General features: G+C 69.0%; 105 protein-coding genes (2 of these 105 only partly in view). 53 read left to right on the top strand and 52 right to left on the bottom strand.

Translation table 11 applies throughout. From position 1 onward, the window contains the following. A protein-coding gene (locus tag LCHO_RS18710; protein ID WP_012348760.1) for a DUF445 domain-containing protein crosses the window boundary here: on the top strand, positions 1-1,246 show its 3' portion. The gene continues 17 nt to the left of window position 1, outside the view; 1,246 of the gene's 1,263 nt are visible here — the last part of the coding sequence; the start codon falls outside the window, past its left edge; the stop codon is at positions 1,244-1,246. 19 nt (positions 1,247-1,265) lie between these two features. Here the strand turns inward: LCHO_RS18710 and LCHO_RS18715 are convergent, their stop codons facing one another. The 11 genes from LCHO_RS18715 to LCHO_RS18765 all read right to left on the bottom strand — a co-directional run bounded on the left by LCHO_RS18715 (position 1,266) and on the right by LCHO_RS18765 (position 14,322). After that, positions 1,266-1,853: a hypothetical protein gene (locus LCHO_RS18715; RefSeq protein WP_012348761.1), complete on the bottom strand. Its 588-nt coding sequence runs from the start codon at positions 1,851-1,853 to the stop codon at positions 1,266-1,268. A 20-nt stretch (positions 1,854-1,873) separates the two neighbouring features. After that, positions 1,874-2,533 carry a DUF938 domain-containing protein gene (locus LCHO_RS18720; protein WP_012348762.1) on the bottom strand — a complete coding sequence of 220 codons (660 nt, stop codon included), beginning with the start codon at positions 2,531-2,533 and terminating at the stop codon, positions 1,874-1,876. Between the two features lie 48 nt (positions 2,534-2,581). Further along, a complete protein-coding gene (locus LCHO_RS18725; RefSeq protein WP_012348763.1) occupies positions 2,582-4,534 on the bottom strand; it encodes a potassium transporter Kup in 1,953 nt (650 codons plus the stop codon). An 87-nt stretch (positions 4,535-4,621) separates the two neighbouring features. After that, the gene (locus LCHO_RS18730; RefSeq protein WP_012348764.1) at positions 4,622-5,353 is read right to left on the bottom strand and encodes a winged helix-turn-helix domain-containing protein; all 732 of its coding nucleotides are present in this window, start codon (positions 5,351-5,353) and stop codon (positions 4,622-4,624) included. Further along, complete coding sequence (locus tag LCHO_RS18735; RefSeq protein WP_012348765.1) at positions 5,350-6,987, bottom strand: sensor histidine kinase; 1,638 nt, start codon at positions 6,985-6,987, stop codon at positions 5,350-5,352. Before LCHO_RS18735 ends, LCHO_RS18730 begins: the two co-directional genes overlap by 4 nt. A gap of 80 nt (positions 6,988-7,067) precedes the next feature. Beyond that, positions 7,068-9,317: a nitric oxide reductase activation protein NorD gene (locus tag LCHO_RS18740; RefSeq protein WP_012348766.1), complete on the bottom strand. Its 2,250-nt coding sequence runs from the start codon at positions 9,315-9,317 to the stop codon at positions 7,068-7,070. Between the two features lie 13 nt (positions 9,318-9,330). Next, positions 9,331-10,137 (bottom strand): CbbQ/NirQ/NorQ/GpvN family protein, encoded by an 807-nt coding sequence (locus LCHO_RS18745; RefSeq protein ID WP_012348767.1) that lies wholly within the window; start codon positions 10,135-10,137, stop codon positions 9,331-9,333. A 335-nt stretch (positions 10,138-10,472) separates the two neighbouring features. Beyond that, positions 10,473-11,855 carry a ribulose-bisphosphate carboxylase gene (locus LCHO_RS18750; RefSeq protein ID WP_012348768.1) on the bottom strand — a complete coding sequence of 461 codons (1,383 nt, stop codon included), beginning with the start codon at positions 11,853-11,855 and terminating at the stop codon, positions 10,473-10,475. A 105-nt stretch (positions 11,856-11,960) separates the two neighbouring features. Continuing rightward, entirely contained in the window at positions 11,961-12,830 is an 870-nt protein-coding gene (locus LCHO_RS18755) for a formylglycine-generating enzyme family protein (protein ID WP_012348769.1), read from the bottom strand. A 53-nt stretch (positions 12,831-12,883) separates the two neighbouring features. Then, complete coding sequence (locus tag LCHO_RS18760) at positions 12,884-13,384, bottom strand: TlpA disulfide reductase family protein (protein WP_050757534.1); 501 nt, start codon at positions 13,382-13,384, stop codon at positions 12,884-12,886. Further along, complete coding sequence (locus tag LCHO_RS18765) at positions 13,384-14,322, bottom strand: MBL fold metallo-hydrolase (protein ID WP_012348771.1); 939 nt, start codon at positions 14,320-14,322, stop codon at positions 13,384-13,386. Before LCHO_RS18765 ends, LCHO_RS18760 begins: the two co-directional genes overlap by 1 nt. A 239-nt stretch (positions 14,323-14,561) precedes the next feature. On the opposite strand from LCHO_RS18765, the gene LCHO_RS18770 reads away from it, so the two are divergent. From LCHO_RS18770 to LCHO_RS18790, 5 genes are all read left to right on the top strand, one after another. After that, positions 14,562-14,939 carry a c-type cytochrome gene (locus LCHO_RS18770; protein WP_012348772.1) on the top strand — a complete coding sequence of 126 codons (378 nt, stop codon included), beginning with the start codon at positions 14,562-14,564 and terminating at the stop codon, positions 14,937-14,939. A 20-nt stretch (positions 14,940-14,959) separates the two neighbouring features. After that, positions 14,960-16,261: an NAD(P)/FAD-dependent oxidoreductase gene (locus LCHO_RS18775; RefSeq protein ID WP_012348773.1), complete on the top strand. Its 1,302-nt coding sequence runs from the start codon at positions 14,960-14,962 to the stop codon at positions 16,259-16,261. Positions 16,262-16,344: 83 nt separating this feature from the next. Then, positions 16,345-16,776, top strand: a complete 432-nt coding sequence (locus tag LCHO_RS18780; protein WP_012348774.1) for a DsrE family protein — start codon at positions 16,345-16,347, stop codon at positions 16,774-16,776. Positions 16,777-16,846: 70 nt separating this feature from the next. Continuing rightward, entirely contained in the window at positions 16,847-17,971 is a 1,125-nt protein-coding gene (locus LCHO_RS18785; RefSeq protein ID WP_012348775.1) for a YeeE/YedE family protein, read from the top strand. A 29-nt stretch (positions 17,972-18,000) separates the two neighbouring features. Next, on the top strand, positions 18,001-18,723 hold the full coding sequence (locus LCHO_RS18790) for a hypothetical protein (RefSeq protein ID WP_012348776.1): 723 nt from the start codon (positions 18,001-18,003) through the stop codon (positions 18,721-18,723). A 34-nt stretch (positions 18,724-18,757) separates the two neighbouring features. On the opposite strand, the gene LCHO_RS18795 is transcribed toward LCHO_RS18790, so the two are convergent. The 12 genes from LCHO_RS18795 to LCHO_RS18850 all read right to left on the bottom strand — a co-directional run bounded on the left by LCHO_RS18795 (position 18,758) and on the right by LCHO_RS18850 (position 28,993). After that, positions 18,758-19,879 (bottom strand): YeeE/YedE family protein, encoded by a 1,122-nt coding sequence (locus LCHO_RS18795; protein WP_012348777.1) that lies wholly within the window; start codon positions 19,877-19,879, stop codon positions 18,758-18,760. Between the two features lie 31 nt (positions 19,880-19,910). Next, positions 19,911-20,150, bottom strand: coding sequence for a sulfurtransferase TusA family protein (locus tag LCHO_RS18800; RefSeq protein ID WP_223210470.1), 240 nt, complete (start codon positions 20,148-20,150; stop codon positions 19,911-19,913). Positions 20,151-20,187: 37 nt separating this feature from the next. Further along, complete coding sequence (gene soxB / locus LCHO_RS18805; protein ID WP_012348779.1) at positions 20,188-21,930, bottom strand: thiosulfohydrolase SoxB; 1,743 nt, start codon at positions 21,928-21,930, stop codon at positions 20,188-20,190. 108 nt (positions 21,931-22,038) lie between these two features. Next, entirely contained in the window at positions 22,039-22,701 is a 663-nt protein-coding gene (gene soxX / locus LCHO_RS18810; RefSeq protein WP_012348780.1) for a sulfur oxidation c-type cytochrome SoxX, read from the bottom strand. A gap of 20 nt (positions 22,702-22,721) precedes the next feature. Further along, positions 22,722-23,531: a sulfur oxidation c-type cytochrome SoxA gene (soxA, locus tag LCHO_RS18815; RefSeq protein WP_012348781.1), complete on the bottom strand. Its 810-nt coding sequence runs from the start codon at positions 23,529-23,531 to the stop codon at positions 22,722-22,724. 85 nt (positions 23,532-23,616) lie between these two features. Next, positions 23,617-23,928 carry a thiosulfate oxidation carrier complex protein SoxZ gene (gene soxZ / locus LCHO_RS18820; RefSeq protein ID WP_012348782.1) on the bottom strand — a complete coding sequence of 104 codons (312 nt, stop codon included), beginning with the start codon at positions 23,926-23,928 and terminating at the stop codon, positions 23,617-23,619. Between the two features lie 17 nt (positions 23,929-23,945). Beyond that, positions 23,946-24,404: a thiosulfate oxidation carrier protein SoxY gene (gene soxY / locus LCHO_RS18825; protein WP_012348783.1), complete on the bottom strand. Its 459-nt coding sequence runs from the start codon at positions 24,402-24,404 to the stop codon at positions 23,946-23,948. 121 nt (positions 24,405-24,525) lie between these two features. Further along, positions 24,526-25,593, bottom strand: coding sequence for a c-type cytochrome (locus LCHO_RS18830; protein WP_012348784.1), 1,068 nt, complete (start codon positions 25,591-25,593; stop codon positions 24,526-24,528). Next, positions 25,577-26,950: a sulfite dehydrogenase gene (soxC, locus tag LCHO_RS18835; RefSeq protein WP_012348785.1), complete on the bottom strand. Its 1,374-nt coding sequence runs from the start codon at positions 26,948-26,950 to the stop codon at positions 25,577-25,579. Before soxC ends, LCHO_RS18830 begins: the two co-directional genes overlap by 17 nt. Before the next feature lie 231 nt (positions 26,951-27,181). Next, positions 27,182-28,006 carry an anti-sigma factor gene (locus LCHO_RS18840; protein ID WP_012348786.1) on the bottom strand — a complete coding sequence of 275 codons (825 nt, stop codon included), beginning with the start codon at positions 28,004-28,006 and terminating at the stop codon, positions 27,182-27,184. Between the two features lie 18 nt (positions 28,007-28,024). Continuing rightward, positions 28,025-28,567, bottom strand: coding sequence for an RNA polymerase sigma factor (locus tag LCHO_RS18845; protein WP_012348787.1), 543 nt, complete (start codon positions 28,565-28,567; stop codon positions 28,025-28,027). Between the two features lie 36 nt (positions 28,568-28,603). Then, entirely contained in the window at positions 28,604-28,993 is a 390-nt protein-coding gene (locus tag LCHO_RS18850; protein ID WP_012348788.1) for a COG4315 family predicted lipoprotein, read from the bottom strand. 157 nt (positions 28,994-29,150) lie between these two features. Between LCHO_RS18850 and LCHO_RS18855 the strand changes: the two genes are divergently transcribed. Both LCHO_RS18855 and LCHO_RS18860 read left to right on the top strand, forming a co-directional pair. Further along, entirely contained in the window at positions 29,151-30,167 is a 1,017-nt protein-coding gene (locus LCHO_RS18855; RefSeq protein WP_012348789.1) for an SLAC1 anion channel family protein, read from the top strand. Positions 30,168-30,295: 128 nt separating this feature from the next. Beyond that, positions 30,296-32,086, top strand: coding sequence for a type II secretion system protein GspD (locus LCHO_RS18860; protein WP_012348790.1), 1,791 nt, complete (start codon positions 30,296-30,298; stop codon positions 32,084-32,086). Positions 32,087-32,116: 30 nt separating this feature from the next. Here LCHO_RS18860 and LCHO_RS18865 read toward each other — a convergent pair whose 3' ends face one another. From LCHO_RS18865 to LCHO_RS22375, 5 genes are all read right to left on the bottom strand, one after another. Beyond that, positions 32,117-32,398 (bottom strand): hypothetical protein, encoded by a 282-nt coding sequence (locus tag LCHO_RS18865; RefSeq protein WP_012348791.1) that lies wholly within the window; start codon positions 32,396-32,398, stop codon positions 32,117-32,119. Between the two features lie 63 nt (positions 32,399-32,461). After that, entirely contained in the window at positions 32,462-33,115 is a 654-nt protein-coding gene (locus LCHO_RS18870; protein WP_012348792.1) for an SCO family protein, read from the bottom strand. Between the two features lie 53 nt (positions 33,116-33,168). Then, a complete protein-coding gene (locus LCHO_RS18875) occupies positions 33,169-35,076 on the bottom strand; it encodes a c-type cytochrome (RefSeq protein WP_012348793.1) in 1,908 nt (635 codons plus the stop codon). Further along, entirely contained in the window at positions 35,073-35,855 is a 783-nt protein-coding gene (locus LCHO_RS18880) for an FKBP-type peptidyl-prolyl cis-trans isomerase (RefSeq protein WP_012348794.1), read from the bottom strand. The genes LCHO_RS18875 and LCHO_RS18880 overlap by 4 nt, the downstream gene beginning before the upstream one ends. A 95-nt stretch (positions 35,856-35,950) precedes the next feature. After that, positions 35,951-41,872: a fibronectin type III domain-containing protein gene (locus tag LCHO_RS22375; RefSeq protein WP_012348795.1), complete on the bottom strand. Its 5,922-nt coding sequence runs from the start codon at positions 41,870-41,872 to the stop codon at positions 35,951-35,953. A 670-nt stretch (positions 41,873-42,542) separates the two neighbouring features. Here LCHO_RS22375 and LCHO_RS24220 point away from each other — a divergent pair. From LCHO_RS24220 to LCHO_RS18955, 13 genes are all read left to right on the top strand, one after another. Then, positions 42,543-43,661, top strand: coding sequence for a methyl-accepting chemotaxis protein (locus LCHO_RS24220; RefSeq protein WP_275935165.1), 1,119 nt, complete (start codon positions 42,543-42,545; stop codon positions 43,659-43,661). An 8-nt stretch (positions 43,662-43,669) separates the two neighbouring features. Further along, complete coding sequence (locus tag LCHO_RS18900; protein ID WP_043704492.1) at positions 43,670-44,038, top strand: response regulator; 369 nt, start codon at positions 43,670-43,672, stop codon at positions 44,036-44,038. A gap of 16 nt (positions 44,039-44,054) precedes the next feature. After that, positions 44,055-44,387 (top strand): STAS domain-containing protein, encoded by a 333-nt coding sequence (locus tag LCHO_RS18905; RefSeq protein WP_012348798.1) that lies wholly within the window; start codon positions 44,055-44,057, stop codon positions 44,385-44,387. 21 nt (positions 44,388-44,408) lie between these two features. Continuing rightward, positions 44,409-46,607, top strand: coding sequence for a chemotaxis protein CheA (locus LCHO_RS18910; RefSeq protein ID WP_012348799.1), 2,199 nt, complete (start codon positions 44,409-44,411; stop codon positions 46,605-46,607). A gap of 159 nt (positions 46,608-46,766) precedes the next feature. After that, complete coding sequence (locus tag LCHO_RS18915; protein ID WP_012348800.1) at positions 46,767-49,085, top strand: methyl-accepting chemotaxis protein; 2,319 nt, start codon at positions 46,767-46,769, stop codon at positions 49,083-49,085. A 22-nt stretch (positions 49,086-49,107) separates the two neighbouring features. Then, complete coding sequence (locus LCHO_RS18920; protein WP_012348801.1) at positions 49,108-49,638, top strand: chemotaxis protein CheW; 531 nt, start codon at positions 49,108-49,110, stop codon at positions 49,636-49,638. 28 nt (positions 49,639-49,666) lie between these two features. Further along, positions 49,667-50,719: a protein-glutamate methylesterase/protein-glutamine glutaminase gene (locus LCHO_RS18925; protein WP_012348802.1), complete on the top strand. Its 1,053-nt coding sequence runs from the start codon at positions 49,667-49,669 to the stop codon at positions 50,717-50,719. Between the two features lie 72 nt (positions 50,720-50,791). Further along, positions 50,792-51,220 carry a YeeE/YedE family protein gene (locus LCHO_RS18930; RefSeq protein ID WP_012348803.1) on the top strand — a complete coding sequence of 143 codons (429 nt, stop codon included), beginning with the start codon at positions 50,792-50,794 and terminating at the stop codon, positions 51,218-51,220. A 7-nt stretch (positions 51,221-51,227) separates the two neighbouring features. Beyond that, positions 51,228-51,707, top strand: coding sequence for a YeeE/YedE family protein (locus tag LCHO_RS18935; RefSeq protein WP_012348804.1), 480 nt, complete (start codon positions 51,228-51,230; stop codon positions 51,705-51,707). Between the two features lie 155 nt (positions 51,708-51,862). Continuing rightward, positions 51,863-52,876 (top strand): sulfate ABC transporter substrate-binding protein, encoded by a 1,014-nt coding sequence (locus LCHO_RS18940; protein ID WP_012348805.1) that lies wholly within the window; start codon positions 51,863-51,865, stop codon positions 52,874-52,876. A 6-nt stretch (positions 52,877-52,882) separates the two neighbouring features. After that, positions 52,883-53,716: a sulfate ABC transporter permease subunit CysT gene (gene cysT, locus LCHO_RS18945; RefSeq protein ID WP_012348806.1), complete on the top strand. Its 834-nt coding sequence runs from the start codon at positions 52,883-52,885 to the stop codon at positions 53,714-53,716. After that, positions 53,716-54,729 (top strand): sulfate ABC transporter permease subunit CysW, encoded by a 1,014-nt coding sequence (cysW, locus tag LCHO_RS18950; protein ID WP_012348807.1) that lies wholly within the window; start codon positions 53,716-53,718, stop codon positions 54,727-54,729. Before cysT ends, cysW begins: the two co-directional genes overlap by 1 nt. Before the next feature lie 27 nt (positions 54,730-54,756). Next, entirely contained in the window at positions 54,757-55,824 is a 1,068-nt protein-coding gene (locus tag LCHO_RS18955) for a sulfate/molybdate ABC transporter ATP-binding protein (protein WP_012348808.1), read from the top strand. Between the two features lie 48 nt (positions 55,825-55,872). Here the strand turns inward: LCHO_RS18955 and LCHO_RS18960 are convergent, their stop codons facing one another. The 3 genes from LCHO_RS18960 to LCHO_RS18970 form a co-directional block, all read right to left on the bottom strand. Next, the gene (locus tag LCHO_RS18960; protein WP_150105519.1) at positions 55,873-57,360 is read right to left on the bottom strand and encodes a PASTA domain-containing protein; all 1,488 of its coding nucleotides are present in this window, start codon (positions 57,358-57,360) and stop codon (positions 55,873-55,875) included. Between the two features lie 87 nt (positions 57,361-57,447). Continuing rightward, on the bottom strand, positions 57,448-59,046 hold the full coding sequence (locus LCHO_RS18965) for a gamma-glutamyltransferase family protein (RefSeq protein ID WP_012348810.1): 1,599 nt from the start codon (positions 59,044-59,046) through the stop codon (positions 57,448-57,450). A 77-nt stretch (positions 59,047-59,123) separates the two neighbouring features. Continuing rightward, positions 59,124-60,062: a CysB family HTH-type transcriptional regulator gene (locus tag LCHO_RS18970; RefSeq protein WP_012348811.1), complete on the bottom strand. Its 939-nt coding sequence runs from the start codon at positions 60,060-60,062 to the stop codon at positions 59,124-59,126. Positions 60,063-60,256: 194 nt separating this feature from the next. On the opposite strand from LCHO_RS18970, the gene LCHO_RS18975 reads away from it, so the two are divergent. Next, the gene (locus LCHO_RS18975; RefSeq protein WP_012348812.1) at positions 60,257-60,664 is read left to right on the top strand and encodes a thioredoxin family protein; all 408 of its coding nucleotides are present in this window, start codon (positions 60,257-60,259) and stop codon (positions 60,662-60,664) included. A 23-nt stretch (positions 60,665-60,687) separates the two neighbouring features. Here the strand turns inward: LCHO_RS18975 and LCHO_RS18980 are convergent, their stop codons facing one another. Beyond that, positions 60,688-61,362, bottom strand: coding sequence for a histidine phosphatase family protein (locus tag LCHO_RS18980; protein ID WP_012348813.1), 675 nt, complete (start codon positions 61,360-61,362; stop codon positions 60,688-60,690). Positions 61,363-61,515: 153 nt separating this feature from the next. Between LCHO_RS18980 and secB the strand changes: the two genes are divergently transcribed. Both secB and LCHO_RS18990 read left to right on the top strand, forming a co-directional pair. Further along, positions 61,516-61,977, top strand: a complete 462-nt coding sequence (gene secB, locus LCHO_RS18985) for a protein-export chaperone SecB (protein ID WP_012348814.1) — start codon at positions 61,516-61,518, stop codon at positions 61,975-61,977. A gap of 32 nt (positions 61,978-62,009) precedes the next feature. Continuing rightward, complete coding sequence (locus LCHO_RS18990) at positions 62,010-63,023, top strand: NAD(P)H-dependent glycerol-3-phosphate dehydrogenase (RefSeq protein ID WP_012348815.1); 1,014 nt, start codon at positions 62,010-62,012, stop codon at positions 63,021-63,023. Between the two features lie 26 nt (positions 63,024-63,049). Here LCHO_RS18990 and LCHO_RS18995 read toward each other — a convergent pair whose 3' ends face one another. Next, positions 63,050-63,520: a tRNA (cytidine(34)-2'-O)-methyltransferase gene (locus tag LCHO_RS18995; protein WP_012348816.1), complete on the bottom strand. Its 471-nt coding sequence runs from the start codon at positions 63,518-63,520 to the stop codon at positions 63,050-63,052. 56 nt (positions 63,521-63,576) lie between these two features. Next, the gene (locus LCHO_RS19000) at positions 63,577-64,377 is read right to left on the bottom strand and encodes a ComF family protein (RefSeq protein ID WP_012348817.1); all 801 of its coding nucleotides are present in this window, start codon (positions 64,375-64,377) and stop codon (positions 63,577-63,579) included. Positions 64,378-64,405: 28 nt separating this feature from the next. Here LCHO_RS19000 and LCHO_RS19005 point away from each other — a divergent pair, with 28 nt between their 5' ends. From LCHO_RS19005 to LCHO_RS19030, 7 genes are all read left to right on the top strand, one after another. Beyond that, positions 64,406-65,338 (top strand): methyltransferase domain-containing protein, encoded by a 933-nt coding sequence (locus tag LCHO_RS19005; RefSeq protein ID WP_012348818.1) that lies wholly within the window; start codon positions 64,406-64,408, stop codon positions 65,336-65,338. Between the two features lie 366 nt (positions 65,339-65,704). Beyond that, a complete protein-coding gene (gene coxB / locus LCHO_RS19010; protein WP_012348819.1) occupies positions 65,705-66,871 on the top strand; it encodes a cytochrome c oxidase subunit II in 1,167 nt (388 codons plus the stop codon). Between the two features lie 29 nt (positions 66,872-66,900). Further along, on the top strand, positions 66,901-68,535 hold the full coding sequence (gene ctaD / locus LCHO_RS19015; RefSeq protein WP_012348820.1) for a cytochrome c oxidase subunit I: 1,635 nt from the start codon (positions 66,901-66,903) through the stop codon (positions 68,533-68,535). A gap of 2 nt (positions 68,536-68,537) precedes the next feature. Beyond that, positions 68,538-68,651: a cytochrome oxidase small assembly protein gene (locus LCHO_RS24055; RefSeq protein ID WP_012348821.1), complete on the top strand. Its 114-nt coding sequence runs from the start codon at positions 68,538-68,540 to the stop codon at positions 68,649-68,651. Positions 68,652-68,655: 4 nt separating this feature from the next. Next, positions 68,656-69,300, top strand: a complete 645-nt coding sequence (locus LCHO_RS19020) for a cytochrome c oxidase assembly protein (RefSeq protein ID WP_012348822.1) — start codon at positions 68,656-68,658, stop codon at positions 69,298-69,300. Continuing rightward, on the top strand, positions 69,297-69,548 hold the full coding sequence (locus tag LCHO_RS19025; protein ID WP_012348823.1) for a DUF2970 domain-containing protein: 252 nt from the start codon (positions 69,297-69,299) through the stop codon (positions 69,546-69,548). Before LCHO_RS19020 ends, LCHO_RS19025 begins: the two co-directional genes overlap by 4 nt. 101 nt (positions 69,549-69,649) lie before the next feature. Beyond that, on the top strand, positions 69,650-70,531 hold the full coding sequence (locus LCHO_RS19030; protein WP_012348824.1) for a cytochrome c oxidase subunit 3: 882 nt from the start codon (positions 69,650-69,652) through the stop codon (positions 70,529-70,531). 105 nt (positions 70,532-70,636) lie between these two features. Here LCHO_RS19030 and LCHO_RS19035 read toward each other — a convergent pair whose 3' ends face one another. Continuing rightward, positions 70,637-70,864, bottom strand: coding sequence for a DUF2909 domain-containing protein (locus LCHO_RS19035; RefSeq protein WP_043704500.1), 228 nt, complete (start codon positions 70,862-70,864; stop codon positions 70,637-70,639). Here LCHO_RS19035 and LCHO_RS19040 point away from each other — a divergent pair. Genes LCHO_RS19040 through LCHO_RS19060 form a run of 5 tightly spaced genes read left to right on the top strand, consistent with a single transcriptional unit; the run spans position 70,863 to position 75,107 of the window. Continuing rightward, complete coding sequence (locus tag LCHO_RS19040; RefSeq protein ID WP_012348826.1) at positions 70,863-71,618, top strand: SURF1 family protein; 756 nt, start codon at positions 70,863-70,865, stop codon at positions 71,616-71,618. The genes LCHO_RS19035 and LCHO_RS19040 overlap by 2 nt on opposite strands. Then, a complete protein-coding gene (locus LCHO_RS19045) occupies positions 71,560-72,288 on the top strand; it encodes an SCO family protein (RefSeq protein ID WP_050757410.1) in 729 nt (242 codons plus the stop codon). The genes LCHO_RS19040 and LCHO_RS19045 overlap by 59 nt, the downstream gene beginning before the upstream one ends. Positions 72,289-72,325: 37 nt before the next feature. Continuing rightward, a complete protein-coding gene (locus tag LCHO_RS19050) occupies positions 72,326-73,561 on the top strand; it encodes a COX15/CtaA family protein (protein ID WP_012348828.1) in 1,236 nt (411 codons plus the stop codon). Next, positions 73,558-74,475, top strand: coding sequence for a heme o synthase (gene cyoE, locus LCHO_RS19055; protein ID WP_012348829.1), 918 nt, complete (start codon positions 73,558-73,560; stop codon positions 74,473-74,475). The genes LCHO_RS19050 and cyoE overlap by 4 nt, the downstream gene beginning before the upstream one ends. Then, positions 74,472-75,107, top strand: a complete 636-nt coding sequence (locus LCHO_RS19060) for an SCO family protein (protein ID WP_012348830.1) — start codon at positions 74,472-74,474, stop codon at positions 75,105-75,107. Before cyoE ends, LCHO_RS19060 begins: the two co-directional genes overlap by 4 nt. 6 nt (positions 75,108-75,113) lie before the next feature. On the opposite strand, the gene LCHO_RS19065 is transcribed toward LCHO_RS19060, so the two are convergent. From LCHO_RS19065 to LCHO_RS19080, 4 genes are all read right to left on the bottom strand, one after another. After that, positions 75,114-77,012, bottom strand: a complete 1,899-nt coding sequence (locus LCHO_RS19065; RefSeq protein ID WP_012348831.1) for an ABC-F family ATP-binding cassette domain-containing protein — start codon at positions 77,010-77,012, stop codon at positions 75,114-75,116. A gap of 98 nt (positions 77,013-77,110) precedes the next feature. Next, a complete protein-coding gene (pal, locus tag LCHO_RS19070) occupies positions 77,111-77,659 on the bottom strand; it encodes a peptidoglycan-associated lipoprotein Pal (RefSeq protein WP_012348832.1) in 549 nt (182 codons plus the stop codon). Between the two features lie 145 nt (positions 77,660-77,804). Further along, positions 77,805-79,463 (bottom strand): apolipoprotein N-acyltransferase, encoded by a 1,659-nt coding sequence (lnt, locus tag LCHO_RS19075; protein ID WP_012348833.1) that lies wholly within the window; start codon positions 79,461-79,463, stop codon positions 77,805-77,807. Continuing rightward, positions 79,460-80,350, bottom strand: a complete 891-nt coding sequence (locus LCHO_RS19080) for an HlyC/CorC family transporter (RefSeq protein WP_043705891.1) — start codon at positions 80,348-80,350, stop codon at positions 79,460-79,462. The genes lnt and LCHO_RS19080 overlap by 4 nt, the downstream gene beginning before the upstream one ends. A 198-nt stretch (positions 80,351-80,548) precedes the next feature. Between LCHO_RS19080 and LCHO_RS19085 the strand changes: the two genes are divergently transcribed. The 5 genes from LCHO_RS19085 (at position 80,549) to hslU (ending at position 86,159) form a co-directional block, all read left to right on the top strand. Next, complete coding sequence (locus LCHO_RS19085) at positions 80,549-81,580, top strand: CobW family GTP-binding protein (protein WP_012348835.1); 1,032 nt, start codon at positions 80,549-80,551, stop codon at positions 81,578-81,580. Positions 81,581-81,907: 327 nt separating this feature from the next. Beyond that, positions 81,908-82,396 carry an RNA polymerase-binding protein DksA gene (gene dksA / locus LCHO_RS19090; RefSeq protein WP_012348836.1) on the top strand — a complete coding sequence of 163 codons (489 nt, stop codon included), beginning with the start codon at positions 81,908-81,910 and terminating at the stop codon, positions 82,394-82,396. Positions 82,397-82,453: 57 nt separating this feature from the next. Continuing rightward, complete coding sequence (locus LCHO_RS19095) at positions 82,454-84,190, top strand: hypothetical protein (protein ID WP_012348837.1); 1,737 nt, start codon at positions 82,454-82,456, stop codon at positions 84,188-84,190. A gap of 80 nt (positions 84,191-84,270) precedes the next feature. Then, positions 84,271-84,807: an ATP-dependent protease subunit HslV gene (gene hslV, locus LCHO_RS19100; protein ID WP_012348838.1), complete on the top strand. Its 537-nt coding sequence runs from the start codon at positions 84,271-84,273 to the stop codon at positions 84,805-84,807. Continuing rightward, on the top strand, positions 84,804-86,159 hold the full coding sequence (gene hslU / locus LCHO_RS19105) for an ATP-dependent protease ATPase subunit HslU (RefSeq protein WP_012348839.1): 1,356 nt from the start codon (positions 84,804-84,806) through the stop codon (positions 86,157-86,159). Before hslV ends, hslU begins: the two co-directional genes overlap by 4 nt. A gap of 23 nt (positions 86,160-86,182) precedes the next feature. Here the strand turns inward: hslU and LCHO_RS19110 are convergent, their stop codons facing one another. The 5 genes from LCHO_RS19110 to LCHO_RS19130 all read right to left on the bottom strand — a co-directional run bounded on the left by LCHO_RS19110 (position 86,183) and on the right by LCHO_RS19130 (position 90,911). After that, on the bottom strand, positions 86,183-86,971 hold the full coding sequence (locus LCHO_RS19110; protein WP_012348840.1) for a type III pantothenate kinase: 789 nt from the start codon (positions 86,969-86,971) through the stop codon (positions 86,183-86,185). A gap of 70 nt (positions 86,972-87,041) precedes the next feature. Next, on the bottom strand, positions 87,042-87,644 hold the full coding sequence (locus LCHO_RS22380) for a hypothetical protein (protein WP_012348841.1): 603 nt from the start codon (positions 87,642-87,644) through the stop codon (positions 87,042-87,044). Positions 87,645-87,789: 145 nt separating this feature from the next. Continuing rightward, on the bottom strand, positions 87,790-88,626 hold the full coding sequence (locus LCHO_RS19120) for an ABC transporter ATP-binding protein (RefSeq protein WP_012348842.1): 837 nt from the start codon (positions 88,624-88,626) through the stop codon (positions 87,790-87,792). Positions 88,627-88,641: 15 nt separating this feature from the next. Beyond that, complete coding sequence (gene ntrB / locus LCHO_RS19125) at positions 88,642-89,637, bottom strand: nitrate ABC transporter permease (protein WP_012348843.1); 996 nt, start codon at positions 89,635-89,637, stop codon at positions 88,642-88,644. A 20-nt stretch (positions 89,638-89,657) separates the two neighbouring features. Then, positions 89,658-90,911, bottom strand: a complete 1,254-nt coding sequence (locus LCHO_RS19130) for a CmpA/NrtA family ABC transporter substrate-binding protein (protein WP_012348844.1) — start codon at positions 90,909-90,911, stop codon at positions 89,658-89,660. A gap of 429 nt (positions 90,912-91,340) precedes the next feature. Here LCHO_RS19130 and icmF point away from each other — a divergent pair, with 429 nt between their 5' ends. Beyond that, entirely contained in the window at positions 91,341-94,631 is a 3,291-nt protein-coding gene (gene icmF / locus LCHO_RS19135) for a fused isobutyryl-CoA mutase/GTPase IcmF (RefSeq protein WP_012348845.1), read from the top strand. Positions 94,632-94,658: 27 nt separating this feature from the next. On the opposite strand, the gene LCHO_RS19140 is transcribed toward icmF, so the two are convergent. Next, on the bottom strand, positions 94,659-95,621 hold the full coding sequence (locus LCHO_RS19140; protein WP_012348846.1) for an MBL fold metallo-hydrolase: 963 nt from the start codon (positions 95,619-95,621) through the stop codon (positions 94,659-94,661). Positions 95,622-95,836: 215 nt separating this feature from the next. Between LCHO_RS19140 and LCHO_RS23780 the strand changes: the two genes are divergently transcribed. Together LCHO_RS23780 and LCHO_RS19145 are read left to right on the top strand one after the other, a co-directional pair. Beyond that, entirely contained in the window at positions 95,837-96,004 is a 168-nt protein-coding gene (locus tag LCHO_RS23780) for a hypothetical protein (protein ID WP_012348847.1), read from the top strand. Positions 96,005-96,115: 111 nt separating this feature from the next. Next, positions 96,116-97,813 (top strand): NAD(P)/FAD-dependent oxidoreductase, encoded by a 1,698-nt coding sequence (locus tag LCHO_RS19145; protein WP_012348848.1) that lies wholly within the window; start codon positions 96,116-96,118, stop codon positions 97,811-97,813. 27 nt (positions 97,814-97,840) lie between these two features. Here the strand turns inward: LCHO_RS19145 and LCHO_RS19150 are convergent, their stop codons facing one another. Continuing rightward, entirely contained in the window at positions 97,841-99,226 is a 1,386-nt protein-coding gene (locus LCHO_RS19150; RefSeq protein WP_012348849.1) for an NYN domain-containing protein, read from the bottom strand. A gap of 140 nt (positions 99,227-99,366) precedes the next feature. Between LCHO_RS19150 and LCHO_RS19155 the strand changes: the two genes are divergently transcribed. The 3 genes from LCHO_RS19155 (at position 99,367) to LCHO_RS19165 (ending at position 102,690) form a co-directional block, all read left to right on the top strand. Then, the gene (locus LCHO_RS19155) at positions 99,367-100,860 is read left to right on the top strand and encodes a sensor histidine kinase (protein WP_012348850.1); all 1,494 of its coding nucleotides are present in this window, start codon (positions 99,367-99,369) and stop codon (positions 100,858-100,860) included. Positions 100,861-100,864: 4 nt separating this feature from the next. Further along, entirely contained in the window at positions 100,865-101,539 is a 675-nt protein-coding gene (locus tag LCHO_RS19160; RefSeq protein ID WP_012348851.1) for a response regulator transcription factor, read from the top strand. Positions 101,540-101,685: 146 nt separating this feature from the next. Then, positions 101,686-102,690: a PQQ-dependent catabolism-associated beta-propeller protein gene (locus LCHO_RS19165; RefSeq protein ID WP_012348852.1), complete on the top strand. Its 1,005-nt coding sequence runs from the start codon at positions 101,686-101,688 to the stop codon at positions 102,688-102,690. 46 nt (positions 102,691-102,736) lie between these two features. Here LCHO_RS19165 and LCHO_RS19170 read toward each other — a convergent pair whose 3' ends face one another. Next, positions 102,737-102,976, bottom strand: a complete 240-nt coding sequence (locus LCHO_RS19170) for a hypothetical protein (protein WP_012348853.1) — start codon at positions 102,974-102,976, stop codon at positions 102,737-102,739. 70 nt (positions 102,977-103,046) lie between these two features. After that, positions 103,047-104,759, bottom strand: coding sequence for a cation:proton antiporter domain-containing protein (locus LCHO_RS19175; protein WP_043704505.1), 1,713 nt, complete (start codon positions 104,757-104,759; stop codon positions 103,047-103,049). Positions 104,760-104,874: 115 nt separating this feature from the next. Between LCHO_RS19175 and LCHO_RS19180 the strand changes: the two genes are divergently transcribed. Then, positions 104,875-106,062 (top strand): acetyl-CoA C-acyltransferase family protein, encoded by a 1,188-nt coding sequence (locus LCHO_RS19180; protein WP_012348855.1) that lies wholly within the window; start codon positions 104,875-104,877, stop codon positions 106,060-106,062. Positions 106,063-106,150: 88 nt separating this feature from the next. Here the strand turns inward: LCHO_RS19180 and LCHO_RS23520 are convergent, their stop codons facing one another. Next, positions 106,151-106,525: a PEGA domain-containing protein gene (locus LCHO_RS23520; protein WP_190274820.1), complete on the bottom strand. Its 375-nt coding sequence runs from the start codon at positions 106,523-106,525 to the stop codon at positions 106,151-106,153. 113 nt (positions 106,526-106,638) lie between these two features. Continuing rightward, positions 106,639-106,941, bottom strand: a complete 303-nt coding sequence (locus LCHO_RS19185) for an antibiotic biosynthesis monooxygenase family protein (protein ID WP_012348857.1) — start codon at positions 106,939-106,941, stop codon at positions 106,639-106,641. An 89-nt stretch (positions 106,942-107,030) separates the two neighbouring features. Here LCHO_RS19185 and LCHO_RS19190 point away from each other — a divergent pair, with 89 nt between their 5' ends. After that, positions 107,031-107,585, top strand: coding sequence for a YaeQ family protein (locus tag LCHO_RS19190; protein ID WP_012348858.1), 555 nt, complete (start codon positions 107,031-107,033; stop codon positions 107,583-107,585). Positions 107,586-107,724: 139 nt separating this feature from the next. Beyond that, the gene (locus LCHO_RS19195) at positions 107,725-109,368 is read left to right on the top strand and encodes a peptide chain release factor 3 (RefSeq protein ID WP_012348859.1); all 1,644 of its coding nucleotides are present in this window, start codon (positions 107,725-107,727) and stop codon (positions 109,366-109,368) included. Between the two features lie 13 nt (positions 109,369-109,381). On the opposite strand, the gene LCHO_RS19200 is transcribed toward LCHO_RS19195, so the two are convergent. Together LCHO_RS19200 and LCHO_RS19205 are read right to left on the bottom strand one after the other, a co-directional pair. Continuing rightward, positions 109,382-110,554 carry an alpha-hydroxy acid oxidase gene (locus LCHO_RS19200; RefSeq protein WP_012348860.1) on the bottom strand — a complete coding sequence of 391 codons (1,173 nt, stop codon included), beginning with the start codon at positions 110,552-110,554 and terminating at the stop codon, positions 109,382-109,384. 68 nt (positions 110,555-110,622) lie between these two features. Next, positions 110,623-111,543, bottom strand: coding sequence for a LysR substrate-binding domain-containing protein (locus LCHO_RS19205; protein ID WP_012348861.1), 921 nt, complete (start codon positions 111,541-111,543; stop codon positions 110,623-110,625). Positions 111,544-111,776: 233 nt separating this feature from the next. Here LCHO_RS19205 and rpsL point away from each other — a divergent pair, with 233 nt between their 5' ends. From rpsL to fusA, 3 genes are all read left to right on the top strand, one after another. Further along, entirely contained in the window at positions 111,777-112,154 is a 378-nt protein-coding gene (gene rpsL / locus LCHO_RS19210; protein WP_012348862.1) for a 30S ribosomal protein S12, read from the top strand. Between the two features lie 162 nt (positions 112,155-112,316). Continuing rightward, a complete protein-coding gene (gene rpsG / locus LCHO_RS19215; protein WP_012348863.1) occupies positions 112,317-112,787 on the top strand; it encodes a 30S ribosomal protein S7 in 471 nt (156 codons plus the stop codon). Positions 112,788-112,871: 84 nt separating this feature from the next. After that, a protein-coding gene (gene fusA, locus LCHO_RS19220) for an elongation factor G (protein ID WP_012348864.1) crosses the window boundary here: on the top strand, positions 112,872-113,136 show its start. It continues 1,838 nt past the right edge of the window; only the first 265 of its 2,103 coding nucleotides appear in the window; it begins with the start codon at positions 112,872-112,874; the stop codon falls past the right edge of the window.

Below are 113,136 nucleotides of genomic sequence, written 5' to 3' on the forward strand. Positions count from 1 at the left end.
AGAAGACCGACAGCGCGCGCGATTGCAGGCCATGCGCCGGGTCGCCACCGGCCTGCTCGTGCTGATGGTCGGGGTGTTCGTGCTGGCCCGGGCCCATGCGGGCGAACATCCCGCCTGGGGTTACCTGGCCGCGTTTGCCGAGGCCGCGATGATCGGCGCCGTGGCCGACTGGTTCGCGGTGGTGGCGCTGTTCCGCCATCCGCTGGGCATCCCGGTCTGGCACACCGCCATCATCCCGACCCGCAAGGACGAGATCGCGCGCACGCTGGGCGAGTTCGTCGAATCGCATTTCGTGACGGTCGATGCCATCGTGGCCCGCATCCGCAGCCACGATCCGGCGGCCTGGCTGGCGCGCTGGCTGGCACAGCCGCCCAACGCCGAGCGGATCGGCCGCTGGCTGAGCACCGCGGCGCGGCAGATCCTGGCCTCGGTGGACGACCGGCCCATCCGCGCCCTGCTGCGCCGCAGCCTGACCGAGCGCCTGGCCGCCTGCGACCTGGCCGCACCGGTGGCCCGCTTCGGCGGCGAGCTGGTGGCCGAGAAGCGCCACCACGAGCTGTTCGACTGGGCCCTGCGCAGCACGCAGGACTGGCTCGACAGCGAAGGCGCCGAGGCCACGCTCGGTGTCGCGCTCGATTCGGTGCTCGACAACCGCTTTCTCGCGCTGTTCAAGGGCAGCGCCGCCAGCCGCATCCGCAGCGGGCTCAAGAACCTGGCCGAAGCCGCCGCGAACGATCCGCAGCACCCGCTGCGCCTGCGCTACGACGCCTTCGTCGCCGAATGGCTGACCCGGCTCGGCAACGATCCCGAGGTGAGCCGGCGCCTGAAGGACTTCCAATCCGCCACGCTCGACAGCCCGCGCCTGCAATCGGCCTTCGACGGCTTGTGGGACGAACTCAGGAACGGGCTCGACGCCGACCTCTCGCATCAGAACCCGGCCATCGGCCGGCAGGCATCACGCGTGGCGCGCGAATGGGGCGAGAGCCTGGCCGGCGACAGCGACCGTCGCGCCCGCATCAACGACGCGCTGGTGGCGGCGGTGATCCCGCTCGTGGCCGACAACCGCGGCAAGGTGGCCGCCTTCATCCAGGCGCAGATCGATGCCTGGTCGAAAGAGGAGATGACGCAGCGGATGGAACTGGCGGTCGGGCGCGACCTGCAGTTCATCCGCATCAACGGCACGCTGGTGGGCGGGCTGGTCGGGCTGGCCCTGCACTTCGGCGTCACCCTGCTGCAGGGCCCTTGATCCGCCGGCCTGGAAGGGACTACCTGTCCTTGCCCAGCGCGACCCGGAACGCCTCGAGCCGGGCCTCGTAGTCGGCCGCGTCGCCGTAGTCCAGAAAGCGGTTGTAGCGCGCGTGCGTGCCGAGGATCTTGCGGGCATGCTTGATCGGGCAGAAGTACTGCTCGGTGCGTGCCACGATCTCGGTCATGTAGGCCATCAGGCCGTTGGCGTATTCGCAATAGGTGCAGTGGAAACGCTCGAAGGCATTGAGATAGCCGAGGTGCTGGCGGTCGTAGACCATGTAGTCGCCGCGCTTGACCCGGCCGATGCCGTAGATCGGGAAGCAGAGCCACTGGTAGAGGGTCACGCACAGATCGACCAGCATCAGCGGCACCGCCATGCCGTAGATGACCGGGCCGGTGATCAGGTTCTGCGGCCGGTTCGTCACCAGCCAGCGAAAGACGTTCTTCTTGAGCTTGAGATGGGCCTCTCTCACCGAGCGCTCGAACTCGACCCGCTTGCCGTCGATGCGGAAGAACATGCGGCTTTCCTGATCGTGCACGGCGCTGCGCAGTTCGTCTTCGAGCGCGGCCATCTGCGCCAGGAGCTGGGTGATTCGTTCGTTCATGGGATCCTTGACGTCGACACTCAGCCCGCCACGCCCTGAAGCCGCAGCGCCACCATCAGGTTGTTGGCCGGCATCTCGAAGCGCTGCTCGAAGTGCAGGCCGCAGGCCTGCGCCTCGCCCATCACGTCGGCCAGCCGGCGCAGGCCCCATTGCGGATCGCGTGCGCGCAGATCGGCATCGAAGGCCCGATTGCCCGGTGCGGTGCTGACGCCGTCGACCACGAACGGCCCGTAGAGCACCAGCACGCCACCCGGGCGCAGGTGCCGCGCGGCGCCGCACATCAGCGCCGCGCAGGTCGCCCACGGCGAGATGTGCAGCATGTTGGCGCAGAACAGCGCGTCGAACTTGAAGGCGTCGAAGGTGCCCGGCCCCTGCGGCCAGACCGCGGCCAGCACGTCGAGCTGCAGCGGACTGCGCACGTTGTGCAGCGCAGCGCAGCGGGCCTCGATCGCCGGCAGGCTTTGCGCATCGGCGTCGGTGGGCTGCCAATGCCAGTGCGGTCGCGCGGCGGCAAAGTGCGCAGCGTGCTGGCCGGTGCCGCTGGCGATCTCGAGCACCGCGGCACGGGCCGGCAGCAGGTGCGTCAGCACCTCGAGGATGGGGCCCTGGTTGCGCTCGGCGGCGGGGCTGAAGGGCAGCAGGTCGTCGGCGTGGACGGCGGGGGGGCGGTCGTGATTCATGGCATGGGGCGGCGCGAGCGGTGAGGCACCGATCATGCCGCCGCACACTCAGATCTGCACCCTCGTTCCGAGCTCGACCACGCTGTTGTCGGGCAGCCGGAAGAAGGCGACCGCGCTGCCGGCGTTGCGCGTCATCGCGGCATAGAGGCGCTCACGCCAGTGCGCCATGCCGCTGCCGCGGGTCGGCACGATGGTTTCGCGGCTGAGGAAATAGCTGGTCTCGAACGGCGGGATCGGCAGGCCCTGCGACTCGCACAGCTTGAGCGCCTTGGGCACGTCGGGCGTGTTCATGAAACCGAAGTTCAGCGTCACGCGCCAGAAGCCGTGCCCCAGCGGCTCGACCCGGGTGCGCTCTTCCATGCCGACCCACGGCGTGTCCTTGAAGCACACGGTCAGGATCACGTTGCAGCTGTGCAGCACCTGGTTGTGCTTGAGGTTGTGCAGCAGCGCCTGCGGCACGGTGGTCGGATCGGCCACGGCATAGACCGCCACCCGCGCGGCGCGCGACATCGCGCCCGGCTCGAGCTGGTCGACAAACGGCTGCAGTTCGAGGCCGTCGCTGCGGATCGCCTCCAGCGTCAGCGCGCGGCCGCGCTGCCAGGTGCTCATCAGCGCGAACAGCGCCGCACCCAGTCCGAGCGGGAACCAGCCGCCGTCGACGATCTTGACCGCGCAGCCCGCCACCATCAGCGCATCGATCGCCAGGAAGAACGCCGTGGCGCCGGCCGCCACCGCGAGCGGCAGCTTCCAGCCCTCGCGCACCACGAACCAGGTCAGCACGGTGGTGATGAACATCGTCAGCGTCACCGCAATGCCGTAGGCGCCGGCCACCGCCGACGAACTGCGGAACAGCAGCACCACCGCCATCACGCCGGCCAGCAGCACCCAGTTGACCGCCGGCAGGTAGATCTGGCCCTGCTCGCGCGCGGAGGTGTGGCGCACCGCCATGCGCGGCAAAAAACCGAGCTGGATGGCCTGGCGCGTCATCGAATAGGCGCCCGAGATCACCGCCTGCGAGGCGATGATGGCCGCCAGCGTCGCCAGGCCGAGCGCCGGCCAGATCAGCGCCGGCGGAAACAGGCGGTAGAACGGGTTCTCGATCGCCGACGGGTCGGCCATCAGCAGCGCGCCCTGGCCCATGTAGTTGAGTGCGAGCGACGGCAGCACCAGCGCGTTCCAGGCCAGCTGCACCGGAAAGCGGCCGAAGTGGCCCATGTCGGCATACAGCGCCTCGGTGCCCGTGACCGCCAGCACGATCGCACCCACCACGAACAGCACCAGCGGCCCGCGCTCCCACAGGAACTGCAGGCCGTGCAGCGGGTTGAGCGCGGCCAGGATGGCCGGCTGCGCGGCGATGTGCACCACGCCGGTGACGGCGAGCGTGCCGAACCACAGCACGATGATCGGCCCGAAGGCGCGCCCGACCGCGGCCGTGCCGTGGCGCTGCACGAGGAACAGGCCGAGCAGGATCGCCATCGTCGCCGGCACCACGTAGGGTTTCAGCGCGGGGGTGGCGATCTCCAGCCCCTCCATCGCGCCGAGCACCGAGATCGCCGGCGTGATGACGCTGTCGCCGTAGAACAGCGTGGCGCCGAACACGCCCAGCAGCAGCAGCGCATGGCGCAGCCGCGGCCGCGACGCCACCGCGTGCGCCGCCAGCGCGGTGAGCGCCAGCACGCCACCTTCGCCTCGGTTGTCGGCGCGCAGCACCAGCAGCACGTACTTGAACGTGACCACCAGCATCAGGGCCCAGAAGATGCACGACACCGCACCGATCAGGTTGGCGTGGGTCAGCGCCACGCCGTTGTGGGGCGAGAAGATCTCCTTGACGGTGTAGAGCGGGCTGGTGCCGATGTCGCCGTAGACGACACCCAGCGCCGCCAGCGTCAGCGCCGCCCAGCCCTGGCGGCGGTGCGCGTGCTCCGGCGAAGGCTCGGCCGGCTCGGCGGGGTCGGCGGACGGCTCGATGGCCGTTGCGTGGGCGTTGGTGGGGGCGTTCATGCGGACGGCTTGCGGCAGTGGATCTGGCCGCCAGACTGCCCGCCAGCCCATCAGGAACGCATAAGGACGCGCCAGCCGACGGCGCGGCTACTGCGATTCCTGCGCCGGCTCGACCAGCCGGTAACCCACGCCCGGTTCTGTCAGCATCAGGCGCGGCTCGGCCGGTTCGGGCTCCAGCTTGGCGCGCAGCTGCGCCATGTAGAGCCGCAGGTAATGCGTGTGGGACACGTACTCGGCCCCCCACACGTCGGCCAGCAGCTGGCGGTGCGTCACCACCTGGCCGGCGCTGCGCACCAGCCGGGCGAGCAGCTTGAACTCGGTGGGCGTCAGGTGCACCGGCTGGCCGTCGCGCTGCACCGTCTGCCGGACCAGATCGATCTCCACGCCCTCGCCCCGGTAGTGCGTGAGCGCCGCCCGCACCGTGGTGCCGCGGTGGCGCAGCGCCACCCGCAGCCGCGCCAGCAGCTCGCCGACGCTGAAGGGCTTGACGAGGTAGTCGTCGGCGCCGGCGTCGAGCAGGCGGATCTTCTGGCCCTCGGCCTGGCGCGCCGAGATCACCAGCACCGGCAGCGCCTGGCGGCGTCGCAGGTTGACGAGCAGGGTCTCGCCGTCGCCGTCGGGCAGGCCGAGGTCGAGCACGATCAGGTCGATGCCCGGCTCGTCGGCCAGCCGCCCCGGCCTGCCGGCGTGGCCGACCAGCGCCAGCCCCTCGGACAGGCTGGCGGCGGTCAGCACCTGGTAACCCTCGACCGTGAGCGCGTCGCGCAGCGTGGTGCGCAGCTCGCGGTCGTCCTCGACCAGCAGCACGCGCAGCGTCACGACGACGGCTCCTCGGCGGGCGGCGGCGGGGTGCGCAGCGGCAGCTCGCACTCGAAGCTGCAGCCGCCGTGGCCGCGCGCGCGCAGGCGCAGCTCGCCGCCGTGGGCGCGGGCGATCGCGCGGCAGACCGCCAGGCCGACGCCGGCGCCGGGCCGGGCGCGGGCCGGATTCGAATCGGTGGCGGCCATGTCCGGGCTGCGCGAGGCGGCGCCATCCATCGGCTCGGCGCCACGGTGAAAGACGTCGAACACCCGGCTGCGCCAGGCCGGCGCGATGCCGGGCCCGCGGTCGCGCACCGCCAGCACCACGTGTTCGACCCGGCGCTGCACCAGCAGCTCCACCGGCGCCTCGGCCGGGCTGTACTTGAGGGCGTTGTCGATCAGGTTGTCGAGCATCTGCGCGATCAGGATGGCGTCGCACCACAGCAGCGGCAGGCCGGGTTCGAGCCGGGCGCGCACGCGCCGGGCGGGGTCGCGCTGGCGGGCGTGGCGCAGCACGGCGCCGACGATCTCCTCGGCCGACTCCCAGTCGCAGCGCAGGGTCACGCCCGGCGCGTCGAGCCGCGCGAGCTGCAGCGTGTTGTCGGTCAGGCGGCTCAGGCGCGTCACCTCGTCGACGATGCTGTGCGCCAGCCGCTGGCGCTGCGCGGGCGCGAGCCGGTCGGCCTGCTCGTCGAGCGACGAGGCGGCGCTCATGATGGTGGCCAGCGGCGTGCGGTAGTCGTGCGAGATCGCCGCCAGCAGCGCGTTGCGCACCGCCTGGGTCTGCGCCTGCGCCAGCGCGTCGCGCTCCTCGCGCTCGGCCAGCGCACGCTGCAGCGCCAGGCCCATCTGGTCGCACAGGGCCTGGAGGTGGGCGTGCAGGTCGGCGTCGACGGGCGCGTCGACGTCATCGCCGCGCAGCACCGCCGCGCCCAGCGTGATGCCGCGCCCGCGCAGCGGCAGGTACCAGTCGGGCTGATCCTCGAAAAGCCCGGTGCCCGGCCCCATCGCCCGGCCCTGGCGCTGGCAGTGCCAGAGGCCGGCCTGCTGATCGGCGTCGACGCGGCCGTAGCGCAGCACGTCCGGCTGCGGCTGGCTCGGATCGACCGGGCTTAGGCCGGCGTTGGCAGTGCCGCGCGCCTTCAGCACCATCAGCGCGGCCGGTCGGTGGGCGGTGGCCTGGATCGCCTCGCCCAACGCGCTGACGTGGGCCAGCGGATCGACCGCGTCGCGCAAGGTTTCGCCCAGGCGGCGCAGCTGTTCGGCGCGCGCGGCCTGTTCGCCCGCGTGGCGGGCCTGCTGGCGCAGCGCCACCATCAGCGCCGCGACGATCCAGTTGACCAGCAGCATCGCCAGCAGCAGCAAGGCGTGCTGATGCAGGTCGACCGTGAACTGGCCACGCGGGGGCACGAAGGCGAAGTTGAAGGCCAGCACCGCCGCCGCGCCGGCCAGCACCGCCACCGACGCTCGCAGCCACAACGAGGCCAGCGCCGAGGCCAGCACCAGCACCATCGCGAGGTTGGCGAGGTCGACGTGGCCGTCCAGCGCCAGCATGGCCACCCAGCCGGACGCCCAGACACCCGCAGCCAGCCACGGTGATCCGACCCGGTCGAGCCGTGCGGCACTGCCATCGATCGACAAGGTCTGCTTCATGACGCCAGACCTTAGCAGCGCGGGCATCAGCAAGTCATCAGGATCGCCGGCGGGCGCAGCCTCAGCGCACCTTCAGTCGATCAACGGGTGAGCCCCAGAAACACCTCCGGCAAGCGCCGCGGCAGTTGTTCGACCCGGTCGATCACCGTGAAGCGGCGGCCGAAGATGCGCCCGACGTAGGTGTCGGCCTTCGGGTCGAGGCTGATGCAGTGGGCGTAGACGCCGTCGCGATCGAGCTCGCGCACCGCCTGGGCGGCGTCGGCGATCAGGTGCTGCGGGTCGTTGACATCGATGTCGGCGGGCTGGCCGTCGGTCAGCACCAGCAGCAGGCGCTTGTGTGCCTGACGGCCCGACAGCAGGTGGCCGGCGTGGCGCAGCGCCGCGCCCATGCGGGTGGAATAGGCGCCCTCGGCACCGGCGAGGCGGGCCTTGGGTGCATCCGACCACGGCTCGGCAAAACCCTTGATGTGCAGGTAACGCACTTCGTGGCGGGTGTTGGAGTGGAAACCCGCGATCGCGAGCTGATCGCCCAGCGCTGCGATCGCGCCGGCCAGCAGCGCCACCGCGGCGCGGCTGAGCGACAGCACCGTTTCGTCGCTGCCCGGCACCGCATCGTTGACCGACGCCGACAGGTCGATCAGCAACAGCACCGCGATGTCGCGCCCGTCGGTGCGGGTGCTCATCTGGAACCGCGAGTCGGGCTCGGCACCGGCGCGCCAGTCGGTCAGCGCGCGCAGGGCGGCGTCGAGGTCGAGTTCGCTGCCCTCCTCCTGATGGCGCAGCCGGGTGCGGTCCTGCGGCTTGAGCAGGTCGAGCAGGCGCTGGAGGTGACGCGCGACCGGGGCGTGGCGGGCGAGCAGCGCGTCGATGTCGGCCGGATCGCCGGCGGGTTGCAGCGTGTCGTAGACGCTCGTCCAGTCGGGCCGATGGCTGCGGATCGCCTCGTCCCACTCGGGATAGTGATGCGGCGGCAGCGCCGCATCCGCCGGCGGCGCGGGCTTGCGGCGGGTTTGATCGAACGACTCTTCTTCGTCGCCGGCTTCGATGTAGCGCCACAGCCCGCGGTTGTCGTCGCGCCAATCGACCTGGGTGTCGGTGAAGTTGACGCGGGCGAGCTGGTCGCTCTGGCGGCGCGTGGCCGCGGCCCATTCGAGCGCCAGCATGGCCATCTCGGCGGTCGAGGATTCGCGCTCGTGCAAGGCCGCGTGAAAACGCGCGTGGAAGTCGCGCAAGGCCGGCTCGCGGTAGCCGTGATCGGCATCGAGCAAGGCGCGCGACAAACAGGCCAGCCGGTGGCGCAGAGACGACTCGTGCGCCGGTTCACACGCCCCTTCGACCGGCTGCGGGTGCAACGCCAGCAGCGTGCGCCGCAGGCCGGGATAACGGCGCAGCACCAGGTGGTCGATGCGCGCATCCTCGAAACACTCGACCGCCAGGCGCTGCAGCGGGCTCAGGTTGTCGGCCACCTGCGGCTGGCTCCAGCGCTGATGGCCGACCAGGTGCGCGAGCATGGCGCGGTAGCGGTCGATTGCCGGCACGCCGGCGCGGTCATCGAGCACCTCGGGCAGGCGCAGGCCGTCGGGCTGCGCGTAGGGTTGCGTCACTGCATGCGTGCCGGGCTCGAACCCCGTCTCGACCGGATAGGGCACCAGCGCCATCGGCGCCGCCCACAGCCCGCGCAGCGTCAGCGCCAAGCGCCGCTCGACGTCGACCAGCAGCGTGCCGTGGCGCTCGCGTTGCAGCAGCGCGCGGCTGTCGGGCGTGGCGAGCGCGAAGTGGTCGATCTGGCGCTGCGGATGCGCGCCGTGCAGGCGGATGCCCTCGTGCACCCAGCGCCGCAGGCCGTCGAGCGGCACCTGGCCGACCAGCATCGGCGCACGCGCCAGAAACGTCGGCAGGCTCGGGCTCGGTTCGGTGGCGTGACGGCCGTGGATCGACACGCTGGTGCGCTGCATCAGCTCGACCGCCAGCGCCAGGTACTGCGCCATCAGCGCGGGCGAACGCAGCCGGCGCGCGACGGCAGGCAGGCTCTGCAGCAGCGCGGCGATGGCCGGGCCGTTGGGCGATTTCTGGAAGGCGTCGACAGCACGCGCCAGGGCTTCGAGCGTGGCCTCGCCAGCCACGCTGGCGACCGCCGGCCAGGCCTCCAGAAACACCAGCAGCGGCTCGGCACCGCGGCCGAGCTTGCCGAGCCGGCGGGCCTGTTCGAGGTAGGCGTCGAAGCCGGGCGGCGTGAGCACACGCAGCGCTTCGTCGATGCAATCGTCAAAGACGTCGTCGACCGCAGCGAAGCGGCAGTCGAGGCGTTCGCGCAAGGCGGACCGATTCACGCCATCTCTCCGCTCAGGCCAGCACGGCGTCGATGGCGTGTTCGAGCGTCTCGCGGATGTCGGCGTCGTCGGTGATCGGCCGCACCATCGCCATGCGACAGGCGTGGCGCACGCTCACGCCCTGGCGGATCAGCTGGCCGGCGTAGACCAGCAGCCGCGTCGAGATACCTTCGTCCAGGCCGTGGCCCTTGAGGCGGCGCGCAGCCGCGGCCACCTGCACCAGACCGGCGGCCAGGGCGGTGGCGATGCCGGTTTCGCGGGCCACGATGTCGGCCTCCAGCTCGGCCACCGGGTAGTCGAAATCGAGCGCGGCAAAGCGCTGGCGGGTCGAGGTCTTGAGGTCCTTCATCAGGCTCTGATAGCCCGGGTTGTAGGAGATCACGAGCTGGAAGTCGGGGTGCGCGCGCAGCAGCTCGCCCTTCTTGTCGAGCGGCAGCGTGCGGCGGTGGTCGGTCAGCGGGTGCATGACGACAGTGGTGTCCTGGCGTGCCTCGACCACCTCGTCGAGGTAGCAGATCGCACCGTGCCGCGCGGCCAGCGTGAGCGGCCCGTCCTGCCAGCGCGTGCCGCCGGGTTCGAGCAGGAAGCGGCCGACCAGATCGGCGGCGGTCATGTCCTCATTGCAAGCCACGGTGACGAGCGGCCGGTCCAGCTTGTAGGCCATGTACTCCACGAAACGACTCTTGCCGCAGCCGGTGGGGCCCTTGAGCATCACCGGCAGCCGGGCTGCGTAGGCCGCTTCGAAGAGAGTGATTTCGTCGGCTTGTGGCGCGTAGTAGGGGCGGGTGGTGACGCGCCAATCGTTCAATGTTGCGGTCATTTCGGGGTGCTCCGGTTCTTCTTGACGATGACGCGGGATCGCTTGGAGGCATGCCGGGTTGGGCGCGAGATCGGGCCGCCGGGGCGCTCTACTTCGCTCATGTCCCCCGCCGTCAGCCTGCGGCTGCCGGCTCCTCCTTGACTTCGCTACGCAGAGCACCCCACCGTCCCGATCAACCACGGGGTGTTCGTGCCGTGGCAGTCAATACCTGGTGGCAGGACAAGGGTGTCGGGTGGCCGACGGAGTGAAGTCAAGGGGGAGACGTCGGCCGCCAGGCCGGCGTCGGAGGACATGAACGGAGTCGGCCACCCGATGGCCTTGTCCCCGCTCAACCCTCAACGATGCACGCCAGAAAGCTTGTCACGCCAGCCCGGGTACAACCCATCCGCATCCTTCGGGAACGAATCGAAGGCACGCGCGAATTCGCGATGCTCCTTCGCCCACTCGATCGGATCGGCCTTGGCCTTCCAGCACTCGTAGGCCTGGCGCAGCGAGGTGGCGCCGTCGGCCGGGGAATCGATATGCCCGTACGAGCCACCGCCCGCGGTGTTGATGACGTTACCGTGGCCCAGGTTCTCGAAGAAACCCGGCAGCCGCAGCGCGTTCATGCCGCCGCTGATGATCGGCGTGGTCGGCTTCATGCCGTACCACTCCTGGTGATAGGCCGGGCCGGTGTAGCTGTCGCGCTCGATGATGTAGGCGATGGCGCGGTCGTCGTGTTCGCCTTCCATCTTGCCGTAGCCCATCGTGCCGACGTGGATGCCGCTGGCGCCCTGCAGCCGGCTCATCTTGGCCAGCACGTAGGCGGTGTAGCCACGCTTGGCGCTCGGGCTGGTGACGGCGCCATGGCCGGCGCGGTGGTAGTGCAGGTACTGGTTCGGGAAGCAGCGCCGCGCGGTCGTGATCATGCCGGGACCGCCCACGTAGCCGTCGACCAGGAAGGCCACCTTGTCAGCGTCCGGCCCGAAGGTCTCGAGCACGAACTCGCCACGCGCCAGCATCTCGTAATGGTCGTCGGCGGTGATGTTGGCCGAGAAGATCTTGGCCTCGCCGGTCTTGTCCATCGCACGCTTCATCGCGTCGTAGACCAGCGGCAGCGTCTTCTTCATCGGCGCGAAGACCTGGTTGCCCTGCGGCTCGTCGTTCTTGATGAAGTCGCCGCCCAGCCAGAACTGGTAGGCCGCTTCGGCGAAGGGCTCGGGGCGCAGGCCGAGCTTGGGCTTGATGATGGTGCCGGCGATGTAGCCGCCGTCCTTGAGCGGGCGCCCGAGCATGCGCCAGAGGTCGGAGATGTCCTTGCTCGGGCCGTCGAACAGCTGGATCGCGCGCGGCGGCATCCAGAAGTCGTAGATCTTGGCGTGCTGTATGTCGCCCATGCCCTGGTTGTTGCCGATCGCCAGCGTCAGGAACGACACCATCATCATCCGGCCGTCGGTGATGTTGCGGTCGAACAGGTCGAGCGGGTAGGCGATGCGCATCTCCTCGCTCGCCTCGTCGATCAGGTAGACCAGCGCGTCGACGCCCTTGGTGAACTCGTCGGTGGTGCTGACCTCGACATTGGTGCCGGTCGACGACTCGGCCGCGAAATGTGCCGCCGCCTCGAGGTAGCCGTGGCCCGGCTTGGGCTTCATCTTGTAGGCCACGAGGATGTGGCGGCCACCGCGGATCAGCTCTTCTTCGCGCAGGCTGAGGTCGGCATAACGGTTCGATTGGTCCATCTTCGGCTCCTTGTGGGCGTCGGCGCTGTGCCGGTGAAAGCCAATGTAGGAGCCCTGATGGATCAGGTGAAGTCAGTTAATTTGACCCTTGACCTAAGCAAATGATTAACGAATCTCGCGCACCACCCGCAAGCCCAGGCTGCTGCTGCTGCCCGCCGCGATGCCGCGCCGGAACGCCGAGCGGGCGTACACCGCGGTGTCGTACCAGCCGCCGCCGCGCAGCACGTTGCGCGGCTCGCTGCAGCCCTTGAGCCAGGCGCTGCCGTTGGTGGGTGCACCGCGGTAGTCGTCGTGCCAGCAGTCCTGCACCCACTCCCAGACGTTGCCGTGCATCTCGTGCAGGCCCCAGGCATTGGCCGGCAGGCTGCCGACCGGCACGGTGCGCTGGCGGTCGATGCCGCGGCTGCTGCCGTTGTAGGTGAAGCCGCCGGCCATGTTGACCTGCTCCGGGTTGACGCGCTCGCCCAGGCCGAACGGCGTGGTGGTGCCGGCGCGGGCGGCGTATTCCCACTCGGCCTCGCTGGGCAGGCGGTAACGCTGGCCGGTCTTGCGGCTGAGCCACTGCACGTACTGCTGCGCCATCTCGGACCTGACGTGGATGACCGGGCGCTGGCCACGGCCCCAGCCCTCGTCGCGCGGCTGCGCCGGGCAACCGCCGCCGGCCACGCAGGCGTCCCATTGCGCGAACGTGACCTCGTGGCGGCCGATCGCGAAGGCGCGCAGCTTGACGCGGTGCTGCGGCCCCTCCTCGCTGCTGAAAGCCGGTTCGCTGGCCGGGGCGCCCATCATGAAGCTGCCCGCCGGCACCGTCATCAGCCACGGGCAGCTGTCGTCGGCGCAATCGCGCCAGGGCTCGCCGACGGCCGCCGGCTGCGCCGCTGCCGGCGCCGCCACGGCAGGGCCGTTGAAGATCGTCGAACACAGCGCCAGCGCGCCGATGACGCAGCGCCTTGCAGCGCCAGACCGAAACCGCATGGATCCACTCCCGCCAGATGGACAAGGGCCCGATTCTGGCGGCGTCCCGGGGTTCAGGCGCGCGCCCAGCGGGCCAGTTCGAGCACGTCGTCCTCGAACATCTCGCCGGGGATGACCTCGCGCAGCAGGCCCTGGCGGTCGATCACGCAGGTCAGCGGGATGACGCGCCGCTCGCTCAGCGCCGCGTGCAGCGGCGTGGCATCGAGCGTGGCCTCGAAGGCGTAGCCCTGGCTCGCCAGGTACTGGCGCACCGGCTCGCTCTGGCGGTCATGTGCGGCGGCGATCACCTGCAGGCCGCGCCCGGCGGTGGCGCGTGCGAGCTTGTCGAGGTGCTGGTTGTGGCGCTTGCAGAACGGGCAGGTGGTCGAGAAGAACACCACCACGGTGGCGGTGTCGCGCAGGCTCTCGGCGGCGACCATGCGGCCGTCGAGCAGGGTGATCGCCGGCCACCGCACCTTGTCGCCACGCTGCGCCGGTGCCGCCAGCGCGGGCACCACGGCAGGCAGCAGGCCGGCCAACGCCAGGCCCGAGCCGATCATCAGGCGGCGGCGCATCATTTGCCTTCCTGTTCCATCAGCAGATAGGTGTTGTAGGCGTTCATGCGGTTGACCGCACCGAACAGCGGCAGTTTCGCAAATCGGCCCCAGTCGGTGCGCGCATAGGCCTCGTCGAAGGGCTCGAGGTTGCGCGCCGCCTCGCCCATGCTGGTGCGCAGGTGGTTGAGGTAGTCGCGCGTCAGGCCCAGGTCGGCCTGCGGGTCGATCGAGGCGTCGCCGTGGCCCGGCACCACCACCCGCGGCTGGAAGGACAGGATGCGGTCGAGCGCCACCACCCAGCTGCGGCTGTCGGCCATGCCGACGTAGGGGATGCGGTTGCGGAACACCAGGTCGCCGGCGAACAGCACGCCCCTGGACGGCACGTGCACGATCAGGTCTTCGGGCGTGTGGGCCGGGCCGGCGTGGCGCACGATGAACTCGGTGCGACCGATGTGCAGCACGGTGTCGGCCTCGGAGCCGTCGGCGCCGAGCCAGATGTCGGGCTCCTGCACGGCGGTGGATTCGTCGATCCACGGGAACAGCTCGTCGCGGCTGGCCTGCAGCCGCAGGCGCGCGGTTTCGGAGCCGATGTACTCCCGCGAGCGGGCATGCGCCACCAGCCGGGTGCCTTCGTCGCGCAACGCCTGCAGGCCGTAGATGTGGTCGGCGTGATAGTGGGTGATGACGACGTAGCGGATCGGCAGCGGCGTGATGCGCCGGATCTGCTCGATCAGGCGCCGCGCCAGGGCCGGCGAGCCGAGCGAGTCGATCACCATCACGCCGCCGTCGGCGATCACGAAGCCGGCGTTGGAGATGAAGTTCTGGTTCGCCGCCGAGCCCATCGCCGACTCGCCCTGCACGAAGTAGACGCCCTCGGCGGCCTGCACCAGCGGCATGTCGACCGTGGCAGGCGCGGCCTCGGCGCGCGTGGCGGCCGGCAGCAGGCCGAGCACCATCGTCACGGCCACGAGAGCCGGCAACAAGGCGCGCGAAAGTCGACGACAAGCTAGGGATAACACTACATTCGCATCAAGTGATATTCAAGACACTATACGCCCAAGGGCATGGGACTGCCAAGCCCCGAAAAGCCGTCGCACACCCCCCTGTACATCACCCTGCCGGCTGCGAACAATGCGGTCCGTGGCGTCATGCCGAGCCCGCCTTCAACAACACCTTCAACCACCAGGAAGCCGAGATGAATCGTCGATCGACCGACCAACCCAGTGCGCCGACAGCGCCGCGAGCACCGCGTCGTGCACACCCCGTGCTGGCCCTGACGCTGACCGCGCTGATCGGCACGCTGTGCAGCGGCGCAGCGGTCGCCAAGGATCCCGAGCGGCTGCGCCTGCGCGCGCTGGCCGCCACCTGCGCCCAGTGCCACGGCACCGAAGGCCAGGCGGTCGAAGGCCAGGCGATGGTGCGGCTGGCCGGTCTGCCGGAGAACTACATCCTGACCCAGCTGATGGCGTTCCGCAGCGGCCAGCGGCCCGCGACGATCATGCATCAGATCACCAAGGGCTATTCGCCCGAGCAACTCGAGTCGCTCGCGAAGTTCTTCAGCAGCCACAAGTGAGCCCGAGCCAGGACCTGACCATGAACAAACACACCCAACAACGCCGACTCCTGCTGCAGGGCCTGATCGCCGGCGGCGCAATCGGATCCCTGGGCCTGAGCGGCTGCGCCTCGCTCGGCGGCACGTCTGCATCCAGAGCCAAGGTGCTCGTGATCGGCGGCGGCTACGGCGGCGCCACGGCGGCCAAGTACGTCCGCATGCTGTCGGACTACAGTATCGACGTGATGATGGTCGAGCCCAACCGCGAGTTCGTCTCCTGCCCGGTCTCGAACCTGGTGCTGGGCGGCCAGCGCACGATGGCCGACATCACCAACCCCTACACCGGCCTGAGCAAGACCCACGGCGTGCGCATCGTGCACGACCGGGTGGCCAGCATCGACGCCACCAAGAAGGTCGCCACGCTCGCCAGCGGCGGCACGGTGAGCTACGACAAGCTGGTGCTGTCGCCCGGCATCGACATGATGTGGGACCAGACCGCAGGCCTGCAGGCCGCCCACGCAGCCGGCCAGGTGCTGCACGCCTGGAAGGCCGGCCCCGAAACCGTGGCCTTGCGCCGCCAGCTCGAAGCCATGCGCGACGGCGGCGTCTACGCCATCACCATCCCCGAGGCGCCCTACCGCTGCCCGCCCGGCCCGTACGAGCGCGCCAGCGTGATCGCGGCCTACTTCAAGAAGGCCAAGCCGAAGTCGAAGATCCTGATCCTCGACGGCAACCCCGACGTCACGTCCAAGGGCCCGCTGTTCAAGAAGGCCTGGAAAGAGCTCTACGGCGACATGATCGAGTACCGCCCGCAGCACAAGGCGGTGGCGGTCGACGGCGCGAGCAACACCGTCAAGTTCGAGATCCAGGACGACGTCAAGGCCGACGTGCTCAACGTGCTGCCGGTCATGCGTGCAGGCAGCCTGGCGGTGCAGACCGGCCTGGCCAACGCCAACGGCCGCTGGTGCCATGTCAACTTCCTGAACTTCGAGTCGACCGCCGCCAAGGACATCCACGTCATCGGCGACGCCATCCAGGTGGCGCAGGGCATGCCCAAGTCGGGCCACATGGCCAACTCGCACGCCAAGGTCACGGCCGCGGCGATCGTGGCCGAGCTGCAGGGGCTGGAGATCAACCCGCACCCGCTGCTGACCAACGTCTGCATGAGCTTCGTCGACGACACCCACGTGATCCACGTCGCCAGCGTGCACGAGTACCAGGCGCCCAAGAAGAGCTTCTTCACCATCGGCGGTTCGGGCGGCGTGTCCGACGTGCGTTCCGACCTCGAAGGCCGTTACGCCGACGCCTGGGCCCGGAACATCTGGGCCGACGTGCTGATGTGATCCGGCGCGGCATCCGCCAGCCAGCCCCTGGCCGGCGGCTGCCGCGCACGCTGTGCCCATTCCTCCCCCTGCCGGAGCCGCCCATGCGATCGATCGACCTCCTGCGCGCCACGCTGTGCGCGCTGATCCTCCTGGCGGCCCCGGCCAGCCGGGCCGAAGAAGCCGTGAAGGTGGTCTATCACCTCAGCGAAGGCCTGCCGCAGGCCAGCCGCGCGCTCGGCAACATCCGCAACCACCTGGCGGCCGAACCGCAGACGAAGATCGTGGTCGTCACGCACGGGCCCGGCATCGATTTCCTGCTCGACGGCGCGGTCGACGCCAAGGGCTCGGCCTACTCGGCCGCGGTGGCCGATCTGGTCGGCAAGGGCGTGGCGTTCAAGGTCTGCAACAACACCCTGACCGCGCGCCAGATCCCGAAAGAGAACGTGATCATGGAGGCCGGCATCGTGCCCTCCGGCGTGGCCGAGGTCGGCAAGCTGCAGGCCCGCGAGCATTTCGTTTACCTGCGCCCCTGACGCAGATCAAGCCCCGCGGCATCCGCCGGCGCCATGATGCAATATCAGTGAACATTGATAGAGCGCAGCAATGAACATCGAGGGGTTGTTTGCCCAGTGGGGCGAGATGGGATCCGTCACCGCCCTCGGTGCTGCCATCGGCCTGCTGTTCGGCTTCTTCGCGCACCGCTCGCGTTTCTGCCTGCGCTCGGCCGTGATCGAGTTCGCCCGCCACACCCGCGAAGGCAAGCTGACGGTCTGGCTCTTCACCTTCTCGACCGCGGTGCTGCTCACGCAGCTGTTCGTGGTGCTCGGCTGGCTCGATGTCAGCGGAGCCCGCCAGCTGTCGGCCCGCGGCAGCCTGTCCGGCGCCGCCATCGGTGGCGCGATGTTCGGCACCGGCATGATCCTGGCGCGAGGCTGTTCGAGCCGCCTGATGGTGCTGGCCGCGCAGGGCAATCTGCGCGCGCTGCTGTCGGGTCTGGTGTTCGCCGTCACGGCGCAGGCGGCGCTGACCGGCGTGCTCTCACCCGTGCGGCTGGCGATGGCCAGCTGGTGGACGGTCGAGGGCGGCGCCTCGCGCGACATCCTCGCCCTCACCGGCATCGGCCACACCGGCGGCATCGTGTTTGCCGCGATCTGGCTGGCCGCGGCGCTGGTCTGGGCGCGCCGCCAGCATGTGCGCTTCTGGGGCTGGTTCGGCGCCATCGGCGTGGGCGTGATGGTGGCGCTGGCCTGGTTGATGACCTATCTGTTCTCGCGCGCCGCCTTCGATCTGGTGGTGCCGATCCAGAGCCTGTCGTTCACCGGCCCGGCCGCCGACACGCTGATGCTGGTGCTGTCGCCGCCCGGCCAGGCGCTCAAGTTCGACCTCGGTCTGGTGCCGGGCGTGTTCCTCGGCGCCTTCATCTCGGCGGCACTCTGGCGCGAGCTCAAGCTCGAAGGTTTCCAGGGCGGCCAGGCGATGCGGCGCTACATCGCCGGCGCCTTCCTGATGGGCTTCGGCGGCATGCTGGCGGGCGGCTGTGCGGTCGGCGCAGGCATCTCCGGCGCAGCAGTCTTCACGCTGACCTCGTGGGTCACGCTGTCGACGATCTGGGGCGCGGCCATGCTGACCGACCGGCTGGTCGACCGCGGCGACGAAGTCGTGCACAGCCCGGCCGCGATCGACCCGAAGTTCGATCCGGAACTGAGCGCGAGCTACGCCCGGCCCTGATATCGCCCCCGACAGAAAGAGAACCTTTCATGCGCCGATCCATCACCCGCTCGTTCCTGATGCCCGCCGTGGCGGCGCTGCTTGCCAGCACCGCAGCCCAAGCGGCCGATCCCTTGACCGACGCCATCCAGGCCGCTTACGCGCCCTACCGGGTGGCCTTGTACAAGACCAACAGCGGCAACGCCACCGAGGCGATCCAGGCGGTGGGCGATGCCCAGGCGCAGTGGCAGCAGGTGAGCGCGCGTTTCGGCATGCAACCGCCCGCGCCGTATGCGCAGGACAAGGCGCTGGCCGCCGCATTTGCACAGGTGAGCGGGGTCTACGCCAAGGCCGCCACCGAGGTCGCCGCCCAGCAGCTGACCGAGGCCCACGAAACACTCGAAGAGGTGCGCGAGGTGCTGGCCCGGTTGCGGCAGCGCAATCAGGTGGTGGTCTTCAGCGACCACATGAATGCGTACCACGCCGCGATGGAGCACGCGCTCAACGAGGGCCCCGCGCTGCTCGACCAGCCCGACGGCCTCACCCGGCTGGCGATGCAGGTCGGCGTGCTCGACCACCTGGCCGCGCAGCTGCAGACGCAGGCCGGTGCGGCCTTGTCAGGCAACGCCGAGTTTTCAGGCTTGCTGAAGGCCGTGCTGGCGAGCGTGGGCAACGTCAAGACCGCCGTGCTGGCACAGGACACCCAGGCGACCAAGGCGGCCCTCGGCAAGCTCAAGGGGCCCTACAGCAAGCTGTTCATGAAGTTCGGCTGACAGGCCCGCGGACAGCGCGCATCAGGTCGCGCGCTCAATCCTCGCGCATCGCGCGCCAGAGGATGAAACGCAGCGTCGCCACCGCGCCCGCCATGATGGCCAGCAGCGCCACCATCGAGCCCAGCGCCAGCGTCGAGACACCGGTGATGCCCTGGCCGACCGTGCAGCCCATCGCGGTGACACCGCCGAAGCCCATCAGCCCCGCGCCGATCAGCTGGTTGCGCAGGTCCTGCATCGAGGCGAAGCCTTCCCAGCGGAAGTGGCCGGTGAGCAGCGCCACCGCCAGCGAACCCAGCACCACGCCGCCCGCGCAGGCGATGCCGAAACTGGCGTGCAGCGACTTGTCGGTCCACAGCATCAGCAGCTCCAGGCTGTAGGCGGTGGGGGCGACGAAGCTCACCGATTCGAGCGTGCGGCTGTTGGTGGCGAAGTAGCTCATCTCCAGCGTCTCGGGGTTCTCGGCAAAACCGATGTGGCCGGTCAGATACCAGCCCGCCACCGCGACCGCACCGAGCGCGATGCCGCCCAGCACCTGCCAGGCATTGCGGCGAAAACGCCCGTCCTTGAAGACGAAGGCCAGCAGCGGCACAACCAGCACGGCCGTGGCGAGTTGCGTGGCGCGGCCGACCTCCAGGCCGCCCCAGGCCGACAGCAGCGTGCCGAGCGACGAGTCCTTCAGCCCCCGGCCGGCGAGGTCGACGCTGACCGGGTCGAGCCAGCTCACGCGCCACTGGCCGAACAGGCCCTTGAGCGTCATGTAGGCCGCGATCGCCATGAACACCAGCACCACCAGCGAGCGCACGCTGCCCGCGCCCAGGCGCACCAGGTTGCGGTTGGCGCAGCCGCCGGCGATCGTCATGCCGACCCCGAACAGCAGGCCGCCCACCACCAGCGACAGCAGCGGCAACTGCGGGCGCAGATAGATCGACTTGGCCAGGTCGACCGAGCCGCCGAGCGCCAGCACCTGGGTGCCGATCACCGCCACCGCGATCGCCAGCAGCCACATGCGCAGGCGGCCCCAGTGGCCCATGTTGACGACGTCCGACAGGGCGCCCATGGTGCAGAAGTTGGTCTTGCCGGCGATGGCGCCGAAGATCGCCCCGAGGGCCAGGCCGCCGCCGATCACGATCGAGGCCAGGTTTGCAGTCGGTTCCAAGAAAGCTCCGATCGATGGGTGGCGCGCGCCGTCAGGCCTTGCGCAGCAGGAAGACGAAGGCGTCGCCGGCGCGGCCCGATTCGAGCAGCGCGTGGCCGCCCTGCTCGGCCAGCGCCGCCATGTCGGGCACCGAGCCCGGGTCGGTCGACAGGATGCGCAGCACCTGGCCGCTGCTCAAACCGGCAAGCGCCTTCTTGGTCTTGACGATCGGCATCGGACAGGCCAGTCCGGATGCGTCGATTTCCTTGTCGAATGGTGAGTCGATGGGCACGCAGGTCTCCACGGTGGCAAACCTGCGAATTTAACCGTTAACCGCCTGCAGCCGCCATGCCCGGGTTGCCGGCCACGCCGATCAGCTTGGGCGTGTTGATCTTGCGCGCCTTGACATGCCCGCCCTGCCCCTTGAGCCAGGTTTCGACCACGTCCCACACCGGCTTGTTGCCGGCCTTGGAGGCCTCTTCGGCCACCGGCGCCCAGCCCGCCACGGTGTAGCTCTTGCCGGCCTCGATGGCGCGGCCCTTGACGCGCATGTCGCTGATGCGGCTGCCCATCTTCGCGCCCGGCGTGCAGGTGTATTGCAGGCCGCCCACGCGCACCATGTCGCCGCCCTGCTGGTAGTACGGATCGGGGTTGAAGAGGTTGTCGGCGACGTCCTCGAGGATGGTCTTGAGCATCTCGCCGCTCATCTGCGAGACCGTGGCGTAGGGGTAGGTGATGGCGAGCTGGTCCATCATCAGCTCGCGCGTGATGACATCGCCCGACAGCAGGCTGGTGCCCCAGCGGAAGCCCGGCGAGAACGCGATCTCGGCGCCCTGCACGTCCATCAGCGCGTCGCAGATCAGCTGGTCCCACGAGCCGTTGAAGTTGCCGCGGCGATAGAGCATGCCGTCGGTGACGGCGAGCTTCTCGGCCAGCTTGGCTTCGTAGGGCGCGCGCACCTTGGTGATGAGTGCGTCCATCTCCGGGTCGGCCTTGAGCTGGTTGGCGAAGATCGGCAGCAGGCGGTAGCGGAAGTCCACGACCTTGCCACCCTTGACGTCGAAGTCCATCACGCCGAGGAACTTGCTGTTGCTGCCGGCGTTGGTCACCAGCGTCTTGCCGCCCGCGTTGGCGACGGGGATCGCCACCGGCACGCCGTCGTGCGTGTGGCCGCCGAAGATCGCGTCGATGCCGCGCACGCGGCTGGCCATCTTCAGGTCGACGTCCATGCCGTTGTGCGAGAGCACGACGACCACCTGCGCGCCCTTGCCACGCGCCTCGTCGACCATCGCCTGCATGTTCTCGTCCTGGATGCCGAAGCTCCAGTCGGCCACCATGTAGCGCGGGTTGGCGATCGGCGTGTACGGGAAGGCCTGGCCGATGATGGCGCAGGGCACGCCGTTGATCTCGCGGATCACGTAGGGCTTGAAGACCGGGTCGCCGAAGTCGTTGGTCTTGACGTTCTGGGCCACGAAGTCGACCTTGCCGGCGAAGTCCTTGTCGACGATCTCCTTGACGCGCTCCATGCCGTAGGTGAACTCCCAGTGGCCGGTCATCACGTCGACGCCGAGCAGCTTGCAGGCGTCGACCATGTCCTGCGCGTTGGTCCACAGCGAGGTGGCCGAGCCCTGCCAGGTGTCGCCACCGTCGAGCAGCAGCGCGCCGGGCCGGCTGGCCTTGAGCTGCTTGACCAGTGTGGCCATGTGGGCGAAACCGCCGACCTTGCCGTAGCGGCGCGCGGCCTTCTCGAAGTCGAGGAAGGTGTAGGCATGCGACAGGTCGGTGTTGGGCCGCGCGCCGGCGACCTTGAGCAGGTGCTCGCCCACCAGGTGCGGCAGCTGGCCCTGCATCGAGCCGATGCCGAGGTTGACGCTGGGCTCACGGAAGTGGATCGGCTTGAGCTGCGCGTGGCAGTCGGTCATGTGCAGAAAGCTGACGTTGCCGAACTTCGGCATCTCGTAGAGGCCGTGCTGCGCCGTGGCAGCGTCGGCTTCGGCATAACGACCCAGGCCCATGCCGGCCACGCCGGCAGCCCCGAGCACCTGCAGGAAATCGCGTTTGGAGAGATTCATGAATCAGCAATCAATGATGGATTGGTCGGACAAACGCCCGCGCAAGTGGGGACTCGACGCGGGCGCGATGGGCTGCAGGCAGGCTCGGTGCAGCGGTATGCCGTCAACTCATTGGTTGACGGGCGATTTCGGGTCGAGCAGCAGCGCCATGATGTCGCGGATCTGCTGCTCGTCGAGCACGCCGTTGTGGCCGGCGCGCGGCATCTGCGAACAGGCGTTGTAGGCCCGCGAGTTCCACAGCTTGCCCCAGGTGTATTCGACGATCGGCTTGGCCGCAGCGCTGGCCGGATCGCTCACGCCGCGCAGCTTGCCGTACTGGTACAGGCTCGGGCCGATGGTGCCGTAGGAGATCTCGGACTTGCTGATCTGGTGGCAGTTGTAGCAGTTGCCGCCGTTGTCCTTGGGGTCGGTGGTCTTGTCGCTCCAGGTCATGCCGCGACCGCTCTGGGCGAGCTTTTCGCCGTTCTTCCAGTCGCCCAGGAACTTGCCGTCGCTGGGCCATTTGACGAGCTTCAGGTTGGCCGCCTCGATCGCCTTGGCAACGGCTTCGGGCGGGCTGCCCGCGCCGGCCTTGGAGCACTCGGCATTGCTCAGGTCCTGCTGCAGGCGATCGACCTTGGCGATGCCGTTGTCGCGGAATGACGCCTTCATCATGGCCGAGGCCTGCTTGTCGAATTCGGCCGCATCGGGTGCGGACGCGCAGCCCGCCAGCAACGTCGCCGCAGAAACCGCAGCGGCAGCGGCGAAAAGATGGGTGGTCTTGAATTGCATCGATGTCACCTGATTGCGCGTCAACGCTTGATGGCCGGCGCGATCGAGACCGCGCCCTTGGCGTTCACGCCCATGTACGAGGCCAGTGCGATCGTCACGTCGGAGCCGAAGCCGGGCTCGGGGAAACGCTGCTGACGGAAGCAGTCGTTCAGGCGCAACTGCATGCTCCACATCTGGCCGTTGCTGACGCGGTAGGCCGGCCAGGCCGCGAAGCCGACGCCGTCACCCGGGTTCTTGGTCAGGTTGGGCAGGTCCTGCAGGCGGATGCGCTGGCCGTCGTTGCTGTGGCAGGTGGCGCAGGAAAAGTCATGCGAGCCGCCGCGGTAGAAGAAGGCTCGCTTGCCCAGTTCGTACATGCGCGTTTCTTCTGCATGGGCTTGCGGCAGGTTGAACTTCATGTCGCGCGACGAACCGGCGATCCAGGTCGCCAGCGCGGTGACGTTGGCCATCTCGCCACGCCCGAACGCCGTCTTGGCGATCTCGGCCGCATCGAAACCCTGCAGCGTCGACATGCAGGTGACGAGGCGGGTCTCCAGATCCTGGACCCGGCCGACATCGGCGAAGTAGCGCGGCAGCTCGACGAACGCCCCCTTGACGACACCCGGGCCCTTGCCGAGATCACAGGCCTCGAGGCTGGCGTTCTTCGGGCCGCGTTTCTGCTTCCAGAGGTCTTCGCCCTTGGCTTCGAACAGCTCGGCCGGATTGCCGTCCTCGAGCATCTTGCGGTATTCGGCAATGCCTTCGGCAGCGGTCTTCTGTGCCACGGACACCATCGGCAGCGCAGCAGCAAGCGCGCCCAGCACGAGGCCCGACATCCACGATCCATTCATCCCAACATCTCCTCGTTGTTGCGAAAAAGCCGTCCACGATCTGGTCATCGGGACGGCTGTGCAGGCCTGTGGCTGCGTCGCGCGATCAGGAAACCGTCGCCTCGTCGGTGCGCTTGTCGCCCTTGTTGTCGAGCCAGCTGACCGCGATCTTGTCACCGGCCTTGGCGCCCTTGACGTTGAACTGCAGGAACGGGTTCTTCGACACTGCCGGGCCCCACTGGGCGGTCATCACCACCTTGCCGTTGTGGCTGGCGCTGACTTCGGTGATGTGCCAGGCCGGGATCACCTTGCCCGACGCATCCTTGCGCTGGCCGGTTTCCATCTCGTGGCTCATGAGTACACGCACGGTGGCCTTGTCACCGGCGACTTGGGCGCGAATGCGCATCGGATCTGCCATGTCTTGCTCCTTGAATCTCAACCGCCGCAGCCACCGAGGGTGACCTTGACTTCCTTTTGCGCAAACAGCACCTTGCCGTCGGCCATCATGGCCACGGCGAAGACGTTGGACGACTGGCCCATCTTCACGCGGGTGTTGAAGCTGGCGTCGATGGCATCGGTGACATCGAACATCGCCACCATCAGCGACGGGTTCTTCTCGACCAGCAGCAGCATGCGCTTGACGCCCGGCAGCGCGGTCGAGCAGCCGACCGGCACGACCGCGCCGTTTTCGGCGATGTCGGGGCCCTGGATCGTGACGTCCTTGCTCTCGGTCGGCGCACCGGCGCCCAGCGCCTTCATCAGTTCGGCCATGGTCTTGGCATCGAACGCGGCTTGCGCATAGGCCGCATGGGCCGCCGTGGGCAACAGGCCCAGGCTGCCGAGCATGGCGGCAACCGCAGCGCTCTTGCCGAGCATTTCGCGACGGGTTTGCATCGTGGGAACTCCTTCGTGTGACGAGCAGTGCATGAATATTTTCCAAGGATCGATACCGCACTGACAGAGGATCGACCCTGATGCCCCACCCGGTATGACGGGCGAGGCGCGTTCACTGCCTCTATTTCTTGGCGCCGGCGGCCAGCCAATTGGCGATCAGTTTCGCATCTGCGTCGGGCAAGGTCTGTGCGGGCATCGGAATGGCCCCCCACACCCCTGTGCCACCGGACTTGATCTTGCCCGTCAGATACGCCACCGCATCGGCGCGGCTGCCGTGTTTCTTGCCGATCTCGCGGAAGGCCGGGCCCACCAGCTTGGCGTCCACCGCATGGCAGGCCGTGCAGGTGTGCTTGGCCGCCAGGGCCAGCGCCGCAGCACCTTCGTCAGTCGCCTTGGCCACCACCGGCGCAGCGGCCAGGGTGGGCGCGGCGCCGGGCGGCCGGGTGGTGTCCACGCCGTGCTGCGCGCCGACCATGCGGGTCTGCTCGGCCAGGTTGCCGTGGGCGTTGCGGGCAAAGTCGGGCAGGAACGACGCCACCTTCGGCTCGGCTTCGCAGTTGCTCATGCAGGCCGCGACCTTGACGTCGGGCTTGGCCGCCGTCTTGAGGCCACGCCCCGGCCACATGCCGTGGTCGAGCGTCATGCCGTTGCGGTTGGGCATGCGGGCCTGGGCCTGCGCGATGGTCTGGTCCGACAGCACGAAACCGGCCGGCAGCACGTCACCCATGTTGAGCAGGTAGGCGGTGACGGCGTAGACCTCGTCGGTCTTGAGCGACTTCGGCGCGGTCCAGGGCATGGCGCGGTTGATGTAGTCCCACAGCGTCGAGACGGTGGCCACCTTCATCAGCGTGGTGCGGCCCGGAAAGGTCGGGTCGTTCAGGCGCGCGACATGGCCGGTCTTGACGTCGTCGGCGGTGGTGCCACCCACCAGCGGCGAGAACACCTCGTTGGATTCGCCGAACACGCCGTGGCAATGGGCGCACTTGGCCTCCCAGACCTCCATGCCCTGCTCGACCGTGCCGGAGCCCTTGGGCAGGCCCTTGAAGTCGGGCCGCACGTCGATGTCCCAGGCCTTGATTTCCTTCTCGGTGGCCGCACGGCCGATGCCCACGGCCGTCACCTGCGCCAGGCTGCCGGCCGCGGCCAGCGCCAGAACGGCCGCTGCGAGCCACTTAGGAGAGCTGGACATTCTTCACCTCGCCACTTTCCTGCACCAGCCACGACTGGATCGAGTTGTTGTGATAGATCGAGCGCGTGCCACGCACCGCGCGCAGCTGCCGATAGCTCGGCTGCACGTAGCCGGTCTCGTCGGTGGCGCGGCTCTGGATGATGGCGGGTTTGCCGTCCCACACCCAGTCGATGTTGAAGCGGGTCAGCGCCTTGCTGAGCACCGTCTCGAGCCGGGCCGGACGCCAGTTGCGCCCGCCGTCGACCGACACGTCGACCTTCTTGACCTTGCCGCGGCCCGACCAGGCCAGGCCGCTGATGTTGTAGAAGCCCTTGTCGAGCAGCACCTGGCCGCCCGAAGGCGTGGTCACCACGCTCTTGCACTCCTGGATGCTGGTGTACTGGCGGTGCTGGCCGCCGGGCATCAGGTCGATGTAGTGCACCGCCTCGTCCTTGCTGCCGTAAGGCTGGTCACCCACCTCGATGCGGCGCAGGTACTTGACCCAGCTCACGCCCTGCACGCCCGGCACCACCAGACGCAGCGGGTAGCCGTTTTCGGGCCGCAGCATCTCGCCGTTCTGGCCGTAGGCGACCAGCACCTCGCCCGACTCGATCAGCTCCATCGGGATGGTGCGAGTCATCGACGAACCGTCGGCGCCTTCGGCCAGCACGTAGCGGCCGCGCTTGTAGTCGACACCGCACAGGTCGAGCAGGATCTTCAGCGGCACGCCGGTGAACTCGCTGCAGCTGAGCATGCCGTGGCTGTACTGCACCGTGGGCACGGCCACGTTGCCCCATTCCATGCCGGTGTTGGCGCCGCATTCGATGAAGTGGAAGCGCGACACCGCGGGCAGCCGCATCACCTCGTCCATCGTGAAGACCTTGGGCGTCTTGACGAGCTGGTCGTCGCTGCCGTTGATCATCAGGCGGTGCTTGCTCGGATCGACGTCCCACCAGCCCTGGTGGTGGCGCTCGAAGTGCAGGCCGCTGGGCGTGACGATGCCGAACAGGCTCTGCAGCGGCGCGAACGACACCGACGACTGCGCCGTCTGCGTCAGCCCCGGGCTCGGCCGGCGCTGCACGTTGGTCTCGAACTTCGACGGCTTGCCGTAGCCGTCGGTGGCCACCGACTGGCCCAGCCCGGTGCTGTGCGCGGGCAGCTCGAGGATGTTGGGGTCGCCGCCCGCGTGGGGCAGCGGGTTCGACTGCGCCAGCGCCAGCGGTGCGGCAACGGCCGCGGAGGCCGAGGCGAACGCGCGACGGATGAAGTCTCGCCGACCTGTCTTGGCTTCTTCGAACACCTGGCGCACGCCGGCTGGATCGATGAAGTTCTCGGGCGCCTTGATGAGGCGGCCGGAGCCTTGTTCGTGGGATGACACGGTTTCTCCTGGATGGACGTTACAGGCCGGCACCGGCCCGCAGGTGGCTGGCCACCTCACCTTATCTACATATAAGCACAGACCGATATTATAAAGTTGCAACCCGATTGCACTCGGTACAAACACGGGGGAGACCGCCAGGTGAACGCGAAAGCGTGGCCTCGGCGCATCACCGGACAGCTCGTCGAGCCCGTCACCGGACGTGATCCGGGTCAAGCCCGCCCGGCCGGGTCAGCCACCCAGCTGCCGATGCACCAGGCGGGCCAGCGCGGCCAGCTCCGCCGACGGCAAAACGCCCGTGAGCGCGTAACCCAAGGCGCCGTCGCTCCAGTAGAAGCTGCGCTGGGCGCCCTCGCCGGCCTGCGTCAGCGCAAACGCGGTCGGCGCCGGGGCATGGGCCGCGGCCACCGCCACATAGAGCGTCAGGCGCTGGCCGTTGCGGGCCTCGTACATGAACTGGGCCCGGGCGATCGGCGCCGGTGCGGCCGGATCGGCGCCGGGCGGGGTTTCGCCGGCCGGCAGCAGACGACCGCCGACCAGGCTCCAGCCCTGCTCGATCAGCACCGGCACCCGCAGCGGCGCCCCCAGGCGCCGGCTCAGCCACTGCACCAGGTGCTGCTGCTGCTCGGCCCCGACCTCGACCGGATGGCGCTGCTCGGGCGTGTAGAGCACGTGGGCCAGCGCGGCATCGCGCACATAGGCCGGCACGGCCTGCGACGGCGCGCCGGCCAGATCGACCGCACCGTCGAGCAGGGGCCGCGACCACCAGCCCAGGCCGACACCCAGCACCAGCAGCACGCTGGCGGCCAGCGCCTCGCGCCAGAGCCGGCGCGCCGGCCGCAGGGCGGCCAGCAGCTGCGGCGGCGCCGGCTCGTCGAGCACCTCGGCATGCAGCGCCTGCAACTGCTGGCGCTGCGCCTGCCAGGCCAGCACGCGCGCGGCCTGGGCCGGGTGCGCCTGCAGCCACAGCGCCACCTGCGCGGCCTCGGCCGCGGCCAGCTGGCCGTCCACGTAGGCGTGCAAGGTGGTGTCGTCGAGGGGTTGATGGATGTCCATGGGGCCTGCTTCCAGGCGTTACTTGACCACACGCAGCGGCGCGGCCGTGGCTTGCCCGTCCATCAGCATGCGCAGCCGTTCACGGGCACGCGACAGGCGCGACATCACCGTGCCCACCGGCACGCCGAGCACCAGCGCGGCCTGTTCATACGAGAGTTCTTCGACGCACACCAGCAGCAGCACCTCGCGCGCCGGCGGGCTCAGGCAGGCGAGCGCCTTCTCGAGATCGAGCCGGGTCTGCAACTGCCGATGCGGCTCGTGCGCGCGTTCGTGCGACTGCTCGCGCTCGGGCGCGTATTCCTCGTAGAGGTGCTCGCGGCGGTCGCGCAGCTGGTTGAGGAAGAGGTTGTGCATCAGGGTCAGCAGCCAGGCGCGCAGCGAGCCGGCGCGGTCCTGGGCATCGACGAAGGCGCCCGCCGCGGGTCGCCAGAGCAGCCACTTGCGGGCGGCCCGCTCCAGCGTGTCCTGCACCAGATCGTCGGCGCGCGCCGCGTCACCCGTCAGCAGCCGGGCGTAGCGGCGCAGCCGGGGCAGGTGCGGCAGGGCTTCTTCGACACTCATCGGCGCCTGGCTCGCAGCCCACCCGTCACGCCGCGATCACGGCCTGGCCAGGCGCCAGACGTTGTTGAAGCCGTCGCCTGTCTTGTCGCCGGGCTTGCTGTCCTTGATCCAGAAGTACAGCGGCTTGCCCTTGAACGACCACTGCTTGGCGCCGTCATCGCGCGTGATGACGGTCCAGTCGCCCGCATCCTTGGCGTCGGCGGCGGCCATCAGGGGCGGCCAGTTGTTGGCGCAGGGGCCGTTGCAGACGCTCTTGCCGCTGGCGACGACGTCGCGGTCGAAGGTGTAGAGCGTCATCTGGTTGCTGCCGACCAGCACGCCGTCCATCGTCATCGCGGGGGCGGCGGGTGCGGGGGCCTGCATGGCGCAGGCACTCGCGATCAGGGTGGCGGCGGCAGCGGCGGTCCAGCGGATCCAGGATGTCATGGGAAGCTCCTCGTGAGTGGGTCGGTGACAACCGCTTGAACACCCCGGCGAACCGTCTTATTCCGGGCCGGCCGAAAAAAACTTCCGGCCCGGCCCCGGCCTCACATATTCGCCGTTGTTGATATTATGAAAAATTCACCCCCTTGACGTGGTCACCATGCCCTCCTCCGCCCTCAAGTTCCTGGCCCCGGCCTGGTTTTCGATCGTGATGGGCCTGTGCGGCCTGGCGCTGGCCTGGCGTCGTGCGGCCGACCTGATGGGCGAGATGGCGACCGGCTTCGCGATCGTCGCCGGCCTGCTCGCGCTGGCCGTCTTCGTGCTGCTGGCGGTGGCCAGCGCGCTGCGCATGGCGCGCCATCCCGAGGCCTGGGCCGAGGACCGCGCCCACCCGGTGCGGCACGCCTTCATGGCGGCGATGCCGGTTTCGCTGATCCTGCTAGCGACCGTGGCGGTGGCGCTGCTCGAGCCCGACCGGCAGGCCACGCCGGTGCTGTTCGTGCTGGTCGACGGCGCCTGGTGGCTCGGCAGCCTGGTGCAGTGGGGCGTGACGCTGTGGACGCTGTCGCGCTGGTGGCAGGGTAACAAGCCCGGCGGCCTGCAGTGGGCGGTGCTGACGCCGGCGCTGTTCATCCCGGTGGTCGGCAACGTGCTGGTGCCGCTGGCGGGCGTGCCGCTCGGCCACGCCGAATGGTCGGCGGCGCAGTTCGGCCTGGGCGTGATGTTCTGGCCGGTGGTGCTGGTGCTGCTGATGGTGCGCATCGCCACGCAGGGGCTGTGGCCCGACCGCATGCTGCCGGCCTCGCTGATCCTGGTGGCACCGCCGGCGGTGATCGGCCTGTCGGCGCTGCAGTTCGGTGCGCCGCAACTGGTCGGCTGGGCGCTGTGGGGCGCGGCGCTGTTCTGCCTGCTGTGGGTGGCGATGCTGATGCGCCGCATCATCGCGCAGCCGTTCAGCATGGCGCACTGGGGGCTGTCGTTCCCGCTGGCGGCGTTCACCGCGCTGACCCTGCGGCTGGCCGAACCCGGCCACCTGCTCGCCGTGCTGGGGCCGATCCTGCTGGCGCTGTGCTCGCTGGTGATCATGGGGCTGGCGCTCGCCACGGTGCGCGGCCTGCGCCAGGGCAGCCTGCTGGCGCCCGAGCCGGTGGCGTCGATCCAGCCGGTCGGCAACTGACCGCCCCGAAGCTGCCGATGCCCGACTGCGTGTGAAACTGCGCCGCTCGCGCATCGGCGGCCCCGGCGCAGGCCGTGCCCGCCCCCGCAGCATCGACAATCGGCGCCGTCGACTCCGGAGCCCCTGCATTGAGCCTGCCCACGCGCCCCTGGCCCTGCCGCATCCACCGCCACCGGCCCCGGCTGACGGTGCTTGCGGCCGCGCTGATGCTGGCCGGCGGTGCCTGCGCACAGGCCACGTCGGCGACTGAACACGCCGGGGCCGCGAGCGACACCGCGCCCGACGAGCGCCCCGCCGCGCCGGCACGGCTCGATGGCGCCCTGCTCGAGCGCCGCATCACGCTGCAGCTGCGCGACGTGCCGCTCGGCCTGGCACTCGATTCGCTGGCGGGCAGCACCGGGCTGCGGCTGATCCGCGATCGCGACGTGCGCACCGACGCACGCAGCACGCTGTTCCTGACCGATGCACGGGTCGGCGAGGCGCTCGAGGTGCTGCTGCTGTCGCAACAGCTCGCGATGCGCGCGCTCGACGGCCGCACCGCGCTGATCTACCCCAACACGCCCGCCAAGCAGCGCACCTACGGCGAACTGCAGGTGCGCACCTTCGTGCTGCGCCACACCGAGGCGGCGACGATGGCCACGCTGCTGAAGTCGCTGGTCAAGAGCCAGTCCATCGTGACCGACCCGCGCAGCAACACGCTGGTGCTGCGCGACACGCCCGAGGTGCTGCAGCTGGCCGAACAGCTGATCGCCATCAACGACCGGCCGAGCGGCGACGTCGTGATCGAGGTGCAGCTGATCGAGGTGAACCGCCAGCGCCTGTCCCGGCTCGGCCTGAGCTGGCCGACCAGCCTGAGCATCGCCACGCCCGCCAGCGCCACCACGCTGGGGGCCCTGCGCGCGCTCGGCGGCGACGCCTGGCTGGCCTCGCCGCTGGCGCTGGGCCTGAACCTGCAGCTGCAGGACATCGGCGCCACCGTCATCGCCAACCCCAGCGTGCGCGCCCGCCACAAGGAGAAGGCGCGCCTGCTGATCGGCGACAAGGTGCCGGTGATGACCACCCAGCTGGCATCCATGGGTGGCAGCGGTGCCAGCGCCGCGGCGCCGGCCACGACCGCCCCGGTGACGGCAGCGGAAGGTCAGGCGGGCCAGGCCGAACAGGCCGGTCAGGCCGGCGACGGCGGCACGGTGATGTTCAGCGGCTCGGTGCAGTACATCGACGTCGGCTTCAAGCTCGAGGTCGAGCCGCAGGTCCATGCCGACGGCGATGTCGACCTCGACATCGACATCGAGCTCAGCCAGATCACCCAGACGCTCGACACCGACTCGGGCGTCGCCTACCAGCTGGGCGTGCGCCAGGCGCAGACCTCGATGCGCCTGCGCGACGGCGAGACCCAATGGCTCGGCGGCCTGATCCGGCGCCAGGAGCGCGCCGCGATGAGCGGCCTGCCGGGCCTGTCGCAGCTGCCGGTGATCGGGCGGCTGTTCGGGCTCGAATCGCAGGACACGGCGGACACCGAGCTGGTGCTGGCGGTCACGCCGCGCATCGCCCGCCCGGTGCCGCCGCTGCCCGCCGGCGGCGCACTGGTCGATGCCGGCCTCGACGCCCAGGCGGGCGCCAGGCCGATCCGGATGCAGGCCCCGTCGGCCGGCGAAGCGGCGGCCGGCCCGCTGGTGCCGATCGTGATCACGGGCAACAACCGCGCGGCCGGCGGTGCGGGCTCACGCGCGGGAGCCGGTGGCGCCGGCGGCATGGGCAGCCTGCCCGACCCGGCCACGATCGAGCCGATGCGCTCGGACATGCCCGGCCTGCCGGCCGTGATGCCGCGGCCGATGCCCAACCGCAACCTGCGCCAGTCGGCGCCTGCAGCGGCCGACGTACCGGCCGAGGCGCCGGACGACGCCGCCGCGCCACGCTGATCCGGCACGGGCCATGCGGCCCGGCGCGGATCAGTTGATGCAGTCGAGCAAGGCCTTCTTGAGTTCCTCGCCGTTGAGGCCGCGGTCCAGCGTCTCCTTGCGGCAGGCGGCGAACTTGGCGCTGCGCTGCTGCATGTTGCGCGCGGTGACATGGCCGGCGGGCCTGGCCACGGGTGCCGAGGCACCGGCGGCGGCCGTGGCGGCCGGGGTCGCGGGCGCATCGGACACCGGTGCGGCGGCCTGCACGCTCATCACGGCGGCACAGCCGAGGGCGCAGACCAGGGAGGCAAGAATCGTTTGACGGGTCTTCATGGGGAGGCTTTCGTGGAAGGGCCGTGCCCACGTCGGGGCACGCGCCGGTTGGGGTAAAGAAACTCAGCGCGCCGCGACCATGCGGCGGTATTCGGCCAGCAGCTGCTCGGGGCTCGCGAAGCCGTCGAGCCGCACCCAGGGCTGGCCCGGCGCGGCACGCAGGAAGGTCAGCGGCAGGTGGTTCATCTTGTCGCCACGCCAGGCCGAGAAGGCCCGCTGCATCGCCACCGATTCGGCGTTGCTGCCGGTGTAGTGGGCCCATGCACCCGCGGCGGCGTAGCGCCTGGCGTAGCTGTTGAGCTTGCGCGGCGTGTCCTGCTCCGGGTCGATCGAGATCGACACCATGTTGACCTGCTCGCGCTGCGCGCCCAGCAGCTCGCGGGTCTGCATGAACACCTGGCTGGTGACCGGGCAGATCGTGTTGCACGAGGTGTAGACGAAGTTGAGCATCACCGGCCGGCCGTCGTCGAGCGCCTCGGCCGCGCTCAGGCGCTTGCCGTCGGCGCGTGTCAGGCTGACCGCGGGCATCGGATAGGCCGCGACGCTGCGCTTGATGCCCGGGGCGATCTCGGCCGCCTGGCCGTGGCAGACGTCATCGGCCGGCGCATTGCTGGCCATGCCGGCGGCACAGGCCAGCGCGGCGCTCAGGCCCAGGCACAGGGCGCGCAGGCTCGGCCGGCGGCGGGCTGCGGGTCGGGGTCGGATGGAGACGGACATGGAAAACTCCGGGCGGCCGATCGACCGCAAAGATGAAGGGATGCGGCACGGGCTCACGGCGTGATCCAGTCCGACAGGGCCTCGGCCTGCGGCGCCTGGCCGGGTGCGGCGGCCGGGCGGTAGCGCAGCACGTAGGCACCCCGCGAGGCGTGGCGCTGGCCGGGTGCCAGGCTCAGGCGCGGATAGACGGTGGTGCCCTCGCTGCGTGGCAGCTCGGAGGCCGGCTCGACGCTGTCGGCCGGCTGGGCGATCGGCCGCCGCCCCGGCAGCGGCCGGGTGGCGACGTTGCGTTCGACCAGCACGCCGCGCAGCCCGGCGCGCGGTCCGCGGTTGACGGCCACGGTCGACTGCTCGCGCGCCTCGTCCTCGGCCCGCGCGGTCTCGCGCAGCGTCAGCATCGACTCGGCGCGGTCGAGCAGGTAGTCGCGCTGCACGTTGTCGAGCATGTCGACCAGCACGTCGCTCAGGAAGGCCAGCGCGAAATAGACCTCCGACTGCAGCACCTCGTCGGCCAGCGGCAGGCGGGCGATCTGCAGCCACTGGCGGAAATAGCTCAGGCTGCCGCCGCGCCGATCCGGCAGCTGGTAGGGATAGACCACTTCGCTGGCCGCCAGCCAGGCCGGCGGCAGGTTGGGCGCCTGGCCCGCCAGCAGCTGGCCCGACCAGACCAGCGCGGCGCCGTCGTGACGGACCTGGCTGCGCTCCGGGCCGGACATCGCCGCCACCAGCGCCTCGACCTGCACCGGGCGCAGCCACAGCACGGCCGCGTCGCGGGCACCGAGCGCGCGCAGACGCTGCAGCAGGGCCGGTGCACGCGCGGCGTCGAAGGCCACGCGCTCGAACGTCATCGAGCCGCCGGCCATCGCGGCCTCGACGCTGTCGAGCACCGGCGCGTCGGCCGCATCACCCAGCACCTGCAGCACGCGCCGCGGTGCCTGAGCGCCGGCCTGCTGCCAGCGCTGCGCCAGCACGTCGGCCTCGAGCCACAGGCCACGCGAGAAATAGACCGAATAGTTGTCGGTCTCGGATTCGACCGGCGGCTGCGTCACGCTCGGAAACCAGCACGGCATCGCCTGCTGCTCGCAGAAGCGGTGCACCGGCGCCCAGCGGCTGGCGCCCAGGCCCGACACCAGCGCGAACACCGGCGCGCGCGCCTGGTGCGCCTGCAGCTGCGCGGCCCAGGTTTCTTCGGGGCCGTGCAGCTCCCAGACCTCGTGCTGCCAGTTGCGCGCGGTGCGCAGCAGCATCTCGGCCGCGCTCGACATCGCCCGCTGGCCGTGCACCACGCTGCCGTTCTTCTGCCGCACGGCGGCGGTCACGGTGTCGATGAAGAGCTGGCGGCGCGCCGGCTCGACATCGGGCGTGACGACGCTGGCCAGGCGGATCTGCTTGTCGGCCACGCCCGGCGCCACACCCGACGACAGCGGGCGCAGGTAGGCGAGCAGCGCCTTCATCGACGCGTCGTCGATCTGGAACCGCGGCATCAGCGGATCGAGCGCACGGCCGCTGACGTGCACGCCGGCGCGGATCGCCGCGGCCACGCTGTGCTCGTCATACGGTGCGTGATGCTGGTTGAAGGCCTTGACGCCGCGGATGTTCTGCTGGACCACGGCGCGACCGTCCTGGCCGAACAGGTAGCGGCCGGTGATCGGGCTGACGGCGATGTTGCCCTCCACCGCGCCGAGGCCGCTGCTGCGGTGGCAGTTGACACAGGCCACGGCCGCGCCGCTGGCCTGCAGGCCGCCGCCGCGCACGGCCACCAGCGGCTGGCCGTCGACGCCGAGGCCCTCGCGGTAGACGCGCCGGCCCAGCGCGATCAGCGCGGCATCGTCGGCGCTGTCCGCAGCCCGTGCGCTCGCGGGCGCGACCGGCGACGGCGCCCGGTCCTGCGACCAGGCCGGTGCCGTCACCCCGATCCAGCCCAGCAGGCCGATCGCCGCGCTGACCAGCAGCTTCTTCATGAGCGCTTGATGTCGAGCAGTTCGACCTGGAACACCAGCGTCTCGTTGGGGCCGATGGTGCCCGGCACGCCGCGTTCGCCATAGGCGAGCGGATGCGGGATCACGATCTCCCATGTGGCGCCCTGCGGCATGCGCTTGAGCGCCTCGCGCCAGCCCATGATGCCCTGCACCAGGCGCAGCGTGGCCGGCTGGTCGGCGTGGGTGGCGTCGAACTCGGTGCCGTCGGTGAGGGCGCCGCGGTAGTTGACGACCACGTGATCGAGCTCGGTCGGCGTGGGGCCGGTGCCGGGCTTGATCTCGCGGTAGAGGATGCCGTTGCCGAGCGCCTTCACGCCGGGTTTCTGCTTGTATTCGGCCTGGAAGGCCAGGCCGCGCTTGTTGTTGACGTCGGCGGCTTCGCGCTTGTTGAGCTTGTCCATGCGGCGCAGCTCGACCTGCAGCGCGTTCATCGCGGTGCGGATTTCCTTGTCGTTCATGGCCAGCGACTTGTTGCCGGCCAGCGCGTCGCGCATGCCGCGGATCACGGCCTCGACGTCGATCTCGATCTTGTTCTTGGCAAAGTTGCGCACCGTCACCACGCCGGTGGCGTAGCTGATCTGCTCGTTGTTCACCTGGACCGAACTGGGGCTGCCGGGACGGCTGGTCTGCGCGGCAGCGGCCGGGCCGGCCGGCACCGCCGCTTCGGACGGCGCCAGCAGCTGGGCGTGTGCGCTGCCCGCCAACACGGCCAGCATGCAGGCGGTGCTCAGGAAACGGAACGGATTGCGGGTATGGATCATGATGTCTGCTGAAGTTGGATCGGTTGCCGGAGGCCGGGGGGCCGGCCCGCTCCTCGCGGAGACGGGCCGGCCCTGGCATCAGCCCGTTCTGTCGATCAGGGCAGCGTCGTGGCGGTCACGATGTTGCTGACCCCGCTGTTGCCCGAGGCACCCACCGCGACCACCCGGAAGCTGTAGGTCGTGGCAGCGGCCAGGCGGTTGTTGCCGTTGGCGGAGATGCGGCTGACCGTCAGCGTGCGGGCACCGGTGCCCGTCTGCTGCGTGGCGCTCGCGGTGGACGTGGCCGCCAGCACCCAGGTCGATGCATCGGTGCAGGTGCCGAGGCAGGCTTCGACGCGGTAGCTGGTCTCGTTGTTGGCGTTGTCCACCCAGCCCAGCGTGACCGAGCGTTGCGCGGTGGCGTTGACCGCCAGGGCGCTCGGCGCGGTCGGCACCGGCGGTGCCACCACCGTGTAGCTCACTTCCACCGGCGTGGCCGTGGTCGTGACGCCACCCGAGGTACGCACCGCGGTGACGCGGAACTGGTAGGTCGTGCCCGTCGTCAGGCCGGTGGCGGTGTAGCCGGTGGCGTTGGCGGCGGTGGTGCTCAACACGGTCCAGTTGACGCCGTCGGTGCTGCGCTCGACGCGGTAGCCGGTCTCCAGCGGGCCGCCGTCGGTCCAGCTCAGGCGGGCCGAGGTGGCGCTGACAGCCGCCACAGCCAGGTTGGCCGCCGGTGCCACGGCAACGGTGATCGTGACGTCGGCCGGAGCCGAGCTACCCGAGGCGTTGCGTGCAATGACGCGGAACACATACGTGTTGCCGGCCGCGACCGTCGGTTGCGAGCTGAGCACGCCACCGCTGGCTGCGCCCTGCGCCGCGCTGCGGTTCACGGTGCCGATCTGCGTGAAGGCGCCGCCGTTGACCGACTGCTGGATCAGGAAGCTGGTCTCGTTGGTGGACGCATCCACCCAGCTCAGCCGAACCCGGGTCGACGACTGCAGCACCGCCGTCAGCGTGGTGGGCGCAGCCGGGCCGGTGGCCGTCACCGTCACGCTGTTGGCCCAGTCGCTGTTGGCCGAGGCACCCCCCGCGCCGATCGCACGCACGCGGTAGGTCCAGGTGCCCGCGGCTGCGGTCACGCTGGTCGAAACCGGCGTCGCGCTGTCGGTGGCCTGTGCCGCCGTTCGCGTCACCGTGGCCACCGTGGCGTAGGCGCCGCCGTTGAGCGAGCCTTCGACCACGAAGCTGGTCTCGTCGGTCGCGTTGTCCAGCCAGTTCAGCGTCACCGCTGCGCCGGCCACCGACACGGTCTGAGCCGTCGGCGCGTTGGGGGCGATCATCACCGGCACCGAGGCCGAGGTGGCATAGGTCGAGCTGCCCCAGGTGTTGGACGCAGCGACACGGAACACGTAGGTGTTGCCGTTGACCACCGCCACGTTGGTGGTGACCGCACCGCCGCTGGCGCCGGCCGACGGCGTGGCCAGCGTGCTGACCGCGGCGAAGGCGCCGCCATTGACCGACGCCTCGATCACGAACTGGCTTTCATCGGTCGAGCCGTCGATCCAGTTCAGTGCGACCTGGGTCTTCGAGTTGACGATGGCCGTCAGCGTGTTCGGCGCAGCCGGCGGGCCCATCACCGTGACGGTGTTGGAGTTGACGTAGGCCGAGGCCGCACCGCTGGCGTTCACGGCAGCCACACGGTAGGTGTAGGTGCTGCCGACCGCGGCACCTGCGTTGTCGAACGTGACGGTGATGCCGGTGGCCGTGACGTTGGCGGCGCTGCTGCCCACCGTGGTCAGTGCCGCGAAGGCGCCGCCGTTGACCGACACCTCGACGGCGAAGCCGGCTTCGTCGGTCGACTGGTCGAGCCACTGCAGCCGCACGCTGTCGGCGCTCAGCTGGGTCGCCTGCACGGCGGCCGGCACGACCGGGGCACCGGTCGGCGTGGTGATGTCGGCGATGCCCGAGGCCGCTTCACCGTTGGCACCCACCGCCACCACCTGGTAGCGGTAGCTGGTGCCCGGCTGGGCGGTGTTGTCGAGGTAGCTGCCGCCGTTGGCCAGTGCGGTGCCGATCGGCGTGAAGACCGTGCCGGCTGCGCCGGTGGCCCGCAGGACGCGGAACTGGTACTCGGTGGCGGAGGTGTCGCTCCAGCCCAGCAGCACGCCCGAACCCGAGCCGTTGGCCGATGCGGTCAGCGCGCCCGGCGCGGTCGGAACGGCTTCGTTGGCGTCGAACACGATCGGACGCATGAAGTCGTTTTCCTCGTGGCCGAGGATGTGGCAGTGCCACACGTATTCCCAGCCGTAGTTCATGACTTCGTTGACCACCGACAGCGGCGTGCCGGTGTTCGGGTCGATCTGCGTGAAGCCGTACGGCGAGCCGATCGGCTGCGACGGGTCCATCGGCCGGATGCTGTTGGGCACGCCGAAGCCCGGCAGCGGCGGACGCTTGGCGCGCACCGCCACGATCACGTCCTCGAGCGGGTTCATGCGGATGGTTTCCTTCCAGCCCAGCTCGTTCGGAGCCGGCGGGTCGATCCAGCCGTCCCAGCCCACGCGGTTGATCAGCTGCACGTTGAGCAGGTGGAAGTGCACCGGGTGGGTGTCCACGCCGTTGTGCGTGATCTTCCAGATCTGCGTCTCGCCGTCGGCAAAACGCTCGGTCGGGGCGTCGATCATCGCCAGCGGGATGGTGGTCTGCGTCAGCGCGCTGGTGAACGGGATTTCCACCGCCAGGATGGCGTTCATGCGGCCGAAGGTCGGCTCGAACAGCTCGTGGATCGCCTTGGTCTTGACCAGGTTGGAGCCGGTCGCGGTGCCGCCGTTGAGCGTGTCGACCTGGGCCGCCGCACCCGAACCGCCGCCGCCGCTGAAGGCAATGGTGGTGTTGGCGGTGTAGTTGACGCCGTGGTTGACCATCGTCACGTCGAACAGGCTGCCGGAGGCGCTGGCGATCGCCGCGCGGCCACCGGCCGGAGCCACGCCGCCGTTGAAGTTGATCAGCACCTGGCTCATGTCGGTGTAGCCACCGCCGCCGGCTGCGCCGAGCGAGGCGATGCTGCCGTCGGCGTTGTAGACGATCGGGTTCATCGGGTCGAGCGACAGCAGCTTGACGTCGGAGATCTTGCCGGTGGCCGTGGCACGTGCCGTGGTGGTGGCACCACCGCCCTGGAAGCTCACGGTCGGTGCGCCCACATAGCCCGAACCCGGGTTGTCGAGGGTCACGCCGGTGACGCGGCCGTTGGTGACGATGGCCGTGCCGCTGGCCTGCACGCCGCCGGTGGGCGGCACCGAGAAGCGCACCGCCGGAGCCGAGGTGTAACCGGCGCCGCCGTTGGTGATGGTGATCTTGTCGATCGCCAGACGCGCTTCGGCCACGGCGCCGGAGCCGCCGCCGGACTGGGCGACGATGCTCACGATCGGTGCCGACACGTAACCCGCACCCGGATCGGTGACGGTGATGGCGCTCATCTTCAGCGTCGCCTGGGCCTTGGCACCGACCTCGTTGCCGACCGTGCTGTCGGCGAAGGTGACGGTCGGTGCGCTCACGTAGCCCGAGCCGATCTGCGTGACCTTGACGCTGTTGAACCCGCCGCCGTTGGGCGTGCCGGGGGTGTACTTGAACAGCGGCTGCTTGAGCGAGCCGGCGTAGATGTCGGCGTAGGCGCCGCTGTCGGTCCAGCTGGTGCCGAAGGCGGTGTTGTATTCCTTCTGGCCGACCACCGGGGTTTCCTGCGACAGCGCGTAGGCCTTGGGGATCTCGGCCTTCAGCGCGGCCACGTCGAGCGCGGGCGCCGGGGCGGCCGCACGCACCTTGATGCGCATGAAGGTGCGGGTGTTCGGGCCGTAGCCGGGCTTGGTGTTCTCGGCACCGCCCTCGGTCGACTGGTCACCCACGTTGGTGAAGTAGTCGTTGCGCGGGTCGCCGGCCGGCATCGGGGCCGGCGAATCGCTGTAGACGATCAGGGTCTTGCCCGCGTATTGCGAGAAGTCGACCACCACGTCGGCGCGTTCGGCATTGCCCAGCAGCAGCGCCGGGGTCTGCACATTGAGCACCGTGATGCGACCGCGGTCGTAGTTGTAGTTGACCGGCACCGGGTCGATCACCGCCACCTGCGGCAGCAGGCCGCCTTCACTGCCGATCTGGTAGAGCGTCGGGCCCTGCGAGGCCGGCGACGGCACGCCACCGGCGCGGCCATCGGTCGGCCAGGTGGCGGGCGTGCAGATGCTGCCGTCGGGCTGCACCGCACGCGTCTGGTCGCCGCTGCAGAGGTCGGCAGGAATGACCGCGTCGACCATCTTCACTTCGGTCAGGCGCACGTCGCCGGTGACCGGGTCGGTGAACGGCTGGGCGTCGTCGGCGACGAACAGGTTGAAGCTCATCGAACGGTCGTTCGAGGCGTTCAGGATCTGGAAACGGTAGGTCTTCGGATCGACGTCGAGCGTCGGGTAGGCCACGCCGTTGACCATCGCGGTGTCCATCCACGCTTCGGGCGTGACGGTGACGTCGCCGTATTCGCCCGAGGGCAGGTCGTACAGCGCCGGGAACACCGGCCAGAACCACGGGCCCCAGTGCCAGCGACCGACGGCATTGAAGCCGTTGAGCTGGTTCGGATCCTGGACCGTTTCATAGACGTGCGGGAACCACGAGTCGCTCTCGGCGCCCCAGGCGCTGGTGTTCCAGCGCGCGTCCTGCAGCGCGACGTCGGCCGGCACGAAGGTGCGGTCCTGCATCACCAGCGGAATGGTGTCGGCCGCCGGCGGCAGCACCGCCTGGAAGGTGGCGCTCTTGCCGTTGACGGTGGCCGAGCCGCCGCTGATCAGCGCGTCCTGCACCGCATCGCCCAGCAGGTAGGCCGAGGCCATGCCGGCGTAGACGTTCAGGCGCGTCATGCCGATCGAGTGATCGTGGTACCACAGCATGCGGCCCGACTGGCCGTTCGGGAAGTAGTACGTCATCGCACCCGGGCCCGGATCGGGCATGTCGGGCACGTTGATCGCGCCCGGACCGCGCAGGAAGCTGGGCAGGAACTCGGGATCGATGCTCTGCGCGGCCAGACCGCGGCCGTTGGCGGCGTTGGCCTCTTCGGCCGGGGCGATCCACTGGTGCGGCGTGCCGTCGCTGATCCACGGCGTGTCGCCGCCGTGCAGGTGGATGTTGGCGCGGTTCTGGGTGTATTCGGTGAAGCCGTCCGGGCCGAGGCCGGAGCCGGCAATCGACTTGTCCAGCGGCAGGAAGATGTCGCCGTTGCGGGCAGTCACCACCGGCTTGCCGTCGGCGTCGGGCGCGCCGAGTTCGGCACGGCCGAAGGGCAGCAGGTTGATGAACTTCAAGCGCGTCGGCACGCCCTGGCGGGCCTGGATGACCGGGCCGAGGAAGTGCGGATCGTCGACCGCACGCGCCTGCACCATCTTGCGGCTGCCGTCGGTGTTGAAGACCAGGAAACCGCGCGCGTCGGTCTCCTGCACCAGGATCGGCGTGACGCCGTCCGGGTAGAACAGCGGCACCTGCTTGCCCGGCACCGCCGCGGTCGACAGCTGGACGTAGCCGCGGATGGTGGTCGGGTTCTTCAGGTCGGAGTGCAGCTTCTGCTTGTATTCGATGACCGCCACTTCGAAGTAGTCGTCACCGGTGGGCTGGCCGGTCTGCGGGTTGATCCACTTGGTGGGCGCGGCCACCGGCAGATAACGCACGGTGCCGTCGGCCATCGTCTGCGGCTGGCCGGGCAGCGGCAGCGGATCGACGAACTTGCGCAGCGCGCGGCCGGTGTCGACCGCGCTGGCGCCCATCAGCTTGCCGGCACCGAACAGGCGGGCCGCTTCGTCGGCCGCCGTCGGGTTGGCGCTCTCGCGGTCGCCACGCGGGCTGTGCGCAAAATGGGAACGGATGTTCGAGACCGGATTGCCGGAGAAATCCTGGCTTTCGCCAAAGCCGACGCCGGCCTGGGCGGTCAAGCCGGTGCCGAGCAGGACCGCCAGGACACTGGTGGCCGCCGCGATCGGCGTGCGGATGAATCGGGTGCTTTTTCGCATGTGAGCCTCTGATTGGGTGCAGTAATCTGTATCGCTCGGGCGCCCGTGACACCGTGGTTGCCGCCGCGGCAGGCAAAAGCCTGCCCCCACTGCATCACGGCAGCGTTTGACACGGTATTACGGGAAGCTTCTCGCCGAGAAATCCGGTGAGCGTGCAGCGATATTAAGTTCGGCTAACGAGGGTGTACAGCCCCGCCCGGGGTGGTATCGCCGACACCTTTTGTGGCGAATTCGAACGGCTGCTCAGAAAGCCCTAAGAATTGCAGTGTAGGGAATTGGAAATAGCGATCCGAATCCCTCGGCCAGAGTCGTGACCAGCACCACAGCTTATCTGCAGTTAATCATATCAAAAGGTTTTCCGGGCGTTTCGACGGTGCTGCGCCGCCTGTTCGGGGCGGCCCGCCCTGCACTCGCCCGGGTCGACCCGTCGATTCGACATTTTCAGTTCAGGCAAACTGAATCAGGCTAGCGTGGAAGATGTCACACACTTTCCCGGGGGGCACCGTCGTCCGCGGGGTGGGCGCCGTGCCGTGCCGATGGCGTCGATGCAACCGATTGCGCCGAAAGACGGCTCTTTTCTTCAGATCGGGCCGCAGCGCCGGCGGGATGATCTCCTCAACAAATAGGAGAACTCCCTGTGAACAGTGCGGATCGCCCTCGGGCCCTGCTGTTGCCTCCGGTCGGCCTGGCGCTGGCCGGCGCGGTGACCACCCTCGTCACGACCGGATCCAGCTGGGTCGGCATCGTCCTGGCGCTGGCCCAGGTCGCGGCCGGCATCGGCATCGGCCTGTGGCAGTCGGCGCGACACGCGCGGATGCTGGCGGCGATCTCGGCCCACCTCGCCAGCGAGCAGGCCTTCAGCGCCGAGGTGGCACCGATCTGGAGCGGCCACATCGAAGCCTCGCGCGAGCAGATGGAAGTGGCGATCTCGGCCCTGACGCGGCGCTTCTCGGGCATCGTCGCCAAGCTCGCGACCGCGGTCGAGGCCGCCGGCATGAGCCATGCGACGGTGCAGGACAGCGACAACGGCCTGGGCGCCGTGTTCGCCCGCAGCCAGCACGAGCTCGGTGTCGTGATCGAGGCGCAGAAGGCCGCCACCACCAGCATGCTCACCATGCTCGAGAAGGTGCAGGGCCTGCGCCGCTTCGTCACCGACCTGCAGGGCATGGCCGCCGATGTCGCCAAGATCGCCCAGCAGAGCAACCTGCTGGCGCTCAACGCCGCCATCGAGGCGGCCCGTTTCGGCGAGCAGGGGCGCGGTTTCGCGGTGGTCGCCAAGGAGTTCCGGCTGCTGTCGACGATGTCCGGTGAAACCGGCCGCAGCATCGACGAGAAAGTCGGCGTGATCCACGCCGGAATACTCGACGCGTGTGCCGTGGTGCGCGAACAGGTCGACCAGGAAGAGCAATCCCTTGTCACAACGCAAACCTCGGTCGGCCGGGTGCTCACGGAATTCAAGGAAATCACCGATACCCTTTTGCAGTCCAGCACGCTGCTCAAGGACGAAAGCACGGGAATCAAGTCGGAAATCGGCGATGCACTGATCCAGCTGCAATTCCAGGATCGGGTGAGCCAGATCATGAATCATGTCAAGGACAACATCGAGCGCCTGCCCGGGTATTTCCAGGAGCATCAGCAACAGTATGCGCAAAGCGGCGAACTGCTGCCGATCGATGCCCAGATGCTGCTCACCGAATTGAAGAACACCTACGCCATGAAGGATCAGCACGTGATCCACCAGGGCGAAAAAGCGGTGCAGAGCACCGAGACCGAAATCACCTTCTTCTAGAGAACGCCGTGGCCAAGACCATTCTGATCGTTGACGATTCGGCCTCCATGCGCGAGGTCGTGGGGATCGCACTCAAGAGCGCCGGCTACCTGGTGCTGGAGGGCCGCGACGGCAAGGACGCACTCGCCAAGATGACCGGGCAGAAGATTCACCTGATCATCAGCGACGTCAACATGCCCAACATGGACGGCATCAGTTTCGTGAAGGCCGTCAAGCAGATGCCGAACTACAAGTTCACGCCCATCATCATGCTGACGACCGAGTCGGAAGAATCCAAGAAGCGCCAGGGTCAGGAAGCCGGCGCGCGGGCCTGGGTGGTCAAGCCGTTCAAGCCGGATCACCTGCTGGTGGCGGTGCAGAAACTCTGCCTGCCATGACGCGCCGGAGCCTGACATGGATACCGATCCGAAAACCGGTGATGCGCCGCGCACGCTGCGCATCCAGGGCGAACTGAGCATATTCCGGGCGACCGAGCTGAAACAGGCGCTGCTGGCCGAGCCGGCAGCCACTGAAATCGATCTGTCGGGCGTGACCGACATCGACACCGCCGGCCTGCAACTGCTGATGCTGGCCAAGAAACACGCCCGGCGCAGCGGTCGCGAGGTGCGCCTGGTGGGCCACAGCCCGGCCGTGATCGAACTCTTCGAGCTGCTGCACATCGCCGGCCATTTCGGCGACCCGATGGTGATCGATGCCCCGGCACGCGACGCCCCCCATCGCAACTGAGGCCGCTGCGGCGAATCTGCCATGAACATCGACCAGGCACTCCAGACCTTCATTTCCGAGAGCCGGGAACTGTTGGGCGAGATGGAGCAGGCCCTGCTCGGGCTTGAAGAGGCCGAGCAGAAAGACGAGCTGGTGAACGCGATCTTTCGCGCCGCGCACACCATCAAGGGCTCGGCCGGGCTGTTCAGCCTGGACGCGATCGTCGAATTCACCCACGTGGTCGAAAGCGTGCTCGACAAGGTTCGCGCCGGCCGGATCGCGATCGGCGACGCGCTGGTGGTGCTGCTGCTGGCCTGCCGCGACCACATCTGCGCGCTGATCGACACGGTCGAGACGAACCAGGGCGACTTCGAGGCGGCGCTGCTGGCCCAGGGCGAGCCGCTGCTGGGGCAACTGCGCGGCCATCTCGGCGTGCGGGCCGACCCGCCAGCCGCCGCCGACACCGGCGCCCGCACCCTGATCGCCGACGCCACCCGGCCGGGCAACGGCGTGGTCGAGCGCATCGACCGCGACAGCGCCACCACCGACTGCTGGCACATCTCGCTGCGCTTCGGCCCCGACGTGCTGAGGAACGGCCTCGACCCGCTGTCGTTCATCCGCTACCTGCAGACGCTGGGCCGCATCGCCGGCGCGGCGATCCACACCGAGGCGCTGCCCGAGGCCGGGCAGATGGATCCGGAGCGCTGCTATCTGGGCTTCGAGCTGGCACTGCGCACCGATGCCGACAAGACGACGATCGAGAACGTGTTCGAGTTCGTGCGCGACGAGTGCGAGCTGCGCATCCTGCCGCCGCACAGCCGCATCGGCGACTACATCCGCCTGATCGAGCAGCAGGGCGAAGCCGCCCGCCTGGGCGAGATGCTGCTGCGCTGCGGCACCCTGACCGCGCAGGAGCTCGACCACGCCATCAACGACCAGGCCGCGCACCCCGACAAGCTGATCGGCGCCATCCTGGTCGACGACGGCGTGGTGCAGCCCGAGGTGGTGGAGGCCGCGCTGGTCAGGCAGAAGCAGGTGCGCGACAGCGGCGCGCACGAGAGCCGCTCGATCCGCATCGACGCCGACAAGCTCGACCAGCTCATCAACCTGGTCGGCGAACTCATCATCGCCGGCGCCAACGTCAACCAGATCGCCCAGCGGGCGCAGTTTGCCGACCTGCAGGAAAGCACCTCGAAGCTGTCGACGCTGGTGCAGGAGGTGCGCGACAGCGCGCTGCAACTGCGCATGGTGCGCATCGGCGCCACCTTCAGCCGCTTCCAGCGTGTGGTGCACGACGTCTCGCGCGAGCTCGGCAAGGACATCGCGCTGGTCATCCAGGGCGAGGACACCGAGCTCGACAAGACCGTGGTCGAGAAGATCAGCGACCCGCTGATGCACCTGGTGCGCAACGCGATGGACCACGGCATCGAATCGGCGGCGCTGCGGCTCGAACGCGGCAAGCCGGCGCAGGGCCGGCTCGAACTCAACGCCTTCCACGACTCGGGCAGCATCGTCATCACCGTGCGCGACGACGGCGGCGGCCTCAGGCGCGAGCGCATCCTGGCCAAGGCGATCGAGCGCGGCCTGGTCGAAGCCGGCCACACGCTCAGCGACAGCGAGGTCTACGGGCTGATCTTCGAGCCGGGCTTCTCGACCGCCGAGCAGGTCACCAACCTGTCGGGGCGCGGTGTCGGGCTGGACGTGGTCAAGCGCAACATCACGGCGCTGCGCGGTTCGGTCGAGATCGCCAGCACCGAGGGCACGGGCACCACCGTGACGGTGCGCCTGCCGCTGACGCTGGCCATCATCGACGGCTTCCTGGTCGGCGCCGGCAAGTCGGTCTACGCGATCCCGCTCGACATGATCGAGGAGTGCATCGCCTACAGCGCCGAGCCCGGCCACGACTACACCAACCTGCGCGGCCAGGTGCTGCCCTTCATCCGCCTGCGCGAGATCTTCGCGCTGAACGCGCCGCCGCCGCGCAGCCAGAACATCGTCGTGCTCAAGCACGGCAAGCAGCGCGCCGGCCTGGTGGTCGACCGCCTGATGGGCGAGTTCCAGACCGTCATCAAGCCGCTCGAGGCGATGTTCGGCCACGTCAAGTGCATCAGCGGCTCGACCATCCTCGGCAGTGGCGAGGTCGCCCTGATCCTCGACGTGCCGGCCCTCATCAACCGTTGCATCAACCACGACAAGAGAAGCCTGGCGCAGGGCCAGGGGCTCGAATCGATCTCCCCATGAACACGCCAGCCAAGCCGTCGCGGGCGGCCTTCCCGCCGGGCACACACCGCATCTGGGGCCGCGAACACGCGCCGCCGCCAGGGCGTGCACGCCGGCACGGCCGGCCGCTCATCCGGGTCTGACCTTCATCTCTCCACACTCTCGATCGGGAGTACCGACATGTTCAAGAATCTGAAAATCGGCCTGCGCCTCGGCACAGGCTTCGCGGTGGCGCTGCTGCTGCTGATCACGGTGGCCGGCATCGGCCTGAGCCGCGTCGGCGACCTGCAGACCGACATCGCCGGCCTGGTGCAGGACAAGAACGTCAAGGCGCGGCTCGCCAACGACGTGATCAACCAGATCAACCAGGTCGCGCGCTCGCACCGCAACATGCTGATCCTCAAGAGCGACGAGGCCACGCGCATCGAGCTGGACAAGATCGTCGCGGCACGCAAGAACGTCAGCACCAACTTCGAGTCGCTCGACAAGTTCAGCTACGGCGACAAGGGCAAGCTGGCCTACGACGCCACCAAGACGACGCGCAAGCCCTTCGTCGACGCATCGCTGAAGCTCGAGGAGCTGATCAAGACCCGCCAGTGGGACGAGTCCGTCAGGTACTTCAACGCCGACTACCGGCCGGTCTTCACCACCTATGTCGTCGCGGTGACGGCCTTCATCGACTACCAGACCGAGCTGTCCGAGCAGGTCGGTGCCGACGCCGAGGCGCTCGCCGCGTCGACGCGCACGCTGCTGATCGTGCTGGCCGGCGCGGGCGTGCTGATCGGCATCACCATGGCCTTCCTGATCACCCGCTCGATCACCGGCCCGGTCAACCAGGTGGTCGATGCGGCTCGCAAGATGGCCAAGGGCAACTTCGACTTCGACCTCAAGTCCGACGCCAAGGACGAGGTCGGCGAGGTGGTGCGTGCGGTCGAATCGGTGCAGAGCGCGATCCACCGGATGGTGATCGACGCCGGCGTGCTGAGCAAGGCGGCGGTGGAGGGCAAGCTCGCCACCCGCGCCGACGCCAGCCGGCACGAAGGCGACTACCAGCGCGTGGTCAAGGGCGTCAACGACACGCTCGACGCCGTGATCGGCCCGCTCAACGTGGCCGCCGACTATGTCGAGAAGATCTCGCTGGGCAACGCCCCGGCGCCGATCACCGACACCTACCACGGCGACTTCAACACCATCAAGAACAACCTCAACGCCTGCATCGACGCGACCAACCAGCAGGCCGCGGCCGCCAAGGCGATCTCGTTGGGCGACCTGACGGCCGTCGTCAAGGTCCGCTCGGAAGGCGACGTGATGGCCAGGAGCCTGATCGACGTCATCAAGGCCATCAACGCGCTGGTGGCCGATGCCAACACGCTGTCGACCGCCACGGTGGAAGGCCGGCTCGACGTGCGGGTCGATGCCGCCCGGCAGCAGGGCGACTACCGCAAGGTGCTCGAAGGCCTGAACGCGGTGATGGTGGCGGTCAACACGCCGGTGCAGGAGCTGCGCGAGGTGCTCGGCGGCATGCAGGAAGGCGAGCTGACGGTGGCCATGAAGAAGAGCTACGACGGCACCTGGGACGAGCTCAAGACCGCCGTCAACAGCACGATCCGGAAGCTGTCGCAGGTAGTGGCCGACGTCAACTCGGGTGCGCAGGCGCTGGCCAGCGCCTCCGAACAGGTCAGCGCCACGGCGCAGTCGCTGTCGCAGGCGGCCAGCGAGCAGGCCGCGGGCGTCGAGGAGACCAGCGCCTCGATCGAGCAGATGACCAGCTCGATCGCGCAGAACACCGAAAACGCCAAGGTCACCGAAGGCATGGCCGGCAAGGCGGCGCAGGACGCGGCCGACGGCGGCGCCTCGGTCGACGCCACCGTGGCGGCGATGAAGCAGATCGCCAAGAAGATCGGAATCATCGACGACATCGCGGCGCAGACCAACCTGCTGGCGCTCAATGCGGCGATCGAGGCCGCGCGCGCCGGCGAACACGGCAAGGGCTTCGCGGTGGTGGCCGCCGAGGTGCGCAAGCTGGCCGAACGCAGCCAGGTGGCGGCCCAGGAGATCGGCGAGGTGGCGACCAGCAGCGTCGACCTGGCCGAGAAGGCCGGCAAGCTGCTCGAGCAGATGGTGCCGACGATCCGCAAGACCTCCGACCTGGTGCAGGAGATCGCGGCGGCGTCGACCGAACAGGCCTCGGGTGTCGGCCAGATCAACTCGGCGGTCAGCCAGCTCAACCAGACCACGCAGCAGAACGCGTCGAGCTCGGAAGAACTCGCCGCCACCGCCGAGGAGATGAGCGGCCAGGCCGAACAGCTGCAGCAGACCATGGCCTTCTTCAAGCTCGAATCCGGCACACCGAACCGCAGCGCCTTCGCCGGCGTGCGCAAGCCGGCCGCAGCGGACAAGCCCGCTGGCGGCAAGAACGGCATGCTCAAGCTGGCCGGCAACAGGGTGATGGCACCGGCCGGCGCGGCGATCGACGAATCGCAGTTCATCAAGTTCTGATCGGCGGCCCATCATGAACGCAATGGTCATGACACACAGCGCAGCGGCGGCAGCCGAGCAGAGGCAGTACCTGACCTTCATGCTCGGCGGCGAGATGTTCTCGCTCGACATCCTGTGCATCAAGGAAATCATCTGGTACGCCGGCGTCACCGAGGTGCCGATGATGCCGGCCTGCATCCGCGGGGTGATCAACCTGCGCGGCGCGGTGGTGCCGGTGATGGACCTGTCGAACCGCTTCGGCAAGCCCTCGACGCCGCAGAGCAAGAGCACCTGCATCGTCATCACCGAGGTCGCCAGCGGCCCCGGCGGCGAGCGCCAGAACATGGGCGTGGTGGTCGACGCGGTGCAGGCGGTGCTGGAGATCCCGGCCTCCGAGATCGAGCCGCCGCCGACCTTCGGCGCCAAGATCCGCAGCGACTTCATCGAAGGCATCGCCAAGGTGAACGGCAAGTTCGTGATCCTGCTGAACGTGCAGCAGGTGCTGTCGCGCAGCGAGATCGGCGCGATGGGCCAGGCGGCAGCGGCCGCCGAGGCCGGGCTGGTCGCCGCCTGATCGGACGACCCGGGCGGGCCGCATCGACATGAGCCGCATCCAGGTGATGGTGGTCGACGACTCGGCCGTGGTGCGCCAGGTGGTGGCCGCCCTGCTGGCCGACGACCCCGAGATCGAGGTGCTGTGCGCGGTGGCCGACCCGCTGCTGGCGATCAGCCGCATGCAGACGCAGTGGCCCGACGTGATCGTGCTCGACATCGAGATGCCGCGCATGGACGGCATCACCTTCCTCAAGAAGATCATGGCCGAGCGGCCGACGCCGGTGGTGATCTGCTCGACGCTGACCGAAGCCGGCACGCAGACCGCGCTGGCGGCGCTGGCCGCCGGCGCGGTGGCCATCATCACCAAGCCCCGGCTCGGCCTCAAGCAGTTCCTGCAGGATGCATCCGACGACCTGCTGTCGGCGGTCAAGACCGCTGCGCGCGCCAATGTGCGGCGGCTGAGCGTGTCGGCCAAGAACACCGCCGACGTCATCCTGCCGGCCGTCGAGCGCAGCAGCGCGATGCTGCAGACCACCGAGCGGGTGGTCGCGCTCGGCACCTCGACAGGCGGCACGCAGGCGCTCGAAGTGGTGCTGCGCACGCTGCCACGGGTCTGCCCGGGCATCGTGATCGTGCAGCACATGCCCGAGAAGTTCACCGCCGCCTTCGCCGCGCGGCTCGACAGCGTCTGCCAGATCGCCGTCAGGGAGGCGCAGAACAACGACCGCGTGGTGCCCGGCCAGGCCCTGATCGCGCCGGGTGGCAAGCACATGCTGCTGCGCCGCAACGGTGCGCAATATCACGTCGAGGTGCTCGACGGCCCGCTGGTGAATCGCCACCGGCCGTCGGTCGACGTGCTGTTGCGCTCGGTCGCCAGGAGCGCCGGCGCCAACGCGCTGGGTGTCGTCATGACCGGCATGGGCGACGACGGCGCGGCCGGCCTGCTGGAGATGCGCAAGGCCGGCGCCCGCACGCTGGCGCAGGACGAGGCCAGCTGCGTGGTCTACGGCATGCCCAAGGAGGCGGTCAAGCGCGGCGGCGTCGAGCGCTCGGTGCCGCTGGGCGCCATCGGCCGCGAGATCATGCTGCAGCTGGCCTGAGCCGCAGCCGCGGCAGCGCGCCGCGAAAAACGACGATCATCGGCGTCCCCGACAGCTGGACGACTTGCAACGATGACCCATTTCACCCCCTGGTCGGCGCTGGCCGGCGGCGCCTTGATCGGCCTGGCGGCCGTGCTGCTGCTGTGGCTGAACGGCCGCATCGCCGGCATCAGCGGCATCACCGGCGGCCTCTGGTTCAGCGCGACAGGCGAGCGCGCCTGGCGCCTGCGTTTCGTCGGCGGGCTGATCGTCGGCACCCTGGCCTGGTTCGCGTACAGCGGCCAGCCGGCGCCGCTGCGCAACGGTTTCCCCACCGGCCTGCTGGTGCTGGCCGGGCTGCTGGTGGGCTACGGCACGTCGCTCGCGGGGGGCTGCACCAGCGGCCACGGCGTGTGCGGGCTGGCGCGGTTTTCAGTGCGCTCGCTGGTCGCCACGGCGGTGTTCCTGGGGGTGGCGATCGTGACCACCTTCATCGTGCGGCATCTGCTGCAGATCGCCTGAGGCTGCCATGACGACAACCCCTGTTCGCGCCCGCCTGGGCGGCTTGGCCGCGGCGCTGGCCGGCGTGGTGTTCGGCGTCGGTCTGGCGCTGGCGCAGATGGTCGACCCGCGCAAGGTGCTGGGTTTTCTCGACCTGGCCGGTGCCTGGGACGCCAGCCTGCTGTTCGTGCTGGGCGGCGCGGTGCTGGTGGCCGCGGCCGGTTTCCGCGTCGTGCTCAAGCGGACCGGGCCGGCGCTCGGCGACCGTTTCCACATCAGCAGCTGGACCGCCATCGACCGCCCGCTGATCGTCGGCTCGGCGCTGTTCGGCATCGGCTGGGGCCTGGCGGGTTATTGCCCGGGGCCGGCGATCGCCTCGCTCGGTTTCGGCAACCCGGAGGCGCTGTGGTTCGTGCCGGCGATGGTCGCCGGCGCCGGGCTGCAGCGCTGGCAGGCGCACCGGCGGGCCGCGCCCACGACGGCCCAGGCCGCAGCCGACGAGGTCTGATCGGCGCCGGAGCCACCGACCCCGGCGTGGATCCGGGGGGCGGCGCTTATCCGGATTGCGCATGAACAAGCTCGGATCGCTTCGTTTCCAGCGACGGGCAGGCTTCCTAGCATCGACTCATTCCCACACGAGTCCCTGCAGCCGAGGCCCCCGACATGACCGCTCCCCGATTTGCCCGTACCGCGCTGCTGGCGCTGGCCCTCGGTGCCGCCGCGCTCGGCGCCGCGGCCCGCGACATCACGCTGCTCAACGTCAGCTACGACCCGACGCGCGAGCTGTACCAGGACTTCAACAAGGCCTTCGCCGCGCACTGGAAGGCCAAGACCGGCGACACCGTCACCATCCGGCAGAGCCACGGCGGCTCGGGCAAGCAGGCCCGCTCGGTGATCGACGGACTCGACGCCGACGTCGTCACGCTGGCGCTGGCCTACGACATCGACGAGCTCAACGCCCGCGCCGGCCTGATCCCGGCCGACTGGCAGAAGCGCCTCAAGCACAACAGCTCGCCCTACACCAGCACCATCGTGTTCCTGGTGCGCAAGGGCAACCCGAAAGGCATCAAGGACTGGGACGACCTGGTCAAGCCCGGCACCGCGGTGATCACGCCCAACCCCAAGACCTCCGGCGGCGCACGCTGGAACTATCTGGCCGCCTGGGGCTACGCGCTCAAGAAGTTCGGCGGCGACGAGAAGAAGGCGCAGGCCTTCGTCGGCCAGATCCTCGCCAACGTGCCGGTGCTCGACACCGGCGCACGCGGCTCGACCACCACCTTCGTCGAACGCGGCATCGGCGACGTGCTGCTGACCTGGGAGAACGAGGCGCTGCTGGCGCAGAAGGAGCTCGGCCCCGACAAGTTCGACATCGTCGCGCCCAGCCTGTCGATCCTGGCCGAACCGCCGGTGGCTCTGGTCGACAAGGTGGCCGACAAGAAGGGCACCCGCGCCGTGGCGCAGGCCTATCTCGAGTACCTCTATTCGCCGGCAGGCCAGGACATTGCCGGCCAGAACTACTACCGCCCGATCGACCCGACCGTGGCGGCCAAGTACGCCAGGCAGTACCCGAAGGTGACGCTGTTCACCATCGACGAGGTGTTCGGCGGCTGGGCCCGCGCGCAGAAGACCCACTTCGCCGACGGCGGCAGCTTCGATCAGGTCTACACCAAGAAGTGACCGGGCATGTTCTTCACCCGCACCCTGCTCAAGCGGCACAGCGTGCTGCCGGGCTTCGACCTGGCACTCGGCTTCACGCTGCTGTATCTGAGCTTCATCGTGCTGATCCCGCTCAGCGCGGCCTTTCTCAAGACCTTCACGATGACCTGGCCGGCGTTCGTCGACGCGGTCGGTTCGCCGCGCGTGCTGGCGTCGTACCGGCTGACCTTCGGCGCCTCGTTCGCCGCGGCACTGATCAACGCCTTCTTCGGCCTGATCGTGGCCTGGGTGCTGGTGCGCTACGAGTTCCCGTTCAAGCGCCTGATCGACGCGCTGGTGGATCTGCCGTTTGCATTGCCGACCGCAGTGGCCGGCATCGCGCTGACGGCGCTGTATGCGCAGAACGGCTGGATCGGCCAGTGGCTGCCGTTCAAGGTCAGCTTCACGCCGATCGGCGTGTTCGTGGCGCTGACCTTCATCGGCCTGCCGTTCGTCGTGCGCACGCTGCAGCCGGTGCTGGAGAACATGCAGAAGGAACTTGAAGAAGCCGCCGCCACGCTGGGCGCGAGCCGCTGGCAGACCTTCCGCCACGTGATCTTCCCGATCCTGTCGCCGGCGCTGCTGACCGGCTTCGCGCTCGCCTTTGCGCGCGCCTTGGGCGAATACGGCTCGGTGATCTTCATCGCCGGCAACATGCCGCTGGTGAGCGAGATCACGCCGCTGCTGATCATCACCAAGCTCGAACAGTACGACTACACCGGCGCCACCGCGATCGCGGTCGTGATGCTGGTGGCGGCCTTCGTGCTGCTGCTGACCATCAATGCGCTGCAAGCCTGGGCGCGCGCACGGCAAGGGCGATGATGACCACCCCTCGCCAAACGAGTACGTTCGTCGATCCCCCGAGGGGATCCGGGCCGGCTTGGGAGCGGCCCGGCGCTCGGCCCGGCCTCCGCGTTGCAGGCGCCACACCGCGCAGCATCCGCGCCGCCACCGCAGAGCCCGCCTGGGTCAAGTGGCTGCTGATCGGCACCGCGCTGGCCTTCCTGACCTTCTTCCTGTTCGTGCCGCTGGCGATCGTGTTCGCCGAGGCGTTCAAGAAAGGCTGGGACGTCTACCTGGCCGCGATCGTCGATGACGACGCACTTTCAGCGATCAAGCTCACGCTGATCGCCGCCGGCATCTCGGTGCCGCTGAACCTGGTGTTCGGCGTCGCCGCGGCCTGGTGCATCGCCAAGTTCGAGTTCCGCGGCAAGAACGTGCTGCTCACCCTCATCGACCTGCCGTTCAGCGTCAGCCCGGTGATCTCGGGCCTGATCTACGTGCTGATCTTCGGCCTGCAAGGCTGGTTCGGCGAGTGGCTGCGCGACCACGACCTGAAGGTCATCTTCGCGGTGCCCGGCATCGTGCTGGCCACCGTGTTCGTGACCTTCCCGTTCGTGGCGCGCGAGCTGATCCCGCTGATGCAGGCGCAGGGCACCGAGCAGGAAGAAGCCGCCCGCGTGCTGGGCGCCAACGGCTGGCAGATCTTCTGGCGCGTGACGATGCCCAACATCAAGTGGGCGCTGCTGTACGGCGTGATCCTGTGCAATGCGCGGGCGATGGGCGAGTTCGGCGCGGTCAGCGTGGTGTCGGGCCACATCCGCGGCATGACCAACACGATGCCGCTGCACATCGAGATCCTCTACAACGAATACCAGTTCGCCGCGGCCTTTGCGGTGGCCTCGCTGCTGGCGCTGCTGGCGCTGGTGACGCTGGTTCTGAAATACCTGGTCGAGCAGCGGATGAAACAGGGCCCCCAGGCTTCCTCCGGTCGCCACCCCCCGAGGGGGCTCCGCCAGCAGACCGGCAAAGCCGGATCTGCGGCGGCGGCTTGATCAACACAACCAACCTGAAGCGAGCACATGTCGATCGAAGTCCGCAACCTCAACAAGCGCTTCGGCAAGACCGTCGTCTGCGACAACCTCAACCTCGACATCCCGTCGGGCGAACTGGTCGCGCTGCTGGGCCCGTCGGGCTCGGGCAAGACCAGCCTGCTGCGCATCATCGCGGGGCTCGAAGTGCCCGATTCGGGCAGCGTGCTGTTCCACGGCGAGGACGCCACCCACACCGACGTGCGCGAGCGCCAGGTCGGTTTCGTGTTCCAGCATTACGCGCTGTTCGCGCACATGACGATCTTCGAGAACGTCGCTTTCGGCCTGCGCGTGCGACCCAAGGTGACGCGGCCGAGCGATGCCGAGATCCGCCGCAAGGTCACCGACCTGCTGCAGCTGGTACAGCTCGACTGGATCGCCGACCGCTACCCGCACCAGCTCTCCGGAGGCCAGCGCCAGCGCATCGCCTTGGCGCGCGCGCTGGCGGTCGAGCCCAAGGTGCTGCTGCTCGACGAGCCCTTCGGCGCGCTCGACGCCAAGGTGCGCAAGGAACTGCGGCGCTGGCTGCGCCGGCTGCATGACGAGGTGCATGTCACCAGCGTCTTCGTCACGCACGACCAGGAAGAGGCGATGGAAGTGGCCGACCGCATCGTCGTGATGAACCAGGGCCGCATCGAGCAGGTCGGCAGCCCGGACCAGGTCTACGACCACCCGGCCACGCCCTTCGTGCTGCAGTTCCTGGGCGACGTCAACCTGTTCCACGGCCGGCTCGGCCATGCGCCGGGTGGCAGCACGTCGGCCGCCGAGGTCAGCTACGTGCGCCCGCACGAACTCGAAGTGATCGGCGCCCCCGAGGCCGACACGCTGGCGGTGACGCTGAGCCAGGCACTCACCGTCGGCCCGAGCACGCGGCTGGAGTTCAAGCGCGAGGACGGCAGTTATGTGGACGTGGAACTGCCGCGCGCGCAGTGGCAGCTGCTGCGCGAACGCCTGGGCCTGGCCAACGGCAGCCGCGCGTGGCTGAAGGCGCGGCGGGTGACGCGCTTCGTGGCCGGTGGCGAGCCGGCCACGGCGGACGATCCGGCCGCGATGATCTGAGCGTCAGGCAACGTCCGACCTGGCCCGCCTGAAGCCCGGCGCGCGGGTTCAGTCGAGCACCACGACCTTGAGCCAGCCGTCGCCGTAGGCCTCGAGCACCCGCGCCATCTGGCCCCTGGACAGCACGTCGAGGGTCTTGCTGCCCGAGCGCGGTTCGGTGCGGAGATTGCCCGCCGTGTCCATGCGGAAGGTCTGGCCGCCCTTGAGTTGCCGCCCCGCCGCGTGATAGACCCAGCCGCCGGCCGCGGCCACACGCAAGGTCACGGTGTCGCCGGGGTTGAGGCGGGATCCGGCGGCGGGCTTCATCTCCGCGACGGTCCCGACCGCGGCGCCGGGAATCCAGTCGCGAACGACCTGCGGGTTGAAGCGGGCCTCTTTCAGGGCCTGCTCGGCCTCGGCCACGGGGCGCTTGACGAGGTCGGCGAGCAGTGCCTTCGGGGCCGAGACCTCGAGCACGACCGGCTTGCTCGAGAAGTGCCGGCTGCCACCCGGCGGCTGCATGCCGATCACCACGCCTTCGGGCTTGGGGCTCGCGGTCTCGCGGATCTCGACCGGCGCGGAGAAGCCCGCATCCTGGATCGTCGACTTCGCCTTCTCGATCGGCAGATCGAGCACGGACGGCAGCAGGCGCATGCCCGAGACGTACAGCGTCACCTCGCGGTCGGCGGGCACGGCCTGACCGGCGGCCGGGTCGGTGCCGATCACCTTCGGAAAGCGCAGTTCGGCATGTTCCTGCTCGACGAGCTTGACCTTGAGCCCGGCCGCCTCGAGCAACTCGCTGGCCTCGCGCCGGGACCTGTCGTTGACCGACGGCACCCACGTGGCCGGCGCGACGACCGCTTCCGAAACCGCCTGCGAAACCGCCGGCGACGCAACCGGTGGCCCTGCGGCCGTCGGCGCCGCGACCAGCGGATCGTCTCTCGTTGCCTGGCCCAGGAAGTAGCCACCCGCCAACAGGGCGACCGTCACGGCAACGCCGCCGCCGATCATCAGGCCCTTGCGGGAGGTGCCGCTCGCCTCGGCGGCCGGCGCCGGGTCGGGCCGGGCCGTCCGGGGCAAGCCGAGCGTCGTCGTGGCAGCCGCCGGCCCCGGCGCGGCGGGCTGCGCCGACAACACGGCCTGGATATCCCGGCCGAGCCGGTCGATGTGCTGCTCCAGCGGCGGCGTGATCGCGTCGAGCCAATGGATGGAGCCGACGTAGTACTTGAACGCCTTGCTCATCTCGGCGTTCTGGATCCGCACCGGCATGATCGTGCGGCCGATGCTGACGGCACGTTCGACTTCGCGGCGGACCTGTTTCGACCCGTCGGCGTGGGCGCTGTAGACCAGCACCATCACGCGCGCACTCTCGATCGCCTGGACGATCGAATCGGCGTACTCCGAGCCCGGCGGCACATCGCGCGGGGCGATCCAGCAGCGGATGCCCTGGGACTCGAGGCGATTGCAAATTGCATCGGCCTCCAGCCGGTCATGGCTCGAATAGCTGATCAGGACATCGTGAGCCATTGGCTTCTCCCTGCGTCGGTCATCGACCACGATAGCCGCGGCCGGCCACGTTTCAATTGGGGTCAACCGCGCAAGGCGCCCGATGGATCAGCGCACGGCCTGCGCGCGTGAGCTGCGTCAGTACGCCGCCACCGAGCCGTTGCTGCGCGGGTCGAAGCCCCCCACCAGCAGCCCGTTGGCCTCGCGGATCAGCGCACCGGCGTGGCCGACCGACTCGTCCCAGTCGGCCAGCAGCTCGACCTCGTGGCCCAGCGCGCGCAGCGCAGCCACCGTCGACGCCGGGAAGCGTGATTCGAGCTTGAGGCTGTCGCTGGCCATGCCCCAGGTGCGCCCGAGCAGCCAGCGCGGCAGCTCGATCGCCGCCTGCGGCGCCAGGCCGAAGCGGTGGATGCGGCTGAACACCGTGGCCTGCGTCTGCGGCTGGCCGTCGCCGCCCATCGTGCCGTAGACCATCAGGCGGCCGTCGTCGAGCTGCGCCAGCGCCGGGTTGAGGGTGTGGAACGGCCGCTTGTGCGGCGCCAGCGCGTTGATGTGCGCGGGGTCGAGGCTGAAGCTGCAGCCGCGGTTCTGCCAGTTGACGCCCGAGCCCGGCAGCACGATGCCCGATCCGAACTCGTGATAGATGCTCTGGATGAACGAGACCGCGCGGCCCTGGCCGTCGATCACGCCCATCCAGACGGTGTCGCCGGGGTCGGTCTTGCGGCCGAAGGGCGCGGCCTGCGTCAGGCTGATGCGCCCGGCCAGCTCGTCGAGCAGCTCGTCGCGCAGCAGCGCGGCGGGTGCGATCTTCATGAAGGCCGGGTCGGTGACGTGCTGGTCGCGCAGCGCAAACGCCTGCTTGGTGGCCTCGACCTGTGCATGCACGAAGGCCGGGCCGAGCGGGTCGGCGTCCCAGCCCTTGAGGCGCGCCATGATGCCCAGGATCATCAGCGAGACCACGCCCTGCGAGGGCGGCGTCATGTTCATCAGCGTCAGGCCCTGCAGGCGCAGCGCCAGCGGGTCGACGCGCTTGGCGTGGTGCGCCTGCAGGTCGGCCAGCGTCAGCGGGCTGTCGACGGCGGCCAGTTCGGCGGCGAGCTGGCGCGCCAGGTCACCGCGGTAGAAATCATCCGTGCCGTGCGCGGCGATGCGTTCGAGCGTGGCGGCCAGGCGCGGCAGCTTGAACAGGCTGCCGGCGGCGGGCACCTCGCCGCCGGGCAGGAAGGTCTCGGCAAAACCGGCGATCGGCGCCAGCTCGGCCTGCTTGGCCGTGGTGCAGGCCCACTGGCTGTGCGTGACGGGAATGCCCTCGCGGGCGTACCAGGTGGCGTCTTCGAGCAGGCGCGACAGCGGCAGGCGCCCGCCCCACTCTTGCGACAGCGCATGCGCCGCGCCCCAGCCCGACACCGTGCCGGCCACCGTCAGCGCCGCCACGCCGCCTCGAAACGGGATGCTGCCGCGCACGCCGCGCTGCGCGTAGCGGTCGATCGAGGCCGCCGCCGCGCTGGCGCCACTGGCGTCGATGCCCTGCGGCTGGCCGCCCGGGCCGCTGATGACCCAGAAGCCGTCGCCGCCGATCGAGTTCATGTGCGGGTAGACCACCGCGATCGAGGCCGCGGCGGCGATCATGGCTTCGAGCGCGTTGCCGCCTTCGCGCAGCACGCGCAAGGCGGCTTCGGAGGCCAGGCTGTGAGGTGCCACGGCGATGCCGCGGCGGCCGAGGAAGGATTGGGTCATGGTGTCTCCGCGCAGGTTGTGGAACGCAGGCGCGATGATGCCGTGACCGGCCGCCGGTCCGGGCCGGACGGGGCGGCTCAGTCTTCGACCGGCTCGCCCGTCAGCGCCTGCTCGACCGCCTCGCGTGTCAGCGTCGGTGCAAAGGCCTCGATGAAGGCGTAGACGTAGCCGCGCAGCCAGGTGCCGCGCCGGATCGCCAGCCGGGTCAGGTTGATCTCGAACAGGTGGCCGGCGTCGAGCGCTTGCAGGTTGCGGTCGCGCTCGGCGTCGAAGGCGATCGAGGCGACGAGGCCCACGCCGATGCCGAGCTCGACGTAGGTCTTGATGACGTCGGCGTCCATTGCGGTCAGCACCACGGCGGGCTTGAGGCCGGCGCGGGCGAAGGCCTCGTCGATGTGGGTGCGGCCGGTGTAGCCGGTGTCGTAGGTGACGATGGGTTCGCGCGCGAGCTGCGCCAGCGTGATCGGCCCGTCCACATCGAGCAGCGGATGCCCGACCGGCACCACGACGCTGTGGGTCCAGCGGTAACACGGCAGCGCCACCAGCTGCTCGTACTGCGCCAGCGCCTCGGTGGCGACGCCGATGTCGGCCTCGCCCGACAGCAGCATCTCGGCCACCTGGCGCGGCGAGCCCTGGTGCAGGTTGAGCGTGACGTGCGGATAGAGCGTGCGGAAATCGCGCACCACCTGCGGCAGCGCGTAACGCGCCTGCGAGTGGGTGGCGGCGATCGACAGCCGGCCGGTGTCCTGGGACGCGAAGTCGGCACCGGCGCGCCGCAGGTTGTCGGCGTCGAGCAGCAGGCGCTCGACGATCGGCAGCACCGCCTCGCCGGGCGGTGTCAGGCCGGTCAGGCGCTTGCCGGCGCGCACGAAGATCTCGACGCCGAGCTCGTCCTCGAGCTCGCGGATCTGGCGGCTGACGCCGGGCTGCGAGGTGTGCAGCGCGGCGGCCACGTCGGTCAGGTTGAAGCCCGAGCGGGCCGTTTCGCGCACGGCGCGCAGTTGCTGGAAGTTCACCGGATGCCCTCGTCGGCCGGCGGCAGGCCCGGCCCCTCTGTTTGATGAACGAATTATTGAAGCCATTGCAAACACGCCGATCGAATCAATGCGATGAAGCATGGTCGGCAAACGCATAAGCGGCGGGTGGCCCGGCGCAGCGATCGGCGCCGGTGCTCTGGCAAACTGGCCGCGCCCTCCCGATCGCCACCCGCATGACCGCGCCAGCCCTTGCCCCGATTGCCCACCCCGACGCCGGCTGGCTCGTCGCCTGCCTGTGCGCGCGCTGGTGCAACACCTGCGAGGCCTACCGCGTCACGTTCGCGCAGGTGGCCGCCCAGTTCCCGGCGCTGCGTTTCGTCTGGGTCGACATCGAGGACGAGGCCGACACGCTCGGCGACGCCGCGCTCGAGGTCGAGAACTTCCCGACCGTGATGCTGCTGCAGCACGGCCGGCCACGCTTCTTCGGCACGCTGCTGCCGCACGCGAGCACCTTGTCGCGCACGCTGACCGCCGCGCTGGCGGGTGAACTCGCCGGCGCCGGCCTGGGGACCACGGCCGATGCGCTGGCGCCGGGCGTGCTGCGAGTGGCCGCGCACGACGAGGCGTCGGCCCCGCGCTGAAGCCGGCTCGCAGACCCGCAGGTTCAGGGGGCGATCGCGTCGGGATCGGCCGGGGCCGACGTCAGCGGGTCGGTCGACGGCTGCTCGGGCAGGTCGGCCAGGTGATCGGCCACGGCCCAGCTCACGATCGTCAGACGGCCGTCCTGCCAGCGCAGGCGGTTGATGCCGGCGTTCGGGATGGCGCAGCGGCGCGCGCCGTCGAGCGGCAGGCCGTGCACGCCGCGCCACAGCATGTCGAGCACGCCCCCGTGGGTGACGATCAGCACGCGGCGGCCGGCGTGGCGTTCGACCACATCCTGCACCGCGGCGTGCACGCGCGCGTAGAACTGGCGGGTGGTCTCGCCGCCGGGCGGCGCGAAGTCGGCCCGGTGTTCGCCGTACCGGCGCCAGAGTTCGGGCTGCTCGCGGCGCAGCGTGGCGACGTCCTGGCCCTCGAAGGCGCCGTAATGCTGCTCGCGCCAGCGGGCGTCGTGATGCGCGGTCCAGCCGCGCTGCGCCAGCAGCGGCGCGGCGGTGGCGCGCACGCGGGCCAGGTCGCTGGCGAGCACGAGGTCGAAGTGGTCGCCGGCCAGCGCCTGCGGCAATCGCCCGGCCTGCAGATGACCCAGTTCGTTGAGCGGAACGTCGAGCTGACCCTGGAAGCGGCGGATGCGATTCCAGTCGGTTTCACCGTGGCGCACAAGAGTCAGTTCGGTCATCGAAAACCCGCGTTCATGCAAGGATGCCGAGGATACGACGCCACCCGTTGCAATGCCCGAAGGGCCCGGAGGGCGCTGCCATAATCCGGCGCCCGCCCTCGTGCGCGGGCTTTTTTTGCGACTTCCGCGCCCACCTGACCGAGACATCACACCATGGCCGATGAACAAGACGCAGCGGGCGAGCAGCCCGTGTTCCAGATCCAGCGCGTCTACCTGAAAGACCTGTCGCTGGAACAGCCCAACTCGCCGCAGATCCTGATCGAACAGGGCCAGCCGGCGGTCGACGTCAACCTCGGCATCGAAGTGCAGCCGATCGCCGACGGCGTGTTCGAAGTGGCCGTCAGCGCCACCGTGACCACCAAGCTCGGCGAGCGCACGCTGTTCCTGTGCGAGGCCAAGCAGGCCGGCATCTTCGAGATCCGCAACATCGACGCCGATCAGATGCAGCCGATCCTGGGCATCGCCTGCCCCGGCATCGTCTACCCCTATCTGCGCGCCGTGGTGGCCGACATCATCAGCCGCGCCGGTTTCCCGCCGGTGCACCTGGCCGAAGTCAACTTCCAGGCCATGTACGAAGCGCAGCAGCAAAGCGGCGCCCAGCAGCTCAACTCCTGAGCCCGTTCCGGCCTCGGCACGGCGCACACAGCATGCAGATCACGGTATTGGGCGCAGGCGCCTGGGGCACGGCGGTGGCCGCACAGGCTGCGCTGCGCCATCCGACGCTGCTGTGGGGCCGCGACCCCGCGCAGATGGCCGAGATCGCCGCCACGCGGCGCAATCAGCGCTATCTGCCGGACGCAGACCTGCCCGCCAGGCTGGTCTGCAGTGGCGACTGGGACGCGGCGCTGGCTCACGTCAGCGCCCGGGCCGGCACCGATGCGGATGCGAACGGCGCCGGCCTGGTGATCGTCGCCACGCCGATGGCGGCCCTGCGCGAGATGCTGGCGCGCATCCCGCAAGGTCTGCCGACGCTGTGGCTGTGCAAGGGCTTCGAGGCCGGCACCGGCCTGCTCGGCCACGAGATCGCCCGCGAGGTGGCGCCGCAGCTGGCCTGCGGCGTGCTGTCGGGCCCGAGCTTCGCGCTCGAGGTGGCGCGCCAGCAGCCCACCGCGCTGGTCGCCGCCAGCCAGCATGAAAGCGTGCGCGACGCCGCGGTGCGCGCGCTGCACGGCGCCAGCCTGCGGGTCTACGCGTCGGACGACCCGGTCGGCGTCGAAGTAGGCGGCGCGGTCAAGAACGTGCTGGCGATCGCCACCGGCATCGCCGACGGCATGGGCCTGGGCCTGAACGCGCGCGCCGCGCTGATCACGCGCGGCCTGGCCGAGATGACGCGCCTGGGCCTGGCGCTGGGCGCACGCGCCGAGACCTTCATGGGCTTGTCCGGGCTGGGCGATCTGGTGCTGACCGCCACCGGCGACCTGTCACGCAACCGCCGCGTCGGCCTGCGGCTGGCCGACGGGCAGACGCTGGCGCAGATCCTGGCCGAACTCGGCCATGTCTCCGAAGGCGTCTACAGCGCCGGCACGGTGCTCGAACGCGCCGGCCGGCTGGGCGTCGACATGCCGATCACCGCCGCGGTGGTGGCCGTGCTGCAAGGCGGACTGGCCCCGCGTGATGCGGTGGCGGCGCTGATGCAGCGCGAAGCCCGCGCCGAGAGCTGAAGCCCCCCGGCTCAGGGCGAGCCGGCTCAGACAGCGCCGGCGTAACCCTGCTGGCGCCAGGCGTCGAACACCGCCACCGCCACCGCATTGCTCAGGTTCAGGCTGCGCTGACCGGCGCGCATCGGCAGCCGCACGCGCTGTGCCGGGGCGATCTGCTCGCGCACGTCTTCGGGCAGGCCACTGGTCTCGCAACCGAACACCAGCCAGGCATCGGCCGGCCAGACCACCTCGGCCAGCGACCGGCTGCCGCGGGTGGTGAAGGCGTAGAGCGTGGCCGGGTCGGGCCGCTGGTCGGCGAGGAACGCGGCCCAGCCGGCGTGGCGGCGCACGGGCGCGTACTCGTGATAGTCGAGGCCGGCGCGGCGCAGCAGGCGGTCGTCCATCGAAAAACCGAGCGGCTCGATCAGGTGCAGCTCGCAGCCGGTGTTGGCGGCCAGCCGGATCACGTTGCCGGTGTTGGGCGGGATTTCGGGGTGGACCAGGACGATGCGGAACATGGCGGACAGGGCGCGGGCGGGCCGGCAGTATGCCGCCGCGTCATCGGATTGCGGCTTCAGCGGGCCGGCGTGCGCGCCAGCACCCAGGCCTGCACGCTGGCCGCGCCGCCGCGCTGCAAGGTGAGCGCCAGCTCGGCGAGGGTAGCGCCGGTGGTCATGACGTCGTCGACGATCGCGACGTGGCGCGCCGCCACCGCGATCTGGCCGGCAGCCGTGAGCGCGTAGGCGCCGCGCACCTGGCGACGGCGCTCGTCGCCGTGCAGCGCGGCCTGATGGGCGCCGCCGATGACCCGTTCGACGAGGTCGTGGCGTGCCGCCAGATCGAAGGCCCGGCCGAGCCGCCGCGCCAGCTCCCAGGCCTGGTTGTAGCCGCGCTCGCGCAGGCGCTCGGGGGTGAGCGGCGCCGGCACGATCAGGTCGGGGCGCGGCAGGCCGGCGTCGAATGCCGCCGCCAGGCCGCGTGTCATCAGGCCTGTCAGCGGCCGCGCCAGCTCGACCGCCTCGTTGAACTTGAAGCGCGCGATCAGCGCGTCCCACGGGTAGCCGTAGTCGACCGCGGCGAAGGTGGCGGACATCGGCGGCGGCCGGCGCATGCAGTCGGCGCACTGCGCGACACCCGTCGCGACCTCGATGGCGCAGCGGCCGCACCGTGGCACCGGCGCGGCGTGCAGCCGCAGGCAGGGCTCGCACAAGGCCGAACGCTGCCAGCGCCGGCACACCCGGCACAGGCTGCCGAAAGCCGGGCCGCAGCGCCAGGCGTCGGCCAGCGTGCGGCCAGCGGCGCGCAGCACGGTGTCGTGATCCGCAGGGGACGGCGGCAGGTCGGCCGGCTCGTGGACGCTCGTCGGCAGGGGCATGGTCGGCTCACTATACTGCCCGCCGACCATGGAACAGCCCCCCGCCCCCGCCCTCGAAGCACCCGCCGGGCCGGCCGGCCGAGGCACCCACATCGACCCCGCCGCGCTGGCCCGACTGCGCCGCCAGCTCGATCAGGCCGAGCAGCCCGCACCCTGGCTGCACGGCGAGATCGCCCGGCGCATGGCCGAGCGGCTGCCGCTGATCCGCCTGCAGCCGCAGAGCGTGCTCGACTGGGGGGCGCAGGCCGGCAGCAGCCAGGCGCTGCTGGCTCGGCAGTACCCGAAGGCGCGCCGGATGGCGGTCGACAGCCTCGGCCAGCCGCCGGCCGACACCGCGAAGTCCGGCTCGTGGTGGCGCCGCCTGACCGGCGAGCGCGCCGCGCCGGCCACGTCCGGTCCGCCACCGGCCGACCTGCTGTGGTCGAACATGACGCTGCACTGGGTCGACGACCTGGCCGGGCTGTTCGCCCGCTGGCAGGCCGCCACGGCGATCGACGGCTTCCTGATGTTTTCGTGCCTCGGGCCCGACACGCTGCGCGAGCTGCAGGCGACCTACCGCAGCGCCGGTTTCGGCTCGCCGGGCAGCCGGCTGGTCGACATGCACGACATCGGCGACGCCCTGGTGCACGCCGGCTTTGCCGATCCGGTGATGGACATGGAGCAGCTCACGCTGACCTGGGACAGCGCGCAGGCGATGCTCGACGAGCTGCGCTCGCTGGGCCGCAACACCGATCCGCAGCGCCACGCCGGACTGCGCACGCCGCGCTGGCACGTCGCCCTGCTCGAACGGCTCGACGCCGGACTGCGCCGCCCCGACGGCCGCCTGCACCTGACGTTCGAGGTGATCTACGGCCACGCCTTCCGACCACCGGCCAAGGCCCGGGTGGCGGCCCAAACGGAAATATCGCTCGGCGACATGCGTGAAATGACGCGCCGGCGCAACCCCCAGGGCCCGCGCTGAAGCCAATCCGGCTCACATCACGACGCGTTCGTTGCCGGCGTGAAACCTGTCACCGTAAAATCGCCGGTTTTCGCCGTTTGAAATTTCAATGACATCGATCAAACGCAGCCAGGTCTGTGCGTTTTCAGGTCGATGTCAGTGGTGATTCGCCAACATCTGCCTGAATCCAGCCTTTGGTAAGGGCTGGTCAGGATGGTGACAGGGCTCGGTCGTGAGGCAGAGTCCGGTTTCAACAACAGTGGCGCGGCCGATCGGGCGCGTCAGGACACGCAGCACGGCCCGAGCGGTCCGTGATCAACGGCATCTGGCGGTCACTGCAAGCGGTGGCCGGTGAGTTAGGTAGAGAAAGTGAGCGCGATGAAGACGATGAATGCTCTGTGGCGGCACGCTGGACAAGTCAGTCTGGCCGTGGGCGCCTCGCTGGCCGTGCAAGCGGCTCACGCGGTCAACGATCTGCCCGGCGGCCCCGGCGTGCGCCAGCTCGATCTGCCGGTCGGCGCCAGCAAGATGTCCGCCGACCTGCACTCGCTGCACTGGATCATGATGGTCATCTGCACGGTGATCTTCCTGGCCGTGTTCGGCGTGATGTTCTATTCGATCATCAAGCACCGCAAGTCCAAGGGCCACAAGCCGGCCAACTTCCACGAGAGCGTGGCCGTCGAGATCGCCTGGACGATCGTGCCGTTCGTGATCGTGATCGGCATGGGCGCGATGGCCACCAAGACGGTGGTCGCGCAGAAGGACACCACCAACGCCGACCTGACCATCAAGGCCACCGGCTACCAGTGGAAGTGGGGCTACGACTACCTCAAGGGCGAAGGCGAAGGCATCGCCTTCCTGTCGACGCTCGACACCAGCCACCGCGCGATGTCCGATTCGGGCAAGCCCGAAGCGATCGACAACTACCTGTTGAAGGTCGACAACCCGCTGGTGGTGCCGGTCGACAAGAAGATCCGCATCATCACCACCGCCGACGACGTGATCCACGCCTTCATGGTGCCGCAGTTCGGCATCAAGCAGGACGCCATCCCCGGCTTCGTGCGCGACACCTGGTTCCGCGCCGACAAGGTCGGCGACTTCTACGGCCAGTGCGCCGAGCTGTGCGGCAAGGAACACGCCTACATGCCGATCCACGTGAAGGTGCTCTCGGCGGTCGACTACAGCGCCTGGGTCGACGGCGAGAAGAAGAAGCTCGCCGCCCTGGCCGATGATCCGGCCAAGGTCTGGAAGCTCGACGAGCTGGTCGCCCGCGGCGAGAAGGTCTACGCCGCCAACTGCGCCGCCTGCCACCAGGCCAACGGCAAGGGTGCCGGCCCGATCAAGGCGGTCGACGGCTCGCCGGTGGTGCTCGACGCCGACAAGACCCGGCAGATCGCGGTGCTGCTGAACGGCCAGAACAACGGCGCAATGCCGGCCTGGAAGCAGCTCTCGGACACCGAGATCGCCGCCGTCATCACCTACACCAAGAACAACTGGTCGAACAAGACCGGTCAGATCGTGCAGCCGGCCGACGTGGTCGCGGCCCGCAAGTAACCCCAGGCTGAGCCGACAGGAATCCATCCATGAGTGCAGTTCTCCATCCCGGTGGCCATGCGCATGACGACAGTCATGGCCATGACGACCACCACCACGCTCCGCACGGCTGGCGCCGCTGGGTCTTCGCGACCAACCACAAGGACATCGGCACGCTGTACCTGCTGTTCGCCTTCACGATGCTGATGATCGGCGGCGTGCTGGCGCTGCTGATCCGCCTCGAGCTGTTCCAGCCCGGGCTGCAGTTCGTCAACCCCGAGCTGTTCAACCAGTTCACCACGATGCACGGGCTGATCATGGTGTTCGGCGCGATCATGCCGGCCTTCGTCGGCTTCGCGAACTGGATGCTGCCGCTGCAGATCGGTGCCGCGGACATGGCCTTCGCGCGCATGAACAACTTCAGCTTCTGGCTGATGATCCCGGCCGCGCTCATGCTGGTGGCGAGCTTCTTCATGCCCGGCGGCGCACCCGCTGCCGGCTGGACGCTCTACGCGCCGCTGACGCTGCAGATGGGCCCGTCGATGGATGCCGGCATCTTCGCGATGCACATCCTGGGCGCCTCGTCGATCATGGGCTCGATCAACATCATCGTCACGGTGCTCAACATGCGCGCACCGGGCATGACGCTGATGAAGATGCCGATGTTCGCCTGGACCTGGCTGATCACCGCCTACCTGCTGATCGCCGTGATGCCGGTGCTCGCCGGCGCGATCACGATGACGCTGACCGACCGCCACTTCGGCACCGCCTTCTTCAACCCCGCAGGCGGCGGCGATCCGATCATGTACCAGCACATCTTCTGGTTCTTCGGTCACCCCGAGGTCTACATCATGATCTTGCCGGCCTTCGGCATCATCAGCCAGATCGTGCCGGCATTCGCCCGCAAGCGCCTGTTCGGCTACGCCTCGATGGTCTACGCGACCGCCTCGATCGCGATCCTGTCGTTCATGGTCTGGGCCCACCACATGTACACGACCGGCATGCCGCTGACCGGCCAGCTGTTCTTCATGTACGCGACGATGCTGATCTCGGTGCCCACCGGCGTGAAGGTCTTCAACTGGGTGGCCACGATGTGGCGCGGCTCGATGACCTTCGAGACCCCGATGCTGTGGGCCGTGGGCTTCATCTTCGTGTTCTCGATGGGCGGCTTCACCGGCCTGATCCTGTCGATGGCGCCGATCGACATCCAGCTGCAGGACACCTACTACGTGGTGGCGCACTTCCACTACGTGCTGGTGGCCGGTTCGCTGTTCGCGATGTTCGCCGGCGTCTACTACTGGGGCCCGAAGTGGACCGGCGTGATGTACTCCGAGACGCGCGGCAAGATCCACTTCTGGGGCTCGCTGATCACGTTCAACATCACGTTCTTCCCGATGCACTTCCTCGGCCTGGCCGGCATGCCGCGCCGTTACGCCGACTACCCGATGCAGTTCGCCGACTTCAACGCGATCGCGTCGGTGGGCGGCCTGACCTTCGGGCTGATGCAGGTCTACTTCTTCGTGTTCGTCGTGATCCCGATGATGCGCGGCATCGGCCCCAAGGCGCCGCAGAAGCCCTGGGAAGGTGCTGAAGGACTGGAATGGGAAGTGCCGTCGCCGGCGCCCTTCCACACCTTCGAGACCCCGCCCAAGCTCGATGCCACCGCCACCCGCGTGATCGGCTGATCATGACCCGCGACGACAAGCGCCGCCAGAACCGCCGGCTGGGACTGATCCTGGCCAGCGTGGCGCTGGTGTTCTTCCTTGGCTTCATGGCCAAGGTCGTCATGATGACGCGTTGACCCGATGGCGACCGAACCGAACCGGCAAGGCCTTGGCGCGCGGCCCCAGTCGCGGGCCCTGCGGCGCGACAACTTCCAGATGCTGTCCAAGCTGGGGTTGGTCGCGTTGATGATGTTCGGCTTCGGCTACGCGCTGGTGCCGATGTACAAGGCCATCTGCACGGCCCTGGGCATCAACGTGCTGAGCGTCTCGGAGCTGCGCGTCAACGGCCATGGCAAGGCCGACCCGGCCGGCAACAGCCAGGTCGACCGCAGCCGGCTGATCACGATCGAGTTCGATGCGAACGCGCGCGGTCCTTGGGACTTCAAGCCCGCGCAGCGTTCGGTGCAGGTGCATCCGGGTGAAGTGACGACGGTGATGTACGAGTTCCGCAACGTGCAGAACCGCACCATGGCCGCGCAGGCGATCCCGAGCTACGCGCCGATGCAGGCGACCGCGCACTTCAACAAGCTCGAGTGCTTCTGCTTCAACGAATACACCCTGGCTCCCGGCGAAGCCAAGAGCTGGCCGGTGGTGTTCGTGATCGATCCGAAGCTGCCCAAGGACGTGACCACGATCACCTTGTCGTACACCTTCTTCGAGGTCGGCGCCAAGATCAAGGCCGCCGGCGCCGAGGTCAAGGCCGCAGCCGCGCCGGTTCGCTCATGAGCATGTCCCAGCCACCCGAAACAGAAGGCCTGCGCGACGCAGCGCAGCGCAAGCTGTCGCTGCTGCAGACGATCAAGGCCGTGGCATGGTCGTTCTTCGGCGTGCGCCGCGGCAGCGACTACCAGAACGACGTCAACAAGCTCAATCCGGTGCACGTGATCATTGCCGGGCTGATCGGCGCGGCGCTGTTCATCATCGCCTTGATCTTGCTGGTGCGCTTGGTCGTGACCAGCGGCGCAGCCAGCTAGCGCCGCCTTCCATTCATCCGTTTTCCTATCCAGCGTGCGCAGATCCCCGGTGATCTGCCGCCACAGCCCAAAGACAGACCGCAGGTTTTCAGGAGCAACACATGTCGGCAGCGAGCAAGGGCGCAACGCCCTATTACTACATTCCGGAGCCTTCGCGGCATCCGGTGATGATGTCGTTCGGTCTCTTTTTCGTCATCCTGGGCGCGGGCCAGTGGATCAACTCCCACACCTGGGGCGCCTACGCGCTGGCCTTCGGCCTGATGTGGGTGGCGTTCACGATGCGCCAGTGGTTCGGTGAAGCCGCGGCCGAAAGCGAGCGCGGCCTCTACAGCGACCGCATCGACGTCTCCTTCCGCTGGAGCATGGCCTGGTTCATCTTCTCCGAAGTGATGTTCTTCGCCGCCTTCTTCGGCGCGCTCTACTGGGCTCGCGCGCAGTCGGTGCCGAGCCTGGGCAGCCTCGAGAACGCGCTGCTATGGCCTGACTTCAAGGCGCTGTGGCCCAGCTCATCCCCCGGTGCCACCGCCTCGCCGGCCGGCATCGTCGAGCCGTTCCAGGTCGTCGGCCCGTGGCCGATCCCGACCATCAACACGGCGCTGCTGCTGACCTCGGGCGTGACGCTGACGATCGCCCACCACGCCCTGATCGCCGGCCAGCGCGCCAAGACGATCGCCTGGATGTGGGTCACGGTGCTGCTCGGCATCGTCTTCCTGGGCTTCCAGGGTTACGAATACGCGCACGCCTACAACGACCTGAACCTCAAGCTCTCGTCGGGCATCTACGGTTCGACCTTCTTCATGCTGACCGGCTTCCACGGCTTCCACGTCTTCGTGGGCATGCTGATGCTGCTGTTCATCACGATCCGCCTGATGAAGGGCCACTTCACGCCGACGCGCCACTTCGGTTTCGAAGGCGCGGCCTGGTACTGGCACTTCGTCGACGTGGTCTGGCTCGGCCTGTACTTGGTCGTCTACTGGATCTGATCGCAAGACGCGGCGGGCGACCTGTTCGCCCGTCAGCGCCTGTGCAGCACACGGCAAGAAAAAAGAGCGCCCTCGGCGCTCTTTTGTTTGGTGTGTCGCGGCGCTTCAACGGCCGACCGGCAGGCCCGTCGGCTGGATCCAGCCCATCAGGTAGCTCAGCAGCACGAACAGGAACACGGTCACCGACAGGCCGACCCGCACCGCCAGCGCCCGCGCCATGCGCGAGCGCTCATCCAGACCCCCGTCAGCGCGTGGACGTTTGATCATGAACACGCCCGCCGCAGCCAGTGCGACGAGGATGACGGCGAATGCGAGACCGATGACGATTTTCATGCGTGCGAATTATTCCACCCCCTCGCCTCGGCGCTGGCTGATTCTGCTGGCGGCGCTGCTGGTGTGCGGCCTCACGGCGAGGCTGGGCTTCTGGCAGCTCGACCGCGGCGATCAGAAGTCGCGGCTGCAGACGCAGATCGAGACACGCCAGCAGCTGCCTCCGCTCGATCGCAGCGAGCTTGCGCCCGACGCGGACACCGCCGCCACGCAGTTCGACCGCCAGGTGCAGCTGCAGGGCCGCTGGGTGCCGCAAGGCACGGTGTTTCTCGAGAACCGGCAGATGCACGGCCGCCCGGGTTTCTTCGTCGTCACGCCGCTGCTGCTCGACCACGGCGACGCGGTGATGGTGCAGCGCGGCTGGGTGCCGCGCGACGGGCTCGACCGCACCCGCCTGCCCGAGATCGCCACACCCGACGGCCTGCAGACGCTGCGCGGCCGGATGGCCCCGCCGCCGGCCCGTCTGTATGACTTCGGCGACGCCGGCTCGGGCCCCATCCGTCAGAATCTCGACCTCGCCGCCCATGCCGGCAGCCTCGGCCTGAGGCTGCGCCCGTGGTCGGTGCTGCAGACCGATCCGGTGGCGGCCAGCGAGTCGCCGCTGCAGCGCGACTGGCCGAGCCCGGCCACCGGCGTCCAAAAACACCTCGGCTATGCCACCCAGTGGTTTGCCCTCAGCGCCTTGACCGCAGGACTGTATGTCTGGTTCCAACTCGTCCGTCCCCGCCTCCGCCGCCGCGCCGAACCCCTCGTCTGACGAGCCCGTGAGCTTTGCCGTGCACAGCCTGCCGGCGGCCACGCTCGATGACGACGGCATGCGCCGCACCCGCATCGGCCGCATCAAGATGCTGCTGCTGCTGCTGGTCTGCGCGTCGCCGGTGATCGCCTCGTACTTCACCTACTACGTCATCCGGCCGCAGGCGCGCACCAACTACAGCACGCTGATCGAGACGCCGCGCTATCTGCCCGAGCCCAGCCAGCTCAGCCTGCTCGACGCCCAGCAGCGCCAGGTCGACCCGCGCAGCCTGCGCGGCCAGTGGCTGCTGATCGTGGTCGCCGACGGCGCCTGCGACGCCCGCTGCGAAAAGATGCTCTACGCCCAGCGCCAGCTGCGCGAGACGCTCGGCCGCGAGAAAGACCGGCTCGACCGCGTCTGGCTGGTCACCGGCGACCAGCCGCCACGTGCCGACCTGCTGCCCGCGCTGGCCCAGGCCACGGTGGTGCAGGCGGTGCCGGCCCAGATCGCCGCCTGGCTGCAGCCCGCCGAAGGCCACACGCTGGGCGAGCACCTGTACCTGGTCGACCCGATGGGCTACTGGATGATGCGCATGCCGGCCGACTTCGAGCCGGCCAAGGTCAAGCGCGACCTCGACCGCCTGCTGCGCGCCGCCGCCTCGTGGGACAAGCCGGGCCGCGGTCCGCTCTGAGCCACCCCGTCCGGCCACGTCCAGATCACCTGTCGAGATGAACTCCGAACTGATCGATCTCTCGCCGCTCGCCTGGCTGGTGCTGGTCGGACTGCTGGTGGCCGCCGGGCCGCTGGCCTGGCTGGTCCGGCGCCAGCGTGGTGCCAGCACGCCGCAGCGCCTGCGCGCGCTGACCTTGCTGACGCTGTTCCTGACCTTCGACCTGGTGCTGTTCGGCGCCTACACGCGCCTGAGCGATTCGGGCCTTGGCTGCCCCGACTGGCCCGGCTGCTACGGCAGCGCCACGCCGCTGGGCGCGCACAGCGAGATCAGCCAGGCCCAGGCCGCACTGCCCAGCGGCCCGGTAACGCACGGCAAGGCCTGGGTCGAGATGGTGCACCGCTACCTCGCCAGCGGCGTCGGCATGCTGCTGACGGTGCTGATGGTCTGGAGCTGGCGGGCCGCCCGCCGCGAAGGCCGTGGCGCCGGCGGCATCGCACCGGCCTGGGCGACGCTGAGCTTCGTCTGGGTCTGCCTGCAAGGCGCTTTCGGCGCGCTGACCGTGACGATGAAGCTCTACCCGGCGATCGTCACCGCGCACCTGCTCGGCGGCATCGGGCTGCTGGCGCTGCTGGCCGTGCAGGCGCAGCGTTATGCGGTCGGCGCGCCGGGTGCGGCGTCCGGCACCGGGCCAGCGTCGAACGTCGCCACGCCGTTGCTGCCGGCGCCGCTCGCGCTGCCGCCGGCCTTGCGCCGCGGCGTGCTGGCGGTGCTGCTGCTGGTGATCGCGCAGGTCACGCTGGGCGGCTGGGTGAGCACCAACTACGCGGTGCTGGCCTGCACCGACTTCCCGACCTGCCACGGCAGCTGGTGGCCGACGATGGACTTCGCCAGCGGTTTCACCTGGCAGCGCGAGCTCGGCCGTGATGCCAGCGGCAACTTCCTGCCCTTTGCCGCGCTGACCGCGATCCACTACACCCACCGCCTCGCCGCCTTCATCGTGCTCGGCGCGATGGCCACGCTGGCCTGGCGGCTGTGGCGCAGCGATGCGCCCGGCGCGCCGGTCTACGCCCGCTGGATCGCGCTGCTGGCCGGCTGGCAGCTGGCCAGCGGGCTGTCCAACGTGGTGCTCGGCTGGCCGCTGCTGGCCGCACTCGCCCACACCGGTGGTGCGGCCGTGCTGGTATCCGTGCTCGCGGCGCTGCTGGCATCCGGCCCTCGTCCTGTTCCTGCCTCGCAGCCCACCGCCCCGTCGCGCGCCCGCCCGAACGACATCTCGCTCTCACGCCCATGAACGCCCCCTCCTCCGCTGCCGGCCACGTCTCCTCGCACTGGCGGCAATACGTCGCGCTGACCAAACCGCGGGTCGTGCAGCTGATCGTCTTCTGCGCCGCCATCGGCATGCTGCTGGCCGTGCCCGGTGCGCCCGGCCTGGCCGATCTGGGCAAGGCGCTGTGGGCGACGCTCGGCATCTGGCTGGTCGCCAGCGCCGCGGCGGCCTTCAACTGCCTGATCGAGCAGCAGATCGATTCCCGCATGAAACGCACCGCCTGGCGCCCGACCGCCCGCGGCGAACTCAGCCGCACGCAGGCGCTGATCTTCTCGGCCGTGCTGTGCAGCGCCGGCATGGCGGTGCTGCACGAGGCGGTCAATCCGCTGACGGCGTGGCTGACGCTGGGCACCTTCGTCGGCTACGCGGTGATCTACACCGTGGTGCTCAAGCCGCTGACGCCGCAGAACATCGTCATCGGCGGCATCTCGGGCGCGATGCCGCCGCTGCTGGGCTGGGCCGCGATGACCGGCGAGGTCGGCCCCGAGGGGCTGATCCTGTGCCTGATCATCTTCCTGTGGACACCGCCGCATTTCTGGGCGCTGGCGCTCTACCGCGCCGAGGACTACGCGCGCGCCGGCCTGCCGATGCTGCCGGTCACGCACGGCAACGAGTTCACGCGGCTGCAGATCCTGCTCTACACCTTCGTGCTGCTGGCCGGCACGCTGCTGCCCTTCGTGCAGGGCATGAGCGGCTGGCTCTACCTGGCGGCCGCCTTCGTGCTGGGCCTGCGTTTCATCCACTACGCCTGGCGGCTGTGGCGCAACTACAGCGAAGCACTGGCGCGCCAGACCTTCCGGTTCTCGATCTGGCACCTGTCGCTGCTGTTCGCTGCGCTGCTGGTCGACCACTACACCCAGGATCTGCTGACGTTATGAGTTCATCGAATACCTCGCGCCACCCCCGCCGTCGCACCGCGCTGCTCGCCGGCCTGTCCCTGTTGAGCGGCCTGGGCGCGCTCGCAGGCTGCGACGCCCCGGTGCCCACCGCCGCGTTCAAGGCGGTCGACATCAGCGGCGCCGATTACGCCGACCAGCTCGAACTGCCCGACGTCGACGGCAAGCGCCGCAACCTGAGCGAGTTCAAGGACAAGCTGGCGGTGGTCTTCTTCGGCTACACGCAGTGCCCGGACGTCTGCCCGACCACCCTCAACGACCTGGTCGAGACCCAGCGCCTGCTCGGCCCCGACGGCGACAAGCTGGTGGCGATCCTGGTCACGGTCGACCCCGAACGCGACACCGCCGCGCTGCTGAAGGGCTACGTCGGCAACTTCAATCCGTCATGGGTGGCGTTGCGCGGCAGCGCCGAAGAAACCGCCGCCGCGGCCAAGCGCTTCAAGGTCTTCTACCGCAAGGCGCCCGGCACGAGCGCGGACACCTACACGGTCGACCACACCGCCGCGTCCTACGTGTTCGACACCCAGGGGCGCATCCGCCTGTACGTGCGCAACGGCACGCCGCCGGCCGACCTGGCGGCCGACCTCAAGATCCTGCTGGCCCAGAAGGGCTGAAGCGGCTCAGCGTGCCGAGAGCGTTTCCCAACGCTCCAGCAGTTCGAGCAAGGTTTCCTCGATCTGTGCGGAACGCGCCTGCACCTCGGTCACGCGCGCGGCGCCCTGGCTGTAGAGCTCGGTGCCGCTGAGCTGCTCGGTCAGCAGCTTCTGCTCGGCTTCGAGCGCGTCGATGCGCTTGGGCAGCTCGTCGAGTTCGCGCTGCTCCTTGTAGCTGAGCTTGCGCTTGGCCGGCGCAGCCGCTGGCGCGGCAACGGCCGGAGCCGGCGCGCTGGTCGCCGGGGCTGCCGCCGCGCTCTTGGCCGCAGCCGCCGCGGTCGATTTGGCCATCGCCGCCGCGCGCTGCGACTGGCGCAGCCAGTCCTCGACGCCGCCCTCGTACTCGCGCCAGCGGCCGTCGCCCTCGTGCACCAGCGTGCTGGTCACCACCGCGTCGACAAAACGGCGGTCGTGGCTGACCAGGAACACCGTACCGGGATAGCTCTGCAGCAGTTCCTCGAGCAGTTCGAGGGTGTCGATGTCGAGGTCGTTGGTCGGCTCGTCGAGCACCAGCACGTTGGCCGGACGGGCGAACAGCCGCGCCAGCAGCAGGCGGTTGCGCTCGCCGCCCGACAGGCTGCGCACCGGCGAGTTGGCGCGCTGGGGCGAGAACAGGAAGTCGCCCAGGTAGCTCATCACGTGCTTGCGCGCGCCGCCGATCTCGACCCACTCGCTGCCCGGGCTGATGGTGTTGACCAGCGTGGCGTCGAGGTCGAGCGCCTCGCGCATCTGGTCGAAATACGCCACCTGGATCTGCGTGCCCATCTTGACCGTGCCCGAATCCGGCGCCAGCTGGCCCAGGATCATGCGCAGCAGCGTGGTCTTGCCCGCGCCGTTGCTGCCGATCAGGCCGACCTTGTCGCCGCGCAGGATGGTGGCGGTGAAGTCGCGCACCACCGTGCGCTCGCCGAAGGCCTTGCTGACGCCGTCGAGCTCGGCCACGATCTTGCCGCTGCGCTCGCCGGCATCGACCTCCAGCCGGGCGCGGCCGACCACGTCGCGGCGCTGCGCACGCTGCTCGCGCAGGCCCTGCAGGCGCGTGATGCGGCTGACGCTGCGGGTGCGGCGCGCCTCGACACCCTTGCGGATCCAGATCTCTTCCTGCGCCAGCAGCTTGTCGGCACGCGCATTGGCCAGCGCGTCGGCTTCGAGCTCGCGCTCCTTGGCGGCCTCGAAGGCGGCGAAGCTGCCCGGATAACTGCGCAGCGTGCCGCGGTCGAGTTCGAGGATGCGGGTGGCCACGGCGTCGAGGAAGGCCCGATCGTGGGTGATCACCAGCAGCGCGCCGCGGAAGCCGATCAGCAGGTCCTGCAGCCAGATGATGGCGTCCAGGTCGAGGTGGTTGGTCGGCTCGTCGAGCAGCAGCACGTCGGGCGCGGCGGTCAGCGCGCGCGCCAGCGCCACGCGCTTGCGCAGGCCGCCCGACAGCGCGTCGACACGCAGGTCGGGGTCGAGCTGCAGGCGGTGCAGCGTCTCGTCGACGCGCTGCTCCCAGTTCCAGCCGTCGAGTGCCTCGATGCGGGTCTGCAGCGCGTCGAGATCGTCGCCGGGCGCGTGGGCCTCGAAACGCTCGCGCAAGGCCTTGGCCTCGGCCACGCCTTCGCTGACGGTCTCGAACACCGTCGTGCCGGGCGCGAATTCGGGCTCCTGCGGCACGTAGACGCGCCGCAGGCCCTGCTGCACCTGCACCAGGCCGTCATCGGTGGCTTCGAGGCCGGCGAGGATCTTCAGCAGCGACGACTTGCCGGTGCCGTTGCGCCCGATCAGCCCGAGCCGCTCGCCGGTCTCCAGCGACATCGCCGCGTGGTCGAGCAAGGCCACGTGGCCGTAGGCGAGACTGGCGTCAAGCAGGGTGATCAGGGCCATGGTGTCGGGACAGCAGAAATGAAAAAACGGCCGGGCAAGCCGGCCGTTGGGATGCAGTCAGGGCCAGGCGCCGCGGGGCGCCTCGAAGCCGTGGCTGATTACTTGTAGCGAACGTCGGCGCGACGGTTCTTGGCCCAGGCGGCTTCGTCGTGGCCGGCGTCCATCGGGCGCTCTTCACCGTAGCTGATGGCTTCCATCTGGCCGTCGGCGGCGCCGAGCAGCTTGAACGACTGCACCACGGCCTGTGCGCGCTTGTTGCCCAGGGCCAGGTTGTATTCGCGGCTGCCACGCTCGTCGGCGTTGCCTTCGATCACGACCTTCAGCGCCGGGGTCGAAGCCAGGTACTTGCCGTGCAGTTCGACCACCGGGCGGTCCTGCGTGCGGATCACGAACTCGTCGAAGTCGAAGAACACGCTGCGCTGCTTGGAGATCGCGTGGTTCGGGTCGAGGTGCGGAGCCAGCGCAGCAGCGGCCACCTGGGGCGCCGGAGCCGGAGCGGCAGCAGCCGGGGTCGGTGCCGGAGCGGGTGCCGGGGCGGGTGCGGCAGCAACCGGAGCGGGGGCCGGAGCCGGAGCGGGAGCGGGAGGGGTGCTGGAGCAAGCGGCCAGCGTCAGCGCGACCAGAGCAGCAGAAGTGAGTCGAATCATGTTTTTTCCTGAGGCAGCAATAGAAATGGCCGCATGAAAAACACGCGGACAGCTCGTGAGTTTAACAACCCCACGTGACAACTGGACAGTCAGCCTGTAGCAAGCGGCAACATCGGGCCCGAACGGCCGGCGGACAACCGCCGCGTCAGGTTCGTCCACCCGGGAACCCCGAGCCCCTTGCGCGCCAGGCGAGCAGCCCGACCCAGGCGAGCGCCAGCAGCCACAACGGCATCAGGCCCAGGCGGCCGACCCAGTCGGCGTAAGGCGTGTTGCCGCTACGGCCCTCGACCTGCGCCTGCAGCACGCCGCGCCGATGTGGCGCCAGCGCGTGCGTGACGCGCCCGCGGTGGTCGATCGCCACCGTGGCGCCGGTGTTGGTGGCGCGCAGCATCGGCCGCTGCAGCTCGAGGCTGCGCATGCGCGAGATCTGCAGGTGCTGGTCGACCGCCACGGTCTGGCCGAACCAGCCGATGTTGCTGACATTGGCCAGCACCGTGGGCGCCTGGGCCGCATCGACGAACCGCGCCGCCAGCTCTTCGCCGAACAGGTCTTCGTAGCAGATGTTGGGCGCCACCCGCTCGCCCTTGACCTGGAACGCCGGCGCCGCCAGCGGACCGCGGGCGAAATCGCCGAGCGGAATCTGCATCAACTTGACGAACCAGCGGAAGCCGGGCGGGATGAACTCGCCAAACGGCACCAGATGGTGCTTGTCATAGCGGTAGACCGGCTGGCCGGGTGCCAGGCCCGCCACCGAGTTGGTGTAGCCCTGCTCGAAGTTGCCCAGCGGCAGCCCGATCAGCGCATGCGTGCCGCCTTGGTCGAAATGCGCCGTGAGGGCCTGCCAGAGGCCTTGCGGCAATTGATCGGGCAACAGCGGGATGGCGGTTTCGGGCGCCACGACCAGATCGGTGCGCGCGGCCATCAGGGTCTGCACATGCCAGCCCAGCGCTTCGGGCAGGCGCTGCCAGTCGAACTTCTCGTCCTGCGGCACGTTGCCCTGCAGCAGGGTGACGCTGAGGCTGCCGGTGGGCCGCGTGAAGTCGGGGCCGCGCCAGACCGGCGCCATCGACAGCGCCACCCCCGCAGCGCAGATCAGGCCGGCGAGCCACGGCCGCCGCCCCGCAGACACCGGACCGGCGCCGGCGGCGCGCGAGAACCGCGTCCGCACGACCGGCCAGAGCGTCAGGACCGCCGCGCTCAACGCGGCCGACAGCCCGGCCGCGACCGCCCCGACGCCATAGACACCCAACCACGGCGCCAGCAGCGCCAACGGCCCGTCGACATGGGCATAACCGACGGCGCCCCAGGGAAAACCGGTGAACCACTGGCCGCGCGCCAGCTCGGACAACAGCCACAGCGCGGCCCAGAGCGAGGCATCGACCAGCAGACGGCCCGTGCGCCAGCGTGACCAGGCGAGCGCAGCCGCCACCACCACCGACGACAGCGCCGCCGCCAGCAAGCCGACCGCGCCGGCCGCCATCCAGGCCGGCAGATGCCCGTACCGGTGCAGGCTGACGAACAACCACCAGAAGCTGCCCGCCAGCCAGGCGAAACCGAAAGCCGTCGCCGTGAGCGCGACACGCCGAGTGCCGCCGGCGCGGTCGACGTCCGGCAGCAGGGCCAGGAACAGCGCCATCGACACGATCTGCCAGCTGGCGTGCGGGGTCGGCGCCAGAGCCGCCGCCTGGCCCGCCCCGGCGACGAGCGCCAAGGGGAGCGCCCAGCGCAAGCCCACGGACGGCCGCTCGGCGCCCCCCGGCGCAGCGGCAGGCCAGCCGCTGCGGGCCGACAGGGCGCGACTCAATTGCTGTCCGCCTCGGGGGCGACGGGCGCTCGCGTGACCTTGAACCAGCGCACCGCGCCGCCGCGGGCCAGCATCACCGTGAACACCAGGGCGTCGATCCGGACCGATTCGCCACGCCGCGGCACCCGGCCGAGTTCGTGCGCGACCAGGCCGCCGATGGTCTCGAAGCCGTTGGACGGCAGTTCGGTGGCGAAGGTGGCGTTGACCGCGCCGATGTCGGCATCGCCGGCCACCCGCTGGCTGCCGTCGGCGAGTGTGTAGATGCCGGACTCGGCGTTCTCGTCGTCGAACTCGTCCTGGATCTCGCCGACGATCTCCTCGAGCACGTCCTCGATGGTGATCAGGCCGGCCAGACGGCCGAACTCGTCGACCACCAGCGCGAGGTGATTGCGGTTGGAGCGGAAATCGCGCAGCAGCTCGTTGAGCCCCTTGGATTCGGGCACGAACATCGCCGGACGCAGCAGCGTGCGCAGGTTCAGCTCGGGCGCACGCTGCAGCTTGAGCAGATCCTTGGCCAGCAGGATGCCGATGATGTTCTCGCGCTCGCCCTCGTAGACCGGAAAGCGCGAGTGTGCGCAGTCGATCACCTCGGCCAGCAGCTCGTCGTAGGGCGACGCGATGTCGAGCAGGTCCATGCGGGGGGCGGCGACCAGCACGTCACCGGCCGTCAGGCCGGCCATGCGGATCACGCCCTCGAGCATCGAGCGGGATTCGGGATCGATCAGCTCGCGCTGCTCGGCATCGGCGAGGGTCTCGATCAGCTCGTCGGTCGAATCCGGGCCGGGAGAGATGAACTCGAGCACACGTTCGAACAATGTGCGTCGATCATTGGGGCTGTTGCGCCCCGGTTCACGCGAGGCGCGCGAACCAGGCTGGGGGTCGGACACGGCCAGATGCCGGAAGTTGCGAAAGTTCAAGAATACCCGATGGCCACGGCCGCTTGACGACAGCGCAAGCGACGCCCGATCGAGGTGTTGTGGCGCCTTGACAGTCAACGCGGCCTTGACAGACAGTGCATGATCCCCACTTGAAGTGGCTGCCACACCGGCAACCCACCATCCGTTCAAGATCGAAAGTCGCGTCCCATGTCTTCAGGCCTGATCCCCGCCACCATCCTCACCGGCTTTCTGGGCTCGGGCAAGACCACCCTGCTCAAGCGCGTGCTGTCGGAAGCCCACGGCCAGAAGATCGCCGTGATCGAGAACGAGTTCGGCGAAGAGAACATCGACAACGAGATCCTGGTGGCCGACACCAAAGAGCAGATCATCCAGCTCAGCAACGGCTGCATCTGCTGCTCGATCCGCGAGGACCTGCGCTCGACGCTGTCCGACCTGGCGACGCGACGCCGCAAGGGCGAGCTCGATTTCGACCGCGTCGTGATCGAGACCACCGGCCTGGCCGACCCCGGCCCGGTGGCGCAGACCTTCTTCATGGACGACGAGGTCGCCGAGAGCTACCTGCTCGACTCGGTGCTGACGCTGGTCGACGCCAAACACGCGCAGAAGCAGCTCGACGACCGCCAGGAGGCCCGCCGCCAGATCGGCTTTGCCGACCAGCTCTTCATCAGCAAGGCCGATCTGGTCGACGCCGCCGATCTGGAAGCGCTCGCCCACCGCCTCAAGCACATGAATCCGCGCGCACCGCAGCGCCCGGTGAACTTCGGCGAGGTGTCGATCGCCGAGGTGTTCGACCTGCGCGGCTTCAACCTGAACGCCAAGCTCGAGATCGATCCCGAGTTCCTGTCGGCCGACGAGCACGCCCATGATCATCACGACCACGACCACGAGCACTGCGATCACCCGCACCATCACCACCACGACGACGACGTGAAGTCGTTCGTGTTCCGCGCCAGCCGGCCGTTCAGCCCCGCCAAGCTCGAGGACTTTCTCGGCTCGGTGGTGCAGATCTACGGCCCGCGCATGCTGCGCTACAAGGGCGTGCTGCACATGCAGGGCACCGACCGCAAGGTGATCTTCCAGGGCGTGCACCAGTTGATGGGCAGCGACCTCGGGCCCAAGTGGGAAGCAGCCGAGGAACGTGGCAGCAAGATGGTCTTCATCGGCATCGACCTGCCGCGCGAAGTCTTCCAGCAAGGGCTGGAGCAATGCCTGGCCTGAAGCGCCACCCACGCGAATGAACACCCCGACAGAAGTCAACACAAGCGGGCATGCGCGTGGCTACAATCCGCGCGCCCAACGAAGTGACCCACGTTTGAGGGGCCAGGTGATTCAATTTGCACACCTGGGATTCATCCGCGGCGTCCGGTGTCCTGACTTCGGTCCGGATCTGCAATCATCGGTTCAGGGCACCCTGCCGCTCAAGCAGGCAGGTGCCGCGAGACTCTTCAAGCCGAGCAGGCACCAAGTCCTGCAGACCAAGCACACAGTTCGACCGCCCTGGTGGTCGCGGCACCCTCCAACCTGCCAACCACACCGAGTCGCCCCATGCCACTGAACGACGCCATCCGCTCGGCCAACAAAGCCGACCCGAAACTCGCCAACGCCTGGAAGAACAAGTCCGGCCGCGAGCTGAGCGTGGCCGAGTTGCTCTCGATGCCCGAGAGCGAATACATGAACGAGAAGCAGCTCGAATTCTTCCGCTCGATCCTCGAGCAGCAGAAGAACGACCTGCTGATGAATGCCGGCGAGACCACCGAGCACCTGCGCGAAGACACCACGATCGTGCCCGATCCGGCAGACCGCGCCACGATCGAGGAAGAGCATGCCCTCGAGCTGCGCACGCGAGACCGCGAACGCAAGCTGCTGAAGAAGATCTCGCAGGCGCTCGCCAGCATCGAATCTGGTGACTACGGTTACTGTGATGAAACAGGTGAACCGATCGGTCTGGGGCGTTTGCTCGCCCGACCCACCGCTACACTCTCGCTGGAAGCGCAACAGCGCCGGGAACTCAAACAAAAACTGTTCGGCGACTGAGCCCGCGCTCCAGCCGCAGCATCATCTCCACACGCGTGCGGTCCTCCATTCGTTGTCATGGCTGAATCCAAGGAACCTCCCAAGAGCGGATTCCTCCGCAAGGTGGTGCGCTTTGCGCTCAATCCCACCACCGATTGGGCTGACCTGAACGGCAACGAATCCGAGACCAAGGAGATCGATCAGGCCAAGACCGAGCTCAAGGCCATGATCGAGCGCAAGCGGCGCAACGACTTCGTGCGCAAGCGCGAGTTCGACATGCTGCGCAAGATCCGCCGCGAAGGCCTGACCGGTGAAGGTCTCGCGGGCCTCGAAGGCCTGTCGCACCTGGACGACTCCGAAGTCCGCACGCACGACAGCGGTGCGCGCGCCGATGCCGATGTCAAGGACAAGATCGACGCCATCGAACGCATGATGGTGGGCGAGAGCGGCGCCAGCCGGCGCGGTGCCGCCGTGATGCGATCGACCACGCCGTCGATGTCGGACTCGTTCTTTTCGGCCACCACCGCCCCGCAGGTGATGGCCAGCGCGCCGCAGATGGCCGACGCCTTCAAGCCGACCACGCCGATGCAGATGGACTCGGTCCTGTCGCCACCGCCGGCGGGGCCGAATGCGCCGTCGTCGGTGATGAGCAAGGGCGTGTCCGCGCTGTCGCCGCTGCACATGAGCTTTGGCGAGAATTCGAACGCCTTTGCGGTCGAAGTGACCGAACTGGCCCACGACCCCGATCTCGACGAAGCCGTCATCGCTTTTGCGAATGCCGACTTCGAGCAGTGCGAACGCACCCTGCACCACCTGATCGGCCCTGGCGGCGGACGCGCACATCACACCGAAACCTGGTTCGCGCTGTTCGACCTCTACCGCGCCACCGGCCTGCAAGCCAAGTTCGACGCCCTGGCGATGGACTACGTGCAGCGCTTCGGCTGGTCGCCGCCGCAGTGGTTCTCGCTGCCGCGCCTGGTGGCCGAAGCCGCCGCCGGCGAACGGCCTCGCCAGGCAACCCGTTCGACCCAGCTCGACGGCACCATCGGCTGGGTCGCCCCGGACGTGGTCGAGTCCGACGCGATCGCCCAGTTGCGCGCCCAGTTGCTGCACATGCCGCTGCCGTGGGTGCTGGACTGGCGCCACGTGCGCCGCATCGATGCGCAGGCCTGCGTGGCACTGACGCGGCTGCTCGGCGACTGGGCCAACGAGCCGATCGAGATGCGCTGGATCGGTGGCGAAAAATTCTTCTCCCTGCTCGCCGACCTGGCGCCCGCGGGCGTGCGCGATGCCGATCCGTCCTACTGGCTGCTGCGCCTCGAGGCACTTCGTCTCGCCAACCGGGCGCCCGACTTCGATCAGGCGGCCATCGACTACTGCCTGACCTACGAGGTGTCGCCACCATCATGGGCTGCTGCCCGCTGCTCGCTGCGGGTGTCGGGCGGCAGCGGCGTGACGATCGCACCGCCCATTCAAGCGGTCGAACCGTCGGCGTCGTTCCAGGAGTCCGAGCCGGTCGAGGACAGCGTGCCGATGACCGCGACCCTCGAGCTCAACGGCCAGCTGGTCGGCGACATCGGCCCGCTGCTCAAGAGCCTCGACGCCCAGATCGGCCCGTCCGCCGTGATCCAGGTTTCATGCGCGCGCCTGATCCGCATCGACTTCCTCGCCGCGGGCGATCTGCTCAACTGGGTGCTGGCGCGGCGGACCGAGAACCGCACCGTCAACTTCGTCGATGCGCACCGGCTGGTTGCGCTGTTCTGCGGCGCGATGGGCATCACCGAACATGCCCGCGTGACCGTCCGCAACATCTGATCCCTCCCCGCGACGCGGGGTCTGAGGGGAGCTGGAGGCCGCGGTATGCTCGGTTCCCCCAGCTCACTTGAACACATCAGATGGAGTCCTTCCACGGCACCACGATCCTCAGCGTGAGGCGCGGCGAGCAGGTCGCCATGGGCGGTGATGGCCAGGTCACCCTGGGCCACATCGTCGTCAAGGCCAGCGCACGCAAGGTGCGCCGGCTGTATCGCGAACAGGTGCTGGCCGGTTTTGCCGGCGCCACCGCCGATGCCTTCACGCTGTTCGAGCGTTTCGAATCCAAGCTCGAGAAACACCAGGGCCATCTGGTGCGCGCCGCCGTCGAACTGACGCGCGACTGGCGCACCGACCGCGTGCTGCGCCGCCTCGAGGCCATGCTGGCGGTGGCCGACCGCAGCGCCTCGCTGATCATCACCGGCAACGGCGACGTGCTCGAGCCCGAGTACGGCATCGTCGCGATCGGATCCGGTGGCGCCTACGCCCAGGCGGCCGCCCGCGCCATGCTGCAGCACACCGAACAGTCGCCGGCCGACATCGTCAAGCGTTCGCTCGAGATCGCCGGCGACCTGTGCATCTACACCAACCAGTCGCACACCATCGAGACCCTCGAATGAGCCTGACCCCGCAGGAAATCGTCGCCGAACTCGACCGTCACATCGTCGGCCAGCAACAAGCCAAGCGCGCGGTCGCGATCGCGCTGCGCAACCGCTGGCGGCGCCAGCAGGTCGATGACAAGCTGCGCGGCGAGATCACGCCCAAGAACATCCTGATGATCGGCCCCACCGGCGTGGGCAAGACCGAGATCGCGCGCCGTCTGGCGCGACTGGCCGATGCGCCGTTCATCAAGGTCGAGGCCACCAAGTTCACCGAGGTCGGCTATGTCGGCAAGGACGTCGACTCGATCGTGCGCGATCTGGTCGAAAGCGCCATCAAGCAGGAGCGCGAACGCCAGGTGACGCTGATGCGCAGCCGCGCCGAAGACGCCGCCGAAGATCGCATCCTCGACATCCTGGTGCCGCCGCCACGCAGCGCCGGCCGCAGCGACTTCGGTTTCCTCGAGCCCCAGGCCACGCCAGCACCCGCGGCCGACAACACGGCCCGCCAGGTGATGCGCAAGCGCCTGCGCGAAGGCACGCTCGACGACAAGGAAATCGAGATCGATCTGGCCGACGCCAAGCCGACGCTCGAGATCATGGGCCCGGCCGGCATGGAGGCGATGGCCGACCAGCTCAAGGGCCTGTTCTCGCAGATGGGCCAGGGCAAGCGCCAGCAGCGCAAGGTCAAGATCGGCGAGGCGCGCCGCCTGCTGGTCGACGAAGAAGCGCAGAAGCTGGTCAACGAGGACGAAACCCGCAGCCGCGCACTGCTGCACACCGAGCAGAACGGCATCGTCTTCATCGACGAGATCGACAAGGTCGCCAGCAGCGGCAACACCCAGGGCGCCGACGTGTCGCGCCAGGGCGTGCAGCGCGATCTGCTGCCGCTGGTCGAAGGCACCTCGGTGCAGACCAAGTACGGTCTGGTCAAGACCGACCACATCCTGTTCATCGCCTCGGGCGCGTTCCACGTCTCCAAGCCGAGCGACCTGATCCCCGAACTGCAGGGCCGGTTTCCGATCCGGGTCGAGCTGCAGGCGCTGTCGGTCGACGATTTCGAGGCGATCCTGAGCAGCACCCACGCCAGCCTGATCAAGCAGTACCAGGCGCTGCTGGCGACCGAAGGCGTGACGCTCGAGTTCGCCCCCGACGCCGTGCGCCGCCTGGCGCAGATCGCCTTCGACGTCAACGAGCGCACCGAGAACATCGGCGCGCGCCGGCTGGCCACGGTGCTCGAACGGCTGCTCGACGAGATCAGCTTCGACGCCCCGGGCCTGGCCGGCAGCACGGTGCAGATCGACGCCGCGCTGGTGGACCGGAAGCTGGCCGAACTGGCGGCCAACGAAGACCTGTCGCGCTACGTGCTGTAAGGCATCGGGCGCGCCAGATCGATTCAGGCCAGGCCAGCGGCGACCCGGTCGCTGGCCAGCCGCAGCAGGCCGTCGAACACCAGCGTGTCGACCACCTCGACCGGCAGGGCCATGATCTGCGCCAGCTTGGTGGCCGCGCCGCCCGACATCAGGATGCGCGGTGCCACGCCGCAGCGCTGCTGCAGCTGGCGGTGCATGCGCTCGATCGCCCCGGCGATGCCGCAGGCGCCGCCGCTCATCAGCGCGTCGCTGGTGTTGGTGGGGAACTCGCACACGTCGCCGGTCGGCACCCGCAGGCCGGCGGTGCCCATCTCGAGCGCCTTGAGCATCAGGCCGAAGCCCGGCAGGATCAGCCCGCCGATGAAGCAGCCGTCCGGGTCGACCGCGTCGACCGTCACGGCCGTGCCCACCATCACGACGATCGCCGGCACCGGCCTGGCGCCCGGCCCGGTCTGCTCGAGGATGCGTTCGCGCGCGCCGACCATCGCCACCCAGCGGTCGCTGCCCAGGCGCGACGGGTGGTCGTAGCCGTTGACGATGCCGCCACCCACCGGCTGCGACACCACCCAGTGCGGCGTCAGGTCCCACAGTTCGAGCTGCTCTTCGGTGCGGCGGCGCACGGCGTCGCCGGCCACCGCGCAGCCCAGCATGGCCGTCGGGTGAGGCAGCCGGGCCCAGTCCTGTTCGGCCAGCTGTTCGATGGTTTCCAGGAAAACCGCGCCGTGGGCCAGCAGCCGTGCGCCCGGCTTGGCGGCATCGTAGAGACCCCATTTGAGACGGGTGTTGCCGATGTCGATGGCGAGAAAGCTCATGAGGTCAGATGGGCATGAGCACGGCAGCGCCGTGCGGGCAGCGGTCGACGGGCACACGCGGCCCGACCGGTCAGGATGCGAGCAGCGCCTCGACGCGCGAGATCACCTGGCGCGCCTGCGCCAGGTGCAGCGGCCGAGCCAACCGGGCATGCGCCTCGGGTAGCAGTGCTCGCAACTGGACACGGTTGCGGGCGCGCCGCACACGCAGCATTGTGACCGCCCCGCTCACCGGCGAGCGCATCAGCAGCGCCTGCAGCAGGACGCTGCGCGCCTGGGCGAACGCGAGGTCGGTGTCGTCGAGCTGAGCCAGCTGGGTGTTGGAGATGGCCGGACCGAGGCCGACGGTGTCGAGCATCGCGTCGTCGTCATGCTCGTGGACCGATGCGACCTCGGGCGTCGACGCGAACGCGGAGGCCGCGGCGGTTGCGGCAAAGGGATCCTGATCGAGCTGGACCGCCGCCGTCATCGGCGCCGCCAGCACGATCAGCCCCAGGGCCAGCAGCTCGTCCAGATAGGCACGAGGAACGCCGGCCTGCAGGCCGAGCTGCAGGACCTCGTCGACACTGCGCCGGCCATCGACCAGCAGCAGCAGCGTCCGGTGGCGCTGCGACAACCTGCGCTCGCTGGCGACCAGTTCGGCATGCCCTGCAGCCGTCTTGCACGGAATCCCCAAAGCGTCCCCTCTTGATGTTCGCTGGGCGGATCGTGCTGCGCGGATCCGCTTTGCGGCGGATTCTGCGCTCATTTTTCACACTTGCACCGGTGGTGGCAAGGGTCGACGCCCGCCTGCCGCCAGCGCGGCGGGCGAGCCGGCGGACTCAGGCCGCCTCGCGCTCGACGTGCGCCTGCTTGTGATACAGGAACTCGAGCACGGCCTCCCGGCAGTGCAGGTAGTCGGCGTCGTGCGCCATCTCGAGGCGCGCGCGCGCGGCCTCGCGCAGCGGCGCCAGCGGCACCTTCAGCACCTCGCCGATGGTGGCGGCCGGGCCGTTGGTCAGCATCACGATGCGGTCGGACAGCAGCACGGCCTCGTCGACGTCGTGCGTGACCATCATCACCGTCGAACCGGTGGCGGCGACGATCTTCATCAGCTCGTCCTGCAGCTTGGCGCGCGTCAGCGCATCAAGTGCGCCGAAGGGCTCGTCCATCAGCAGCATCTTCGGCTCCATCGCCAGCGCCCGGGCGATGCCCACGCGCTGCTTCATGCCCCCGGAGATCTCGCCCGGACGCTTCTCGCTGGCGTGATCGAGGCCGACCAGCTTGAGCGCCGCCATCGCGCGCTCCTTGAGCTGGGCCTTCTTCTCGGTGGCGCCGAACACCCGCTCGACGGCCAGGTGCACGTTTTCGAGGCAGCTCATCCACGGCAGCAGCGAGTGGTTCTGGAACACCACCGCGCGGTCCGGGCCGGGGCCACGCAGTTCGCGGTCCTCGAGCAGCATCACGCCGCTGGTGGGCGTGGTCAGGCCGGCCACCAGGTTCAGCAGGGTCGACTTGCCGCAGCCCGAGTGGCCGATCAGCGAGATGAACTCGCCGCGCGCCACGTTGAGGTGGATGTCGCGCAGTGCCACGAACGGGCCCGACTTGGTCGGGAAGGTCATGCCGACGTTTTCGATGCGCAGCAGCGTGCTGGTGCGTGAATCTGTTGTTTGGGTCATCGCTTGCTCCGGGGCTCAGGCGTATTCGAAACGGCGGGCGATGGCCATCAGCAGCGCTTCGAGCGCCAGACCGACTCCACCGATCACGAAGATGGCGATCAGGATGTGCGCCACGTTGAGGTTGTTCCACTCGTCCCACAGCCAGAAGCCGATGCCCTGCCCGCCGGTCAGCATCTCGGCGGCCACGATCACCAGCCAGGCGGTTCCCACGGCCAGCCGCACGCCGGTCAGCATGTAGGGCAGCACGGCGGGGAACAGGATCTTGCGCATCACCGTCCACTCGGACAGCTCGAGCACCCGCGCGACGTTGAGGTAGTCCTGCGGCACCTGGCGCACGCCGACCGCGGTGTTGATCACCATCGGCCAGATCGAGCAGATGAAGATGGTCCAGATCGCCGCCGGGTTGGCGGCCTGGAACACCATCAGGCCGATCGGCAGCCAGGCCAGCGGCGACACCGGGCGCAGCAGGCTGATGAGCGGGTCGAGCATCTGGTTGAGGAAATTGAAGCGCCCGATCATGAAACCGAGCGGGATGCCCACCAGCGCCGCCAGACCGAAGCCCATGGCCACGCGCTGCAGCGACGACAGCACGTTCCAGCCGATGCCCTGGTCGTTCGGGCCGTTGCTGTAGAACGGATCGGAGAACAGCTTGACCGCCGCCTCCCAGACCGGCGCCGGGCCGGGCAGCTGCTTGTCACCGGCGAGCGAAACCGCCTGCCACAACAGCAGGAACAACGCGAAGCCGACCGCCGGTGCCAGCACCTTGGCCAGCGCACGGCGGCGCTGCGCGCGCGCCAGCGCGGCGCCCTGTTCGCGCAGCACGACGTCGGCGGTCGAGCTCGAGGTGGCAGCCCGCGCCGCGGCCGCAGCCCCGGCCAGGGCGGCCGCGGCCGGGTGGGCCACCACCTCGCTCGCGGCGGCCGACGCCTGGCGGGGCGCCGTACCGGCCGGCAGGTTCGCCGGTCCTGCTGTCGGGGCCATCGCCGACAGGCTCAGTGTGGATGCGTTCATGGAATGAACCTTTCAGGCCCTCAGGCCACCTTGATCTTGAAACCCGCGGCGTACTTGGCCGGATCCTTGCCGTCCCAGACCACGCCGTCGATCAGCTTGCTGCTGCGCATGTCGCTCTTGGGCAGGTTGACCTTGACCTGCGCAGCCGCCTGCTTGTAGATCTCGGTCTTGTTGATCGCGCGGGCCACGCCGAGGTAGTCGACGTCGGCCTTGAGCAGGCCCCAGCGCTTGTGCTGGGTCAGGAACCAGGCGCCGTCGGACACGTACGGATAGTTGACCGCGCCGTCGTTGAAGAACTTCATGTGGTTCGGGTCGTCCCAGGTCTTGCCCATGCCGTTCTGGTAGCGGCCCAGGATGCGCTGGTTGATGGCGTCGACCGAGGTGTTGATGTACGACTTCTCGGCCACCGTCTCGGCCATCTTCATCTTGTTCTGCAGGCCGGTGTCGATCCAGCGGCTGGCCTCGAGGATGGCCATCACCATCGCGCGGGCGGTGTTCGGGTTCTTGGTGACGAAGTCGTTGGTCGCGCCCAGCACCTTTTCGGGGTGGTCGCGCCAGATGTCCTGCGTGGTGACCGCGGTCACGCCGATGCCGTCCATGATGGCGCGGTGGTTCCAGGGCTCGCCGACGCAGAAGCCGTCCATGTTGCCCACGCGCATGTTGGCCACCATCTGCGGCGGCGGCACCACGATGACCTTGGCGTCGGTCATCGGGTTGATGCCGTTGGCCGCCATCCAGTAGTACAGCCACATCGCGTGGGTGCCGGTCGGGAAGGTCTGCGCGAAGGTGTATTCGCGCGGCTCGGCCTTCATCAGCTTGGCCAGCCCGGCGCCGTCGACCGCACCCTTGTCGGCCAGCTTCTTCGACAGCGTGATCGCCTGGCCGTTGTTGTTGAGCGTCATCAGCACGGCCATGTCCTTCTTGGGGCCGCTGATGCCCAGATGCACGCCGTAGACCAGGCCGTAGAGCACGTGCGCGGCGTCGAGCTCGCCGTTGACCAGCTTGTCGCGCACGGCGGCCCAGGAAGCTTCCTTGCTCGCGATGATCTTGATGCCGTACTTCTCGTCGAACTTCAGCACCGAGGCCATCACCACCGAGGCGCAGTCGGTCAGCGGGATGAAGCCGATGCGCACCTCCTTCTTCTCGGGCGCATCGGAGCCGGCCGCCCACGCGCCGCCGGGCACGGCCAGCGCGCCGGACACGGCGGCAGCACGTTGAAGAAAATCGCGTCGCGGCAGGTTCACGGGCGTCACCGGGTCTTGGGGCATGGTCATCGCGTCACTTTCGAAAAAACAAAAAAAGACGGCGTCTCGATCGTTGTCCGACAACAGGCGAGGGCCTGGCTTGTCGGGACGATCGGACGCCGTTGTCCAAAATGTCCCACCTAGTGAGGCCACTGCGATGCAGCCTCGCAGAAGGTTTAGCAGGACGCGTGCCAGCCCATGCGGCAGCCGGATCCACACAGGGAGAACCGCGTGCACGCACCCCGCAATCGCACCGCCGAACCTCGCGCCCGGCCATCGATGCGCGCGGATTGCGTGCGAGGCCCGACCGACCCGCACCATGGGCGTGCAAAACACCCGTGATAACCCTGATCTGGTGCCGAGACCCCTGGGAAAGGCCTGTATGACGTTTACGTAAACGTCAATCTAGAATCAGTTTGACGCCTTAATCTGCCCGCCAGACCCGAACGGAGACACCGCATGACCCAGCTCAGCGCCGACTACCAGGCCCTCGCCAACTACCGCCCGCAGCACAAGGTGCGTTTCGTCACCGCCGCCAGCCTGTTCGACGGCCACGACGCGGCCATCAACATCATGCGGCGCATCCTGCAGGGCATGGGTGCCGAGGTGATCCACCTCGGCCACAACCGCTCGGTCGACGAGGTGGTGACCGCGGCGCTGCAGGAAGACGTGCAGGGCATCGCGGTCAGCTCCTATCAAGGTGGCCACACCGAATACTTCAAGTACATGGTCGAGCTGCTCAAGGCACGTGGCGGCGAGCACATCCAGGTCTTCGGCGGCGGCGGCGGCGTGATCGTGCCCAGCGAGATCAAGGACCTGGCGGATCACGGCGTGCGCATCTTCAGCCCCGAGGACGGCCAGCGCATGGGCCTGGCCGGCATGATCGGCGAGATGGTGATGCGCTGCGACCGCGACCTGTCGTCGTTTGCGCCCGGCGAACTGGCCGCGCTGCAAGGCCACGGCGAAGCGGCCTGGCGCGCGCTAGCGCAACTGATCACCGCACTCGAAAACGGCAAGGCCGACGCCTCGCTGGTGGCCACGTTGCACGACGCTGCCAAAGGCTGCCCCACCCCCGTGCTCGGCATCACCGGCACGGGCGGCGCCGGCAAGTCGAGCCTGACCGACGAGCTGATCCGCCGCATCCGCCTGGATCAGGACGACAGCCTGCGCATCGCCGTCATCAGCATCGACCCGTCACGCCGCAAGAGCGGCGGCGCGCTGCTCGGCGACCGCATCCGCATGAACGCCACGGGCCCGTGGCAACAGGGCCCGCGCGTCTACGTGCGCTCGCTCGCCACGCGCGACACCGGCTCGGAAGTCAGCGCCGCGCTGCCCGACGTGCTGGCCGCGGCCAAGGTCGCCGGCTTCGACCTGATCATTGTGGAAACCTCCGGCATCGGCCAGGGCGACGCGGCGATCGTGCCGCTGGTCGACGTGCCGATGTACGTGATGACACCCGAGTTCGGCGCCGCCAGCCAACTCGAGAAGATCGACATGCTCGACTTCGCCGAGTTCGTCGCGATCAACAAGTTCGACCGCAAGGGTGCGGCCGATGCGCTGCGCGACGTCGCCAAGCAGGTGCAGCGCAACCGCGGCGATTTCAGCGTGATGCCCGACGCGATGCCGGTGTTCGGCACCATGGCCAGCCGCTTCAACGACGACGGCGTGACCGCGCTGTATCAGGCGCTGAAGGTGCGCCTGGCCGCCCTCGGCCTGCCGCTCAAGGACGGCCGGTTGCCGCTCGTCAGCACCCGCCACAGCACGCACCAGACGCCGGTGGTGCCGGGCGCGCGGGTGCGTTATCTGGCCGAGATCGCCGACAGCGTGCGCGGCTACAAGGCCCGCGCGCGCAAGCAGGCCCGCATCGCCCGCGAGATCCAGCAGCTGCGCGAGAGCGCACGCATGTTGAAGGAATCGATCCCCGAAAAACACCGCGCCTGCGACGCGCTCGAAGAACAGGCCGTGCTGCGCGAGGCCCAGCTCGACCCGGCCGCCCGCAAGCTGCTCGCCATGTGGCCAGACATGCAGAAGGCCTACGCCGGCGACCACTACGTCGTGAAGATCCGCGACAAGGAACTGCGCACCGCGCTGACGCACACCACGCTCAGCGGCAACAAGATCCGCAAGGTCGCGCTGCCCAAGTACGAGGACCACGGCGAGATCCTGCAGTGGTTGATGCTCGACAACGTGCCGGGCAGCTTCCCCTACTCCGCCGGCACCTTCGCGTTCAAGCGCGAGGGCGAGGATCCGACCCGCATGTTCGCCGGCGAAGGAGACGCCTTCCGCACCAATCGCCGCTTCAAGCTCGTCAGCGAAGGCATGCCGGCCAAGCGCCTGTCGACCGCCTTCGACTCGGTCACGCTCTACGGCAACGATCCCGATCCGCGCCCGGACATCTACGGCAAGGTCGGCAACTCGGGTGTCAGCATCGCCACGCTCGACGACCTGAAGGTGCTGTACGACGGCTTCGACCTGTGCTCGCCGACCACCAGCGTCAGCATGACGATCAACGGCCCGGCGCCGTCGATCCTGGCGATGTTCATGAACACCGCGATCGACCAGCAGCTCGGCAAATTCAAGACCGACAACGGCCGTGAACCGACCGACACAGAAGCCGCCAAGATCCGCGAATGGGTGCTCGCCAACGTGCGCGGCACGGTGCAGGCCGACATATTGAAGGAAGACCAGGGCCAGAACACCTGCATCTTCTCGACCGAGTTTTCACTCAAGGTGATGGGCGACATCGCCGAGTATTTCGTGCACCACGACGTGCGCAATTTCTACTCGGTGTCGATCTCGGGTTATCACATCGCCGAAGCAGGCGCGAATCCGATCTCGCAACTGGCGTTCACGCTGTCGAACGGCTTCACCTTCGTCGAAGCCTATCTGGCGCGTGGCATGCACATCGATGATTTCGCGCCGAATCTGAGTTTCTTCTTCAGCAACGGCATGGACCCCGAATACACCGTGCTGGGTCGCGTTGCGCGGCGCATCTGGGCGGTGGCGATGCGCGACAAGTACGGCGCCAACGAACGCAGCCAGAAACTCAAATATCACATCCAGACCTCGGGCCGCAGCCTGCACGCGCAGGAGATCCAGTTCAACGACATCCGCACCACGCTGCAGGCGCTGATCGCGATCTACGACAACTGCAACTCGCTGCACACCAACGCCTTCGACGAGGCGATCACGACGCCGACCGAAGAATCGGTGCGCCGCGCGATGGCGATTCAATTGATCATCAACCGCGAATGGGGCCTGGCGAAAAACGAGAACCCGAACCAGGGCGCCTTCATCATCGACGAGCTGACCGAGCTGGTCGAAGAAATGGTGCTGCAGGAATTCGAGAAGATCGCCGACCGCGGCGGCGTACTGGGTGCGATGGAAACCGGCTACCAGCGCAGCAAGATCCAGGAAGAGTCGATGCATTACGAGATGCAGAAACACACCGGCGAATACCCGATCATCGGCGTCAACACCTTCCGCAATCCGCACGGCGACGAATTGAACGGGCCGCTCGAACTGGCGCGTTCGACCGACGAGGAAAAGCAGTCGCAGTTGCAGCGGCTGGCCGATTTCCATGCCCGCCACGCCGCTGAGGCGCCGGCGATGCTCGATCGCCTCAAGCAGGCAGTGATCGCCAACACCAACGTGTTCGAGGTGCTGATGGACGCGGTGCGGTGCTGCTCGCTGGGGCAGATCACGAATGCGTTGTTCGAGGTGGGCGGGCAGTATCGGCGCAGCATGTGAGCCACGGCTGCCCGCCGCAATGAAACGTCAAGGCTGGCTGCCGCCGTTCGAATAGTTGACCGGCACGAACACATACGCACCGCCCTCGGCCGCGCGCAGCCGGCCCAGGCCCGGGAAGGCGACGTGCGTGGCGCCGACCCAGTAGCCCTTCTCGGCCGCTTCGGCGTAGGCCTTCAGGCGCTGTTCGGCGGCGGACTTGGCGTCCACGTCGAAGGCGATGGTGATGGTCGGCGACATGAACTGCACCGCCGCGGCGTGCATCACGTCGCCCCACAGCACCAGCTTCTCGCCCTTGCTCTCGACCACGTAGAAGTTGTGGCCGGGGGTGTGGCCGACGCTGGCCTGCGAGCGCACGCCGGGCACCAGTTCGGTGTTCGCCTCGAAGGGCTTGAACTTGCCGGCCTTGACGTAAGGGTTCATCGACGCCATCGCGCCCTGGAAGAAGCCCTTGTTCTCGGGCGCCGCGGCGTCGAGGTTGGCCTGGCTGAGCCAGAAGTCGGCGTCGCGCTTGTCGGCGCGGATCACGGCGTTGGGGAACACGCGCTGCTCGCTCTGGCCCAGGCCGCCGACGTGGTCGGCGTGCAGGTGGGTGATGTAGATCTCGTCGACCTGCTCGGGCTGGTAGCCCGAGGCCTTGAGCGTGGCGACCAGCTTGCCCAGCGTCGGGCCGAACAGGCTGCCGGCGCCGGCGTCGATCAGCACCAGCTTGGCGCCGGTGTTGACCAGGAAGGCGTTGACCGAGGTCTCGACCGGATCCTTCAGGAAGCTGCGCGCCAGCGCACGCTCGGTGGCCTCGGGCGTGGTGGCGGTCAGCAGCTTGGTGATCGGCAGCCCGACGGTGCCGTCGTTGATCACGGTGACCTCGAAATCGCCCAGCATCATGCGGTAGTAACCCGGCGCCTGGGTCTTGGCCAGCGGTGCGGCGGCGTGCGCCTGGCTCAACAGGCCGAGGCCGAGCAGGGTTGCGGCGAGTGCGGTGCGGATCTTCATGGGGGCTCCTCCGGAAGGGGTTCAGGTGACGGACGACGTGAACAGCGCCGCAGCATACGGCCGCAGCGCCGATCGCGCAGCGGTCGAGGCGATGTGCGCTTGTCGAGCGCGGGCGCCGCGGCGTTCAGACATCTCCGGCCCGGCCCGGCCGAGTTGTGGCCTAATCCATGCCTTCGAAAATCCGCCGTCCCTCTACCCGTTCACCGGAGCCATCCATGGGCAACAAGATCGTTACCGAAGCCGACCGCAAGGCCACCCCCCGTCCCCCCGCACCGAAGGGCGTGACCTTCACCGTCGGCCGCGGCCAGAAGTGCAGCCTCGAGCGTGGTTCGCACACCCGCAGCAAGAAGAACCCCGGCAAGCGCCCCAGCAAGGGTGGCTGAATCCGGACACAGGCGGTCCTCGCGGACGGCCTGTGACGGGATCCCGAGACGGCCTCCTGGCCGTCTCGTCGTTTGTGCATCTCCTTTGTCATCGACTGCCAGGCTCCGCCCATGCTCCGAATCACCGAACTGCGCCTGCCGCTGAACCACGCCGATGAGGCGCTGCGCGCCGCGATCGTGGCGCGCCTGGGCCTGCAGCGCGATGCGGACCTGGCGGCGTTCACGGTCTTCAAGCGCGCCTACGACGCCCGCAAGAAGACCGCGGTGGTGCTGATCTACACGGTCGACTGCACGCTGGCGGACGGCGTCGACGAGGCCGCGCTGCTGGCCCGCGCCGCCGGCGCGGCGGGTGGAGACCAGCACCTCAAGCCCAGCCCCGACACCTCGTACCGGTTCGTCGGCCACGCGCCGGCGGATTTCTACGCCTCGGGCGAACGGCTGCGCCCGCTGGTGATCGGCTTCGGGCCGTGCGGGCTGTTCGCCGCGCTGATCCTGGCGCAGATGGGCCTCAAACCCATCGTGCTGGAGCGCGGCAAGGTGGTGCGCGAGCGCACCAAGGACACCTGGGGCCTGTGGCGCCAGGGCGTGCTGACACCGGAGTCGAACGTGCAGTTCGGCGAGGGCGGCGCCGGGACGTTTTCCGACGGCAAGCTCTGGAGCCAGATCAGCGATCCGCGCCACCTGACGCGCAAGGTGCTGACCGAGTTCGTCAAGGCCGGTGCGCCCGACGAGATCCTCTACGTCAGCAAGCCGCACATCGGCACCTTCCGGCTGGTGTCGATGATCGAGAAGATGCGCGCCGACATCGAGGCGCTGGGCGGCGAGATCCGCTTCCAGCAGCGCGTGACGGACGTGCTGATCGAACAAGGTCATATCAGAGGCGTGACGCTGGCCAGCGGCGAGCAGCTCCGCGCCGACCACGTCGTGCTGGCGCTCGGCCACAGCGCGCGCGACACCTTCACGATGCTGCACGAGCGCGGTGTGCAGATGGAGGCCAAGCCGTTCTCGATCGGCTACCGCATCGAGCACCCGCAGAGCGTGATCGACCGCGCGCGTTTCGGCCCCAACGCCGGCAACCCGATCCTCGGCGCGGCCGACTACAAGCTGGTGCACCACGCCAGCAACGGCCGCGCGGTCTACAGCTTCTGCATGTGCCCGGGCGGCACGGTGGTGGCCGCCACGTCGGAGCCCGATCGTGTCGTCACCAACGGCATGAGCCAGTACTCGCGCAACGAGCGCAACGCCAACGCCGGCATCGTGGTCGGCATCGACCCGCAGGACTACCGGCAGGACGGCCGCAGCGAAGGCCCGGTCAGCCCGCTCGACGGCATGGCGTTCCAGCGGCTGTGGGAATCGCGTGCCTACGAACTCGGCGGCGGCGGCTACGTCGCGCCGGGCCAGCTGGTCGGCGACTTCATCAAGAACCAGCGCGGCCCGCGCAGCGGCCAGGCCTTCGGCAGCGTGCTGCCGTCGTACAAGCCCGGCGTGCATCTGACAGACCTGTCCGAGCCCGGCCGCGGCAGCCTGCCCGACTACGCGCTGGCCGCGATCCGCGAGGCGCTGCCGGCCTTCGAGCGCCAGATCAAGGGTTTCTCGATGGCCGACGCGGTGCTGACCGGCGTGGAGACGCGCACCTCGTCACCGCTGCGCATCAACCGCGGCCGCGACCACCAGAGCCTGAACGTGCGCGGTCTGTACCCGGCCGGCGAAGGCGCGGGGTATGCGGGCGGCATCATGTCGGCCGGTGTCGACGGCATCGAGGTGGCCGAGTCGCTGGCCCGCCAGATGCTGGGCCAGCGCGCCGGCTGAGCCAGCGCCCGGCCCGCCTGACGGGCATCAGCCGCCCGACTCGCCGACCTTGCCGCTCATCCAGCGCTGCAGCATGCCGGGCGCGCCCTCGTCCATCATGACCTGCTCGCGCCGGCACAGGTTGATCAGGTTGCCGACCAGCCGGTAGGTCAGCGTCGGCACGTCGTCGTGCCCCTGGCCGAACTCGTGGCCGCACAGCAGCAGGCCGCGCAGCACCCAGTTGACGTTTTCACGGCTGATGTCGCGGCCGGCTTCGCGGCAGCGGTCCCGCACCGCCTTGCCGGTCTCGTTGAGCTGGAAGGGGTTTTCGGCCACCTCGGCGGCCACCGCGTCGAACAGCGCCCTGAAGTCGCGCGGCGACAGCAGCGGCACGCCGGTGATCTCGTTGACCTGGCGGATCAGCGCCAGCATCGCCGGTTCGACCCCCCAGCTCACCGCGTCGACCGCCGTGCGGTGCGCGAACGGCGCCGACGGCTGGCGCAGCGTGTGGCGCGCCGGGTCGAACAGGTGGCCGCCCGAGGCGCTCCAGTCGAGCGCCAGCGGCTCGAGCGGCAGCGATTCGAGGAAACGCCGGAAGCCGCCCTGCCCGCACCAGTCGGGCGAGATGCCGGGGTACTCGGCCATCAGGCGCGAGGCCAGCCGGGCGCAGGGCACCGGCAGGTCGGCACGCGCGACCTCGGTGCGGATGCGCTCGACCAGCACGGCCTGCTCGGGCACCGACGCGGCCGCCAGCGAGAACAGCACCGGGGCGGATTCGTCGAGACCCGCGCCCGCCGATGTCGGCCCCGGGGCCTGCACCGACGTCGGCACCCCGGCCGCTGCCGCATGGACGAGCGTGCCGTTCGAGCCATTCGAGCCGTTCGACGGGGCCGCAGGCGCCACATCCTCGGCCTCGCGCACGCCGATGGCATCGCGCAGGAACAGGTCGGTGTCGATCAGCAGATCGGCCGAGGCGCGGTAGGCGGCCGACGGGAAACCCACCGCCAGCACCGTGGTGCGGCGATCCCAGCGGCGCAGCTTGCGCAGCACCGGGGTGAAGTCGGCGTCGGCCGAAAACACGATGAACTCGTCGTAATGCACCTGGTGCTGCAGCAGGTCGACCATGTCGAGCACCATGTGGATGTCGGTGCTGGTCTTGCCTTCGCTGGTCATCGCCGGGCAGTCGATGATCTCGAAGCCGGCGTGGTTGAAGGCGGCGCGGTAGCGCTGGTAGACCTGCGGATTGAGGTAGACCCGCCGCACCAGCAGCCGGCGCCGGGCGCCGTCCGGGGCGTGTTCGGGGGGCGGCAGGTCGTCCAGCAGCCATTCGACCCAGCGCAGCGGCTGGCGCGAGAAACGATCGGCGATGGTCGGATCGAGCTTGCGCAGGCCGGAATAGACGTTGTCGAAATCGACGAAAAGCGCACTTTTCAAAGGAGTTCCTTGATGAGATCTGGCCTGAAGCCCGGGCGCTGCATGCGGCGCGCGATCGGCCCGGCGCAGCGGGGCGGGGGCGGTCGTGCGGCAAAGTGCGGGCTGGATTATCTGGTGCCGACCCGGCCCGCCCCGCGATCATGAACAAAGCCTTGCCGTTCGACCTGCCGCGCCTGGTGATGCGGCGCGCCATCGCGGTCGGCGCGGCGGCGCTGCTGCTGGCCGCGGTGCTGGGGCTGGTGCGCGTGGGCGACAACATCGACGACGAGGTCGACGCCGCGATGGCGCTGGCCGGCGTGATGGCGCGCCTGGGCAGCGTGCAGCAGACCGACGACCGCAGCGCGATCGACGCGCTGCTCGCCACGCTGGCCGGCGGCGGCCTGCGCCACCTCGACCTGCACGTCCTCGACGAGCACGGCCACGTGCTGCTGCGGCCGGCGCCGAGCCCACCCGACGCCGCCGGGCTGGGCTGGCTCTACGACCTGCACCGGCGCCTGCTGTCGCGCCCCGACAGCCGGCGCGTCACCTGGCAGCTGGCACGCCCCGATGGCCGGGTCTGGCGGGTCTCGCTCAGCGCCTCGCACGAGAGCGAACGCATCGAGGCGCTCAACAATCTGGCCGGCGCGCTGGCGCTGCTGCTGGCCTGCATCGCCGGGCTGCTGCTGGTGATGGCCTGGAACGTGCGCCGCGCCTTCGCGCCGCTGGCCGGCCTGCTGGCGGCGATCGAGCGCATCGAGCACCACGACCCCGACGGCGTGCGGCGCCTGCCGGCGATGCCGATCCGCGAGCTCGAAGCCATCGCCGCCGCCCTGCGCCACCTGGTGCAGGGACTCGATGCCGCCGAAACGCAGCGCCAGCTGCTCAGCCAGAAGGTGCTGACGCTGCAGGAGGACGAACGCGCGCTGCTGGCGCGCGAGCTGCACGACGAGTTCGGCCAGCGCCTGACGGCCTTGCGTTTCGACGCCGCCTGGCTGGTGCGGCGGCTGGCCGATCAGCCCGAGCTGTGCGCCGTGGCGCAAGGCATGGCCGAGCGCTGCGGCGAAGTGCAGCGCGACATCCGCGACCTGCTGGTGCGGCTGCGCCCGCTCGGCCCCGGCGACGACGGCGCCGGCCAGCCGCTGCCGATCAGCCGCCTGATCCAGCAGCTGCAGGGACTGGTGCAGAGCTGGCAGGACAGCCAGGCGCGCAGCCAGTCCACGCCGATGACCTACCACCTGGCGCTGGCCTGGCAGGACGAACACGGCGCGGTGGGGCCGATCGACGCCTCGATGGCCGAGCGGTTCGGCCTGCCGCGCGACGTGGCGCTGGCGGTCTACCGGCTCAGCCAGGAGGCGCTGACCAACGCCGCCCGCCACGCCCGGGCACGCGAGGTGCGCCTGCGCCTGGTGGTGCAGGCCGGCCGCGAGCCGCCGTGGGCCGGCGCGCAGCTGCACTGGTCGGTCGAGGACGACGGCGTCGGCATCGCCGACCCGGCCGCCGCGCTGCAGCAGGGCAACGGCCTGGGCGGCATGCAGGAGCGGGTCTGGGCGCTCGGCGGGCTGTGGGCCTGGGGGCCGACCGACCGCCCGGGCCTCGCGCTGCACGCGACACTGCGGTTCCAGCCCGCCAGTCCGACCCCACCGCCGTCCGCCTGAAACCATGTCCGTCACCGACTCGTCCGTACCGACTCCGCCGCCCGCCACGCCGTGGCGCATCGCCCTGGCCGACGACCACGCGATCGTGCGCGTCGGCTACCGCCGCCTGCTCGAACTGGAACCCGACCTGAGCGTGGTGGCCGAATACGCCGACGCCGACAGCGCCGCGGCCGATCTCTGCCAGGCGCGCCGCACGGCGGTCGACCTGCTGATCCTCGACCTCTCGATGCCCGGGCGCAGCGGCCTGGACCTGCTGCGACAACTGCAGCGCGACCGGCCGGCGCTGAAGGTGCTGATGGTGTCGATGCACGACAGCGCGGCGCTGGTCGGCCAGTGCCTGGGCGCGGGCGCCTGCGGCTTCGTCGCCAAGAGCAGCGACCCGCAGGCGCTGATCGGCGCGGTGCGCCAGGCTTTGCGCGGCGAGGTGGTCGACACGCACGGGCCGTCCGCCCCACCCCGCGCCGGCCGCCGGCCGCTGCCGCACGAACAGCTCACCGGCCGCGAGCTCGAGGTGCTGCAGCTGCTGCTGGCCGGCCTGGGTGTCGAGGTGGCGGCCGCGCGCATCGGCCTGAGCGAAAAGACGGTGTCCAACTACCAGACCCAGATCCGCCAGAAGCTCGGCGTCGCCAACTCGATCGAGCTGGTGCATTACGCGCGCCAGCACGGCCTGATGCCCTGAGCGGCGCGCCGTCGCGCGGGCGGGGTGTCACAGGCTGGGACGTTCGGTGCCGCCGGGCTCCGGACTTACCAGCGATCCAGGAATTTTTCCCTGGTCCCGGCCGATTCCGCTCGTTACGTTGCGGCCCTGTCAACCAGGAGACCTGCATGCCATCCCATCACTCGAAGCCCTTCGCCACCCTCTGCAACTTCTCCAGCCTCGCCGCAGCCGCCGTGCTGGTGCTGGCCGGTGCCTCGGCCCAGGCCCAGGGCGTCGCCTACGTGTCGAGCGAGAAGGACAACACGCTGGCCGTGCTCGACCTGGCGTCGATGAGCGTCACCGGCACGATCGCGACCTGCAAGCGCCCGCGCCACATGCAGCTCACGCCCGATCGCAAGCAGCTGATGGTGGCCTGCGGCGACTCGGGCCAGGCCGACGTGATCGACATCGCCACCCGCAAGTCGGTCGGCAAGGTCGACCTGGGCGAAGACCCCGAGATCTTCGACCTCTCGCCCGACGGCAAGACGCTCTACGTCAGCAACGAGGAAGACGGCGAACTCGGCGTGGTCGACCTCGCCAGCGGCAAGCGCACCAAGAGCATCGAGGTCGGCAAGGAGCCCGAAGGTGTCAAGGTCAGCCCCGACGGCAAGACCGTCTACGTGACCTCCGAGGTGGCCAGCCTGGTGCACGTGATCGACGTCGCCAGCGGCAAGGTGACCAAGAACATCAAGGCCGGCAAGCGCCCGCGGCGTTTTGCGATGACGCCCGACGGCGCGCAGCTGTGGGTCACCAACGAGCTGGCCGCCAGCGTGACGGTGATCAGCACCCGCGATCACAGCGTGCTCGACACCATCAAGTTCACCGTCAAGGGCGCGCGCGCCACCGACATCACGCCGGTGGGCATCGAGATCAGCGCCGACGGCAAGCGGGCGTTCGTCGGCCTGGGCAAGGCCAACCACGTGGCGTTCGTCGACGTCGCCACGCGCAAGACCACCGACCTGGTGCTGGCCGGCAAGCGCGCCTGGGGCCTGGGCCTGAACAAGGCGCAGGACCGGCTGTACGTCGCCAACGGCCTGTCGGACGACCTGACCATCATCGACGTCGGCGCCGCCAAGGCGATCAAGAGCGTGGCCGTCGGCCGCGTGCCGCACAGCGTGGTGGTGGTCGAGTGACACGGCCGGCGCTCGGCGCCACGGGCCAACCCGGGGCGCCGACCGCCTACACGTCGAGCGTGTAGACCATCGCGCCGGCCAGCTCGCTCGGGCTGTGGCCACGCAAGGCCAGGCCCCAGTCACGCGGATCGGCGCCCTCGAAGGCGCTCAGGCCCTTGGTCATCACCGTGACCTCCTCCGATGCGGCGTCGAACTCGGCCACCTGTCGACGCTGGGCGTCGAACAGGCGGGCGACCATCGCGCCGGCGGACTCGAGGATGAGCAGGTACTTGGCGGCCGCTTGCATGACAGGACTCCGGTAGCTGAGCTGCCAGCCTAGCAGGGCGGCGGCCGGTGCGCAGCAGGCGGATGCCGCTTCAGGACACCAGCGCGCCCGGCCGCGGCGCGAAGCGCTGCAGCACGTGGCCGGTGATGCCGCGGGCGAGTTCCTCCTCGCCGAAGAACACGGTGCCGATGCCCTGCTTGCGCAGCAGTTCGGACTCGTCCTCGCTGTCGCTGCGCAGCACGATCTCGATGTCCGGGTTGAGGGTGCGGGCGGTGTCGGCCATCAGCCGGACGTCGACCGGATCGGGAATCGTCACCACCAGCATCGAGGCGTCGGCGATGTGGGCCTGGATCAGCACCGCCGGATCGGCGGCATTGCCCGACACCGCGGCGATGCCCTGGTTGCGCAGGCGCTCGACCTGCTCGCGGTTCTCCTCGGCCACCACGTAGGGGATGCCGCGCTGCGCCAGCGCCTCGGCGATGCGGCGCCCGAGCCGTCCGTAGCCCACCAGCACCACCTGGCCGGCGAGGAACTTGCGCTCGGTGCTCATCGGCAGCTCGGCATAGGGGTCCTCGCGCCGCTCCAGGCTGCGCGCCAGTTCGGAGCGCCCGAGCAGCCAGCGGCGCAACGGCGCGATGGCGGCGAACAGGAAGGGATTGAGCGCGATCGTGATCAGCGCGCCGGCCAGCACCAGGCTCATGCCCTCGGCCGGCAGCAGGCCGAGCGCCATGCCCAGCCCGGCCAGGATGAACGAGAACTCGCCGATCTGCGCCAGGCTGGCCGCCACCGTCAGCGCGGTGTTGAGCGGGTAGCGGAACGCCAGCGTCAGCGCCAGCGCCGCGATCGACTTGCCGACGATGATGATGGCGACCACGCCGAGCACGCGCCCGGGCTGCTCGACCAGGATCGCCGGCTCGAACAGCATGCCCACCGAGACGAAGAACAGCACCGAGAAGGCATCGCGCAACGGCAGGGATTCTTCGGCGGCGCGGTGGCTGAACTCGGATTCGCGCATCACCATGCCGGCGAAGAAGGCGCCGAGCGCGAACGACACGCCGAACAGCGCCGCCGCGCCGTAGGCGATGCCGATCGCCGCCGAGATCACCGACAGCGTGAACAGCTCGCGCGAGCCGGTGCGCGCGATGTGCGACAGCAGCCAGGGCAGCACGCGGCGCCCGGCGATCAGCATCAGCGCGATGAAGGCAGAGACCTGCAGCAAGGTCTTGCCGATCGTGATCCAGAGCGGGCCGGCGCTGTCGGCCGGATCGACCGTGCCGCCCAGCACGCCGGCCAGCGGCGGCATCAGCACCAGCACCAGCACGGTGGCGAGGTCTTCCACCACCAGCCAGCCGACCGCGATGCGGCCGTTCATGGTCTCGAGCACGCCGCGCGCCTCGAGCGCCTTGAGCAGCACCACCGTGCTCGCGCACGACAGCGACAGCCCGAAGATCAGCCCGTTGCCCAGGCTCCAGCCCCACCACGAGGCCAGCGCCATGCCCAGCGCCGTCGCGAAACCCATCTGCACCACCGCGCCGGGCACCGCGATGCGCCGGACCGCCAGCAGGTCGTCGAGCGAAAAATGCAGCCCGACGCCGAACATCAGCAACATCACGCCGATCTCCGACAGCTGCGCCGCGATGCCGACATCGGCCACGAAGCCCGGCGTGGCCGGGCCGATCAGGATGCCCGCCACCAGGTAGCCCACCAGCGCCGGCATCTTGATGCGCTCGGCGATGAACCCCAGGATCAGGGCGATGCCGAAGCCGGCGGCCAGCGTGGTGATGAGCGAGATGTTGTGTTCCATGCGACGGGTGTTGTACCAGAGCCCCGACTCGCCGGCCATGACACGCACGTAAGCCCAAAGGCAGGCCCGACGCGCTATGCTTTCGTCGACTTTTACACACCTGCAGGAGACTGAGATGAGCACACGTGACGTTGTCGTTCTGGGCGCAGCGCGTTCGGCCATTGGCACTTTCGGCGGCAGCCTCGCCGACACCGAGCCCGCCGAGCTGGCCGGCATGGTCATGAAAGAGGCGGTGCTGCGCTCGGGCGTCGACCCGCAGGCCATCAACTACGTGACGGTGGGCAACTGCATCCCCACCGACAGCCGCTTCGCCTACGTCGCCCGCGTGGCCTCGATCCAGGCCGGCCTGTCGAAGGATTCGGTGGCGATGGCCGTCAACCGCCTGTGCTCGTCGGGCCTGCAGGGCATCGTGACGACCTCGCAGAACATCCTGCTGGGCGACTGCGACTACGGCGTGGGCGGCGGTGTCGAGGTGATGAGCCGCGGCGCCTACCTGTCGACCGCGATGCGCAGCGGCGCGCGCATGGGCGACACCAAGATGATCGACTCGATGGTCGCCACCCTGACCGACCCGTTCGGCGTCGGCCACATGGGCGTGACGGCCGAGAACCTGGTCACCAAGTGGGGCATCACCCGCGAGGAGCAGGACGCGCTGGCGGTCGAGTCGCATCGCCGTGCCGCGCTGGCGATCGCCGAAGGCCGCTTCAAGAGCCAGATCGTGCCGATCGTCAAGCAGACCCGCAAGGGCGAGGTCACGTTCGACACCGACGAGCACGTGAAGGCCAACACCACGATGGAAACGCTGGCCAAGATGAAGCCGGCGTTCAAGAAGGAAGGCGGCACCGTGACCGCCGGCAACGCCTCGGGCATCAACGACGGCGCCGCCTTCTTCGTGCTGGCCGACGCCGCCCGTGCCGCTGCCGACGGCCACAAGGCGATCGCCCGCCTGGTGTCCTACGCCGTGGCCGGCGTGCCCAACGAGGTGATGGGCGAAGGCCCGATCCCGGCCACCAAGCTGGCGCTCAAGAAGGCCGGCCTGCGGCTCGACCAGATCGACGTCATCGAGTCGAACGAAGCCTTCGCGGCCCAGGCCATCGCGGTCGCGCGTGGCCTGGAATTCGACATGAGCAAGGTGAACCCGAACGGCGGCGCGATCGCGCTGGGCCACCCGGTCGGCTGCTCGGGCGCCTTCCTGGCGACCAAGGCGATCTACGAACTGCAGCGCACCGGTGGCCGCTACGCGCTGGTGACGATGTGCATCGGCGGCGGCCAGGGCATCGCGACGATCTTCGAGCGCATCTGATCGACACATGTAGCGCGCCAATTGCGCGCTTAGAACCTGCCAACAAAAACGGCACGCTAACGCGTGCCGTTTTTCATTGCTTAAGCAGTTATTGCTTCTGGCAAATTGGTGTGACCGTGTAGGTAGTCGGCTCAACCTTCCAAGCTGCCCCAGACATCAAATCGATCGGGATACTGAAAATACCGAAATCAAGCAGAATTCCGAGCAACGACGTGGGATCGAAGGTTTCGGTTGTGTCTGCTGTGACCGCCTGACAACCATCTTTCTCTGCTCGAATGCTGTGCGGCTTGCCCTTCTTGACACTGACGCTCGCACTATCCAACCCGCGAGCTGCACCATCCACATAAATGGTAGTGCCTTTCTCGATTGAATTCACGCTGATCGTTTCGCTGGTTCCTTTGATGATGGAAGAACAACCACCAAGCGCGACCACGCATGCAAGCGCCAAAAACTTTAATTTCATGAAAATCCCTGAAGTCATAGTGAAGCCGACACTTTAATGTTGCGATCCGCAACAAGCAATTGTCGGCAAGCGATCAACTCAGCAAAAAGGTGCGGATTTGTTGGGAATTCAACTCACTCTGACTTGGCCAGCAGCTCGAAATGCTCCACCACCGGCGGCTGGGCGAAAAACGGCCCGACGATGGCGCGCCAGTCGGCAAACGCCGGCGACTGGCGGAAGTCGACCGTGTGGTTCTCCAGCGTGGCCCACCAGATCATCAGCACGTAGCGCTCGGGCGACTCGATGCCCTTGTTGACCTTGAAACCGCTGAAACCCTTGGCCTTGGCGATCACGGTGTTCAGGCCGAGCTGGATCGCGGCGTCGAATTCGGCCTGGCGGCCGGGCTGGATGCGGATGTCGGCAACTTCGAGAATCATCGGGGTCTCCGGTGGGTTGTGGATGACGCGGCATCGTAGCCGCGCCGTCCGGGCCAGGCCGGCACAGGGGCGCCACCTAGAATCCGCCGATGGCCATCCGTTCCACGATCTACAAAGCCGAGCTGTCCGTCGCCGACATCGACCGCGGTTATTACGCCGACCATGCGCTGACGCTGGCGCGGCATCCGTCCGAAACCGAGGAGCGGCTGATGGTGCGCATCCTCGCTTTCGCGCTCAACGCCCACGAGCGCCTGGCGCTGGCCGGCGACATCTCGTCGGACGACGAGCCCGCGCTCTGGCGGCGCGACGACACCGGCGCGATCGAGCAGTGGATCGAGGTCGGGCTGCCCGACGAGCGCGTGCTGCGCCGCGCCTGCGGCCGCGCCGACGAGGTGCTGCTGCTGGCCTACGGCAACCGCAAGGCCGAAGCCTGGTGGGCCGACAACAAGGGCGCCCTCGCACGCAACCGCAACCTGAGCGTGAGCTTCCTGCCCGAAGACGCCTGCGTCGCCCTCGCCGCGCTGGCCGAGCGCTCGATGCGCCTGGGCGTGACGATCCAGGACGGCCACGTGCTGGTGAGCGGCGCCAAGGGCAGTGCCGAGCTCACGCCGGTCGAGTGGCAGCGGCCGGCTCCCCAGCGGTAGGCCAGACGCGTCCGCAAGCGACTTTCCCCGCCCCGATCCGGCTTTCCTGACGCGAATGGCCGCCAGGCCGCGGGCAGCAGCGACAATCCCGCCTTTGCCGCCGGCCGTCTTGGCTGCGGCTCAGCCGCCCGGCCGATCCATGAGCACAGACACGCCTGACACCCCGCCATCGCCGCTCGAGCGCGACATCCAGCGTCGCCGCACCTTCGCGATCATTTCCCACCCCGACGCCGGCAAGACCACGCTGACCGAGAAGCTGCTGCTGTTCTCGGGCGCGATCCAGATCGCCGGCTCGGTGAAGGCGCGCAAGGCGAGCCGCCACGCGACGTCCGACTGGATGGAGATCGAGAAGCAGCGCGGTATCTCGGTGGCGTCGTCCGTCATGCAGATGGAATACGGCGACTGCGTCATCAACCTGCTCGACACCCCCGGCCACCAGGATTTCAGCGAAGACACCTACCGCGTGCTGACCGCGGTGGATGCGGCGCTGATGGTGGTCGACGCCGCCAACGGCGTCGAGGAGCAGACGCTGCGCCTGCTGAAGGTCTGCCGCGCGCGCAACACGCCGATCATCACCTTCGTCAACAAGATGGACCGCGAGGTGAAAGAGCCGCTGGCGCTGCTCGACGAGATCGAACAGACGCTGGGCATGAGCCTGGTGCCGATGACCTGGCCGGTGGGCATGGGCAAGAGCTTCCGCGGCGTGATGGACCTGCAGCACGACCGCATGCGCGTCTTCAAGGCCGGCGCCGACAAGATGGAAAACGCCGGCGACGAGGTGGTCGACGGGTTGTCCAACCCGATCCTGGCCGAGCGTTACGGGCTGGACTTCCAGAACGCATCGGGCGAAATGGAGCTGCTGCGCGAAGCGACGCCGGCACTCGATCGCGAGGCGTTTCTCTCCGGCAGGCAGTCGCCGCTGTTCTTCGGCTCGGCGGTCAACAACTTCGGCGTGCAGGAAGTGCTCGACGCGCTGGTGGCGCTGGCGCCGCCGCCCGGCGAGCGCCAGGCGCAGGAGCGCACGGTGCAGCCGACCGAGCCCAAGTTCACCGGCGTGGTGTTCAAGGTGCAGGCCAACATGGACCCGGCACACCGCGACCGCATCGCCTTCGTGCGCGTGAGTTCAGGCCGTTTCCAGCGCGGCATGCGCCTGAAGGTGACGCGCAACGGCAAGGAGATCCGCCCGCAGACGGTGGTGAGCTTCCTGTCGCAGCGCCGCGAACTGGTCGACGACGCGGTGGCCGGCGACATCATCGGCATCCCCAACCACGGCGTGCTGCAGCTCGGCGACACGCTGACCGAAGGCGAGATGCTGCACTACACCGGGCTGCCGTTCTTCGCGCCCGAGAGCTTCCGCACCGTCGAGCTGCGCGACCCGCTGCGCAGCAAGCAGCTGCGCCAGGGCCTGCAGCAGCTGGGCGAAGAAGGCGCGATCCAGGTCTTCACCCCGGTGGCCGGCGGCTCGCTGATGCTGGGCGCGATCGGCCAGCTGCAGTTCGAGGTGGTGCTGCACCGGCTCAAGGGCGAATACGGCGTCGAGGCCCGGCTCGACCCGTGCCGCTTCTCGATCGCACGCTGGATCACCTGCGCCGACGAGGCCAAGCTCAAGAAGTTCATCGACAGCGAGCCGCTGCGCATCGCCCACGACGTGGTCGGCGCGCCGGCCTTCATGGTGCAGTACAGCTCCGACCTGCGGGTGACGCAGGAGCGCGTGCCCGACATCCAGTTCCACTCGATGCGCGAGCACTCGGGGCGGGTGTTCAACGCCGCGCCGTCGCTCTGACCGCAGGCTCCGGTCAGTCGACCGGGTTCGCGCTCGGCAGCGGATAGGAGCCCGGCACCAGGATGCGGCGGTCGACGTTGGTCAGCTTCGTGTGGCCGCAGAAGGCCATCGTCACGTCGAGCTCCTTGTGCAGGATCTCCAGCGCCTTGGTGACGCCGGCCTCGCCCATCGCGCCCAGGCCGTAGACCATCGCGCGGCCGATCATCGTGCCGCGGGCGCCGAGCGCCCAGGCTTTCAGCACATCCTGGCCGCTGCGGATGCCACCGTCCATCCAGACCTCGATCCGGTCGCCGACCGCCTCGACGATCGCCGGCAGGGCCTCGATCGAGCTCAGCGCGCCGTCGAGCTGGCGGCCGCCGTGGTTGCTGACGACGATCGCGTCGGCGCCGCTGGCCACCGCGAGCCTGGCGTCTTCGACGTCCTGGATTCCTTTCAGGATCAGCTTGCCGCCCCATTGCGCCTTGACCCAGGCCACGTCGGCCCACGACAAGGTGGGGTCGAACTGCTCGTTGGTCCAGGCCGACAGCGAGCGCATGTTGCTCACGCCCTTGACGTGGCCGACCAGGTTGCGGAAGGTGTGGCGCCGGGTGCCCGCCATGCCGAGGCACCAGCGCGGCTTGGTCATCAGGTTGATGATGTTCTTGAGCGTCGGCCTGGGCGGCGCGGTCAGGCCGTTCTTGAGATCCTTGTGGCGCTGGCCGATCACCTGCAGGTCGAGCGTCAGCACCAGCGCACTGCACTTGGCGGCGCGACAGCGTTCGATCATGCGGGCCATCGCGTCGCGGTCGCGCATCATGTAGAGCTGAAACCAGAACGGCGCGGTGGTGTTCTGCGCGATGTCCTCGATCGAGCAGATGCTCATGGTCGAGAGCGTGAACGGGATGCCGAACTTCTCGGCCGCGCGCGCGGCGTGGATCTCGCCGTCGGCGTGCTGCATGCCGGTCAGGCCGACCGGCGCGATCGCCACCGGCATCCGGGCGTCGATGCCGATCATCTTGACGGCGGTGCTGCGGTTCTCCATGTTGACCGCGACGCGCTGGCGCAGCTTGATCTTCTGGAACTCGCTCTCGTTGGCGCGGTAGGTGCTCTCGGTCCACGAGCCGGAATCGGCGTAGTCGTAGAACATGCGCGGCACGCGCTTCTCGGCCAGAACACGCAGGTCTTCGATGGTGGTGATGACGGTCACGGCGGTCTCCTCTTTTGTAACTGGCCGCGATGCTAGCGAGTGGGGAGGCGGCGTACCGCGAAATATCTTCAGGCCGCGGCGGAAAGCGCTTCGCGGCCACGCGCCGCCGCATCGGCACAGACACCGGCGAGCCAGCTCGAGAAGTCGAGCGCGGCCGGGTTGGCGGTCTGGACGAGCTGGAAATACTGCGACGCGGGCGTCGCCGTCACCTTGAGCACCGGGCGCAGGGTGCCGCTGTCGAGCCAGTGCCGGGCCAGCGACGGCCGCGCCAGCGCGATGCCCTGGCCGCAGACGGCGGCTTCGAGCGTCAGGCCCAGGTCGACCAGCCTCGGTCCGGTCGAAGGCTCGGGCCAGTCGAGCCCGGCGGCGCGCAACCACGGCGACCAGGGCTCGACCGGCGTGCGCAGCAGCGCAAAACGCGCCAGATCGGCCGGCTCGGCCGGCAGGCCGCAGCGCGCCAGCAGGCCGGGGCTGGCGAGCGGCACCACGCAGTCGTGCATCAACGGCGCGGCACCGAACGCGGCGGCATCGCCGTGGCGGATCTCGACGTCGGCCTCGGCGGAGCCGGCGTGCTCCAGGAACGGGATCGACAGCACCACCTCCAGCTCGACCTGCGGGTGCGCGGCGGTGTACTGCTCCAGCGCCGGCACCAGGATCAGGCGGGCGAAGGTGGGCGGCGCGCTGACCCGCAGCTTCTGCATGCGCTGGCGCGCGCGCTGATGCAGGGGCACGGTGGCCAGCAGGCCGAGCGCGGCGCGCACCTGCGCGAGATACTCCTTGCCGTGTGCCGTCAAGGCCAGCGCGCGCGCGCCACGCACCAGCAGGGCCGCGCCGAGCAGGTCCTCGAGCGTGACGATGCGCTTGCTGACGGCACTGGCGGTGATGGCCAGCTCGTCGGCAGCGCGCTCGTAGCTGCCCAGCCGCGCGACGGCATCGAACGCCCTCAAGGCATCGATCGACGGAAAGCGCAGGTCGGAGGGCGTGGACATCGCGACAACTCTAGTTCAAGCCGAAGGACAAAGGCGCACGTTGCCTCTTTTGGGAGCACCAAGCTATACTTGCGGGCTTTCGACCGTCAGCGTCGGAGCCTGGGTCTGCTTCAGACAGTGCCTGCGGAGGTTTCCAAGCCTCACGCAGGCTTTGTTGCTTGCACCACCCGGTTCGCGCCGATGATCCGGCGGCGAAAACGATCAACGTAACTTCAAACGGGAACAAGTTACCCATGCCAACCATCAACCAGCTCGTGCGCCAAGGCCGTGAGGTCGAGGTCACGAAATCCAAGTCGCCTGCGATGCAGAACTGCCCGCAGCGCCGCGGTGTCTGCACCCGCGTGTACACCACGACCCCGAAGAAGCCGAACTCGGCGCTTCGCAAGGTCGCCAAGGTGCGCCTGACCAACGGTTTCGAGGTCATCTCGTACATCGGCGGCGAAGGCCACAACCTGCAGGAACACAGTGTCGTGCTCGTGCGCGGCGGCCGTGTCAAGGACTTGCCGGGTGTGCGTTACCACATCGTGCGCGGTTCGCTCGACCTGCAAGGCGTCAAGGATCGCAAGCAGTCGCGCTCCAAGTACGGCTCGAAGCGCCCGAAGAAGGCCTGATCACAGGTCACGTCTTCGTCACCCGGCGCGGTCAGACTGCGCGGTGTCGAAGCAGCGGCCACCACAACCGTGGTGGGCGAGTAAGTGGGTTGTTGTATTTGCCGACATCCCAGGCTGCAGGCCTGAAGCCAGCCGCCAACTGAAGCATCGAAAGGAATTGATATGCCACGTCGTCGCGAAGTCCCCAAACGGGAGATCCTGCCTGATCCGAAATTCGGTTCGGTCGATCTGTCCAAGTTCATGAACGTCATCATGGAATCGGGCAAGAAGGCTGTTGCCGAGCGCATCATCTACGGCGCCCTCGAGCAGGTCGAGAAGAAGGCCGGCAAGGATCCGATGGAAATCTTCCTGACCGCGCTGAACAACGTCAAGCCGATGGTCGAAGTGAAGTCACGCCGCGTCGGTGGTGCGAACTACCAAGTTCCCGTGGAAGTTCGCCCCATCCGCCGGATGGCTCTGGCCATGCGCTGGCTGAAGGAATCGGCCCGCAAGCGCAGCGAGAAGTCCATGGCCCAGCGCCTGGCCAACGAGCTGATGGAAGCCTGCGAAGGCCGTGGCGGCGCGATGAAGAAGCGCGACGAAGTGCACCGCATGGCTGAAGCCAACAAGGCGTTCTCGCACTTCCGTTTCTGATCCGGTCCACCCGACCTTGACCCCTGACTGCCCCGTTCGGTCCGATCGACCGCCTGGGGCATTCTTTGTATTTGGAGTGACATCATGGCTCGCCAGACCCCCATCGAGCGGTACCGGAACATCGGTATCTCGGCTCACATCGACGCCGGCAAAACCACCACCACCGAGCGCATCCTGTATTACACGGGTGTGAACCACAAGATCGGTGAAGTCCACGATGGCGCCGCCACGATGGACTGGATGGAGCAGGAGCAAGAGCGCGGCATCACCATCACGTCGGCCGCGACGACCTGCTTCTGGAAGGGCATGGACCGCTCGCTGCCGGAACACCGTTTCAACATCATCGACA

It is taken from the genome of Leptothrix cholodnii SP-6, from assembly GCF_000019785.1.
In the GTDB taxonomy this organism is placed as follows: domain Bacteria; phylum Pseudomonadota; class Gammaproteobacteria; order Burkholderiales; family Burkholderiaceae_C; genus Sphaerotilus; species Sphaerotilus cholodnii.

What these genes read in the sequence shown, in the direction of transcription:
- LCHO_RS18750 (WP_012348768.1), bottom strand. Translation starts at nt 11,855, where the DNA reads ATGGACCAATCGAACCGTTATGCCGACCTCAGCCTGCGCGAAGAAGAG.
- LCHO_RS22375 (WP_012348795.1), bottom strand. Translation starts at nt 41,872, where the DNA reads ATGCGAAAAAGCACCCGATTCATCCGCACGCCGATCGCGGCGGCCACC.
- LCHO_RS19120 (WP_012348842.1), bottom strand. Translation starts at nt 88,626, where the DNA reads ATGACCCAAACAACAGATTCACGCACCAGCACGCTGCTGCGCATCGAA.
- LCHO_RS18940 (WP_012348805.1), top strand. Translation starts at nt 51,863, where the DNA reads ATGACCGCTCCCCGATTTGCCCGTACCGCGCTGCTGGCGCTGGCCCTC.
- LCHO_RS19030 (WP_012348824.1), top strand. Translation starts at nt 69,650, where the DNA reads ATGTCGGCAGCGAGCAAGGGCGCAACGCCCTATTACTACATTCCGGAG.
- LCHO_RS19020 (WP_012348822.1), top strand. Translation starts at nt 68,656, where the DNA reads ATGGCGACCGAACCGAACCGGCAAGGCCTTGGCGCGCGGCCCCAGTCG.
- LCHO_RS19035 (WP_043704500.1), bottom strand. Translation starts at nt 70,864, where the DNA reads ATGAAAATCGTCATCGGTCTCGCATTCGCCGTCATCCTCGTCGCACTG.
- LCHO_RS18770 (WP_012348772.1), top strand. Translation starts at nt 14,562, where the DNA reads ATGAATCGTCGATCGACCGACCAACCCAGTGCGCCGACAGCGCCGCGA.
- LCHO_RS19045 (WP_050757410.1), top strand. Translation starts at nt 71,560, where the DNA reads ATGTCTGGTTCCAACTCGTCCGTCCCCGCCTCCGCCGCCGCGCCGAAC.
- LCHO_RS24055 (WP_012348821.1), top strand. Translation starts at nt 68,538, where the DNA reads ATGACCCGCGACGACAAGCGCCGCCAGAACCGCCGGCTGGGACTGATC.
- LCHO_RS19185 (WP_012348857.1), bottom strand. Translation starts at nt 106,941, where the DNA reads ATGATTCTCGAAGTTGCCGACATCCGCATCCAGCCCGGCCGCCAGGCC.
- coxB (WP_012348819.1), top strand. Translation starts at nt 65,705, where the DNA reads ATGAATGCTCTGTGGCGGCACGCTGGACAAGTCAGTCTGGCCGTGGGC.
- LCHO_RS19175 (WP_043704505.1), bottom strand. Translation starts at nt 104,759, where the DNA reads ATGGAACACAACATCTCGCTCATCACCACGCTGGCCGCCGGCTTCGGC.
- LCHO_RS19005 (WP_012348818.1), top strand. Translation starts at nt 64,406, where the DNA reads ATGGAACAGCCCCCCGCCCCCGCCCTCGAAGCACCCGCCGGGCCGGCC.
- LCHO_RS18720 (WP_012348762.1), bottom strand. Translation starts at nt 2,533, where the DNA reads ATGAATCACGACCGCCCCCCCGCCGTCCACGCCGACGACCTGCTGCCC.
- LCHO_RS18980 (WP_012348813.1), bottom strand. Translation starts at nt 61,362, where the DNA reads ATGACCGAACTGACTCTTGTGCGCCACGGTGAAACCGACTGGAATCGC.
- LCHO_RS19000 (WP_012348817.1), bottom strand. Translation starts at nt 64,377, where the DNA reads ATGCCCCTGCCGACGAGCGTCCACGAGCCGGCCGACCTGCCGCCGTCC.
- LCHO_RS19060 (WP_012348830.1), top strand. Translation starts at nt 74,472, where the DNA reads ATGAGTTCATCGAATACCTCGCGCCACCCCCGCCGTCGCACCGCGCTG.
- hslU (WP_012348839.1), top strand. Translation starts at nt 84,804, where the DNA reads ATGAGCCTGACCCCGCAGGAAATCGTCGCCGAACTCGACCGTCACATC.
- LCHO_RS18880 (WP_012348794.1), bottom strand. Translation starts at nt 35,855, where the DNA reads ATGATCCATACCCGCAATCCGTTCCGTTTCCTGAGCACCGCCTGCATG.
- LCHO_RS19130 (WP_012348844.1), bottom strand. Translation starts at nt 90,911, where the DNA reads ATGACCATGCCCCAAGACCCGGTGACGCCCGTGAACCTGCCGCGACGC.
- LCHO_RS18780 (WP_012348774.1), top strand. Translation starts at nt 16,345, where the DNA reads ATGCGATCGATCGACCTCCTGCGCGCCACGCTGTGCGCGCTGATCCTC.
- LCHO_RS18865 (WP_012348791.1), bottom strand. Translation starts at nt 32,398, where the DNA reads ATGAAGACCCGTCAAACGATTCTTGCCTCCCTGGTCTGCGCCCTCGGC.
- LCHO_RS18905 (WP_012348798.1), top strand. Translation starts at nt 44,055, where the DNA reads ATGGATACCGATCCGAAAACCGGTGATGCGCCGCGCACGCTGCGCATC.
- dksA (WP_012348836.1), top strand. Translation starts at nt 81,908, where the DNA reads ATGCCACTGAACGACGCCATCCGCTCGGCCAACAAAGCCGACCCGAAA.
- LCHO_RS18910 (WP_012348799.1), top strand. Translation starts at nt 44,409, where the DNA reads ATGAACATCGACCAGGCACTCCAGACCTTCATTTCCGAGAGCCGGGAA.
- LCHO_RS19195 (WP_012348859.1), top strand. Translation starts at nt 107,725, where the DNA reads ATGAGCACAGACACGCCTGACACCCCGCCATCGCCGCTCGAGCGCGAC.
- LCHO_RS19095 (WP_012348837.1), top strand. Translation starts at nt 82,454, where the DNA reads ATGGCTGAATCCAAGGAACCTCCCAAGAGCGGATTCCTCCGCAAGGTG.
- LCHO_RS18870 (WP_012348792.1), bottom strand. Translation starts at nt 33,115, where the DNA reads ATGTCCGTCTCCATCCGACCCCGACCCGCAGCCCGCCGCCGGCCGAGC.
- LCHO_RS19170 (WP_012348853.1), bottom strand. Translation starts at nt 102,976, where the DNA reads ATGCAAGCGGCCGCCAAGTACCTGCTCATCCTCGAGTCCGCCGGCGCG.
- LCHO_RS18995 (WP_012348816.1), bottom strand. Translation starts at nt 63,520, where the DNA reads ATGTTCCGCATCGTCCTGGTCCACCCCGAAATCCCGCCCAACACCGGC.
- LCHO_RS18785 (WP_012348775.1), top strand. Translation starts at nt 16,847, where the DNA reads ATGAACATCGAGGGGTTGTTTGCCCAGTGGGGCGAGATGGGATCCGTC.
- pal (WP_012348832.1), bottom strand. Translation starts at nt 77,659, where the DNA reads ATGATTCGACTCACTTCTGCTGCTCTGGTCGCGCTGACGCTGGCCGCT.
- LCHO_RS18975 (WP_012348812.1), top strand. Translation starts at nt 60,257, where the DNA reads ATGACCGCGCCAGCCCTTGCCCCGATTGCCCACCCCGACGCCGGCTGG.
- LCHO_RS18855 (WP_012348789.1), top strand. Translation starts at nt 29,151, where the DNA reads ATGCCCTCCTCCGCCCTCAAGTTCCTGGCCCCGGCCTGGTTTTCGATC.
- ctaD (WP_012348820.1), top strand. Translation starts at nt 66,901, where the DNA reads ATGAGTGCAGTTCTCCATCCCGGTGGCCATGCGCATGACGACAGTCAT.
- LCHO_RS19050 (WP_012348828.1), top strand. Translation starts at nt 72,326, where the DNA reads ATGAACTCCGAACTGATCGATCTCTCGCCGCTCGCCTGGCTGGTGCTG.
- ntrB (WP_012348843.1), bottom strand. Translation starts at nt 89,637, where the DNA reads ATGAACGCATCCACACTGAGCCTGTCGGCGATGGCCCCGACAGCAGGA.
- soxB (WP_012348779.1), bottom strand. Translation starts at nt 21,930, where the DNA reads ATGAATCTCTCCAAACGCGATTTCCTGCAGGTGCTCGGGGCTGCCGGC.
- LCHO_RS18930 (WP_012348803.1), top strand. Translation starts at nt 50,792, where the DNA reads ATGACCCATTTCACCCCCTGGTCGGCGCTGGCCGGCGGCGCCTTGATC.
- LCHO_RS19065 (WP_012348831.1), bottom strand. Translation starts at nt 77,012, where the DNA reads ATGGCCCTGATCACCCTGCTTGACGCCAGTCTCGCCTACGGCCACGTG.
- LCHO_RS19190 (WP_012348858.1), top strand. Translation starts at nt 107,031, where the DNA reads ATGGCCATCCGTTCCACGATCTACAAAGCCGAGCTGTCCGTCGCCGAC.
- LCHO_RS18915 (WP_012348800.1), top strand. Translation starts at nt 46,767, where the DNA reads ATGTTCAAGAATCTGAAAATCGGCCTGCGCCTCGGCACAGGCTTCGCG.
- hslV (WP_012348838.1), top strand. Translation starts at nt 84,271, where the DNA reads ATGGAGTCCTTCCACGGCACCACGATCCTCAGCGTGAGGCGCGGCGAG.
- LCHO_RS19155 (WP_012348850.1), top strand. Translation starts at nt 99,367, where the DNA reads ATGAACAAAGCCTTGCCGTTCGACCTGCCGCGCCTGGTGATGCGGCGC.
- LCHO_RS19205 (WP_012348861.1), bottom strand. Translation starts at nt 111,543, where the DNA reads ATGTCCACGCCCTCCGACCTGCGCTTTCCGTCGATCGATGCCTTGAGG.
- LCHO_RS18990 (WP_012348815.1), top strand. Translation starts at nt 62,010, where the DNA reads ATGCAGATCACGGTATTGGGCGCAGGCGCCTGGGGCACGGCGGTGGCC.
- cysW (WP_012348807.1), top strand. Translation starts at nt 53,716, where the DNA reads ATGACCACCCCTCGCCAAACGAGTACGTTCGTCGATCCCCCGAGGGGA.
- LCHO_RS18925 (WP_012348802.1), top strand. Translation starts at nt 49,667, where the DNA reads ATGAGCCGCATCCAGGTGATGGTGGTCGACGACTCGGCCGTGGTGCGC.
- LCHO_RS18920 (WP_012348801.1), top strand. Translation starts at nt 49,108, where the DNA reads ATGGTCATGACACACAGCGCAGCGGCGGCAGCCGAGCAGAGGCAGTAC.
- soxX (WP_012348780.1), bottom strand. Translation starts at nt 22,701, where the DNA reads ATGCAATTCAAGACCACCCATCTTTTCGCCGCTGCCGCTGCGGTTTCT.
- LCHO_RS18775 (WP_012348773.1), top strand. Translation starts at nt 14,960, where the DNA reads ATGAACAAACACACCCAACAACGCCGACTCCTGCTGCAGGGCCTGATC.
- LCHO_RS18840 (WP_012348786.1), bottom strand. Translation starts at nt 28,006, where the DNA reads ATGGACATCCATCAACCCCTCGACGACACCACCTTGCACGCCTACGTG.
- LCHO_RS18875 (WP_012348793.1), bottom strand. Translation starts at nt 35,076, where the DNA reads ATGAAGAAGCTGCTGGTCAGCGCGGCGATCGGCCTGCTGGGCTGGATC.
- LCHO_RS18765 (WP_012348771.1), bottom strand. Translation starts at nt 14,322, where the DNA reads ATGGTGCTCGGCCTGCTGCCGGCCGCCACGCGCGCCGAGGCCGCGCCT.
- soxA (WP_012348781.1), bottom strand. Translation starts at nt 23,531, where the DNA reads ATGAATGGATCGTGGATGTCGGGCCTCGTGCTGGGCGCGCTTGCTGCT.
- soxZ (WP_012348782.1), bottom strand. Translation starts at nt 23,928, where the DNA reads ATGGCAGATCCGATGCGCATTCGCGCCCAAGTCGCCGGTGACAAGGCC.
- LCHO_RS19165 (WP_012348852.1), top strand. Translation starts at nt 101,686, where the DNA reads ATGCCATCCCATCACTCGAAGCCCTTCGCCACCCTCTGCAACTTCTCC.
- LCHO_RS19040 (WP_012348826.1), top strand. Translation starts at nt 70,863, where the DNA reads ATGCGTGCGAATTATTCCACCCCCTCGCCTCGGCGCTGGCTGATTCTG.
- LCHO_RS18850 (WP_012348788.1), bottom strand. Translation starts at nt 28,993, where the DNA reads ATGACATCCTGGATCCGCTGGACCGCCGCTGCCGCCGCCACCCTGATC.
- cyoE (WP_012348829.1), top strand. Translation starts at nt 73,558, where the DNA reads ATGAACGCCCCCTCCTCCGCTGCCGGCCACGTCTCCTCGCACTGGCGG.
- LCHO_RS19025 (WP_012348823.1), top strand. Translation starts at nt 69,297, where the DNA reads ATGAGCATGTCCCAGCCACCCGAAACAGAAGGCCTGCGCGACGCAGCG.
- LCHO_RS19145 (WP_012348848.1), top strand. Translation starts at nt 96,116, where the DNA reads ATGCTCCGAATCACCGAACTGCGCCTGCCGCTGAACCACGCCGATGAG.
- rpsG (WP_012348863.1), top strand. Translation starts at nt 112,317, where the DNA reads ATGCCACGTCGTCGCGAAGTCCCCAAACGGGAGATCCTGCCTGATCCG.
- LCHO_RS19140 (WP_012348846.1), bottom strand. Translation starts at nt 95,621, where the DNA reads ATGAAGATCCGCACCGCACTCGCCGCAACCCTGCTCGGCCTCGGCCTG.
- cysT (WP_012348806.1), top strand. Translation starts at nt 52,883, where the DNA reads ATGTTCTTCACCCGCACCCTGCTCAAGCGGCACAGCGTGCTGCCGGGC.
- LCHO_RS18755 (WP_012348769.1), bottom strand. Translation starts at nt 12,830, where the DNA reads ATGCGGTTTCGGTCTGGCGCTGCAAGGCGCTGCGTCATCGGCGCGCTG.
- LCHO_RS19180 (WP_012348855.1), top strand. Translation starts at nt 104,875, where the DNA reads ATGAGCACACGTGACGTTGTCGTTCTGGGCGCAGCGCGTTCGGCCATT.
- secB (WP_012348814.1), top strand. Translation starts at nt 61,516, where the DNA reads ATGGCCGATGAACAAGACGCAGCGGGCGAGCAGCCCGTGTTCCAGATC.
- LCHO_RS19110 (WP_012348840.1), bottom strand. Translation starts at nt 86,971, where the DNA reads ATGAGCTTTCTCGCCATCGACATCGGCAACACCCGTCTCAAATGGGGT.
- LCHO_RS18725 (WP_012348763.1), bottom strand. Translation starts at nt 4,534, where the DNA reads ATGAACGCCCCCACCAACGCCCACGCAACGGCCATCGAGCCGTCCGCC.
- LCHO_RS18845 (WP_012348787.1), bottom strand. Translation starts at nt 28,567, where the DNA reads ATGAGTGTCGAAGAAGCCCTGCCGCACCTGCCCCGGCTGCGCCGCTAC.
- LCHO_RS19160 (WP_012348851.1), top strand. Translation starts at nt 100,865, where the DNA reads ATGTCCGTCACCGACTCGTCCGTACCGACTCCGCCGCCCGCCACGCCG.
- icmF (WP_012348845.1), top strand. Translation starts at nt 91,341, where the DNA reads ATGACCCAGCTCAGCGCCGACTACCAGGCCCTCGCCAACTACCGCCCG.
- LCHO_RS18760 (WP_050757534.1), bottom strand. Translation starts at nt 13,384, where the DNA reads ATGCGCCGCCGCCTGATGATCGGCTCGGGCCTGGCGTTGGCCGGCCTG.
- LCHO_RS18830 (WP_012348784.1), bottom strand. Translation starts at nt 25,593, where the DNA reads ATGTCCAGCTCTCCTAAGTGGCTCGCAGCGGCCGTTCTGGCGCTGGCC.
- LCHO_RS18735 (WP_012348765.1), bottom strand. Translation starts at nt 6,987, where the DNA reads ATGAAGCAGACCTTGTCGATCGATGGCAGTGCCGCACGGCTCGACCGG.
- LCHO_RS18935 (WP_012348804.1), top strand. Translation starts at nt 51,228, where the DNA reads ATGACGACAACCCCTGTTCGCGCCCGCCTGGGCGGCTTGGCCGCGGCG.
- LCHO_RS19085 (WP_012348835.1), top strand. Translation starts at nt 80,549, where the DNA reads ATGTCTTCAGGCCTGATCCCCGCCACCATCCTCACCGGCTTTCTGGGC.
- LCHO_RS23520 (WP_190274820.1), bottom strand. Translation starts at nt 106,525, where the DNA reads ATGAAATTAAAGTTTTTGGCGCTTGCATGCGTGGTCGCGCTTGGTGGT.
- LCHO_RS18965 (WP_012348810.1), bottom strand. Translation starts at nt 59,046, where the DNA reads ATGACCCAATCCTTCCTCGGCCGCCGCGGCATCGCCGTGGCACCTCAC.
- soxY (WP_012348783.1), bottom strand. Translation starts at nt 24,404, where the DNA reads ATGCAAACCCGTCGCGAAATGCTCGGCAAGAGCGCTGCGGTTGCCGCC.
- rpsL (WP_012348862.1), top strand. Translation starts at nt 111,777, where the DNA reads ATGCCAACCATCAACCAGCTCGTGCGCCAAGGCCGTGAGGTCGAGGTC.
- LCHO_RS18745 (WP_012348767.1), bottom strand. Translation starts at nt 10,137, where the DNA reads ATGACCGCAACATTGAACGATTGGCGCGTCACCACCCGCCCCTACTAC.
- LCHO_RS18790 (WP_012348776.1), top strand. Translation starts at nt 18,001, where the DNA reads ATGCGCCGATCCATCACCCGCTCGTTCCTGATGCCCGCCGTGGCGGCG.
- LCHO_RS18715 (WP_012348761.1), bottom strand. Translation starts at nt 1,853, where the DNA reads ATGAACGAACGAATCACCCAGCTCCTGGCGCAGATGGCCGCGCTCGAA.
- LCHO_RS23780 (WP_012348847.1), top strand. Translation starts at nt 95,837, where the DNA reads ATGGGCAACAAGATCGTTACCGAAGCCGACCGCAAGGCCACCCCCCGT.
- LCHO_RS18955 (WP_012348808.1), top strand. Translation starts at nt 54,757, where the DNA reads ATGTCGATCGAAGTCCGCAACCTCAACAAGCGCTTCGGCAAGACCGTC.